The following is a 115343-nucleotide window of genomic DNA, read 5'->3' as shown; positions in this document are numbered from 1 at the left end:
GAGAATGCAGCCGCTTTATTTTTTGATCACAACCGCAGGAGACAACCAGAACAGCATCTGCTGGGAGGTTCATCAGAAGGCACTGGATATCATCGACGGCAGAAAAAACGACCCGACCTTCTATCCGGTCATATATGGTGCAGCACAAGAGGACGACTGGACAGATCCAAAGGTCTGGAAAAAAGCCAATCCATCCCTTGGGATTACCGTCGGCCTAGATAAGGTCAAGGCAGCCTTTGAGTCTGCCCGCCAGAATCCCGCTGAGGAGAACAGCTTCAGGCAGCTTCGCTTGAACCAATGGGTCAAACAGGCTGTACGCTGGATGTCGATGGACAAATGGGATGCCTGCGCTTTTGTAGTTGACCCAGAAGCCTTACGTGGGCGGATTTGCTATGGGGGTCTTGACCTTTCCTCCTCCACCGACATTACTGCTTTTGTTCTGGTATTCCCACCGCTGGATGAGGATGACAAGTATGTCGTGCTCCCGTTCTTCTGGATACCGGAGGACAACATCGATTTGCGTGTGCGGCGTGACCATGTGAATTATGATGTCTGGAAAAAGCAAGGCTACTTGTTAACCACCGAAGGCAATGTGGTCCACTATGGCTTCATTGAGAGCTTTATTGAGGAGCTGGGTACGAAATACAACATCCGCGAAATCGCCTTTGACCGCTGGGGTGCTGTGCAGATGGTCCAGAACCTTGAGGGTATGGGCTTTACAGTCGTTCCGTTTGGACAGGGCTTCAAGGATATGAGTCCGCCGACCAAGGAACTCATGAAGCTAACCTTAGAACAAAGGCTTGCCCACGGCGGTCATCCGGTCCTTCGCTGGATGATGGATAACATCTACATCCGTACCGATCCGGCAGGCAACATCAAAGCGGACAAAGAGAAATCCACCGAGAAAATCGACGGCGCAGTCGCCACCATTATGGCGCTTGATCGGGCGATTCGGTGTGGCAATGAAAGTGGCGCTTCGGTCTATGATGATCGTGGCCTGCTTGTTTTTTAGTAAAGGAGAGTGATGTCTATGGGAATACTTCAAGGAATATTCAAGGCGCGTGACAAGCCTCAAGATGCCCTCGGCGGCAGCCGCTACAGCTTCTTTTTCGGAAACACCAGCGCGGGCAAGCCTGTCAACGAGCAGACGGCCATGCAAATGACAGCAGTGTACAGCTGCGTGAGGATATTATCTGAAACACTGGCGGGGCTTCCGCTCCATATCTATCAATACAACGATTCCGGCGGCAAGGAAAAACACCTCAAACACCCACTGTATAAACTGCTTCATGACGAGCCGAATCCTGAGATGACTTCCTTTGCGTTTAGAGAAACGCTGATGAGTCATCTTTTGTTATGGGGGAACGCCTACGCGCAGATCATACGAAATGCTCGCGGTGAGGTCGTTGCACTATATCCGCTGATGCCAAACAAAATGACAGTCGACCGAGATTCAAACGGTCGGCTTTTCTATTTGTACCAGCGCAGTAACGAGGACACTGCCTCCCTTGGCAAAGACAGCCAAATCTACCTGGCTCCTTCCGATGTGCTGCATATTCCGGGACTAGGTTTTGACGGTCTGGTTGGCTACTCTCCCATTGCGATGGCGAAGAATGCCGTAGGATTGGCCATTGCCACAGAGGAATATGGTGCGAAATTCTTCGCTAACGGAGCTGCTCCGGGCGGCGTGCTGGAACACCCTGGCACCATCAAGGACCCGTTGAAGATTAAGGAGTCCTGGAACGCAGCCTATCAAGGCAGCGGAAACTCACACCGAGTGGCCGTTCTCGAGGAAGGCATGAAGTATCAGCCCATCGGGATTTCACCGGAACAGGCACAGTTTCTGGAGACGAGGAAGTTCCAGATCAATGAGATCGCCCGAATTTTTAGGGTGCCGCCTCACATGCTGGCCGACCTTGAGAAATCGTCCTTTTCCAACATCGAACAGCAATCACTCGAGTTTGTGAAATACACCTTGGACCCTTGGGTAGTGCGCTGGGAACAGTCCATGTGCCGAGCCCTACTCATGGAGAGCGAAAAGTCGAAGCTGTTCATTAAGTTCAATGTGGATGGATTACTACGCGGCGACTATGTGAGCCGAATGAACGGTTACGCCACCGCACGTCAGAACGGCTGGATGAGTGCCAACGATATCCGCGAGCTTGAAAACCTGGACCGCATCCCGGCAGAGCTTGGTGGCGACCTCTACCTTATAAACGGCGCGATGACCAAACTGCAGGACGCTGGCGCGTTCGCAAAAATAAAAGAAACGGAGGAAACCGAATGAAGAAATTCTGGAACTGGGCACGGGATGATAATTCCGGTGTCCGAACACTCTACCTTGACGGCGTGATTGCTGAAGAGTCATGGTTCGATGATGATGTCACCCCTAAGGCATTTAAAGCAGAGCTTACTGCCGGTGAGGGTGACATTGTTATTTGGCTCAACTCTCCCGGCGGAGACTGCATTGCTGCAAGTCAGATCTATACCATGCTCATGGATTACAAAGGCAAGGTCACCGTGAAAATTGATGGTATCGCAGCATCTGCCGCTTCGGTAATCGCAATGGCTGGAACAACCGTGCTGATGGCACCGACTGCCCTCATGATGGTGCATAACCCGCTGACAGTAGCAATCGGCGACAGCGAGGAAATGCAAAAGGCCATCGCCATGCTCTCGGAGGTTAAAGAAAGTATCATCAACGCCTACGAGATCAAAACAGGACAGTCACGGACAAAACTGTCCCACCTAATGGACGCTGAAACCTGGCTCAATGCGAAGAAGGCCATCGAGCTTGGTTTTGCAGACGGCATTCTGGACGACGAAAAGAAACGACTACAGACTGAGGACTTTACCTATGCCTTTAGTCGCAGGGCCGTTACCAACTCTCTGCTGGACAAGGTAAAGCCCAAGTTGCCCAAACAACAAACAGGTACACCGATTGAGTCGCTGGAGAAGCGGCTCTCTTTAATTCAACACAAATTTTGAGGAGGAAAATACTATGAACAAAATTCTTGAATTGCGTGAGAAACGCGCAAAGGCATGGGAAACAGCTAAGGCTTTTCTCGACACTAAACGTGGTGCGGACGGCATCGTTTCAGCTGAGGATACCGCCGTTTACGACAAGATGGAGGCGGATGTTGTCGCACTCGGTCATGAAATCGATCGTCTTGAAAAGCAGGAAGCCCTCGACCGCGAGCTTTCAAAGCCCCTGAACACACCACTTACGGGCAGACCTACTCTTCCGGGCATGGAGACAAGAAGCGGCAGAGCTTCCGACGAGTACAAAAAAGCGTTCTGGAACGCGATGCGCACCCGCGCTGGCGAAGGACTTGATCCTGTTATCAGAAATGCACTTCAGATTGGCACCGACACTGAAGGCGGCTACCTAGTGCCGGATGAATTTGAGCGTACCCTTGTAGATACCCTCGAGGACGAGAACATTTTCAGAAGGCTGGCCAACGTCATTACCACTTCTTCGGGCGATCGCAAAATCCCAGTCGTAGCATCTAAGGGTACCGCCTCCTGGATCGATGAGGAAGGTGCAATTCCTGAAAGTGATGACAGCTTTGGACAGGTATCCATTGGGGCCTATAAGCTTGGTACCATGATCAAGGTTTCCGAGGAGCTGCTTAACGACAGCGTATTCAACCTCGAAACCTACATCGCTAAAGAATTCGCCAGACGAATCGGAAACAAGGAAGAAGATACATTCTTCACTGGCGATGGCTCCGGGAAACCTACGGGCATTCTTGCAGCTACCGGTGGTGCACAGCTTGGCGTGACCACTGCGAGCGCTGCTGCCATCACCATCGATGAGATTCTTGACCTGTTTTACTCCCTTAAGGCACCGTACCGAAACAAAGCGGTGTTCGTCATGAATGATGCCACGGTTAAGGCGATCCGCAAGCTGAAGGACGGTCAGGGTCAATACCTCTGGCAGCCTTCACTGCAGGCCGGTACGCCGGATACCATTCTGAACAGACCACTGTACACCTCAGCCTATGTTCCTGCAATTGCTGCTTCTGCAAAGACGATTGCGTTCGGTGATTTCGGTTACTACTGGGTTGCCGATCGTCAGGGCCGTGTTTTCAAGAGACTAAATGAACTCTATGCAGCAACCGGTCAGGTAGGCTTTGTCGCAACTCAGCGAGTTGATGGAAAACTGATTCTGCCGGAGGCTATCAAGGTGCTCCAGCAGAAGGCTTAACGGAGGTGCAGTATGAGCTATAACGCAAAGAACTACACCGAACAAGGCGGCGAGAAAACCGTCATAGGCGGCACGCTTGAAATCAAGGAGGGAGCCTCGGTAACGGGGTTTCCTTCTGCTTCCGTATCCATCGCTACTGAAACCACGCTGGGTGGAATCAAGGCAGCGGCTAAAACAGAAATGGATACCGTTCCTGTAAAAGTCGGTCCTGACGGAATTCTTTATGTTCCAACTTACCCAACTGTGTCGGAACCGTCCATAGCCGAGAACCAAACGGCAAGCACTGCTGAGGACATCGCAGGACTCCTTTCTGATTTCAATGCGCTGCTTGCAAATCTGAAAACTGCTGGGTTAATGGCGGCAGACAGTTAGTAATAAGGAAAGGATGGTGACGGTATGACACTGCTTGAAAAAGTTAAGGCAAACCTCATTCTTGAGCACTCGGCAGATGATGGACTTTTGCAGATGTACATCACCGCTGCCGTCAGGTACGCCGAGAGCTATCAGCATCTACCCGAAAACACCTATACAGCCAGCTTAATGCCGCCCACCACCGAACAAGCCGTTATCATGCTGTCGTCCCACTTCTATGAATCAAGGGACGGCAGCACAGGCGGCTTTTTTGCGGACAACGTCCAGGCTGGACAGCAGGTTTGGAATACGGTCAACCTCTTACTTCGGCTGGACCGGGATTGGAAGGTGTGATTATGAGCTATGGAAAGATGAACACCTTCATTGACATCATTGAAAAAGTGACCATGAAAGATGCTGAGGGTTTCCGGACGGAAGTTGACAACATCATTGCCTCTGTCAAAGCGTATCGGGAGGGTCGGCACGGCAATGAGAAATGGGCAAACAGAGCCAGCTTCTCTGAAGCCACCGACCTTTTCCGTTTTCGCCGCATACCCGGTGTGACCATTACGACTGCGATGATTGTGGTGAACAAAGAGGGTCGCTTTGAAATTACCTCGGTGGAAGATGTCAAAGGGCGCGGCATGTATCTTGAGGTTCTTGCCAAGGAGGTGAAACCCAGTGGCTAAAACAACATTTAAAATGCCGGAGGACTTCCTGATGAAGCTCTCAAGGCTTGGCGAGAAAACAGATGAGATTATTCCCCGCGTACTGAAAGCAGGCGGCGAGGTTGTAGAGGCTAAAGTAAAAAGCAACCTACAGAGTGTTATTGGAAATGGTACGAAGGAAGATAGCAGATCCACTGGTGAGCTCGTTTCAGCCCTTGGAGTCTCCTCTGCCAGACAAGACCGGGACGGTAATTTCAACGTTAAGGTCGGCTTTTCCGAACCTCGCAGGGATGGCAAAAGCAACGCTATGGTTGCAGGGGTTTTGGAGTATGGCAAACATGGACAGCCGCCTAAACCTTTTCTGAAGCCCGCGAAAACGGCAAGTAAAAATGCCTGTGTGGATGCGATGATCAGGGTATTTGAGGAGGAGGTTGAGAAAATATGAGCCTTCTCAGTGAACTAAACACCATCATATCACCCCTCGTTCCACTGGAAACAGGCGTGTTTTCAGATCCTGCACCAGATAAATATGCTGTGATCACGCCGATGGTTGATACGTTCGAGCTATATACCGACGATAAACCCCGGCACGAAATCCAGGAGGCGCGGATATCGCTGTTTGACAAGGGAAGCTATACGGCTCTCAAAAACCAAATTGTCCGCCTCCTTCTGGAAGCGGATTTCATAATTACCGACCGCCGGTACATCGGACATGAGGATGATACCGGCTATCACCATTACGCCATTGATGTGGCGAAAAACTACGAATTGGAGGATTAACAAATGGCGACTATCGGATTAGATAAACTGTATTACGCCAAAATCACAGAGGACTTGAGCGGCAATGAAACCTATGGCACGCCCATCCAGCTTGCAAAAGCGATGAAGGCAGACTTGTCCGTAGAGCTCGCTGAAGCAACTCTGTATGCCGATGATGGCCCTGCTGAAATCGTGAAGGAATTCAAGAGCGGGACCCTTTCCCTTGGCATTGATGATATCGGCGTGACAGCAGCTGAGGACCTGACCGGAGCAACGCTTGACGATAATAACGTCGTTGTGTCCGGCAGTGAAGATGGCGGTTCACCTGTGGCCGTTGGCTTCAGAGCTAAGAAGTCAAACGGTAAATATCGATACTTCTGGCTTTACCGTGTGGTATTCGGCATCCCGGCTACCAACCTCGCCACCAAGGGCGACAGCATTACCTTCTCCACTCCGACTATCGAAGGAACTGTGGTGCGAAGAAATAAGCTTGATGGCAACGGAAAGCATCCGTGGAAATCGGAAGTCAATGAGGACGATGCGAGCGTTCCAGCTTCAGTGATTACCGGCTGGTACACGCAGGTTTATGAGCCTGTTTTCACCGTCACACCGTAACGGAGGGATAGCAAATGGATAATGAAAGAACGTCAGGAATATCAATTGGTGGCCAGGAGTATGAAATGCTCCTGACGACCAAAGCAACTAAGGAGATCGCCAAACGATATGGCGGTCTTTCTAATTTGGGCGAAAAGCTCATGAAGACGGAGAACTTTGAGATGGCACTGGATGAGGTTGTTTGGCTGATCACTTTGCTGGCAAATCAATCGGTGCTGGTCCACAATTTGCAGAATCCATCGAAGAAACGGGATCTGCTTACTGAGGAGACTGTCGAGCTTCTCACCTCTCCCTTCGAGCTCGCGGAGTATAAAAACGCCATCATGGACGCCATGTATAAAGGAACGAAGCGCCATGTTGAAAGCGAGGATGAACCCTCAAAAAACGCACAGGTCGGGTAAGCGACGATGAGTTGTTTGCCCGACTGATTTTTTACGGCGTATCCCTCCTTCATCGCTCTGAGCAGGAAGTTTGGCTGATGCCTATCGGACATTTGCTCGACCAGTGGGAGGTATACAAGCAGTTCAACGGACTCGCTAAGGCAGCCCGCGAGTATTACATCGATGAAATCATACCAAACGGCATTTAAGGAGGTGATGGGAACATGGCGGATAACTTTGGCTTAAAAATAGGCGTTGAGGGTGAGAAAGAATTCAAAAGAGCCCTCTCTGACATTAATCAGTCGTTCAAGGTGCTAGGCTCCGAGATGAAACTGGTCGAGTCTGAGTTCGGCAAAAACGAAAATAGCGTCCAGTCCCTCACCTCCAAGAATGAGGTGCTCACCAAGCAGATCGATGCTCAAAAAGATAAAATCGAAACCCTGCGTAAAGCACTTGAGAATGCATCCTCCTCGTTTGGTGAAAATGACCGCCGAACTCAAGCCTGGGCTGTTCAACTTAATAATGCCCAAGCTGAACTCAATGGTATGGAGCGTGAGCTAAAGGGCAATGAAAAAGCCCTGGATAGCGTCGCCGACGAGTTTAACGCAGCTGAAAAACAAGCGGACCAATTTGGCGATGAACTTGATAAAACAGGCAAAGATGCAGATTCGGCTGGAGGAAAATTTGAAAAGCTGGGTTCCGTCGTCAAAGGTGTCGGGGCAGCTATGGGTGTGGCCTTCGCAGCTATCGGCACTGCTGCCATTGGGGCGGGTAAGGCGCTCGTCGACATGACGGTAGAAGCTGCCGCTTATGCAGATGAAATGCTGACACAATCCACCGTCACCGGTATGTCCGTAGAAAGTCTGCAAGCCTACAGCTATGCGGCTGACCTTGTCGACGTTTCGATGGAGACCTTAACCGGGTCTATGGCCAAGCAGGTAAAATCAATGTCGAATGCCAGAGATGGCTCATCTAAGTTCGCTGACGCATATGCGAAGCTGGGCATCTCCGTGGCAGACAGTAATGGTCAACTCAGGGACAGCGAGACGGTATATTGGGAAACCATCGATGCCCTTGGGAAAATCTCAAACGAGACCGAACGCGACGCTCTTGCTATGCAGATTTTTGGTAAGAGCGCTCAGGAGCTAAATCCACTGATTGCTCAAGGTAGTGCTGGCATCGCCGCACTGACCGAGGAAGCAAAGCGGATGGGTGCTGTCTTAAGCGAAGAAAGCATCGAAAAGCTCGGGGCCTTTGATGATTCTGTTCAGAGGCTGAAGCAAGGTTCGGAAGCCGCACAACGTGTGATGGGGACCGTACTTCTACCACAGCTGCAAACCCTCGCCGATGATGGAGTTTCATTACTCGGAGACTTCACCTCCGGACTGGTTGAAGCTGGCGATGACTTCGATAAAATCAGCGAGGTTATTGGAAATACTGTGGGCGGTATGGTGGACATGATTATGGAGAACCTCCCAAGAATCATTCAGGTTGGGATGGACATTGTCATGGCCATCGTAAGCTCAATAGTTGAAAACCTGCCAACGATCGTTGATTGTGCTTCCTCTATCGTCATGACGCTGCTTCAAGGTTTAATTGAGGCTCTGCCCGCTATCACAGAAGGCGCTCTGCAGCTTGTCCTTACACTTGTGCAAGGCATCATCGACAATCTGCCTGCCATCATTGAAGCCGCGATTCAGATGATCGTCACACTGGCTTTGGGTATTGCAGAGGCTCTGCCGGAACTGATCCCTTCCATCGTTGAGGCAATTCTCCTGATTGTTCAGGTGCTACTCGATAACATGGACAAAATCCTCGAGGCAGCCTTCGCAATTATCAAGGGCTTGGCAGAGGGATTACTGAACGCGCTACCAGAGCTGATTGCTGCGCTGCCTCAAATTATTACGAGCATCATCAATTTCATCACCAATAACCTACCCGCCATCATTTCCATGGGTATACAGCTTACCGTTCAACTTGCGGCTGGTTTAATCAAGGCCATACCTCAGCTTGTAGCGTCCTTACCCCAAATTATCTCAGCTCTAATTCTTGGGCTGGGCAAAGCTGTCGGCGCTGTATTTGAAATCGGCAAGAACATCGTTTCCGGCCTATGGGACGGCATCAAATCCATGGGCAGCTGGATCAGTGATAAAGTCAGCGGCTTCTTTTCCGGCATTGTTGATGGGGCAAAAAGCTTACTGGGCATCAACTCACCGTCAAAGGTGTTTGCAGGTATCGGCGAAAATATGGGCCTCGGCATCGGCGTCGGATTCACCGATTCCATGAAGGGCATTGAAAAAGACATTACTGACTCGATCCCAACTGACTTTGATCTTGATATGAATACTGGCATAGGTAGAGTGATGAACGATACCTCGCTTGACTTAAAGAAAACCGTAGAGCATACGGGCGTCATTCGTGTGGAAGGAGTAAGTTCAGACGGTGAAATGATTTCAGTCGTGGACATCATTATCGACCGGCTCAGACAGGAGGTGCGTGTATGAGTTATTTGAAAAATACAGAGACAAGTGAAATCATCACGCGCTTTGTATCTTTTAGAAAAACGCAGGAGGTCATACGCACTGTGCAGACCGCCCTTAACGGTACAGAGTATCTGACCCGTTTCGGCTCGCCGACCGTACATTATAAGCTGACTCTCTATGTTAATGAAGCCGGGAAAGTCGCATTGATGACAGCAGAGGATAGCGTTCCGCTCCTTGAGTGTTCTGTAAAACAGGGCGTTTTCACAGGAAGAGTTATTGAACTTGGTAACTTTGATTATCAGGCGGCAGGCTGGTACAAGGTCACAGCTACTCTTGCGTCAGCAAGCGAGGTGAGCGACCCATGAGAAGCATACCAACTGCGCTAAAAGAAAAACTCGCAAACCGCTTCAAGGTAGAAAACACGGACAGCATGGCAAATCTCCGTGTGGTAGCCACGCAGACCTCCGTCAACTCGCTGCTCTCTGAGCCGATTCACGAGGACATCACTCCCGCGTTCGGCGATGTGGCTGTGCGTCAGTCCGCCGGTGAATCTGATTTATCTCTGGCTTATTCCATCTGTTTGGATGACGGAGTCGCTAAGGTGTATATAAGGAAGTTCCCGGCTGGCTTGGAGTATCCGTGGGAATACCAGTGGACGCTTGGTACAGCAACCGATGTGGCGATTGAATTTAACGGCGTGTGGAAAATGAACGCCGAAAAGGAATGGTATTACCTTCAAACCGAGGAATACCCTTATATTTTTTATGTGCGGTACGGCAATCTGTATGTTCAAAGCTGGACGGACAGCAATAATGTCTCTCTGCTTGCCACAGGCGTTTCCCAGATATCTTCCTGTAAGGGTTGGCAGTCCAGCGTTGAACCGGACCTTGACCAAGGCTTAATCATCGGCTATCTCAAGAGCGGTTCTGTGTATTACCGGGCGCTCTGCTGTCAAGACAATGGAAGCTATATCTGGGAAGCGGAGCATGAAGTCACACCACTTGGTACGGGAAATACGACACTTTCGGTCGTCCGCACCAACGACTTCCGTATCGGATTCCTGACGCAGAATAATGGCCGGATGCTGCTGGCTTTGACGCATCGGAACTATGCCGGAATGAGCGTCCGGCCGGAAACAGTCCACATCAACGCCTCAAACGTGAAGATGTGGATTTCCGATATTGATCAAATGGACACTCTGAGCAAGGAGTACGCATCAGGAAATGCCGCTTATCCTTATGTTCTACTGGATGAGCCGGACACGGAAGAAATCTCAGTGGCTTCAGTGGAGAAGTTGAACCGCGATACAGGATTTTTGTGCTATGGCTTTAAAATCAATCTTACAAAGCCTTTGAATGGAAGTATCGATGCGGGATTCCCGGTGAAATGCACCCTCTCCGTTTCCGGTGTAACTATCACCTCCACTTCCTATGACAGTGAAGAACAGGCGATTGTTCTATATACGAGTTCCGATATCCGCAGAACGGTAGCAGTAACCATTACAACGCCAGAATACCGCTCGCTCTGGTATTACAAGCTCGGCTCACAAAGATGGTTTCTACCCGCCCTGAGCGTTGTAGCCGCCGCAGAAACCATGGACTACTTCTCCTTTGAAAACGAAACGGCAGGCATATCCATAGTTTCAACTGGTGCGTGGATTGACGAAGCTGTTTTCACTGAGTGTTTCCAGCCCGCGCATACGGCTGTCATTGCTGTTGTGGCTTCTTCTGTCAGCCTGCAGCCTGTTTCAACATTACCGATTTAGGAGGTTTTCAATATGAAGATACAAGAACGAGCCGTTCTGCATAACCGTTTTGACATCAGCGTGGTCGATGCCGAAAGCGGCAAGGTCAAGCAAACAGCAGTCGGCTTCAACGTCATTACAGATTATTATTTCAATTCTAGGCTGACAGGTTCCCCCATGACGATAGGAAGCGATCTGCTGACCTATATTTCAATTGGAACTGGTTCAGGCACCCCCGCAGTTACGGATACGGCTCTTTTTACCCATCTGACACGAAAAGCCGTGACGACATTGGAAACAGTCTACGCATATCCAACGTCGCATACGACTAAGCAAATCAAGCTTGAGGCTACGGAATGCAACGGCAGTACAATCACAGAGGTAGCGCTCGAAGGAAAGCGTACCTACACACTTAGCACTTATTACTACATTGTGTCCCATGCCATGTTGCAGGATTCCGAAGGGAATCAGATCGCCATTGCTAAAACCGATACGGATGTGGTGTATATAACCGCAACCTTTTATGCCACCTGTACCCCTTCCGGCTTCGGTGCGAACGGTGTATACCCCACGGCTGAGAACAATTATCTGTTCCGATGGCTGCTAACCGGCAACACGGACGGGTATGTACGATTTTCACGCTTCCCGGTGGAGTACTCCTCGGATATGAACGTGAAATATAACGGCAGTAAAAGCTATTCTTTCAGCGGCGGTACCGGTAATACAACTACCTACCAGTACGATCTGCCTGTCACCACGTTCCTTGACAGCGAGTGCAACAACCGCATTGTCAAGCATCTCGGCGTCGCCGGGGTCGGTGCGTTCACCTTTCCGAACCATGACGTCTTTCCACCTTATGTGGTCGACCACCTCGTCATCGGCGAGGGTGATGGAGCTATCACCGAGTTCAGTATGAAGTGCCCGCTGATACAGTCTGGAACCGTCCGTATTTTTGTAAACAACACGGAAATGACCGAAGGCACGGACTACACAGTGGATTTGGAGAATAACTGCGGCGACTGGTATGAAAACTACCATACTGCGGCGTTGACCTGCAATGCGGTCGGAGTGACGTTCGGAGACCTTGCGTCAAAAGCGCCATACTCAGGTCGTAATTATCGTGATCCCTTAGCTTGGTGGGATTGTTATGATGATACGATGTATCCTTCATCCTGCGTGGTAAGTGACGTAAACCCAATTAAAATAGACTTCGGTTCTGCAAGGGCCTGCAATACGTTGAAAATTGATATTCTGACCGTACCGACCGCAAGGCTAGATACCCTTAAAATACAATGCTCAGACAATGACAGCGATTGGACGGATGTATCAGGGCTTTCGAGGACAGGTCAGGTCTGGAAGTTTACAGAAACATCAGCAAGGTATTGGAAAGTATTCCTAAGCGGCGAAGGCAATGCCACTGTTGTTGTGACATCAAGCGGCATGACAGGTTCGCCGATCACCCTCTCCGTACCTGTGGTCTCATCGGATACGGCGAGCATAGTGGCGAGTAAGATAAAAACAGCCATTGAAGACAATGCGAATATTTCAGCTTTATATGATACGTCGGTCTCAGGTGCGGATGTGATCTTAACCGCTAAAACGCCGGTGGCTAATGTTTCAAGCTTGAATATTGCACTGTCAAATGGCACCTGCGCGGGGCTGACCACCGTTTCGACCTCGACCAATACGACAGCCGGAGTCGCCGCCGTAAAGCAACAGGAAAATATCTATGTGACCGGAACCATAGGAACTGCAGGAAACGCAACAGTTGTCGTAACGGCGGCTGGAATGGTAAACTCTCCGATCACCCTTTCGGTGCCGGTTACAAGCGGAGACTCTTCGACAGTAGTTGCGACAAAGGTAAACGCAGCTCTCGCACAAAACTCTGATATTACCGACTTCTTTACAATCAGTCCAGATAACGGAAGATATGTACGGCTGACCGCTAAAGTGGCTGCGGATAATGATCCTACCCTGAACATAAGCATTGCAAATGATACTTGCACTGGGTTAACCGCCATACCGACTTCCACCGTTGACACCGCAGGCAATGCGGGAACAAAACAAGTAGAGACCTTAACCGTATCGGGCAGTGTCAGCTACAACTGGACATACAATTTATATTATCAGAGTTTCCCGACAAGGGACGGACAGAGCTTCGGCTCAACCTTCTTTTTGGGCAAGACCGTGCCGGGTCTAAAGTTTACTACACCGCCTGCGGCAGGTGCATCGATCACAGCCAGCTTTGCGCTTGAGTACCCGTTCAAGACCGCGAACAACTTGCTGCGCTTCACCTACTCGGTGCAGCTGCAAAGAGGGTGATGCCATGACGCTAACATTTGAATATTCCCTTGACGCAGGAGCAGGCTTGTTTCCGCAGGTGATACACACCTCGGACAACCTGCTCCGTTTTATATACCTCACCGCCGACGGTACCGTCGCGGGCAACACGGCGGACCCGGTTCTCGGTTTGTATGATAACCTGACCTATACGGAAACCGGCAGAATCTCACCCGATGAGACGGTGTCGCTCCCGAGTATTAAAAAAGTAGCGCATTTCGGCGCATACGGGTTCTGGAGCGCTGAAGGCGACCATCGATTTGTGATGTATATGCTGCCGACCGACATTACAAATTCGTTTATCGACGGTTCGGTGAAATTCAGCATCGGCAGCGAGGTCTCGCAGATGTCTTGTACCTTGCTCAACATCAAGGGCGCACTGCTCAACCGCTACCGTGCTTTCGTGACGCCCGGCACAAAGATGGAACTGTACTTTTCTCTCGGTAGCAGCGGCGAAATCACGCTTGGCATCTTCTATATCGACCGCGCTTCGGTCTCGTACCCGGATGAAAAGGTATCGGTATCCGCTAGAAATGCAATTGGAAAACTGCTGAAGGAACAAACCTTTAATGAGGACAATGCCTTTGAAGAAACAACGCTTCAACTGAACCTGCAGGATATTCTTCGCCTCGCCGAGGTGGAGGATTTTTTTGTCGGCAATAACACAAAGCCATGGAAACTGCGCTTTGAACCAGATGTCACCATTCTGGATGGTATTAAACGCGTCATATCTCTGATTGACGGTTGGAAGATCGATGAAACGGCTAATGGTGTTATCGGTGTAGCAGCTGCTACAGATGCTCGATTCGATCAACCTGCTGTGTTTAGTTTTGAGCGTGACAAGTCTTGCTGGAGCTATAACGTAGAATACGACGACTCTGAAGCGGTTAGCAAAGTTTGCGTTACCGGTTCTGAGCCGTCAAACACAGTTTATGCCACAGTTCCTCGGAGCAAGTGGTGGTCTCAGCCGTCGCATCGAACAACTTATGTTACAGCTGCAGACGGGGCAACGCTTGTCGAAATAACAGCTCTTGCTGAGGAGTTAGCGCAAGCTATCGCCATATCCGGCAGGCAGGAAAGTTTCGTCGGAGTCTTTACACCTCAACTCACCCTAGGTGATGAGGTCCGCATAATCAACGGTCCAAAGACTGAAACCATCGGTACCGTCACGGATGTCACGCATAATTTTGGCAGAGGCGGTTTTTATACAGCGTTCACAGTGGATAGCGGTGGACGAAAAGGCAAAGCGCGTCTTTCGGATTTGATTGGAATAGCATCTGAAAAGCCAAATCTAAATGGCGTGACTATCTATTAAAGGAGGATTTTTTACATGAAAGAAATTTGGAATTGGACACAGGCGGCAATTGCTGCAGCAGGCGGAGGCCTTGGGTACTTCCTCGGAGGATGGGACGGCTTTTTGTACGCTCTTTTAACCTTTGTCGTTATTGACTATGTCACCGGTCTGATGTGCGCGGTATTGGATAAGAAGCTATCAAGCGAGGTTGGCTTTCGGGGCATTTTCAAGAAGGTGCTTATCTTCTCGCTTGTGGCCATTGGGCATATCGTCGACCAGAGTGTTATCGGAGAAGGCTCGGTCATCAGAACGGCGGTTATCTTTTTCTACCTATCAAACGAGGGTGTTTCCATTCTTGAAAATGCGGCGCATATCGGCTTGCCAGTGCCACAAAAGTTAAAGGATATCCTGGAACAGCTTCATAACCGAGATGGCAAGGAGGGCTGATGAATGAATCTTCGAAAGTTAATTCTTATATATAATGCCTGTTATAAAGCAGGCAGAACCATCACACCAAAGGGCATCATGGTGCATTCTACCGGGGCGAACAATCCCTATCTGAAACGCTATATCGGTCCTGATGACGGACTTCTGGGAAAGAACCAGTACAACAACCACTGGAATCAGGACAAGCCGGATGGCAGACAGGTCTGTGTCCACGGTTTCATCGGTAAGCTGGCTGATGGAAGCATCGCCACCTATCAGACCCTACCGTGGAATCATAGAGGCTGGCATGCCGGAGGTGCAGCGAACGATACACATATCGGCTTTGAAATCTGCTAGGACGGTCTGACCAACACCTCGTATTTTAATGCCGTTTACAAGGAAGCCGTGGAGCTTTGCGTCTATCTCTGCAAACAATACGGGCTCACCGAAAAGGATATCATCTGCCACTCAGAAGGCCATAAACTTGGTGTTGCCAGCAACCACGGCGACGTCATGCACTGGTTTCCTAGGCATGGCAAATCGATGGACACCTTTCGTGCTGATGTAAAATCCGGTCTTGCTCCCGTCACTCCAACTGCACCGAAGAAGTATTACCGAGTTCAACTTGGCGCATTTTCTGTCAAGGCAAATGCTGACGCCATGCTCCGCAAGGTCAAGGCGGCTGGTTTTGCTGATGCCTTTATCAAATACAGCGAATAACACTCCAATTAATGCCTACTGAGAGATCCTTCTTTCGGTAGGCATTATTTTTTTGCTTTTTCGTTCAAAAGGCTTGTTCACCTCCATTGGGTAGTGAGGACGGAAGTTCTCAGATTGGAGGACAAGCGATGACAAATGAACAAAAAGAGAGAATTACCGCCATGCGTCATGACGGTTATGGATATACGACAATTGCCAAGGCGGTCGGTCTCACAAAGGATAATGTAAAGGCATACTGCCGCGCTCACGATCTTGCTGGTGTCAAAGCACAAAGCAATGCTCGAATCACACCGGACCAGAGCTTCTGCCAAGGTTGTGGCAAGCCGTTACACCAGATTCCAGGTAGAAAAAAGCTGAAGTTTTGCTCCCCAGACTGCCGTCAACAGTGGTGGAACACACACCCGGACCAGATCGAACGAAAAGCGGTATACTCCTTCACTTGTGCCTACTGCGGGAATCAATTCACAGCCTACGGTAATTCCAGCCGCAAATATTGCTGCCACAGCTGCTATATCGCTGCTCGCTTTCGAGGCGGTGAGTCACATGACTGAGATACAGTTTCAAGCTGAAAAGCGCTATCAGGTGGCCATTTCGATAGCTAAAGCACTCCTTGAAAAAGGGCTTCTGACGCAGGAAGAATACGCTGTAATTGATACTAATCTGCTCGAAAAATTCCAGCCAGCTTTGGGTACATTACTGTCCGAAATGCGTTGACTTAACTGCCTTTCTGAGTGATGTATATGGTTGGAAAGGAGTGATTTCTCTTGAAAACAGTAGTCAAAATTGAGCCCGCAATACCGCAAATGCCGGTTCGTAAGAAAGTAGCTGCCTACGCCAGAGTTTCAATGGAAACCGAGCGATTGAACCATTCTTTATCAGCTCAGATAAGCCACTACAGCGAGCTGATACAGAAGCACTCGGACTGGCAATACGTAGGCGTTTATGCGGATGACGGCATAAGTGGTACTGGCACCAGCAAGCGCGATGAATTTAGGCGCATGGTTGAGGATTGCGAAGCTGGAAAAATTGACATCATCATTACGAAGTCGATCTCTCGCTTTGCCAGAAATACTGTTGACCTTCTGAACACCGTCCGCCACCTTAAGGACCTTGGAATCTCGGTCCGCTTCGAAAAGGAGCAGATAGATTCCCTTTCAGAGGACGGCGAGTTAATGCTAACACTACTCGCTTCCTTCGCGCAGGAAGAAAGCCGCAGTATTTCGGATAACGTCAAATGGGGTACGATCAAACGATTTCAGAAAGGTATCCCAAATGGCCAGATGCGGGTGTTTGGTTACGAGTGGATTGATGATCGGCTCACGATTATTCCTGAGGAGGCCGAAGTTGTCCGCTTCATGTACCGGGAATACATGAAAGGCGCATCGAGAATCGAGATTGGCCGGATACTCAACGAGAAAGGCCTTTACACTCGCCAAGGCAAAGAATGGGTGGATTCAAATGTCAAGGTAGTGCTCACGAACATCACCTACACCGGGAACATGCTCTTTCAGAAGGAATATGTCGAAGACCCGATCACCAAGCACCGCAAAAAGAATCGCGGCGAACTGCCACAGTTTTTTGTTGAGGATACCCACGAAGCCATCATTCCGATGGATGAGTTTCAGAAGGTACAAACCGAGTTCAAGCGCAGACGCGACCTAGGACCCCTCGGTAATAAGTCCTTGAACCTGACGGCCTTTTCTACAAAAATCACCTGCGGCATTTGCGGCAAGCATTACCGCCGGAGCGGAAAACGAAATACTGCCGGTGAGGTTTACTACATCTGGACCTGCCTGACAAAAAGCCAGAAAGGTGTCAGTGCATGCGGATCAAAAAACATTCCGGAAAAGATGCTCAAGAATGTTGCCGCCGAGGCTATGGGGCTTACTGAGTTTGATGATGTTGCCTTCAGCGAGCAGGTCGAGGAAATCTATATGGTTAGCGCTGACACGCTACAGTTTCGCTTTTACGATGGCCGTGAGGTCACCACAACATGGGAATCCACGGCGAGAACCGATTGCTGGACACAGGAACGAAGGCGGCGCTGGGGAGAGCTCCACAAACGCAAAGAAACCAACCCCAACAAGTACATTTATAACGAGTTCACCGGATTCATACGTTGCGGACAATGTGGCTCGAATTATCGCTGCCAGTCAAAAGTGATGAAGGATGGTACCCGAGCGCGAACTTGGCATTGTACAGGACCAGCAGGCATTTGCGATAAGGTCTCCATTAGGGATGAAACCATGAAAACTCTTGTCACCGATGTACTTGCACTCGACTCCTTTGATGAAGCAGTCATGGATAATCAGCTCGAATGCGCAACAGTGCTTGGTAACAACGTGACCTTCCACTTTCGCGACGGGCATGAGGTGACAAAGAGCTTCAAGGAAAAACGAAAAGGCGCAAAATGGACTGAAGAACGCCGTGAAAAGCAAACCCAAGCAATTAGAGCCAGCTGGACCGATGAGCGCCGGGCGGCAGCTAGTGAAAGGATGAGAGAACTAAGGAGTGAAAAGAAATGGCCAAAACCGTAACAACTATACCGGCGACAATCAGCCGGTTCACATCTTCGCCAATTAACGAAAACAAAAAGCGCCGCACAGCTGGTTATGCTCGCGTCTCTACAGACAGTGAAGAGCAGTTTACCAGCTACGAAGCGCAGGTCGATTATTATTCCAACTACATCAAGAGTCGTGACGATTGGGAGTTTGTCGAGGTTTATACCGATGAAGGCATCACCGGTACCAACACCAAACACCGCGAGGGTTTCAAGCGCATGATAGCCGATGCCCTTGCTGGAAAGATTGACCTGATTGTCACCAAGTCCGTCAGCCGCTTTGCCAGAAATACGGTGGACAGCCTGACCACTGTGCGCCAGCTCAAGGAAAAAGGTGTGGAGATTTACTTTGAAAAGGAAAACATCTGGACCCTGGACTCCAAGGGTGAATTGCTGATTACCATCATGTCCTCACTGGCGCAAGAGGAAAGCCGCTCGATTTCGGAGAACTGCACATGGGGCCAGAGAAAGCGTTTCGCAGACGGCAAGGTCACGGTTCCATTCAACAGATTTCTCGGCTATGACCGTGGTGAGGACGGAAATCTGATCATCAATCCAGAGCAAGCCTCTACGATCAAACGCATCTACAGCTTATTTCTGCAGGGCATGACACCCTTCGGTATCGCTTCCACAATGACCGATGATGGTGTGCTTTCACCAGGAGGCAAAGCGCGCTGGAACGCTGGAGCGGTGCGTAGCATTCTTACAAATGAAAAGTACCGTGGTGATGCGCTCCTTCAGAAAAGCTACACGGTTGATTTCCTCACCAAGAAGAAAAAGGTCAACGAGGGTGAAATCCCACAATACTATGTGAAAAATAACCACCCGGCAATTATCACCCCGGATGTGTTCGATATGGTCCAGCGTGAACTGGCGCGGCGTGATCAAAGCCGTGGCCGACACAGCGGTGTTCATTTGTTTTCTGGCAGAATAAAATGTGGCCACTGCGGGAACTGGTATGGCTCTAAGGTCTGGCATTCCACCGACAAATACCGCCGCACCATCTGGCGCTGCAATCATAAATTCAAGAATGACGAGATTTGCACAACGCCACATCTGACTGATGAGGAAATACAGAACTTTTACCTTTCGGCTCTACACAAGCTGCTTGCCGACAAAGATGAAATCATCGCAGCCTTTGAGCTTGCCCAGGACGCCGCTTTTGACTTGAGTGCGCTGACCACCGAGCGTGATGAGCTACAAAACGAGCTCCTGGTAGTTTCCGAGCTCACGCATCAGTGCATCAATGAAAACGCCCACGTAGCCCTCGACCAAGCTGACTACCAGAAGCGTTACGATGGTTTGACCGATCGCTTCAACAGGGCAAAAGCAGGACTGGAAATGGTCAATGGGGAGATAAACGACAAGCAGGCGCGGCAAGCGACAATCAAAACCTTCCTCGACGAGCTCAAACGACTCGAAGGTGTGACCGAGTTTCAGCCCGCGCTCTGGTACAGCCTTGCGGATTTCATGACGGTCTACAGCAAGGACGATGTCCGGGTCACCTTCAAGGACGGGACAGATATAAAAGCATAAGCCCAGAAAAGATAAACTTCTCGCTATCATTAGGGTGGCGAGAAGTTTTTGTCATTCATATTTGTTGAAGTACGCCTTGCCAAGCTGCCAGATGTACTTATCAAGCTCTTTGAGATTGTACCTATCTAGATGATAGAATTTTCGGAATGACTCCAAAATAGATTTAAAACGAGTATAATTCTTCAGTTCATCATTCCTGAATGTAGCAAACCCATCCTTTTTTCGATAATACCGCAGCACTTCATCCACATAACTATCATAGATTGGATAATCCAGCGGCTTGTGATGACTACAATACTTCGTGGCAAATGAGTAGAAATTTAATGTTTTCCCGCTTATTACTACTTCCTTTATATCGTCAACCAATGTGCCATCTCCTTGCTGCAGACGATCATCAATACCTAATGAAAGAATGCGCTTTGCAACAGGAAAAACCTTAAAAATGTTTGTACTATAAAAATCATTGAGCACGGATACCTTTAGCAATATGTCGGATATGTTTTTATTGTCTGGGCAGAGGTTGAAGAACAGCCGGTTAAGAGCATCCTCCTGAAGGTGATAATCTTCAAGTGCATCCCACTGTGCAAGATAATATTCAACCTGCTCGACTGATGGGGGAGGTAGTATTTGTGCTATTTTTACGAGTGTGCCTTCCGTAGGTGCTATAGCCAGAGAAATGGTCTCAGGTATCTCAAGAGCTGACTCGCTCTGAAGGAAACGTCTGAATCTTCGCAAATGCGCCATATAGCCGTTGACATTTGTCTCTGCATTTCCGCTTGACTGTTGACGCAATAGGCCAAGAAGGGTCTCTTTTGCGAGAGTTTCAAAGCTGTCAGAAAAGACTATGTCCCAGAATGAATCCGCGCCCAGCTTACGCCAAATATAAAAAGCATCAGTAGCAGATGTCATTATGGTGTTCTTCGATAGATCCTGTTCATTTAAATACTTCTTATAGGCCGCTCGGACATCATCGAGAGAGCGTTTGGTAATTTCCTCAATCATTGCGCTTCACCCCCGTAGGAATCCAATTTATCTACACGTTCCTTTGATTCAACTACCGCCTGCAATAACCTATATTCCAGCAATGTGTAATGTATAAAAGCGTCCGCTCCTTCCAATAGAATTTCATTTGCTTCCTCTCTTATTGGAAGTCCTATGGAAAATTCAATATGGTAATTATCCTTTGCACAAACGCTTGAATAAAAAGCCACCTCTGAAAAATGTATGTAACCTGATGATTTCCTATATACTTCGCTGATCTGAGAATCGTATTCCTCTAATCTTTCTCTTAGAAAGACGTCTTTCATTTTGTTCCCGCGATCGTCCTTGAAATCACTAATCTTTTTCCCTTGAAGAAAGCCATCTATGAACGCAGTTTTATCTGCTGCAATAAATGCAGCAAAGATCCTCATACAATTGTCAATTTGAGATCGCACTAAAATTCCTACACAAGCTAAATTTCTTTCTTGTAGCATGTTTACGACGCCATCCAACAAAGCGACACTTCTATCCAGCGCAGATGTGAAAAATAAATCTTCTTTATATAGTGTATTCCCTATGATGCCACTCGCAACACTTTTAGCTACTTCTCGCAATTCTTTAATCTTGTGTAATCGTTCAGATAAAGATTCGTTATATTTTTCGTTATTCAAATATTTCACCCCTTGCTCAATAAGATTAAGCCGATAACAGTACTAATCTTGCTTTAAATAAAAATTGCCGAGCAGTCTCGGCTTCCTAATACTTACCCCGCAAAATCCAACTTACCCTGCAAGTTGTAACGACCTACGGCAATCATTAAATTGTATCAATCTCTGCATGATTATTTCGTAGATCTGGATTTCTTTACGGTCTTTTAGGTGATCAGCAACAATTTCACTCATTAAAAGTGATACTTCATGTGGAGTGTAGAACTCACCCGCTTTCTTGCCTGCATTAGCTGCAAAATTAGAAATGAGATATTCATAGATGAAGCCTAAAACATCATAGTCCTGCTTGCCATCCATCGGGATATCTTTAATAAGCTGAAGCAAATCGTTTATAGCTTTCGTCTGTGAACCAGAGCTTTCACCCAGCTTGGATAGGCCAGTTTGTAGAGTCTCAAAAATACCGTCAAAGACTTTTTTGTAATTACTGTCAATTAGGCGATTAAATGCAGAAAGTGCATCACGTACGTTGGAAACATCAAAATCTTTTCCCAGTGAGAGCCAAGTAGAAAATAAGTCTTTATAAGCAATAAAATATCCAATATTACCTTGAATATATTTGACTGTTTCAGTATCTTCTTCGCTTAATTGCTTAATATCTTCATCTGTAGCGCCTTTGCTTTGCATGAAGCTAATTTCTTTATCTGACAAAAATTTATAAAAAATGAAACCTAAAATATAGTCCTTATATTCATTGGCCTCAATTTTGGATCGCATTTTGTTTGCAGATTCCCATATTTTTGTTGCTAATTGTTGCTTATTCATTCATATAACCTCACTTTCAAAATATGAGAATCACTGTTATGTGTTCTCATTGTTTTCATCTTTAACAATTTCGAATAGATTCTCGACCTTGTAGCACGGCCTTGCAAATATTAAGCAATACATCTGTTGTAATGTTTTCAACTTTACCCAGCTAAGCATTGAAAGAACTGTCCACCTTCTTACTTCTCTTGCCTACATTTATCAGGTATCTACATAGTTTGGTTTTCTGATTCAATTAGCACTTGAACTCATGATATCTAGTTTTACCGAAACCATTTTTTCATCAGCAAAATTTTCTCAGTTTCCACCAGTATCGCGATAACTACGTATCTTAAGACTTCCTCATTAAAGTCTATAAGCATCATTTGAAAAGTTTTGTACGCAAAGCACTTCAATTTCTCGCAACTTAAAATATCTACTTAACAGAATTATTCTTTTTGCAATTTTTATAAGATACTTTATGGGAAACTATCACCCTTCACGAACAATCAAGCCTAGTAAAAAGTGTTAGAAACGCTAATCAATTGCAACTAGCATAATTTATGGTAAATACCACCACAACGACCTCACTTTATGACACATATAGCTTTTTAATTATAACACTATTTTTTTTCGATTTTATAATTTATGTTGTGTTTTTTTAATGCATATTCCAATACTTATTCTAACTGACGGGTTATCAAATTAAATTTAGTGCATTTCTTTTTTGGGAAGATAAAACATAAAATGAAAATACTATTTGTAAACCTTATATGTCTCCACCATATAAAAAAGACCTCAAAACCTTTAATGTTTAAGGTATTCGAGGTCTAAAATCTTTTTTCTTTTCAACATTAAGATTGAGCATCTTGAGTTTAGACAAAATTATTCACTACAATATACTTACGTATTCCTCCTTAATCTAGAACCATCAATCTATTGAAGGGCAACACTTTATCAAAATTAGTCCTACAAATCTCGTGTATCTCCATAATTAAAAGACCTGTTACACCCTCCTATGATATGACTACGAAAATCGCAACAACAACCTTCAATCGATTGTGCATGGACGTTCCTTCAATAATCTTAGACTCTCCTGCCACCATCCGACCAGTATAAGCTCTGACATCTATGCCTTTTTCTGCAAGCCAAGCAAACCTATCTGTCTGGTTTTTCAGCTTTATTACCTGAATTCTCAAAGGTTCGCGTACCAAGGGTCCTCTGAATACCTCATTTCACCAAGTTGCGAGAATTAGGCGGAAGACTCTTGATAATATTCGGAATTCTGCGATAGCTCGGTCTAAAATAATGCCCCCAGTCAGAAATACAATGAGCTTCATCCACTACAACATGCCTATCCCTTTCTTAATATAGGATAACAGGTCCGAGAATCTTTCCCTATTACCAGTTGTTCCGATGATATTAGCAGGGCGTCGCATTGGTCGAGTCTCAGTTTAGTTTTTACATCATTCCACTCATTGGTATCCTGACTATTTATACTTACCGCTACAAGGAAAAAATTCACAGCGTTTTCAATTTGATTCCTGATTAGAGCCAGTAGCGGGCTTAGCAAAATAGTTGGACCGTCGCCCCAACTTCTTAAAACCTTGGTCGCGATAAATTATACAACACTTTTCCCCCATCCTGTTTGCTGTACAATTGAGGCTTTCTTTACGCAATTTTCGTAATCTTCATCCTGTTAGGCTTCCAGCACTGCCCTTACATACTGAATCATTTTCTGTGGTCCCGACCCATGGTGAAGATATACACTAGAGCCTTGCAGTTCATCCATACACTTATAATAGATCTTATGTTGCATATGTGATGTATCTAATAGAATAAGGTCCGCTCCAGAACATGCACTCCTAATATGGCCCCACTCCCTTGTTCCATCTGCAATCATAACTTGATAACCTGCTTTGCGAAATTCTCTTTGATAGCTGTTTGCAAGTCCAATATTTCCAATAATTAGAATCGTTTCCTCTTTGAGTGGTGGTAAATTCTTCGCTTCTTCTGTATTTTTAGTGCTGCTGGTTGGACTAGTTTTCCTACCCAATAGCCTAATATAACGATAACATTCATCTGTCAGTATTCTACTTCCTGGTTCGATTCCTTCTGGCACATTGGTCACTAGATGTGACTCACCATTCGACATTTTTAACAATAAATGATTGTTATCATTTAAAAATACACCAGTTCTTGAATGCTTATAGAGTTTTGAATGCGTGTAATGCTTTCCATCTTTAAATACATTGACAACTCTTCCATTACGCATGAATAAAAGACTGTTGCTAGAAATTTGGCTATAGTCGGAATCATCTAGACTCCGAAATACCTGCTCGCCACTATAGACATTTCTGCATATTGCCCCACTTTTAAGAAGCTCAATCGTCCATAAAACCTCTATTTCTCTAGCATCAGCTGAATCTTTGATACTCGCCAAATGGAAATTATACCCTGGAAACACAGTCTTAATTTCATTGGCATTCCCACCAACAATCCATCCTTCATAGATTCCAGTGCTATCCATTCTTACCTCGCGGATATCATCTTCAAAGATTTGTACTTGAGCTTGTTTACCCTCTACACTGATTACCTTTCCATACCATTCACAAGTTTCCTCCAAGAGATACTCTGGACACCACGCATGATAACTTTCCTGAAATCTTCCTTCAACGTCTACCCGTAGAAACTGGCCTACAGCCAGGAGAGTATCATCCTCTAAATTGAACACCTTCTGTCTTTCTCCATCCGGAAATTGAATATAGTGTTCTTTTTCCATAATATGACACGTTCCTATTTTCGTTCTACCTAGGACTTTATCCTTGCTTGGAAGAACCTTTCGACCTTCCATATAGTCTTCCCAATAGGGGTGCAGAATTTGTATCATAGCGGCATCAATACCATGTGCCCTAAGGTAGTTTTCCAGCCTGTCATGAATACCTAGGGATTTTTCTCGTTCAGCTTCCTCAGATAGATCTTTGATTTTCCGCTTAAAAGAATCCATCTTATCAGATTTAGAATTCAACCTAGCCGTCAGTTCTTTTATCTTGTTTTCCATTTCTTCAACATTTCTATCTTCGAACGGATTCTTATCTTTCTCTTTCGAAATGCTATTTATGTCATTGGTTTTATGCTCAGTTTGAGCCGAATTCAATCGTTCATTTAGTTTCTTCTTTTTTAGGCTTTCTTTCAGTCGTTGGACATCCTTCTCCAATTTTTCAATCTTTTTCTCTCTCTTGCAAATAACTTTATCTTTTTTAGTAACATCCTTTTCCTTGGAGCGAATAATGTGTTCCTTGTTTTCAATACTTTTATCCAATTCATACTTCCTATATATTGCATGGAAACGCAATAAGCATTCCACCGCTTTCAATTCAAAACTTAATCTTACTGTTGCATTGTCCTCATCTGTAAGTTCTAAATTAGGTAAAAGTTCTTTGCGAGCATGCAAGGCATAGCAACTTAAGAATAGTAGCATGCAGGGTCCATCAAGTATCTCATTGTTCACTTCAATTATTCTATCAACTATTAGATCTAAGTCATTCCAATCTTTCCAGTTTTTTTCATCATTTTGTATAAAATCATTCACTGCCCGAACTGTCATACATATTCTCAAATCCACTACTTCTAAATCACACGTAGAAGCACTATCAAGCTCTGACAATATCTCTGGCAACAAAGAAAAATATTCATCATAAGCCTTACATTGGTTCTCTTCAGATTGATGAACCGCCATTTTTATCTTTTGAGGATTACTTGATAGATTATCAAACAGTGTGGTCTCTTCGTCTTGTAACCACTCCTTCACATCTTCTGGATACAATTTTTCGATAAGAATCAATTGTTTGAGCTCATTATCAAGTACGCCTGACAAGCCCCTAAGATCCAAATACTTTTCTTGCTGAACCATGCTTTTCAAGCGCATTACAAGCCTCCTAATTGATTATTCTACTACTGCTATAATTGAATCTTACAACGGTAACTGTAAAAATATGGGCACAATAGAATATTTATTAAAAATATATTGCTATGGACTTACCATATTCATCCAACTATTGGCCAAAGATAGAACATATATATTATATTTATTCTGTATAATATATGTTTTTTCCTCCAATAAAGCTGAAATCATTCCTGTAAGAATTTCTAGCACATTAAATATCTAAAATAATTCTAACGATTATTATAATGTGGTAAGAAAGTTCTGTAAGACCTATCCGAAAGCGTGTATGAGATAATTATTCTACACGTATGTTTTGCAATCAGATAATACAAAAAACAAAAGCCAGACATACAATTCGTACAAACCTGGTAAATCCACTTCAAAACTCCCTACTGAGAAAAAAAGAGATATCTGCAAGAAATTCATCTTACAGATATCTCCTTTAATTTTTCTTTTCGGTCATCCTCACCATCCAAAAACCACGAATAATCAATACTTCTTATTCCTTAGGATTTATAATAGGTTCTTCTAAATCGCTGTGATTTTGGGTTTTGGTCTACTTTACTGCTTCTGGAATATCCTCTTCCATCTATACCTTCTACTCTTCTTAATACAAGTTCAGAGTCTGTATAGCCAAAGCTTAGTCTTTTCTAAAGCACCTTATTAATATCATTCAGCCTATTGGTTCACTACTAATATCTCCATCAGTTCATCAATGTGGTTGCTGGTATAATCTTGTACAGACTGCGAAAGTGGATGGTCCTCATGAATTAATATCAGCTGCACACCTCTACCTTCTAGTAGGTATATATCAGAAGAGTTTAGCATTGTCATAAATGCATCCATATCCGTAGTGATTGTATCATTGCTTATAGACAATAACATAGCCACCTCAAACCACGGTAGTGGTGTAATGGATTCTGTGAGTCCATGGCCAAAGGTCACCAGCATTACAGACGAGGATCCACTAGAGTCATTTTCCTTTATATCTAACAAAGGAAGCACATCACTTTCATCGTCTGGCTTAGAATCATCTGAGTCTGAGCTAGAAGACCTCCTCGACCACTTAGCAATTAATACCTTATCACCAAAGGTCCCTTGTGGAATCTCAGTTATCCAGATATCTGACTCAGTATCGTACCAACCAATAAACTTATAGTTGTTCTTTGTTGGTATGCCTAACACCAGAGTTTCACTCTCTACGGTATAACTTTGGGGTGCATCCTCGTAGTTGAGACCCCCATTAAGATTATAGGTAATATCATAGGTAGCCAGTGCCCATCTAGCGTATAAATTCACTTCACCTGTACTGCCCTGGGGTATTTCTGTCACCTGATTACCATCTGTAGCTGCATCATACCAACCGGCGAAATCGTAACCCATCTTGGTCGGTGTGCCAAGTGCTATATCCTTCGTTTCTATGTTGTAACTTACAGGTGCACCCTCATAGTTCAGACCACCGCTAAGATCATAAGTAACTGGATATGCAATGGGTGTCCATCTGGCGTATAGGGTCACATCACCAGTACTCCCCTCTTGAATCTCGGTCACCTGGTTTCCACCAGACGAGGCATCAAACCAACCGGCAAATGTGTAATAATCCTTGTCTGGTGTGCCTAGTACAAGGGTTTCACTCTCCATGGTATAACTTGTGGGCGCATCCTCATAATTTGCACCACCATTCAGAGTATAGGTAATATCATAAGTAGCAAGCGACCACCTAGCATACAAGGTCACCTCACCCGTACTGCCTTGGGATATTTCTGTCACCTGATTCCCATCAGTTACCGCATCAAACCAACCGGTAAAATCGTAACCAGTCTTACTTGGCGTGCCCAAGATTATATCTTCTGTTTCAATATTATAGCTTACAGGAGCATCCTCATAGTTCATGCCACCGTTAAGATCATATATTACTGGATAAGCAATGGGAGTCCATCTAGCGTATAGGGTCACATCACCAGTACTCCCCTCTTGAATCTCTGTCACCTGCTTACCACCAAAAGATGCATCAAACCAACCGGAAAATGTGTAATAATCCTTGTTTGGTGTGCCTAGTACAAGGGTTTCGGTTTCTTCATTGTAGTAAGTCGGAGCGTCCTCATAATTCACACCACCATCGAGAACATAATATATAGGATAGGCGCTATCAGATAAAACTGCCACATAGCTTGTCGTCAAGTTTGTAGCATCACTATTCCCAAGATAGGAATTGCTAGAACCATCTACCCATTCTATAAAGGCATATCCATCTACTCTACATTCTGGTAAGGTAAAACTAGATAATACATTTTGAGCAAATGCTCTAGCCCCGATAACCGTCACACTTTCAGGGATTGATATTGAAGTAAGATATTGATTGACAAATGCTCCTTCGCCTATACCCGTTACAGTTTGACCATCCAGCATTTCGGGTATGACGATGGAAGCAGGAGGATACTCAAGTCCTACATTATTGGGTGGAAAAGAACTTTGGATCACTTCAATAGAACATTCCGTGATAAGGCCATCTACCACGGTAACATCATCATCTGTCAGTGTATAGTTTCCTATCCTTGCAAAGTAATCTTCCATAAAATCAGTCTGTACCGAACCTGATTCTAACAAATGAGGTCTATCATACCGTCTATACCAATCAATGATTCCCTCAGGAGTTGGTAAGATAAAGGATGACATTTCATTTTCAAGAAAGGCACTAATCTCTATTTGAATTATACTGTCTGGAAGCTCAATCGATGCTAAAGAATTGCCCCGAAAGGCAGCAATACCAAGCGTTTTTACACCATCAGGAATTGTCACAGATGTTAGATCCGAATAGCTAAATGCATCTCTGCCTATGTTTTCTACGCTGTCTGGTATAAAATCAATACTTTTACTGGCACCGCCATACGAAACGATCGTTGAATAATCCTCACTGCCATCTGAATTTATTCCAAAAAAAATACCGTCATCGGTGCCGCCACCTATTACTGAGCTAATGCTATTCTGGTTGAATGCTGCTCTACCAAGGCTTGTCAATCCAGTCCCCAGTTTGACTGATTCCAGAGAATTTCCAGCAAATGCATATTGACCAATGCTCTTCACATTATCACCCATCTCAACAGTCTGCAGGGAATTATCATAAAACGCATACATACCTATATCCGCTAGATTTTCACCGAACGTAGCCGATTCCAAGGAATTATCACTAAACGCCCACTCTCCTATTGAAGTAACATTATCGCCAAACTCAACCGATTGGATAAAATTACTGCTGAATGCACGACTACCAATGGTCATCACATTCTTACCAATTTCGACCGACTCAATTTGACAATCACTAAATGCACCACTACCAATGGTTTCTACACTGTCGGGTATTATTACTGATTCAGCCACACTATTACCAAATGCAGATGTACCGATATATCGGACACTGCTTGGTATGAAATCAATGGTTGTACTGCGTCCGCCATAGCCAATGACTGATGACTCATCCACACTACCATCTGCGTTTCTCCCGAATATGATTCCTTCATTGGTTCCTCCCCCGATTACTTCTGTAAGCGAGGCCCCCCTAAATGCATCTCGGCCTATTTCAGTCAATCCACTGCCTAGCGTAAGAGAATTCAAATAAACATTAAATCTGAATGCTGCAAATCCCATGCTCGTCACACTATCAGGAATAGAGAGCGTTCTGAAGAAATTCCATTCAAATGCATTATCACCAATTACTTTTAGATTTTCGCCAAGCGTTACTGGCTCTGTAAGGTAACATTTATAAAAGGCGGAGTCACCTATGCTCGTAAGATTGGGGCTTAATTCCAATTGGTCCAAATAACGATTACCATAAAAAGCACTATTGCCGATGCTCGTCACGCTGTCAGGCATTGTGACCGAACGTATTAACGATTCTTTGAATGCTTCATCACCAATGCTGACAATCGTCTGTCCATCCAATGTTTCCGGAATAGCAATAAAAGCAGGAGGATACTCTGGATAATCATATCCAGTGTTACTAGTTGTATAGCTAGTAAGAATACCGTCTGAAACTGTTACATCGCTATCTGTCAAGGTGTACTCGTCCTTTGTACGAGCAACATAAGAAAGCCCAAAATCATCAATAACTTCGCTAAAAATTTTACCTTCTGAGCTATACCAGTCATACGTACCTTCTGGTTGCCAAAGAGTAATACTACTGGTTATTGAATTACCGCTAAATGCATCCTTTCCCATTCTTGTCACAGTTTCGGGAATAGAAATAATTCTAGTAATACCTGAATTAAGAAATGCCTCAGCACCAATTGATGTTACAACCAAGCCATTCAATTGATCTGGTATACTGAGATATCCAAGAACAGGTGATGCAGGAGTACCAATATAACCGATAATTTCACACGTTCCATCACCATTATCAAGGTATTGAAAGTTATCATAGCTAAACACTTCTTCCGCCATCGCAGAGGTTTGGAAACCGAACAGTAATAAAACTACCGTTAATGTGACCAACACCATCTTTCTTACTGATACTCTACTATACAGCCCTTTCACGTTGCGCCCCCTTATATTTATAAATATTCATATACCCATAATAGCACTTATACTACTTCTGTCTATCAATTAGAAAATTTAAAAATATACTAGGGCAAAGTCAATTTTCGTATTTTTTTGTAACGCTTCTCAGCATAAAACCACAAAATAATCATTAAGCAATATCAGATTATAAATATCAAGAAAGCATAAGGATTATCATTAGTAAAATGAGCTCGCTACACATACCAGCAACAAGGGAACCGATAAATATGAAAGAATAGCTAAACTTACTCAAGACACATCTAGCCTTATATTTCTTGGAATAAATCAACCAATTAATAAGGATAATTACTATGGCTATAACCAATAGCTTCAGTGCAGTAGGATCTTGCCCACTCAAATATGTTCCGTTAAACTGTCCTCTGTACCATTCATACTGTAGCGTGTACATACCAAATAGGCCTAGAATAAAATTAACTACCATCACTAATTTATACATATAAACACCACCCTTATAATTAATTATACTCATATGTCCTAGGAAACACCCATTCGAAAGCGCATATACTAAAATTTTGCCTACCTCGCTAGAAACATTTTGAATACAAATTGTGAGCTGGACGAATCTAGTTGTAATTGAGCCTTCACTTTTTATATGGCTAATGCTTGCTCATCGCTCATGCTCCTCTTAACTAGAATCAGTTCCTCCCCTTTTCGCATAGCCCCTCCGACTTTTTGTCGTAACGAGTAAAGACCGGTTTCTATCATTCTGGAATTAATTCTTTCAATACAAAAAGACCTCTTAGCTCATTCGCTTCCATCTTATTCCTCATTAGGTTGACTCATGTATGCCTATATCATAAAATGTTAAGACTCATATTAATCGATAAAGAAAGGCATAAAAAATTGAAAGTAATAACTAAGAAACTATTTGAAAATAATCCTCTTTATAAAGCCTTACTAAACCGTATACTTGTACTCGATGGAGCCATGGGCACACAGATACAGGACCAACATCTGACAGAAGAAGATTTTAGAGGTAAGGATTTCAAAAACCATCCCCTGTCTTTAAAAGGAAACAATGACATACTTTGTCTTACTAAGCCAGATGTTCTTCAAAAAATCCATGATGCATACTGTAAAGCCGGAGCTGATATCATTGAAACAAACACCTTCAACGCCACGAGTATCTCCCAAGAAGACTATGGCACAGAAGAGTATGTCTACGATATCAACTATCAGGGTGCACAAATTGCGCGCTTAGTAGCCGATGATTGGACACAGAAAACACCCCAAAAGCCCCGTTTTGTAGCAGGTTCCATTGGCCCGACAAATAAGACCGGCTCCATATCACCTGACGTCGAAAATCCAGGGTTTCGTAATATTTCATTTGATGATTTAAAAGAAAGCTATATGGAGCAGATTAATGGACTCATCGATGGGGGCGCAGACCTTCTACTCATTGAAACCATTACAGATATATTGAATGTACGCGCAGCCCTCTTTGCGGCTGAGACTGCCTTTGAAGCAAAAGGAAAATATCTGCCCATCCTGATTTCTGGTACTTTGGTCGATAAGAGTGGACGAATTTTATCTGGTCAAACCCTGAGCGCTTTCGCTGCCTCCATCCTAAGTGACTATGTCATCAGCATTGGACTCAACTGTTCTTTTGGAGCCAAGGACCTAATTCCTTACATCAAAGAGCTCTCTGAAACCCAGGATCTTTTCATCAGTGTGCACCCAAATGCTGGACTTCCAAATCAGTTTGGTGAATACGACGAGTCGCCAGAAACGATGGTTCATTTCTTAAAACAATTAATGGCAGAAAAGCACCTCAATATTGTTGGAGGATGTTGTGGTACAAGGCCAGCTCATATTCAAGCAATCTCTGCGGTAGTGAATGACTTTACGCAAAGGCTTGTTCCAGAGCACGAAATAGTTACCAAATATGCTGGCATGGAATCCCTTTTGGTCACAAAAGATAATAATTTTATAAACATTGGTGAGCGAACCAACGTTTCAGGTTCCGCCAAATTTGCTCGGCTAATTCGGGATAAACAGTATGAAACAGCCCTAGATGTCGCCAAACACCAAGTGGAAAACGGTGCACAAGTTATTGATATTAACTTCGATGACGGCATGCTCGACGCAGAAGATGAAATGGATAAGTTTTTAAAACTGATTGCGACAGAACCGAGTATTTCTAAGGTACCTATCATGATTGACTCCTCTAAATGGCACGTCCTTGAAGCTGGACTCAAGGCCATTCAGGGAAAATCGCTTGTCAATTCGATCAGTCTAAAAAATGGTGAGGCAGAATTTATCAAACAAGCAAGACTAGTTAAAAAATATGGGGCTGCTGCCGTGGTCATGGCTTTTGATGAACAAGGCCAAGCTTCTTCCTATGAACGTAAAATTGAAATCGCAGAACGCGCATACAATATTTTAGTAAATCAGGTCGGGTTCTATCCAGAAGACATCATTTTTGACATGAATGTCCTTGCCATAGCGACGGGCATTGAAGAACACAATAATTATGCTGTAGATTTCATTGAAGCTGTGCGGTGGATTAAGGCCAACCTACCCTATGCAAAAACAAGCGGTGGCCTCAGCAATCTATCCTTCTCTTTTAGAGGAAATAATCCAGTACGTGAAGTCATGCATTCCGTATTTCTCTACCACGCAATACAAGCCGGACTAGATATGGCTATTTTGAACCCAGCGATGATACAAATCTACGACGAGATTCCCAAAGAACAATTGGAAATCGTCGAAGATGTCGTGTTAAACCGGAAACCAAACGCTACTGAAAAACTAATCGACATTGCAGAAGAACTAAAGGGCCAAAAAAGCACCCAGGCCAAAGAACAAGAAGAATGGCGCAATAAGCCGGCAGCTGAACGACTTAGCCATGCACTGATCAAGGGAATTACAGAATATATTGAAGAAGACCTTGCAGAAGCACTGGAACAGTTCGACCAAGCACTAGACATCATCGAAGGACCTTTAATGGATGGCATGAATAAAGTTGGCGATCTTTTCGGAGACGGGAAAATGTTTTTACCGCAAGTTGTAAAAAGTGCCCGAGTCATGAAAAAGGCTGTCGCCATTCTACAACCCCATGTTGAAAAGTCCCTTCTTTCCACTGGCAACAAAAAGGCTGGCAAAATTCTGTTGGCAACTGTAAAAGGCGATGTCCATGACATCGGGAAAAATATTGTCGGAGTAGTACTGGCCTGCAATAACTTTGAAGTCATCGACTTGGGCATCATGGTTCCTTGCGAAACTATACTAGAAACGGCCATTCGGGAAAAAGTTGATATCATCGGTCTAAGTGGACTGATTACCCCATCCTTAGATGAGATGGTCCATATTACAGAAGAAATGCAAAAACAAGGTATCCAGATACCACTCTTAATCGGCGGTGCTACCACCTCTAAAATTCATACTGCCGTCAAGATTGACCCCAAATACAATTATGGCGTAGTTCGGGCTACAGATGCTTCCCGTAGTGTTGATGCAGCAAAAAAATTGATTGATCCAGAATCCAGTTCAAGCTATATCGCCTCAATCAAAGAGGACTATCTAGCGATGCGCAGAGCCTATGAAAATAAGGAACATCCTACCGTAACTATGCAGGAAGCAGAAAATAATCGGCTGGAAACCGACTGGGCAAGCATGCCCATCACCAAGCCTAAAAAACTCGGCATTGAAGTCTTACAGAACTACCCAATAGCAGAGATTCGAAAATACATCAATTGGTCCTACTTTTTTACGGCTTGGGAAATGAAACAGTCCTATCCAGAAATTTTAGAAAATGAAACCTATGGAGATGAAGCTAAAAAACTGTATAACGATGCCAACCTTCTTCTCGATAAGATCGAGAAAAACAAGTGGTTGACTGCAAATGGTGTGTATGGTCTTTTCCCAGCAGACTCTGAAACAGATCAAATCAACTTCAATGATCCAAACACTGGTGAAAGATTGGCTTCCTTCCCTACCATTCGGCAACAGCAAGTACAGGATTCTGAGAAGTCAGCCTTTCTTTCCCTAGCTGATTTCATCGCACCGAAAAACAGTGGCGTAACCGACTACATCGGTGCCTTTGCCCTCACCACGGGTCTCGGTGTCGACCAATTGGTCGCAGAGTTTAATGAAAAGCAAGATGAATATAATGCCATCATGATTAAATTACTTGCAGACCGTTTGGCTGAAGCCTTTGCAGAACTCCTTCACCATAAGGTAAGAACAGATTTCTGGGGTTATGAAAAAGCCTCTGACTATTTCAACATGGATTCAATATTGAAAGGACAATATGTAGGCATCCGGCCAGCCATTGGCTATCCGTCGCTTCCAGACCATTCAGAAAAACTTAGACTTTTTGATTTATTAGACGTTAAAAAAAATATCGGGGTAGAACTTACAGATAGCTTCATGATGAATCCCGTAGCCAGCGTGTGTGGTCTCTATTTTGCAAACCCGGTAGCCAAATACTTCGACGTACATAACCTTAGCGAAGAGCAGATTAAGCAATATGCTGCAAGCAAAGGTAGAACGACTGAATTCATTGAGCGGATGCTATCAACAAAAATCAAATACAAGTAAATAGAGAATCCATAAAAGAAGGGACGTCGCGACGTCCCTTCTTTTATGAATCCATTTTGGGTTCACTCTTAATTTATTATTGGTTTATTTTGGTTCTAGTGTTGCTCTCTTGTTAACCCATTGTTTCCATCACAAGGATCCTCTACTGAATTGGGAACAAAAAAATACACAAGCAGGAGCAATAAACCAATACATAGCATCGCTAAACCGACACCCGCCTTATCTGCAATAAAGCCAGCAGCGGGTGCTAGCACCACAGTAAACAGGGCCCTCATCTGTGATTCTACGCTTAGAACCGTAGCCCGCTCTTCCTTCTTCATCAAGGAACCGCAAATATCAATCAGTACCGGCTTTCGCATGTCTCGAATTAGGTAAAGGGCTACAAACATAAGAGCAATTAGGTAGGGCTGAGAAATTCTAATTGTCCAATATAAGATAAAGAAACAAATGATTTGGGCTAGGTAGAATAGATTCACCATTTTTTCTGCAACCATATAGCTCTGCAAGCGATATACATTTCTAGAAGCAAAGGCGCTGAAGAGGTTGATCACACCATAGGTAATCCCTAGGACGATTTTAAGCTGGTCATCAAGTGAAAATTCGGATAACAGGGCAAGACCAGAAGACATTAAGAGCATTCCTAGTATTGGCTGTATATAGTCTTTAACACTTTTGAATACCGCTTCAAAAGTGGCTGCTTTCACCAAGAATCTTCTTAATTTAGGTCTTTTGAAGATGCGAACCATATGACTGACCAATGCTTGCATAAAAGGCTCCGAGCAAGTGACGCCGGAACGATCTAACGATTCAGGATAAGACATAATCAGTAGTAAGTCTAAAATATATGGAACGATAGACGCTAGAAAAATATATCTTGAACCTGGAATATTGAGAATCAGAGCTACAGCCAGAATTGAACTAATAGCGGATCCAATCAAGGAAAAGGAACGCGTTCTCCCATATACTAGCATCTTATGCTCTTCCCAATTCTTTTCCTCAAGATAAGTATACATCATGGCTTTATGAGTACCGGACCTAAAAGCCTCTCCCAATCCGAAAAAGACCATGGCTAGTGCTGCCGTAAAAAAACTTTGGGTAAAGAAAAATATTACAAAGGAAATAATGTAAAAGGTAAAGCACAAATACAATTCTTTTTTTCGTCCATAATTATCTGCCATGACGCCTGAAGGAATTTCAAAAATATATATAATGATTTCTTTAATAGCATATAGCAAACCAATTTGAAAAAAGTTTAGTCCTCCGGCAAAAAGGAAGATGACCAAATATGGTTCAAAAAATTTCAGGTTCTTGAGAAACCCATATAAGGAAAACTTCCTGATTTGTCTATCATGTCTGATTGCTCTAATGGTGTTACTATCCATACCCTAATCCTCATTCTATCAATAGAAGAAACGCTGTATCTTATCTTTACTTCAAGCTGTCTTATTCTTCTTATTATAGCATTCTAAACTAGCCCCATAATAAAAACACCCCCGAAAGTTAGATTTATACTCTAACTTTCGGGGGTTGGTATCATAAGTCTACTCTTTTTAAGATATTCCGGTTATGCACTACTATTTGGCTGAAGAATACGTCACTTATTCTCCTTCATATAAATCATATTTATTTCTGTCCAGTAACTAAACTCATCTTTTTCTACATCAAGATTCACCGAAAGATCTTTAAATACAATCAACACAGTTACTTCCGGTGTTTCCAATTCATAGCTCAAATCTCCACTGTCAATACTCGTCTCATAGCTGTTGGTATCCGGATATTTTCCAGCAATCGTATTTAGATACGGTTTCATGTCCTCTTCTAAAATCAATCGGTCATCCAAGTCTATACGCAAAGTAAGGGCTTCCGTTCTATCCCACGTAATGCGATATAGGCCTTGTTCTCCCTCAACATAAACCGTATCCACTTCTTCTTGCCTTGCATTGTAACCAGAAACATAAATAGCCCAGGTGTAATCAGTAATGTCGATTGCCCCATTCGGCAAAGCCAAATATGTTTCTATCGTGCGGTCAATTGGAATCCCCCCATCAGGATCATAGTCAGGCCAAGCCTTTTCAAAACCCAGCTCTCGCTCAAAAATATCATTTTGGTAAAGATTTGGGGCAAACCATGTTGGAAGCTTGGCATCCTCATTGCCTGACAAGTATTCTACTGCATCCGTAATTTGTACACGGACTGACTGACTAGGCCTTGCTGTCGCCGGGACTAACTTGTCTCCTTGTAGAATATTTTCACCAAGTAGTAATTCTTCCAGTCTGTTAACTTGAGCCCTAGCCGGAAGGGCCTGGTAACCAAGTCCTGGTAGTACAGAAAAAAGAATCAGGGCACATAATATTGCCGCAATAAAAGAATGGGCTTTCTCCTTTTTAATCAAAAGCAAAATGGACGCTGACACAGCAAAAACCCAGATGAGACTAAAATAATATTCCGGTGTTTTCAAGCCACTCTCACCCAACTGCACCACTAGTACCCGTGCTTCAAAAGCCAATATTACCAAGGCAACAATGGGATAGATCTTTTTGAAAAACTTGGCAAGCGCACTTTCATGATGGGTAACCATGATATGCAGCCAAATACCGATGCCCGCATAACTAGTCGCAATGCCCGATAGTCTAATGAAAGAAGGCCAGCTACCAGCAACAATGGTCTTCATCGTCCAAATCAATAAAACGACCGTTAAGGCCAAGGCGATCGGAACCATAATGTATTGAAAGAGTACTTCAATAAATCTGGGCTGTTTTTGGGCAACTTCTCTATGTTCATCGATTTTATTCTTGCTAAAGCTTGGGAAATATCCCACAAAAATGGTAAAAGCCAAAAAGCCAGTAATGGTTCCAAGATACATATATACTTTTTCACTCATATTCCGGTAGAGCAAGGCTTGCACCGCTCCTGCAACCCCAGAAGTCCCAGCCATGATTACAAGGCCATAGATCATAGCAATAAAGAAGGCCTTATGGAACATAAATAGTGAGCGGCCAAAATCAGACTCATCTTCGGGATAGCCTGCCAAATAAATAAAAGCGATCAGACTGATTGCTATCGCTGCACTTACTCGAGCCGAAGCAAGATTTGTCACATTGGTAACGATGCCATTTGCCACATAGGGTTCTCTTGCTGCAAAAGCATACAGCAGGATAAAGGTTAGGGCGGTAATGATTACACCCAACATATTGGCATACAGAAAGGCTTTCTTTTCTCCTGACCGGCTATTTGCCGCAGTAATTGCTGCCAAACTAAATACCGCTCCCGTTGCAAAGGCCAGGTGTAAACAGTTGAATAAAAAATTATAGGTTTCTTGCAATGGCCAGTCCATTTGGATCCGCACCATGGTCACAATCGTAAACAAAAGTGCACAACCAATAACCGCAGGATAGGTCTGAAAGGTCTCACTAGATGAACGTATAACTCTCATGATAGAACTCTTTAAATTCGCCATATTTCCGTCTCCTTATCCAATTTTTACTACTTCGGACATGAGTAAAAGGTCAAGTTCATCCTTTCCCTATAGTGATAGATTCTGTTTTTCTTTACCGATACCTCTTAGCATCCGCTAATGCGGTAGTTGCTTTAGCAATCGTTCCTTATCTTTCGGCAATACTCCCTTTAATTTAATCATATTGGTAGGATGGGTAGTATCAAAAATCATCTGCTGGTTTGGTCGCAGATTCTCAATTAAAGTTCGGATCTCCAATAATCTTTCATCCCCTGTTGCAGGAACAAAAACCCCAGTTTGTATCATCTGGTCTATTTTGGTACCATACATAACCTGCAAATTCATGGTAATAATCTTATTGGCTTTAAATTGATTAATCATCTGAGCTGTTGCAAGGGCATTTTCTACTGACTTGCCCTTCCCTGCGATGCCATACATCACGATAACATTAAACGGTAACTTTGCTTCATTGAGTTTCTTTGCCTGTGAGATTGCCTGTGTAACTGTATGTCCCTTATTCATTAGTTTCAAGACATCGTCTCTGCCTGTTTCAAAACCAATGTACAATAATCTAAGACCCGCGTTATGTAAAATTGAAAGCTCGTTGACAGTGTATTTCTCAATACTTTTAATGGCGGCATAGGAAGCGACACGCGCACAATATGGCAGATATTTATGGATCATATCCAACAAGCGCTTCATTTTTTCAAACCCTATTGCCAGTGGATCTGCACCCAGCAAAAATATCTTTTCTGTATAGGCATACCCATTCTTCAATTGTATTTCGATTTCAGAAAATGGTATCTCATTATACTCATTATCTTTATACATTGAACAAAATGCACACTTGTTATATGAGCACCCTGCTGTGACTGGCAAAAGAACTGTCGTCATTTCATCCTGCGGATAATATACTGTTTCATCAAGAATCATACTTCCTCCTACTCTTCCGCCTTTGCCTTTTTTGCTATTTTATTGAAGTCTCTGTAGCAAGAACGGTAAAGGAATCTTTCTCAAAAACGAGTTCCCTTTTCTAACCTGGATACAGTACACTAGCATAAAAATCCAATTTCTTTTCCAATCGTTCCCTTACTTAGATTGTGCTTCTAGCATACTTCATCGTCCAAGCTTTTACGCAATAAATTATTGTTTAAAATAGATGTGCACCTATCTTAAGTATACTTAAATTTTACAGTAATACTAGAATGAGAACAAGTTCAGCACACCCAAGTTGCAATGCCTGACTTAAAAGAACATACTTCTCTCCTCTATTTTGACCTTACATCTGAATTCCAAATCATACAGGTTTCATGGAAATTGCGAATTCACTCCTAATGTTAAAACCAAAACTGTATTGAAAGTCTTGCCCCAAAAAACCACCATTCGGCTGATTCCTGCAACGATGTGGAAGGATTCTTGACACTGAACTTGCATACTGTGTCCTTACAATTGTATCTGCAAGGATACACAGTTTATAATATAAGTAGAAAATAGTGCTAGTCTACTTAGTAAAGCCAGACTGTAAAGCCAAACGGTTCTTCAAGTCTAGAAAGAGGATATGTGATGCATTCAAAACCTGAAATCAATAAGAAAAATGCCATCGATTTTTACACAATGGCCTTTAAGGGCAATCCTAAAGAAGCGGTGAAGCGCTATGTTGGAGACGAATATATCCAACATAACCCTGACGTTGCAGATGGTCCTGACGCCTTCATCGATTACTTTACTCGGATGGCCCTTGAATATCCCATTAAGGATATTGAATTTGTAAGAGTGGTTGCCGAAAATGACTTGGTCGCAGTTCATACCCATCAGTTCTGGCCCGATAATGAAGAATATATCACCATGGATTTCTTTCGCTTCGATGAAAACAGTAAAATTGTAGAACACTGGGATGCTATACAGAAAATACCGGCAGAAACCAAATCCGGCAATACTATGTTTTAACAAGCACTTGAAAATCCAAAAACAATAATTAAAAGCAGGAAGTGTTACCTTGGTAACACTTCCTGCTTTTTGCCTGTGGTATATTCAAAGAAGAAACTACGAACTACCAGATAAGGAAAGGAATTCTATGTTTAATAAAATTGGTAAAACCATCCGAAAACTGCACCGCTACCTAACGCCCGTCTTTGTTATCATAACCGTACTGTATATGTTTATCCTTCCAGTACCAGCCTTGTTCAAAATCCAACGCATACTAATGCTAACCATGGCCGTTACTGGAACCTTCCTCTTTATTCAGATTTACTACAACAAGAATAAGGCTAAAAAAAATCGCAATAACAAAAAGGCCTGAATCAAAATCCCTTCTCGGGTACAATGAGGCACATCCTAACACCACTTCAATCCTGAAAAAGATTGTCAAAGCCTAGCGCTTTCAATCCTCTTTCAGGGTTGTTCTTTTTATAGAGACCCTATTTCTTTAACCCTACCCACAATGCCGTCTTGTAACATCACTTTAATCCCATGAGGATGATTGGGCGATTTCGTAAGTATCTTCTGCACAATACCATCCGTTAGCTCTCCCGTTCGTTGATGATGTTTCTGCACTACCTTAACACTCGATCCAATCTTGATATCTGCTCTTTTCCTGCCGTCCATACTACCTCTTTTCCATGCTTAATCGCATTGTAAACTACTAGATTTCAAGTCATTTTCTATTCTTTACTCTTGTTAGTCAGGGTCACTTCAACTATTTCAGGTCGGTTGTTTAACCTGATCGGCATTAGGCTATTGCCCAATCCCCGACTCACAAACATAGTCGAATCCTTATTCAAATATCGGCCACTGGTATATTTTGGGAAGAACCCTTGGTTGGGGGCATATAGTCCTCCAACAAACGGAATCCGGAACTGTCCACCATGAGCATGCCCCGCGAAAATTAGATCCATATTGCCTTCCACATATAAATCAAAAAGTTCCGGACGATGAGAAAGCAAGATACTGAATTGTTCAGTATCTTTCCATTCATTCAAACACTCTTTGATCTTCCACGTTTTGATCCTTCCTTCAAACTCCGCTGTAAAAAAGGCTGAATCAGACAGGCCAAATATCCCTATTGCGCTATTTCCTCTGGATATCTGCCCGGCCAAATCATTCATAATGATGACACCTGCATCCGTTAGATGTTCTGCAATTTCTGTCCATCTCCCTGACCAAGCTTCATGATTGCCAGCAACATAGTATACGGGTGCAATTTTCATGGCACCATCAATGAAATACATCGCCACGTCCAAATCGAACCGGCGTCTATCAATTAAATCACCCGTAATCACAATAATGTCGGGATTGAGAGCCTCTACTTTTCCCAATAGATTTCTTTGTTCCTCTCCAAACAAGGTATTGTGTAAATCAGAGATATGAACAATTTTAAAATTGTCAAAATCATCCGGGATTTCAGGATTGTAATAGTCTGAACTCGAAACAAGGATACCATGATTTTGCCAAAAGCCATAAGCAAGCATAAGAAAAGCAATTAGGATAACCACCATCATGAATTCAAATCCATTTAGTTCTATTCTCATCGGATACTCCTCATACTGCTACGAATACTGTTCTTCCATGCGCTTAATCTGTGTATACAAGGCTTCATTCACAGGCATCTCCAGCTTATGCTTTCTCGCCAATTCCAGCACCGTGCCAGAAAATAGTTCCACCTCCGAGGGAATATGTTTCAAACCATCCTGGCGCATGGATGGCATACCTTGTGGGGAAAGCGAGTCGACTAAATCGACATAGGCATGAAGCTCTTTTTCAGAAATAGGGACACCTTCTGCAGCAGATAAGTCCATGACCTCTCGCATCGCAGCAATCATCAAGTCCCGTGCCTCACCTGGTTTTTGGATGGTACCAAAGGTTCCTTCATAAACCATGACCACCTGATTCACACCAACATTCAGCATAAATTTACTCCACAGTCTTTGTAGGATATTGTTTTCACGGGTATAGGGCAATTCGGTTTTATCGAAAAGCTGACATACTGCCTCTAAATTTGATGTGTCTTTTTCCAAGCTACCAATACATAGTTGCCCCATATGGCAGTAGGTGAGTTCTCTTCCAATCTTTAGAGCATCCATGCCCTGGGCGACCGTTACCAGCATTTTTTCCTTGCCAAAACGCTCACCAATAATCTTCTCACTCGTGATCCCATTAAGCAAAGAGATGATTATCGTCTGTGGGCCAACTTGGTGCTTTTCTGTCTCCATCGCCTTCTCTAGGGCATTCGCCTTGACGGCAAAGATGAGTAAATCCACTGGCGCATCGGCGTCTTGGTCAGACACCATTTTGAAATCACATAAAACGCCATTGGTACTAACCCCCCATTCTTCATACTTTTGGCGCCGATTCTCATCGACAACAAAGCCAACATTCTCTTTTCCAAGCTTTTTGGTTAAATATCCTCCGAATAGGATTCCCAGTGCACCCATGCCCACAAAAGACACCGTCTTAATTGTCATCTGTTTTTCTCCCCCTGTCGTATTTCAATGGTGATTCTGCAACCGTTCCTCAAGTGTTTTCAGCATAGCAGAAATTAAGACAAATGATTGCCTCGAATAGTAGTATATCTTAGGTATTTCTATTATATCGGAAGAAAAAACTCTTTTCATCAAAAGCTGAATGAAAAGAGTTTTCTAATATCTACCCGCTATTCTACTTTTTCCCATCCTATCTGACTAGAATATATCAGGTTTTCACATTTCTAACGAATCCACTCCACAATATCATCTAATTCTTGTCTAGTTTTTCCATGCATATGAACATCTTCCGATTTATACCCAAAGGCAGCCATCACAGCTAGACCAAACTCTTCTGTATCAACTATGCCTTCATCATGCAAGAGTGTTTCCACTTTTTGCCTGTTAAATCCCTCAATTGGACAAGAATCAATGCCCATATAGGCAGCTGCCGTCAACATATTCGCAAGAGCGATATATACCTGCTTTGAAGCCCAATCAAATAATTTACGTTCGTCTGTCAGGTCAAAGTCACCTTGCTGAAAATTCTTAAAAAATTCCATTTTCATATCGGAGACCTCTTGCGGCAATTGTTGTACATCGTTTGCAATATGCGTAAGATAATCCGATCCAGCCTTCGTATCTACCGCTTTTCTAGCCAAAAGAAGTACGAAATGACTAGCAGTAGGCAACTGTTTTAAGGCTCCCCATGAATACTCTTTCAGTTTCTCTCTCAATTCCATATTCTGAACAACGATAAATTTCCATGGTTCCCATCCAAATGAACTGGGAGATAGTCTTGCAGTCTCCAAAATAAACTCAAAATCTTCTTCGGAGATTTTCTTTTCCCGGTCAAATTCTTTACAGGCAAATCTAAAATCATACGCTTCCAGCAATTGTTCTTTCTTATTCATAGATTGAATCCTCCTTTTGGGATTATATAGAATTTACTCGATTTCCAAGACACCCTTTCTTCAACTAATATCATAGTAGCATTTTCTAGGCTTTGTTGAAAGCGTACGGACAAGGGGCGTACTTTTTCATACCTATTCTATCGCCCTATTGGAAATTTTTTCATTTCCTAAGCCCAAACCATATTTCCAAAAATAATTAAGGAGCAAAAGAGTAAGGACAAATGTAACCAATCGGAGAGAAAATAGCAAGGATTTTTATATTCTACTCTTTTTGCTAGCTAATTTATTGCGGACGACGTATACTTACTCAGTAAAGATAGCGATATACACTAAATTATGCATTCTATTGGGTGATTCCTTAGTTGAGAATTTCTAGATAGAAAACTGAAATATGTCACTAGCTGAAAAGAACAAGGGGTTCACCCTATTGATTCAAATAAATATACAGGAGGCAACGATGTCTGAAAGTAATATCGAAGGAATGAAAAAAATAATTGAAGAAAAGAAAAAACAAAGCGCAAAAAATTCTAGTTATAGCAAACAATTAGAACAAAACAAAGTGGGACAACCTAAAATTATCAAGCGCATGAAGCGCGGCGGATTATTCGACAAGTAATAATTTGATAATTTGAAACCGCAAGGACGCAGTCAATGCGTCCTTTTTTTCACTGGATTTTCCAGGTCATAGGCAGTCGTTACAAGAAGAAGGATATGAAGTTCCTAAAGAAAGAGTTGGACAATGATTAATACAGATTTTATGAACTACCCCTTGAGTGATGAACTTTTGAAAGCAATCCATACCCTAGGATTCAACAAGCCCACCAAGGTTCAAGAACAAGTTATTCCCGCCATACTCCAAAAAAAAGATATCGTCGTGAAATCTCAAACGGGTAGTGGTAAAACTGCCGCTTTCGCCATTCCCATTTGCGAATTAATCGATTGGGATGAAAATAAACCCCAAGCACTTGTACTCACCCCAACTAGGGAGCTGGCAGTACAAGTAAAGGAAGATATCTTCAATCTTGGGCGCTATAAACGAATTAAGGTAGCTGCCATTTTTGGGAAATCCCCATTCTACCTTCAGGAAAAAGAAATCAAGCAGAAAACACATGTGGTCGTAGGAACTCCTGGGAGAATTATTGACCATCTTGAGAAAAAGACCTTGGATACCTCAAAAATCAAGTACCTGATTATCGATGAAGCAGATGAAATGCTTAGCATGGGATTTATTGAGCAGATTGACCAAATCATTGCCAATTTACCAAAGGAACGGGTAACTACCCTGCTATCTGCAACAATGCCAAGCGATATTGACAATTTATGTAAAAAGCATATTCAAAATCCCATCCGTGTGGAGATTGAAGAAAGTAGTCCTGTAGAAGACCGGATTAGCCAAACATGGTATAGGGTAGAAACAAACGATAAGACTGAACTTCTAAAAGATATGTTGACGATTGAGAACCCCAATAGCGCAATCATATTCTGTAACACACAAAAGAAAGTTGAAGAAGTATATAGAACGCTCAAACAATCGCAATATACCTGTGATAAAATTCACGGTGCCATGGAGCAAGATGATCGCTTGAAGGTCATGAACCGCTTTAAAAAAGGCTACTTTCGCTACCTAGTCGCAACAGATGTAGCAGCAAGAGGTATCGACATAGACAATGTTTCACTCGTAATTAATCTGGATGTTCCGCAAGAAAGCGAACGATACATACATCGAATCGGAAGAACCGGACGGATCGATCGAAAAGGAAGGGCCATCACTTTCATAGCGCCCTATGAAGGACGATTTCTTGATGCCATTGCCAAGCGAACGGGTATGGAAATTATTCTAAGTGAAAAGCCAAGCAAAGAAGCAGTAGATGAGTTTAAACAGGAATTTTTAACCAAGGCACAGATTAAGCCTGAGGCAAAGCAGGTAAAAGGGGCTCAATTCAGCAAAGAAATCATGAAGCTACATATCAATGCGGGTAAAAGAACCAAGATGAGACCAGTCGATGTAGTCGGAACACTCTGTAATATTGAAGGAATGTCTGCTAAAGATGTTGGCATCATTAATATTTTGGATATATCTACCTATGTTGAAATATTGAATAACAAAGGTGAACTAGTCTATAAAACATTGCAGACAAAAAAAATCAAAGGTAGGTTGCGGAAAGTAAGCAAGGTTATCGACAATTCATAAAAGATAAACAAGATGGAAAGGTCGGCCCTTACGGGCCGACCTTTCCATCTTGCATGTGTATAGATGTATCTAACTACTTTTCCTGTCCATATTCAATCATAGTTCAATATACTTATTAATATTTCTAGCCTGAGTAATCCTATCTTTCATAATTCGGATAATCCGGTCATACAAGACATCTCCTAAAACAGCATCCTCGATGCCACTATCTATACTCGGATTATCATTAATTTCAATGAGATAGCAAACTCCATCAATCAGTTTTAGATCTACCCCATACAATCCATCGCCAATGTAAGAAGCAGCCTTTAGGGCTGTTTCTATTACGATTGCCGGTACATCACCAATGTCTAGTGTTTCAGAGTTGCCACTGAACTCACTGTTCTCCGTTAATTCCTTAGACCAATTATAGATCTGCCAGTGACCTGTTGCCATATAATAGCGACAAGCATAAAGAACCTCATTATTCATAACGCCAATTCGCCAATCATACTCTGACGGCAAATATTCTTGCGCAATTACAAATTCTGAACTTTTCAAAAGTTCTGCGCATTTTAACTCTAGCTCTTCCATGTTTTTAACCTTGTGCACCCCCAGCGAAAAAGCGCTGTCTGGTTGTTTGAGAACAATTGGAAAGTCCATCACCTTTGTTAGTTTTTTTGTCGATTCTTCCCCACGTGCAATCACCATACTTTTGGGCATTAGAATTTTAGCACGCATCATTCTTTCCATTAGGTAAAACTTATTACAGCATTTAAGAATTGACCAAGGGTCATCCACTACAACCAAGCCCTCCGCATAGGCAAATCTGGATATTTGGTAGGTATGGTCGTTTACGGCAGTCGTTTCCCTAATAAGAAGTGCATCAAATTCATTGATTCGATTCATTGAATCCTTGGTAATAAACTCTACAAAAAATCCATTCTTTTCCCCCATTTTTTTAAATCGGTCCAAGGCTTTCTTATTAGATGGTGGATTTTCTTCATCCGGATTAACAAGTATGGCCAAATCATACTCATAATTTTTCAATTTTGACCTGTTAAATTTTTTCTGGGCAAAAAATGACTTTGCAATTTTCCTGACAGTCTGTTCCGGGATCATCGGCAAATCCTTGATACTAAGTAACTCTACCTTCTCGAGTAGCCATTTATCCCCTTTTCTGAATCGAAAGGTCACAAATGGAGCCTCAAATAACTTATACAGGTGTCGGCTGAGTTTGGTAGATTGACCATTTAGCTCATGCCCCAACACAAGCGTATATTCCACTGTATCCTTTTCCAATTGCCGAAGTTCATCATTTAGGATTGTATTGTATTCATCTGCAAAGCAATTCATGAGTGGGACACTCGTAACATCTTGCATGGTTGCAACACTCGGAATAACCCGATGGTCTCGAGCGGACGCCAGCAAAGAAACGTAGTATCCTTTGGATTGATAGCGGTAACTATCGCTCATGTTGAATATTCGAAAGTTAGAGGTTTTCTGAAACCGCACGTTGTATATATATTCTTCCGAGGAAATGATTTCCACATAATCATTGTCGTAAACTGCTATCGACGGGTCATCTGAAACAATTATGTTTTGAAGACGTCCACTTTTCTTTTTCACGGTATCAATGGTTTTTAGCATACGAAAAGCATGTTTATTTTTACCGTAATAATCGTCTAGTTTCTTTCTAACTGTATAGCCTTGTCTCTCATACCATCCGGTTAAGGAAAGATCGTTTGCGTCTACTTCGAGTGATACGGTGGAAATCCCCCGGCTTCTTGCAACATTTTCACAATATTTGAGCAAGCGTTTGCCATAGCCCTGGCCCCTATATTCGTCGGCAACAGCGATTGAGTAAAGACGAGCAGTATATTTATAAAACTGTATAACAATAGACCCTATCATACTATCCGACTCCAGGATATATACTTCCTGATGTCTGCTGCTAATGCTTAATCTCAAGGAACGCCTAGCAGCAGCCTTGTCTTTTGTAAATGAATCCTTCTCCAGTTTTAAGAGTTCAGGAAGGTCTTGTAATGTAGCCAATCTAATGTTTTCCATATAATCTCCAAATAGAAATATTTGCGGCACTGAGTTGCCCGTATCGTCGTGACAGGTCTAAGCCAATCAACTTTTTACTCTTACAGTATACGCTCATCCAATTTTTTGGAAACGATTATTTTTCAGTTTAGACCAGTTTTTTTAGAGATAGAATGCAAGGCTGTTCATCCTGCAAACATCAATCAGAACGCCACAAAAAAACGTATGCTCTATCTTTTAACATAGATAGAGCATACGCCTACTTACTATACTTCTTCTTCCATAATCAAATATAAGAAACAAAACTTTGCCTACTCACTAGACCGAAAAAGCATCTAATTGCTCAACAATACCTTGCAAGTCTAGGATTGTTTTTTGTTTATCTAGAAAATCTCTATAAAAGTGGTCATTCAGGTAATCCCAAAAGGCTACTGTAATATTAATCTCATTTAAGGCAAAAACTACATACGGTTCTGATACTTTCTCTACGATTGCACCTAAATCTTCTTTTACATAAACCCGATAATTATCATTTTTCACGCCCCAATCGATTGCCACATTATAGTTTTCATAGTTGGTTAGTAAGTTGATAATATTCTTTAAATGATCCCGGTATTCATTTGCTCGATATTTTAGTATGGAAAATTCATTGATTCCAATGTAGCCAACTGGTACGAGTTCATTTCGAATATCCGCTATATCGTCAATTTTGATAATTTCATTAAACGTATTGCTTTTAATATTTTCAAGAAACCGTTCTTTTCGCTCTTGGAAATAATCGATTAATTCATCCTTGTTGTTATACTCTATGCGCTTAAGCATGGATTCAACAATATGTTCCGGCATCGTGAGCAACGATAAGCGCTCTGTCTTAAGGACTGTGTTCTCTCGTTCCTTTTCAAATTCATCCACTGTATTGAGATACTTACTTCGCTCTTGCGCAATAAAGATTCGCATCAGCGGTTTACATAGACTTAAGTATCCATTAAATTCTTCTTCCAAAGACAAAATGGCTCTGCTATCCTGCAACAGGATATTTGTAGCATTATCTACGATTCCGTTAAATGAACTTGCCGTCAAAGCCACCTCGCCAGGTGCAATAAACATGGTTCTTTTAAAAAGCCCATCTCTTTTTTTGGGATAATAAAAGGGTTCTATAGCACCAGTCATATATAGGGGAATCCATTTGGATAGGGCTTCTAACATTTCGTCGAGATTCCGACTCACAGTATGAATAATTCGTATTCGATTCCCCTTGGAAATGATTTGGCACAACAACTTCATCCAGACCAACTGGAATGCTGTATCTTCGATTAACCAATCCATCGTTTCATCACTGTATAAATATAAGTAACCAGGTTTCTTCCTCTTCAATACAATCGACAAAAATCGTATGACAGCTTCTCGTTTTCCATTTGAGCCATAGTACAAGCTAATCGTAGATTCTGTCTCCAGCATTTCCGCTGTAGGATGGTTCTTGAAGTAATTCAGATGGCAATCCTTTTGTACAGCATTCATTTGGTTCAAAAAGCCAGCCACAGGAGACGAATTCGCTACTTCATCTGTCAGAAGCCATTCATACACTTGTTGGGAAGCCTGTTCAACATCATCAAATAGAGCTTTTGGTTTTTTCATCGTTTCCAGCAAGGCATTCTTCTGATAGTCTTGCGTACACTGTTGAACTAGGTAGGTGACCATTTTTTTGACGTATTCTGCATTTGGGACGAGCCTTCGCTCCCCCCTTCGCAATCTACTGATATGAGAAGAATCCACAGCTACGTGCATTGAAAGAGAGCTGTTGCTTGTCTTCGTAATATTCATTAGAAAATCTAGCTTCTCACAAGAAATCATAAGCATTACCTCATAATAATTGTAGCAAATAAATCAAACACATACAATTCTTATGGCGTCTTGCCTGTCAATGCAAGCAACAGTACAAATCACCCAGCCTAAGTTGGTTACTTCTGGCATTGCAGCCCATACTGATCACGTTGCTTGCGACTCTTCTTTTTCACCTTTTTACGATTATTGAATTATTTCAATTCAAATTATAAACTACATCATTGTGCAAACTTCCGTGCGTTACTAAAGATAATCATTTATATCAAAATTCTTATAGTACTCCATAAACTCATCCGAAACCAACGGTTTACTAAAATAGTAGCCTTGTATCGAATCACATCCCAATTCCTTCAACATCTCAAGCTGTTCCTTGGTTTCAACGCCTTCAGCAATAACGGTTCCACCCAACTCATGAATAAAACTAATAGTATGTTTAATCATTAGGTAGATCTCTAATTCATTCATGCGATCCACAAAGTACTTATCTATTTTAATAATATCAAATGGAATTTTTGAAACATTTATGAGTGAGTTATAGCCTGTACCAAAATCATCCATTGATATCTTATATCCCTTTTCTCTTAGACTAGATAAAATTCCGTTAATTTTCTTTTCATCATTTAAGATTACCCTTTCTGTAATTTCAATTCCCACGCTAGAGCGCTCAATATCATTCTCCTTAACAACTACTTCCACCCAATCGCGAAAGGAATCATCCAAAATTTCAACACTGGTCACATTTATCGCCGTGTTTATGTTTACACCCTTGTTCTTCCATTCTTTCTTCTCAGTAATAAGTTTTTTAATAATCCAGGTCGTGATATGTTTAATTAAACCAATTTTTTCTGCAATTGGGATAAAAATATCCGGGCCAACTAAGCCTCTTTCGCCTCTATCCCATCTCAATAGGACCTCCGCGTGAGCAAGTTCCTTGTTTGTAAGACTAACAATGGGTTGGTAAACTAGATAAAATTCATCGTTATCGAGTGCCTTTTGTATTGATCCCGAAATCTCATTAAATAATTCTTTTTCTTTCCGGAAACGGTCATTACAGACATAAACGCCAGATTTATAAACTTCACCTTGGTCAGCAGCAATTCTGGCTTTGTTATAGATTTCTCTCGCTTCACTGATATCGCCGTTATTAAAGGAGATACCAATCTTTATGACCAGTTTAAAGGAATAGTCCTCAATAACCATCGTTTTTGAAGCCATTTCGAGATACTTGGTCATAAGCTCTACAAAAGTCGTTTCATCATATTCTTTTTGTATAATCAGGTATTCATTGTAATCGACTGAATACAAGTTTTCTTCCTTAAATACCGATTTTAAATGCTTTGTGCCTCTATGGATTATGGTTTCAATAATGTCATAATCAACGTATTTACTTATTTCTTCAAGATTAACAACATTGATGAATACCAAACAGAATCTTTCACCCTTTTCAATCAAAGAGCCCAATTCCAAAAAAAGCTTGTTGGTGTTATAAAATCCTGTAAAATCACTAATCAGATTCTTTTCTTTTATTTCTTCACTCTTTTCAATATTCTTATTGAAAATATACCCTACATTTAAGGCTACAAACAGATAAATTGCAACCCTCAGGATCCAATTCAAGGGATGCTGTGAAAGGCTCCCATATGAAATTATCGACATCAAGGGACCGGCACTTAGACCTAGTATTAAGGCTACGGTCACACTCCCCTTGGTTTGCCAATAATATGCAGCCAAAATAATCACAATATAGTTTAGTTGTGAACATGCCTGCACCGTTTTCCCATAGGTATAGGCAAGTACTGCGATTGAAATACTCATTACTGCTACTAGCAATACTCGCCAACCATTTTTACTTCTTATGTCTAATTGCTTTGTGAATTTTTTCATAAATTAGTACCCACGATTGCTAACAACAATCTAAGCCTTCTTTCCTATTCTTTTGGTACATTCATACCTCTAATCAACTTTTGATTTAGAGATTATTAACATGAATAACCATCTGCCAATATTTCAAATTTTGCCTAAAACGGGTCAACTGCCACCATACCTCGTTACTTAGTTCTACAATTTCGATTGGGATAAAAATACTATAGTAAATATAACAAAATTACTTATATATTACAATCTTATCATACTCGTAGCCTTCCATGACCTTCGGAAAAAGCCAGCTACTTGACATTATTCCTGTCAAAATACTTTGACAGTGACAATTGTTAGAGACCAAATTCATTTTTCCTACACACGGTATAATGGTTGTATATTGAGGTGATGCGATGAAATACCAAGTAAAACTGAAAACAGGTTTCTTTGAAACGACGAATTATCATCTTTCAATAACAAGTGGGGCTATCCAGTTAACTCCCAATAACTCTCCTACCAACAATTCAATCCTAATCATTGAGCAAGACCTAATATCAATCCAATTGTCTCGGGGCAGGTTGGCAAAGATTGAAATCAAAACAAAGAGTCGAACTATTCACGGAGTCATCGATGAAAAACAAAACCTTGGGGAAATTCTTCAGGAACTAAAGAAAAACATCAAATCAAAATATATTTATGAGGAGGAACAAAATGAGTAGAAAAATTATTTCTGGTTTTTTAGCGATTGCGATGATGCTCTCCATGCTTTTCTTGATTCCAATAATGCCTGTTGCCGAGGCCATTGATACGGGTAGTGATCCCGCGCCCCCTCTTGCCAAAGATGTCGAAATCTCTGGTTCACCAGTTGAAGGTGAAACTTTGTCAGGTTACTACGATTTCGAAGGCACTGAAGAAAGTGGAACCACCTTCAGATGGCTTTCTGATTCTGGAACTAGTATCCCTTTCTTCACCACCATGAATATCACAGCCGTTTCCAATGGTCCTACCAATGCAACAACGTTTATTCTTATTGAAGAAACCCTGATTGCCAGTATTGAGGATTACCATTGGAACGGTGGCGCCGGACAGGTTCCAGGCACCATCATGCTTCAAGAATCCGATGGAACAATATATGGCCCTTGGGATGCAGTAGGCGTGGGTGGTAATTTATACTGGAAGGTTCAACCATATATAACCCTTCCAGCCGGAACCTACACCATCATTGATTCTTCGAATGAGACTTGGTCTAACAATGCAGAATCTGGCTATCGAGGAATGGTAAATGTCTGGACTACAGATTATAGCAATAACCTTATTCCCATCGATGGGGCTAACGAGCAGACCTATCTAGTAAGCTCAGATGATATAGGTAAAATGATACAATTTGAAGTTACGGTCAAAGATATTGACGACGTAACCGGTATCCCTGTTGCTAGTAGCCCTATTGGACCGATTCGTGGCTCTGCATCTGGTAATATTCAATTCACTAGTGCTTATTATGGGGTCTATGAAGAATACAATGGCTATATTAGAGCTTCTAGAATAGACGGAAGTAGTGGAACCATAACGGTAGACTATTCTACTGCAGATGGTACCGCCATCGCATGGCAACATTATAAGCCGGTAAGTGGAACGCTGACCTGGGAAGACGGAGACACAGACAATAAGGTTATTCCCTGCACGATTATGGGTGATAGCCAGTATAATGGATATCTATATTTCGACTATACATTGTCAAATCCTACCGGTGGAGCCACGATTGTATCGCCAAATCCGGCAACCATTCAAGTCAGTGATAATGATGCGCCACCTACACCCCAAAATCTAAGAGCTACTGCTGGAAACAAGCAGGTAACCATAGAGTGGGATGAAGTAGATGATACTCATTACGTGCTTTACTTTTCTACGACACCTAAAGATTTCACAGAACAAGACAGTGTTGGGGTCTATGATAATACTTCCTATACCATGACTAACCTTACCAATGGAACAAAATATTACTTTATGCTAGAAGCTGTTCACAATATTTACCATAGTGAAGCGACCGCTGTCGTTGACGCGACCCCGACAGGACCTAGTACTAGAATTAGAAATTCCAACGCTTCTCCAACGATCAAAATCAATACTAGCAAGAGAAACACGTCCATAATCAATAGTACCGAAATTTCAGCCACTACAAAAGACGCACTAACTTCGGCAACAATCAGTGCTGCCACAGTCAATGCGCTCCTTGACAAGGTCGCTTCTTCAGGAGGTCAAAACAAAAAAGACCTTATTGAATTTGTCGTTAATACACAGAAAGACACGAAGGAGCTCACGCTAAAGATGAAGCAAGAGGATTGGGCGAAAATAAGCGACCAAACGGAAGCAAGACTAGCCATTTCTTCACCATTTATATCAGTGGTACTAGATTCGAAAGCACTAGACACCATATCGGCTAGTGGTAGCAATAAGGACATCGTCTTCTCCGCTAGCCTAGTAGATAAAGAGCAACTTTCTGAAAAAAATCAGGCCTTGGTTAAGAACCGGCCTGTATACGATTTAAATATTATGAATGGGGATAAGCAAGTCTCAGATTTTAACGGAGGCCATGCAACAGTATCCATCCCCTACACACTATCTGCCAAGGAAAATCCACATGCCGTCTTGGTCTACTATCTTACTGACAGTGGAAAATTGCTCACCCTGCGGGGGCATTATGATCCATCGCAAAAAGTCGTAACCTTCAAAACCAACCACTTCTCAAAATTTATCGTTGGCTACAATCCCCTCGCTTTTTCAGACGTCAAGGAAGAAGCTTGGTATAAGGATGCCGTAGACTTCATTGCCGCTAGAGAAATTTCAACGGGTACTGGTAATAACCAATACAGCCCAAGTGAAACCGTATCCAGAGCAGAATTCGTTGTTCTACTAATGAAGGCTTATCAGATAGATCCGCAAAGTCAATCTAACCTGTCACAGGTTGAGAATTTTACTGACCTTGGCAATAGCCCCTACGCCGACTATTTGTTAACAGCAAAATCACTCGGAATAATCCATGGCATCGGCAATAATTCCTTTGCACCAAATAAGGAGATTAGTAGACAGGAAGTATTCGTAATCCTCTATGATGCATTACAAGCAATGGATGAAATTCCCGGCACCACAAATGATCTGTCCCTTTCTAGTTTTACGGATGCCGACCAAATTGCAGGCTGGGCAAGTAGCCCCCTGTCGGCTATGGTCAAATCAGGTACAGTCAGCGGATACAGAAACAAGCTAAATCCAACAGCTGCTACAACACGCGCCGAAATCACTCAGCTCTTCTACAATCTTTTATCTAAGTAAAGTAGATATTGCCGCTTTAAAGTGCATTCAGAGCGTGCTCAGGCTATCTCCTTCCAGCGTTTAGCACGTCTTAGGGTAAGTATACCCTTCTGATTATAGGTGTCTTACAAGAGCAATTAAAGGAAAGATAGGCAAGGGGCCGTATCATCACGATACGGCCCCTTGTCCTTGTATGTAGGTTCTACAACCCTTGTCTATCTGCTTAATTTGGAAATTGCTAAGGCAGCCTAACCAAGCCACGAAAACCTCTCGCGCCATAATATGACGCTGCACCATTGTGATAAACGAATACTGTATCGTATCGGTAATCACAAAAAATAGCGCCTCCTAGTTTTCGAATCTTGTCGGGCGTTCTAACCCAACTCGATGTTTTGGTGTCAAAGTCTCCTAATTCTTGCAGTCCACGATATTGTTCTACCGTTAAAATTTCGATACCCATTTCTTGCGCCATATCCAGCGCATTATGGAGCGGCTTATTGTTTTTTCGGCCTTGCATTGCTTCATGGTCGTAACAGATACTTCGTCGCCCTAAAGGACTTTCTTTTGAACAATCTATAAAGAATACTTCCTCTTTATTGTCACCCAAACATACTACATCCGGCTCACCACCACTTGCTTCCATTTTGTGTACAATCCCTAGCATATCGGGATCTGCCACAAGTTTTTCTTCCATATTTTTCCATTGAAGTCCTTTGTGCCGGGTCATATTATCTTCAAAACGAGCTTTCAAGATTCCCATACAGTCGGCGTATTCTTCCTCAGATAAGCTCTTTTTTTCTTTATCCATCTCGAGCACCTCAACTCAAATTTTAGTCTTGCCCTTTTTACTGCACTTCTTCCATCTTTTCTCTAATCCAATGGCCTTTCGCGGATGTTTATATTTAGGGTTCAAGCTCCACCAGTTCTTACTTCTTGATTGTTATTTTACTCAAGAAGCCTTCACCAGCCGATGTTATGAAGGACACTGTTCCGTTGATTAAATGTAGTCTTTCCTGAATGCCAATAAGGCCATTCCCCCAAACAAACTCATCTGCTCCTTTTCCGTTATCCATTACCAAAATCGCGATTTTTTCATGATCAATACTTATCGAAGTAAATATTTCTTTTGCCTTTGCATGCTTTAACGCGTTTGTAATAAGCTCTTGACAGATTCTACAAATAATATCGTAGGTTTTTTCATCAAGGTTATAGTGTAGACCTTTAAAACTAAAGCGTGTCTTTATTCCTGTCGTTTTTATACGTTGCAACATGTTCTCAATCTCTTTTTTAAGGTCCTTGCCTGAATAAGTATCGCTTTTAGTGGCCATGCTATGTAAACTCTCTAGACCTGAATCCAAAGACAAGACACTGTCATTCAAAGCAATTAAACTCAACTTTCTATCCTTTTCAACATATAGTTTTGCCACTTCAAGTAGTTTAATGGTCACCACCAGCGAATGTCCCAAGATATCATGAAGTTCTCTTGCTACATAGTTTCTAGCACCAATCTTTGATATCCTTTTTAATTTATGAATTGTTGTTTCAAGTTCACTATTCGCCTGAATCAATGCTTCTTGTTCCTCGCGTATCTTTTCTTCCACCTCTTTATAACCCGTTATGTTATGAAGCGTTGTTATGTATTGAGTTTCTTGGAAGGTATGTACTGGTCGAATCAAAACCGTGAAAAGCTGATGATCTAGGCTCATTTCCACTTTCTTATTCTTTATTCGATTCACATCCATTTTCTGTATACTTTCATCCATCTTCTCTAGGGCGAGTTTTCCCAAGGTTTCTTCCAATTTTTCATTAATATAAATCACGGTATAGCTGGAATCCAGTACACAGATAGGCGTATCCAACCGGTGAACGATTTCATGGCGCATCATGGGGGAACGATTGATGAATTCATGATTAAAGGTCGCATAAATAAATATGAGGATGGAAAAAACAAAAGCAATAGGGGTGATATCAAACATTACTGGAATTCCTATGGAATGAATGAATCTATGCAATATCTTCGTTATAAATAAAAAATTAATCAGCAAAGGAAAAAGGATAGCGCTAGCAATAAGCGATTTATACCATAGCCTTTCGCCCTTAAATCTTCTATGAAAGGTAAGACAACCATAGATAAATCCAACAAAAATAAATCCATATACGATTATCATGTGGAAGTAGAACAAGATTCCAAAACTATCGCCCCAAAAGTCATATTGAGCATAAAATAGGTGATGCATCGGGTTTGTAAGAATCATTGAAAACTGTAGCAATGATATTGCGTATATAATTTTTCGAATTACATTCTTTAAGGGTCTACCCTTATAATACGCGTAGGTAAATTCTAAATAAGCAACCTCAAATACACAGGCACAAAAATAATATCCCACGATAAACCACCATCTTGAGATTTCCGTTGTAGAAACTGTTTTAAATATTTTAAATACCAACCAACCTATAATACTAATCTGTAAAACTAGGAAAGCCTTTGTCGCATAATCTTTATTGGTCTTCACATAAAACATCATTAGGAAAACCAGTGCCAACACTATGGAGATGATATGCACTATACAAATCGCTTCTATTTCTAGTTTCAATAACTCACTCATTATTCTATGCCGTTTTCTACAGCAAATACTGCCAGCTGTAAGCGGTCCGAAATATGAAGTTTCTCATATATTCGACTCACCTTATTTTTCACAGTGCCCTCGCTATAATTGAAGGTCTGCGCAATCTCTTTGTTACTTTTACCATCTACGATAGATTTTATCATGTCAATTTCCTCAACACTGAGGACATTGGCATAGGCTTTTTTTTGAATCGCCAACTTTTCGAATTTTTCAACCATCATATCTTTTACGCTTTTATGTATCACGGTTAGTCCATAATTTACACATTTAATAGTCGTAATCAGTTCTTGCGGTTCAATATCTTTTGTTATATATCCATCAGCCTTGGCAATAAAGGAGGAGATAATATTTTCTTGGTTATCAAACGTTGTTAGGATAATCACTTTCGTATCTGGATATTTTTCCTTGATTATCTTAAGGGCCACGATCCCATTCATTTGTGGCATTTCAATGTCCATCATAATGATATCTGGCTTCAATCTTTCACACGCATCAATGGCTTCTCTACCTGTAGAGACCATCGAAACTACACTGATTTCTTCATCGATGCTTATAATTTGTCCTAATGATTTTCTTAATAGCATTTGGTCGTCAACAATCATGATCCTAATCATCATACCCTCCTTCATAATAGCTGCTATATGCTGTAACCACATTGCGGACATCTTTTAGATTGGCTTTGGCTACAAAAATCAACTTTTCTATCTCAGGTATAAAATTCTCGTCCGTTATGTTCAACTTTTCAATATTGCTTTTCAACTCTTGCATTGCTTGATGCTGCGTACCAACAATATCGTCAAATAAATTCTCAATTTCTTTTTCTCTTTCTATGGCATACACGATTTCCTTCGTCTTAATTAATTCCCGATTGATTGTCGCCAGTTCTGTTTGTTTATCCCTCAGTTCATCAAGCATCGCAATAAGCTCCGTAATATCGGTGAAAGTCAGAATATAGCCTGCCAGTTTTTCTTTATCAAAGATTTCTTTTATATGATACTGAAAATAGAATAGCTCATCCCCCTCTAGTTTAATGAACTGTTTTCCAAAGGTATTTCGGGTAAGGATTGGCTTACAGAAAATGCTTTCAATATGATTCACATCAATTCTTTTCAATTTTTTGAAAATTGTTGATGCGCTGATTTTATCACTTTCATATATCACTTCACCGCTGGTCCCAATGATGAAGACGTAATCTAGCATGAGTTTCTTTACATCTGAGAATACGGAGGAGCTTACCCGGTATTTAACAAACTTATTCGATAGAACAATGCTGTTCGCTACAAACAAGGGATACAGAAATGATTTGATTCCCGGATTCACGATAAAGCCGACTGTGGGTATGAAAAAAAGTGTAGAGAATATTATAAGCATTGAACAATCTCGATTTTTCATATAATCGAGCGTAAAGAAAATGAATAGTAACAGTATATAGATTATTAGAAATGCTACGCTTAGTGCCTGAAAGTTAAACACATCTGTAGGTCTGTGCGCGACCATTGCAATAAAACTGGAAAGTATAGATAGGCCGAGCATGCCAGACGTTGTGAGAATCGTTTTCTTGTACCGTTCGACCTTATATATACTAAGCATAAAGCTTATGGTCAGCATTATTATTAGCGCTGTGAACACAATAATGCTGAAAAACTGCTCTGGACTATAGTATCTGCTGTCCCCCATGGTACCTCTTCCTCCGCTTAGAATATCTGTGCGTGCAATAAGATTGTAAAAGAATCCATCCGTAACTCTCAACTAAGCACCGGATGGAAGAACCAATGGTAATGGACTAGCTAGAAGTCCACAATATGCTCTTTTGAAAGATTATTTGGAAAATCCGCAGTCTGCTTGACCACATTTTTCGCTAACTGTCTTACGTAATCTGGCAAACAAATACAATTGACAGTATATGGCATAAACTATTTGTGCCACTAGTACTTCCATCATATAACGGAATTATAAAAGAATAAACCGGTAATCTGGATATGGTTCTAACAATTGCCTTTGCCTACTGAATTTGATATTTCCCCTGTCAAACAAATAAAAGGGCACAATTTTTAATGTGCCCGCGTGTAAGCCAAACTAAATATATTTTTACCCCAGCAGTTTATTTTTGCAACAGGCAAACTTGTACCAACTGTACCCCACACTATTTCTAGTCATAATCACAGAATCAGCACTGCGTGCCAAGTTATGCTTCTTTTCCCATTTATTCAAATTCTGCATCAGATGGGATATTAAACATACTATCTTCTAGAGTAACGGATTCATCGATATTCGTTACCACCCAGTCAATTAGAGTAAGAGCATCGCCATTGTACCATTCACGATGAAATTTCACTGGCATTTTATAGGTTTGGGAATACCATTGTTTTGTCATCGAGCCATCCGTCATGAGGGTCTCCATGTAGGTAACCTTTTCATCGTTCAAAAACTGATTTTCAAATCGAAAACTAGCGACTTCTGGGTCATGTTCAAGCGCTTCATAATAGGCACGGTCTAGAAAGCGAAATGGAAGCCAATTCCCTTCCAATACCTCTGCATAGTTGGTTCCCATCGTCATGGTAGTAAAGGTTACGAATGCCGTATCATGATAGATTGCACTGGCTACTAGGCGACCTTGATAATATGAATCGATCTTAATGTTTCCATTCTTATAATACACGTCATATTTCAGAATAACTGTTTCGCCTGATTTTATTGAAGTCCCTTCAATCTCTGCCTTAAAATCCGTATGGTAGGGTCGACTGTCAAACGTCGGAATAAAGCCACTATTGGTAGCAGAGGTGCCCAAAGACACCTCTACATTTTTAGTATTCACTTGCTCAAGGGATTGCCAAATCTTATAGAGCGTAATAAAAGCTTGTTGTCTTTGATAGGAACTTTTCGCCAAAATACAAAATCCTTCACGACCAATCGCATTGGCATCGGTTTTTGGTACATTTTCCAGTCTATTGTCGTATCCAGCACTGTTGATTGCACCACTTTCGCCTTGTGCAAAAGCCGTTCCAACAATACCCATGCAAAAAATGACAATTAGTACGAGCGAAAATACCATCTTTTTCATAACAAACTCCTATTCTAGTGAGGTCAGATCTAGATAATTATTGACTCTTATTTTTCCAGGATCAGAATTATCAATTTCTATATATACCGGAATTTCATTAATCGTGCCTTGCAGCATGACGCCAACATTACCCATCGGTTCAATTTTTTGATAGTCTTTTGTATTAACAATTAGTGCGAGGTAATGCTCAAGTACATCGTCATAGCTTGCATCCGTCACATATTCATATAGAGTCGAGTATTCGTCGGTATAATCCTGTAGTATCTTATAGGTCTCATAGCTCAAGGCTTGTCTCAATTCTTCTTCTGTCATGGTTACGGTTCTTGTTTCGCCAGATGTATTTTCTTCGATGCCAAGCATTTTGGTAATATCAGTATTTTCATTGGCAGCGGCATCCTCTAGTTCAGATTCAGCCATTTTTAGCGCATCATTCATACCCTGCATTGTTTCTTTTTGTTCGTCCGTCATCCTGCTTAGACTGTCTTTTTCATAGGCATAAAGATCCGTGATACTCATTCCCATTTGTTCCGAGGCTTCTTGCCATTCGCTTAAGACCGTCCCCCCATTGGAATTGAGTTGGGTGATATACTCCTTCGTCGTGATTCCATATTTTTCTGCGCCAATGTCTGCTAACCCATCTAATGTTTCTTGTAATTCACTTACCGATACACCCTCTTTCTTTGCTTGTTCCTTCATGTTTTCGGAAGCAACCTGCCCATCTTCTGTCTCCGTACTCATTTCAGCCGCTGGATTAATCGCTTCGTTAACCTTATCTTTGGCCCCACATCCAGACATTGCGGTAACCAAAAGAAATATGGAACAGAATACAATGAAGAGTTTATTTCTCATTTTTTTCTCCTATTTAATCAATCTGTGTTTCCCAATAACCGGTAGTTCTTTCATTTTTACATTTATTGCATTAATAACACCCATAATGAAGAGTACAAAGCAAAATAAACCACCGATTGGCAATATTAAGAGCCATCCAATTACAGGGATAAAGGTACCAACAATCGTTACCGCGATAGAAAGGATCAATAAATTTAATCCTTGGTTGGCATGAAACTTGTATTCCTCATTCGTTCCATCAACGAGTAGTGGGACAAAAAATATTAGGTAGGCCAGTGCATTAATCCATTTATTCGTTTCTTTCATGATATTCTCCTTAGTCTCTATTAAATATATTTGCAAGTCCTGACAGTTCTTCTATGCCACTAGACATAGCATGCTTCGTTTCTCCCTTGCTTCCACCAGCTGCATTTATGATTCTGTCTGCCATTCTGCTAAAGGGTAGGGATTGCAACCAAACTTCGCCTTCTCCGCTGAGTGTGCCAAAGAAAATTCCTTCGCCACCAAAAATGGCGCTTTTAATATCACCCGCAAACTGAACATCGAAGGTTACGCCTTCTGTCATCGCAACTAGGCAGCCCGTGTCGATGCGTAATTTTTGGCCAGATGTAATCTTTCTTTTGAATAAGGTTCCACCTGCGTGTAGAAAAGCTAGCCCATCTCCATCTAAGCGTTGCATGATGAAGCCTTCACCACCGAAGAAGCCCGCACCAATTTTCTTTTGTAGATAAATTCCAACGGATACTCCTTTTGCGGCACATAGAAAAGCATCTTTCTGACAAATAATCGTTCCATTCAGTTGGCTTAAATCAACTGGGACAACACTGCCAGGATAGGGTGCGCCGAAGGCTACGTGCGCCTTTCCTTCTTGTGCATTGGTAAAGGTAGTCATGAATAAGCCTTCCCCAGTAACCAAACGTTTACCAGCGCCCATGAGCTTGCCCATTAAACCTTTTTGGTTGCCCCTGCTACTGCCGTCACCGAAGATTGTCTCCATCTTGATTTTTTCATCCATGTACATCATTGCTCCTGCTTCTGCTAGAACAACTTCACCGCTATCAAGTTCGATTTCCACAAACTGCATATCATCGCCATACAGTTTGTAGTCTATTTCATGTGCTGTTTCCATAAAGCACCTCCTCGCTTTATTGTAAGTAGAAGCAAGGTATATTTACAATGCATCGGAAGTCATCCTTTTCCATCCTCAAGCCACTCAATTTCAATTAAAAAATGACTTGAGTCACTTTACTCTGCTTTCTAGTATTTATGGAGCGATTGAGTCCTATTAAAACAAAAAAATCGGAGTCGAAACTCCGATTTGCAAAATTCATCCTTCCGCTTATGCTTTCTTCCTGCTGCTAAATCGTCAACAGTTTCCCGCCCGTTTTAAGAACCTCTGTCAAGGGCAAGCCCATAAACTCAAGTTCGAATCCTAGTGATTCGATTTTACCGGCCACTCCGAGGGTTGTTGCACAGGCCGTACAGAAACGTACTCTTACACCTTTTTCTTTGATTTTCAAAAGTTCATCTTGTATGGCTTTATTCTCAGCCACTAGTTTAGCGGTTGCTCCCCAAACAACAATTTCAACCTCATCCCACCATTTTTTTTCGAGACTAACCTGGGCATAATGAAACACCATTAGCTCAGAGGTAATGGGATCGGCGTTGGTCCAAAGAATCGTTAACTTGTTTTCCATGTTTTTACTCCTTCTAGTATTTTTTAAATACATTTTTGATTCTTCATGCACTCTGGGTCGATTCTGCTTGCTTTTTCAATCAAGATACAAGGAAGGAAGAATATCAGTATTGAACAACCCAATTCTTCTTTAAAATAGAAACCTTCTATCTTAGGTCTCAAACTTTATCGAATGATACTTATGCTTCTACAAGATTCTTCTCGTGTTCGAAAACATTAGACTAACCTTACTAGGTCTAGCTTTTTTCCTTACTGGGATAGAGCGCCTTGAGCTGTTTCAAGTCTTCCGTGCTCAAGGTTTTCAGCATCACTAGATGGATCGTCACACCGATTCCAACGACAAGGAGGAAGAGCCTAAGGTGCAAGATTGGCACAAGTAGCATCGAGACAAGCAAGGTGGACCAAAGAAAAATCAAAGTACCAATTTTGGTTTTCTTTGGAATAGCCTTATAGGTTATATAGCTATATATATATGCTCCAAAGATTCTGTGATTGATTAGCCACTTATACATCCTTTCGCTACTTCGCAGATAGCAAAAGGAAGTAAGCAATAGGAAGGGGGTGGTTGGAAGTATAGGGATAAAAACACCGATTATCCCTAATGCTAAGAATATGCTTCCCAGTAGAATCAGTATGATTTTTTTTATTGAATCCGTATTCAATTGTGCCATCACCACCTTTTATTCCATGTGCTCCTAGAAGTGCGCAATCGATTATGACCTACTCTATTCGATTTAATTATTAAATAGATTTTACTATTAAAGACTATTGTAATATATATTTTATCATTATTCTTTCAATTAACCTAATTTTTAAAGCCGAACCATCTGATTCAACTAGACATTGGTATGGCCCCCAAGATACTCCTGTTATGAGCTAGCTCCAAAATCCAATATCATTTTTCTTTTGCAGACATCCTCACCATTTTGATTTCCATATAGTGATAGACTATACTGAATTTAAGGCAATGCTTTTCATAAATAGTAAAAAAAGCCAGTTTATGCCTTCACTACAATAGCAGTCGATACCACACACAAAAAAAATCTAGCAGTTTGTTTATTGTACCGTCATCTCTTGCTTTCAATCGGTGTAGACAGACTACTGTCTGTCGGAAGGAGGAACGATGCCACGAGTCAAAGTAGATAAAAAAGCGCCCGATATTGAAATTGATGATTATAAAGGCGAGCACTTTTCACTAAAGAATTATCAGGAAAAGAAATGGGTTTTGTTGGTACTCAACCGCGGTTTTTCTTGACCTTTCTGCCAACGGCATATGACGCAGTTGCGTCTAAATTATGACTCATTTGTTGAAAAGGACACTGAGATTGTAGTCATAGGACCAGAAAATAAAGAAGATTTCGCAACCTATTGGGAAAAGCATTCACTACCCTTTGTCGGAATCCCCGACGAGAAACATACTGTAGTTAAAAATTATGGCCAACAAGTAGACCTTTTTAAGTTGGGCCGCATGCCAGCCCAAATGCTGATCGACAAAACAGGTATGCTCCGCTATGTACACTATGGCCATTCCATGAAAGACATACCAGATACGGATGAATTACTAAGTTTAATTGAGTAGGTTTTCTTGTCGCCTAGTCTCTATACTTATCATCTATCCATAGAGTGGTAAAACCAAATTACCCTTGGAAAGGCTGTTTTGATATCAGTGATTTCCAAGGGTTTTCATTGTCATCTATGGGTCAAATTAGCCAACCAGCTGTACATAAAAGCATAGATAGAAGCTCAATTTTTGGCTAGTGTTAGACTTTTTCAATATCTTTTTTTCTTCTTTTCAATACCATACTGATGACTAGGAAACTTATGCCAATAACCAATAGCCCACTATACATAAAGAATTGAAATGGACCGCCTCCAAAATGGCTAAAAGGATACGGTTTATTGATTATATCAAGATACCGGTCAGGATTAGCATGAATAAACCAATATAATGCTAACGGACTGACAGCAAAAATTACGCCCACCCCCAACAATATGTTCGTCAGATGTTCGTTTTTCTTCATGATGCGCTTCATTCCTTTCAAAATTGCCAGTATAATTCATCATCCCCTGCATTTCAGGGATATACGACTCCTTAAGCATCCATAAGCCGGACTTGTGCTACCCGCTTCAACTTTTCATTTAAAAATCGACCATACAATACTTCCGCTGAATAGAGTAGTTTGATTGTATGAGTTTCCGTAATGTTACAAATCCGATTTTTCATTTCATCAAAGCCCATACCCTGGTCAAGGATTCTCGTTTTATACTCATCTATGGATACCCTTTTCAGCCAACGTAAGACGCTGGTGGTAAAACTATCTATAGCTCCATCATAATCTTCAAAATACGTTTTCAGTGTATTCAAGGCCTCAAAACCAGTAATGGTATGCAACACATAAAAAGAACCTGTCGATAAAAAGACTTCACATAAGGCATCTAATAAGGCACTTTCTTTAGCTTCAGTATCTCCTGACAAATAGAAATAGCCTTGATGCTCTCTAATAAATCTTTTAAATTCAGTTGAAGCAACTGCACCATCAATTTCATGCCCTTTTACGGTTTGTTCTTGGTCCCCACAAGCAAGAAAAGCCAAAGAGCGGATGATTTCTTCCTTGTTTTCTGCTACTACTGCGTACGATAAACGAATTAAGGCATGAAACAGCCCTGCCCCTATTCGATTCTGTAGGGCATGCAGGGTTTTCGAGATGACTACCTTCTGATCACTTCTTTTCAGTTCCTCCGTAAAATACGTCACATACGACCCATAGGCCTCCTTACGACCTAAGTTTGCTTCAAAGGAACTACTCAGCAGTGTATAATCCGCTACTTTTTCTAGATTATTCATTCTCACATAGCCTTTTGTTAAGGCTACAAGGGCCTCGTCGTTGCAACCCAAGGATTTAAAGGCATATTGTACCATCGGCAAGTGATTCGTATGTCCATTGTCTACAAAGGGACCATATTCTCCATACTGATTAACATACTCATTGATTTTCATCATACCACCTCCATCTTATTGACTGCTAGCACTAAAGGATTGACCTTCTACATGGTACTTTTAAGGATGTATTCGATAATCTCATCATCCAATTTGCCTTCTTCAAAAATAGGGTTAGTGTATTTTCCTTGTTTCAAATAGCCACGATCGATTAGCTCCTTCAATAAAGCGGAATACTCTAATGAGGTTTTCCCGATTAATAGTTCTTGGATCGGCTTCCCTTGTAAATAATAGTTATAAACCTTAATGAACCCTTTTAAGTACAAATAATCTTTCGTGAAACCACCACCACGCAGAACACGTACCGTTAAATTAAAGGCATCCTCCTTCGTGAAATTGTATTCCTCTATTAAATGCTCAAATATTTCTCTAAAGTTTAATCCTTTAACCATAAGGTCAACCGCAATCACCCTATAGCTCAAGTCCTTCAATCGTTTAATATGCATCTTTCCCGTCAGGCATTCAGCCAAAATAGCGAGTCCTTCTTGTGTTTCTACATTCCTAGGTGTACCAAGAAGTACCATCTTTAACGGTTGGTTAAATCCGTTCATTGTGGTTAGCATATGTATGCCTAATTCATGATTCGATAGCAATTCCAAGTCAATCTTGTCAAATTTTGCCTGTTCGTTAACGACCAATGTTTTTTTCCTTGAATTAACCATGGCTCTAGCAGACATATTCTTACTAAGAACGACTTTTCCTCCCGTACCCCATCTTTCAATTTCAGACTGAAAGAAGGCTAGCACCTGCTCTGTACTTAGTAGGTCTAGTGATTGGTCATCATTGCCATAGGACTGAATAATGTAGTTTGCGTTTTTTACATCTTTCTTGTCTGGCTTACCGTACAGCTTCAAAGAATTGTAAAAAAAATCTTCAGTTCCTCTCGCAACAAGCATATCGATGGTCGTCACATACTCATTAATGATGTCCTGATATAGTCCTTGTATCGATATATCGTATATATCTGTAACCGGTAACTGATATAGCTTTTGCTTAAGATCGTAGGGGTCTACCCGTAAGGGAATATAATTAAAGTCCGGCTCTATCCTATATTTGGAATTAAAGAACTGCTTTTTACACTTTTCAAGATTCTTGGGATTCACATATGTTAAGGTCTCAAAGTTCTTTAGTAAAGAGTACAAACTCTTATCCACTTTTTTAAGCACCGGGTCTTCGATGCTAGATAACAAATCCGCTTTACTTCGAACTCGCATATTGGATTCCTTGTTCATAAAGTATAAGGAATTCGACAAGATGGCATTTTTAAGACCTTGTTTAATAATAAAAATCACTTCTGGAAATAGGTCTCCCGTATTTTCATCACAATATATTTTTTTAATTTCCAAAGGAATCACGAACGTTTTTTCGGTTAACGCTGCTATATGTTTTGCTAAATAACCCCGACCATAAAAAACATCATTCTCCGCAACTGTTGTTTCGACGTTTTCAAATGTAATCTTGTCTAGTTCCTTTATAAATCGTGAAATATAGGGTCTAAACCGATCTGTCCTAATCTGTTCCGTTCCAATATTGAAGATTGGATAATCCCTTCGCTCTGTCTTTCTTTGGTGATTATAGGAATGGATGTCATAAACAACACAAGTATTGTATTTTTGCTCTAGTTTTTTAACGAGTACATCTAGAACTGTATAGAAGGCTTTATGCTTGCTTTTTCCTAGTTCAATAGCCTCCTTGCTTAATGGCTCTTTCCATACTTTTTTGCCCCAAGCCACATCGTATATGCAATTATTCTGGTCTCTATTTAAATCATATTCATATCTTGAATCTTGCGCAATGATTCGAATCGGTAGGGACTCGATAAACTCCCCCGTCAGTGGATCTTCTTCATACCAGCGCTCTTGCTGGTTTAGGTCTATTTGGGGCAATAAATCAGCTCGCAATTTGCTACCGTTATGGATGGCAGCGCAAATGAAGGGGACGTATTTTTCAATAACCAAACGGAAGGAACCATCAATTAGGCCATGAAATAATTCTTCCCTTTCAATCTTACCTATAGCCTCATCGCAAGTTAGGCTAAGCATTTCGGACCTCATTTTTATAGGATTCTCTATTCTTGATATTATGAGATTTTTCTTTAAAAATATGTTCCTTCTCTTCGATTACTTCTTCCACAAAATCTAGGATATTCTTTTGTAGCTTTACTCGATTAAACTTATTGATATTAACGATACCACCAGGACTCTGTACATTCACTTCAATCAATTTCTTATTGATTAAATCAATTCCTGAAAAATAGATGCCATCATTCTTTAACTTGGTGGCAATTTTTTTACAAATAGATTCTTCCTCTTTGTCTAGCACATATTTTTGCGCAGAACCGCCAGCATGGATATTCGACCTGATATCATTGTCCGCAGGTACTCTTTTGTAGGCACCAATAACTTTGCCATTCAGAATTAGTACCCTCACATCGCCATGTTCAGCTCCTTCAATGTACTCTTGGAGCATTACATACTTTTTGCCTTGATCTGTATTAATGTAAAAGTCTAATAAGGAGCTCAAATTTTGCGTTGCATCCTTTTCAATAATAATGACACCACTGCCACCATATCCATCAACAGGCTTTAGAATCATTTTATTGTCTGGACTTTCCGCTACGATTCTCTTTAAATAATCGGTGTTTTTAGATACATAGGTTTTTGGTATATATGTGTTATCTGGATCGTAAAAAGTAGAAGTATATAACTTATTATTTGCTTTTCTCAATCCATTAATATCATTCACAATAAAGACTTCATCGTTTATGGAATCTAGGAAATTTAGCAACATGCCATCCAACGGTGGATTCTTCCTCAAAAAGACCACATCAAATCCCTTTAGTGGTAGCATTTCTTCTTTGAAACAAGTATTTTTATAAAAAGTCACCATATTTTCTGATACAATCCGATCATCTTTTATCATCTTAAAAAAGCCATAGGTCTGATTATTCCGAATCGTAATATTGTTGGGATATAAGATACCAACCCTGTGGTTTCTTTTACAGGCTTCTTGAATAATTCGAAGCGTTGTTTCCGTCTCTGGGACCATGGTATTCCAATCATTAATAATAAAGCAAATATTCATTTTAGTGCCTCCTGTTTTTTTATTCTTTAGGGCCTTTTGAAGTTAGTGTCAAGTTAAGTGCGCAATTTCATCAGTATTGAATTAGGCATTGTGCCGGTCAAGCTGCTTGTTGTCGTTCGGAAGCAGTCAGCTCAAGAGTTTCTGGTTTAACATAAGAGCGGCCAGTAGACCAGTCCTCACTGTACTCAATAAGGTAACTGGTAACTAGACGGACATAGGAATCAGTGGTAGGAAAAACACCTACAACACCGGAGCGACGTCGGATCTCTCGGTTGAGTCTCTCAATCATGTTTGTAGATGAAATCTTTCGAGAGTCAATGCGAGGGAATTCGTAGAATCTAATTGAGTCTTCAAGCCCTTCTTCCAGTGTTTTAATCGCTTTAGGAAATCGGGATTCGTACTCGTCCATAACCAGGTTCGCATAAGACCGTGCAGCTTGTTCATCCGGCTGAAGCCATATGTTTTTAAGTTTCGCAGCAAAGGATTTCTTTTCCTTTGCTGGTATATATGCCAAGATGTTTCTCATAAAGTGAACCTTGCATCGCTGCCAGGTGGTACCGATGAACGATTCTTTTACAGAAGCTACAAGCCCTTTGTGAGCATCACTGACAACCAACCAGACCTTCTCCAGACCACGTTCCTTCAGAGAGTCAAACATGTGATTGTAGCTGGCCTTGGACTCTTCATACATGGGTTCAACAGCCAGAATATCCCTGGTACCATCGGTTCTAAGACCACAAACAACATGGACTGCCATATTGGCAACATGCCCATCAACGCGAATTTTTTCGTAAAGGGCATCAACCCAAAGTACGGGATATTCCTTATCCAGTTCTCGGTTCAGAAATGCATCTACCTGAGACTGTAATTCCTTGGTGATGTTACTGACCTGGCTCCTTGAAATAGATTCAATACCCAGGCTCTTGGCAAGCTTCTCGATTTTTCTAGTGGAAACTCCGTTGATGAATGCCTCTTGTATAACATTGATCAGAGCCACTTCGGATCGTTTCCGTTCAGTCACGAAGAAGGGGATATAGCCTCCCTTACGTGGTTTGGGTACCATCAAGTACATGCTGCCCATTCTGGTGTCAAAACGTCTTGGGCGGTATCCTGCGCGATACTTTTTACGAGTCTCGGTGCGCTCAGATTTGCCAGCACCGATTTCTTCTGCAAACTCAACTTGCATGAGTTGATCGCAAAGCCAAGTAAGCATCGCGAGCATAGGATCTTCAGTAGTCATGAATTTGAGTAGCATTTTTTCGAAGGGTAGATTAGAATTAAGATGAGTCATCAGTCGATCTCCTTTTCGGATAGTTTCGTCACTTACCTAATTCGGAGTTTACTGATGGCTTTCCTTTTTATTAATCACTTTTGCGCATTTAATTGTATACGATCCTTTTGAATATACTATTTTTCATTTTCTAGCAATACGCTATAGTCCGATTATATCATATAAATTTTCCGGCAATATAAGCCGTGGCACGCCTAGCGAAAAAACCATATCATAATTAATCGTTAAGGGTAAACCTTTGCTCCACAGCATCGAAACAGACTCTCTTTGCGCCCAATAACAAGACACTCCTTTTTCACAAAAAGTGATAAAAGGAGTGTCTTGCTTTTGGTGTATTTGTTTCTATTCAAAATTCAAGTTGTCTGCATAATCTACTGCCGATTTGACGGAATCAAAAATTGTATCTTCACTAATATTTGTAAAGAATCCTGACACCTCAAGTAGTTTCATAGGCTGCTCATTAACACAGGCAAACAATAAGGTTATTCCTTGATTGCGGCATCTTTTCTCAATTCTTTTGAGTGCAGTATATGCCGTAGCATCCATATTGGGTACATTTTTCATTTTTAAAATTAGTACATTGGTGTTGTTCTTCACTTCATTCATAATATCCAAGAATATATTCGTGACCCCAAAGAACAAGGGCCCGGTTATTTCATAAACCATAATCTTATTCTTTAGTCCAATGTGTACCCCATCATTAAAACTTGCTGTACCATCATAGTCATCTGGATCTTCACTAAATATATCAAAATAGTTATGGTTCACGCTTGCTACTTGGGTACTTTCTGACATTCTTCTAACAAATAAAAACATCGCAATAATCATACCTATTTCGATTGCCACAACCAAGTCAAAGACGACTGTCATACTGAAGGTTACTAGTAGCACCGCGGTATCACTCTTGGTTGATTTGAGTAGGGCTTTAAAGGAACGCCACTCACTCATATTATAGGCCACGATTATTAAGATTGCTGATAAGGTAGCCATGGGAATCAGGTTTGCCAAAGGCATGAATACGATCATAATCAGTAATAAAACGACTGCATGGACCATTCCAGCAATTGGGGTGCGTCCACCATTTTTGACATTTGCCGCAGTTCGAGCGATAGCACCTGTCGCTGGTATTCCTCCAAAGAGTGCTGAGGCAATATTGGCAATGCCTTGAGCAATCAGTTCCATATTGGAGTTATGCTTTTTACCAATCATCCCATCCGCTACAACGGCAGATAGTAGGGATTCAATACTCGCTAGGAAGGCGATCGTTAGAGCGGGCCTTAATAGGTCTTTAATCAAGGGCAGTGATATATTCAATTTACTGATATCCACCAATTGAATATGATTCGAGATTTCACCGAATCGACTTCCAATTGTTTCTACCGGGAGGCCGAACAGTTTAACACCCATTGTGACCACAACTAAGGCGACAAGAGAACCAGGAATTTTCTTGTTGATTTTTGGCCAAAAAATAATAATCAATAGTGAAATGATTCCAACCAAGGTTGTTGTTCGGTCTAAAGTAGAAAAGTGACTTATATATACTTTCCATTTATCGAAAAACTCCGATGGCACACTTTGCAGTGATAGTCCAAAAAAATCTTTGACCTGGGTGGAGAGAAGAACGACTGCAATACCACTTGTGAAACCGGTAGTGGTTGGGTAAGGAATATATTTAATCACGCTGCCAAACTTCATTAAACCAAAGAAGATCATAAAACTTCCTGCCATCAATGTGGCTATGGTTAGTCCGGCAACACCATATTGGGCTACAATACCATAGACGATAATAACAAAGGCACCGGTTGGACCACCGATCTGAACTCGGCTTCCTCCTAAAAAGGAAACAAGAAAACCTGCTATTATGGCAGTGATTAGTCCCTTTTCTGGGGTAACACCAGATGCAATAGCCAGTGCTACCGATAATGGTAAGGCGATGATTGCTACAATAATGCCTGCAATTATGTCATTCATCAATTTGTTTTTCGTTAGTTCAACTTCACGATGTTTTAATATTGAAAATAATTTCGGTTTTAACATTTAGTCCCCGCTTTTTATGTTTAAATTTTAACCAACATGCAAATCCGGATTCAAATCTATCAAACGTTCTCTAGGATAATTCAAATCCTGCTAGGCTCCCTGAATGATAGTCCATGCATCAATGTAATGCAATCACTTCTTACAATTTCTCAATATTTATTGTGCAATGTTTCAATTATTCATAAACTGTAACCCTGATATTGTGCTATCCTACTCTTAGCGTTAGACAAAGAAGAAATTGATGAAAATTCGGCTTGTATACAAGGGGGATATTGTAGAATTATAACCGCACAAAGACACTAAAAAAGGCACTCTAGGTGAGGGTCTTCCTTCACCTAGAGTGCCTTTTTTAGGCAGGCCATATGCTACATACCAATATACTTCACGTAATCTGGTATCGACATGAGCTGCATTTCAAGTTTCATTTTCGTTTCGTCAGATACCTGGTTTTGGGTAGCCATTTCATATCCGGCCTGCTCAACAACCTGCAAGTATTCATCTACGACTGCTTTAATTTTCTCGTCCTTACTATTCAAAATTTTGCCACAATTGCGATAAATCTCAAGAACAGGATTGCAAGAAGCGACTACTGTTTTCATGCTTTCAAAATTATTGTTGCCTGGAAAGCCACAGTTCGAGATAATCACAAATCGTTGTTCTTTAGGCTTTAAGTCTGCAAGGTCAAAATTTTCATCTGTATTTACAATCTGGGGACTCTTTAATGGGATGAGTCTGTCCACAAAGTTTTTCAGTATTGCTGTTATATTCCAGGTATATACGGGTGTTGCAAAGCAAATCACATCAGCAGATTCATATTTTTCCAAAAGCTCTGCCATATCATCTTGTATCACACATTTTCCAGGTGTTTTGAACCAACAGGCAAAACAGCCCTTGCAATATTCGATATTTTTAGAAATCAAAAACACATTTTCAGTTTCACATCCAGCCTTTTGGGCACCGGTTAAAAATGCTCGGGCAAGTATGTTTGTCTTACTGTTCTCACCGCCTGGACTTCCGTTAAATACTACAAATTTCATTAATTTCTTCTCCTCTAATTACAGTAATTGATAAAACAATCCGTGATTGTTGCAGTACCAAATCAGCTTTCCATGCCCATATTTTTGAATTCTTTGTTCAAGATTCCATTCTGGATATTGCTTGATGATCTGTATGCGTTCGCCAGTAGCAAAAGCAACAAAGGATATATAGTGTTCTTTGGTCATGGGATGTTCACTAGTTATATGCCATTCGTCTTCGATAATTTCAACCTTTAATTTTTCTTCGTTTGTTGCTTTAATCGGTGTTTGTTCTACAAGCTTTTTACCACAACAGGAAACTTCAGCATTGCCTGTACAGATAGTGATGTTATGACAATTGGGGCATACGTAATATTTTGAATTTTTCATGTTTCCTCCAACAAATTCATTTCGAGATAAATCGCCAGCCAATAAATTGTCAATATTAACACCGAGTAGCTCGGAAAGCTCGCCAATTAACGATAGTTCAGGTGCGCCAAGCCCCCGTTCCCACTTTGAAACGGCCTTGTCGCTTATTCCCAGTTTATCTGCAAGCTGTTTTTGCGTAAGATTATGCTCTATCCGCAAAGTTTTGATAACATTGCCTATTTTTTCATTTCGCATATGTTTACCTCCAGTTAGAATTATATTGGTCTTTTCCTATTTCTTCAATAAACGCTCCGTAGAGTTAAGAGAAAAAGCCATTGTTCGAAAACAATGGCTTTTTTATTTACCCCCTTTAACCTTCGTTATTAAGTATTTCGTGTGATATGTATAGCGGGCCGTTGAACGTTTCTACATATTTAAATTCTTCTGTTTGTCGCACGATTAAATCATCTGACTGATCATTCAATATATTGTTTTTTATCCTTTCAATATCTGCTTCGTTAAAAATCAGATCGTTTGCTGAGCTACAGCTATCTAGCACTACGTCATATACTTGTATACCATTTTGCATATATGTAGAGTATTCTTTCAGAATATAAATTGGCTTTTCTTTAATACTTTGTGGTAGGGCGGTATATTTTTCTCCATCATAATCCCATGCTTTTCTCATGGATAGATGGCTTAACCCTGTGACATTAAAATGTGTGGCAACCATTTCATCAACATAAGATTGACTCATAATGCCTTTGTCTTCTCCCCAGTTATCCAAATTAATTGCAAAGGCCCAGAAAAGATACTCCGTACTTTCTGTTGAAGCATTATTCTCAGCAAAATACGGTACATAGTCAAACCGGTTTTCTCTAGAATAATCAAAATAGTATTTTCCCAACAATTCAAACTGTTCTGGGGTAGTTTTCTCCATTTCCAAAATCTCATTTACGGGAGTAGCTGCAATTTCAGCGGATAATTTCTGGTTCTCAATGACTAGGCGAGAAATGGCAAACATACCGATAAGAAGTAGTGCACTCAAAACCAGTGGTATTATCCTGTTCTTTTTATTTGGTCGTGCTTTATCCTTTGTATCAAGTTGTACCCAGTCTGCATGTTCACATTCATCTTTCAAAAGGTAATCGGTAGGAACATCAAATATTTCACTTAGTAGGATTATTTTTTTAATCTCCGGGCGTGTCTGCCCAGCTTCCCACTTGGAAATAGATTGTCTAGAAACATTCAATTTTTCACCTAACTCTTCTTGCGATAGGTTGCTTTTTTTCCTTAGTTCTTGCAGCTTTAATGATAGGTCCATGTAATCTCCTCCTGTTACAGATATTCACTTTATGGAATAAATGTAACAAAATATGCTGGTTGCCTCTACCAACTAGCATGAATAATTGTCAACCACAGGTTGCTTTTATTATGATATCACCAAATTAAATGTCTGTGCATCCGAAATTAAATGACCAAGTCCTAATACCCAATGTATATATTCCTTATTTCTCGTATTCAAATATCTGGTAGGAAGCTGGGCATAAATGCTTGGTATATACTATTCCAGTTTTTTTTACAAATAGAATTTGTTAATTCCCAATCCCTAAAGAGTATTCTAGTCAAAGAAATTCTCTTACTCTTTTCGTTTTCGTTTTTCTTTAACAATTTTCCGCATATTTTTCATTCCACCAACCTCTTTAAACATGCGTTCCAACTTTTTCACTTCTACTTCCTTGGCATTTAGCCCCTCATAGCCAGCTTCCGTTTTCAACTTTCGATAGCTATCAAATCGTCTTTTCTCCAGGCTACCGTCTGCAAGAGCCTTGATAATTGCACAACCTGGTTCTCCCGTATGTGTACAATCCCGGAAGCGGCAGTTCCTCGCAAGCTCTTCAATATCATCAAAGGTCTTCGCTAAATCGACACTTTCTGCACCAAGCTCCCGCATGCCAGGAGTGTCGATGAGCACGCCGCCAAAAGGAGAAACAAACATTTCTCTGCCGGTTGTGGTGTGCCTGCCCTTATCTGCTTTTCCAATATCTGCTGTTGCCAGAATTTCATCTCCCAATAGCTTATTAATCAAGGTGGATTTTCCAACCCCAGATGAACCAATGAAGGCAACCGTTGTTTCCGCTTTCAAATACTTTCCCAACTTTTCAGCCAGATCATCATCAAATACCGAAAGGGGTATTACATCCGTATATGAGGATGCTCGTTCTACTTCTGTGACTGATTTTTGTAGGTCGTCGCATAAATCGGATTTGGTTAATAGGATTACAGGAATAGCCCCACTATCCCACGCCACACTAAGATAGCGTTCCAATCGGCTGAGATTAAAGTTATTGTTAAGGGACATACAAATGAAAACCGTGTCAATATTTGAAGCCACCAGTTGGGCTTGCCCATGAACACCCACGGCAGTACGCATGAATAGACTTTTCCTTGTTAGCACATGATGAATGATGGCATTCCCACCTAGGTGTTCTGCTGAAACCATTACAAAATCTCCTACCGTAGGAAATTTTGCAAGCTCGCTAGTTTCAAAGCGCAGTTTGCCTGAAATTTCAGCCTGGAGTTCATCCGTCTTGGTTACAATTTTATAGAGTCCTCTATATTGAGCAACGATGCGAGCAAGAGATAGATCTGGGTATAATGTTGCTTCATTTTTGAAACGGTCGGTGAGACCATATTTTTCCAATTGATTCAATGTGTACCCCCTGTTTATCTCGTAAATGGTTTGTTGAAAGAACCAATTTCTATTAGATTTCCTTCCGGATCAGAAATATAGCAAGTTCTTTGCCCCCACGGCTCTGTTGTGGGTTCTAAAACCGAATTAGCACCCTTGCTGATGGCTTTTGCGTATTCTTCATCTACTTCTTCAAAAGTATCCACATATAAGGCTATTTCAAAATGACCATTGATGCCTTTTATATACTCATATTTTCTGCTCGTCATCTTTTCAAAATCATTTCTACCATAGAGTAAAAATAAGGTATCATCTTTGATCAAATATACATTGGCTGTATCTTCGTTCTCTTTGATTTCAAACCCCAATACATCCCTGTAAAAACCAATCATCTGCGGCATATCTTTAACAAATAACCCGAACCCATCTAGTCTCATTTTCAGCCTCCCACAAATTTTTTGAAACAAAATATATTTTTTTGTATGCCTAAGCGTTACCTCAAAATCCAACACCCATGCTAGCACGGCAGTTCCTGCACTTACTTATTAGACCTAGGGCCTATCTAGGACATAGAAATAAGCTGTTTTAAGCGCAAACGATATCAATACTCATAGGCCCTTGATTCATCTAATATATCTTTCCTGTACTTCACCATTTTCATAATTAAATCTTTTGGCAAAGCCTCATTGATTGGAAATTGAACCGAACCTTTTCCTGTTTTATATTCTTTTAATTCATCCAAGAAATGCACCATGGTTGTAGGATGAGGATACAAACCCACATGATGTTTATATCCTGCAATCATAACCTGCTGTTCTCTTTTTCCACCCTTCACAAGAGCAAATGCAGGAATATTATAATTGATTAATTCCTGAGCATCTGGAACCACTTCCAAAATATAGGATCGAATATCTTGAAGGGCTTTTCTGCATTTTTCAGGCTGTTCTTTCATATAGTCATCTACCGACTGAAACTGAGAATTATCACTCATGCAGACCTCCTCCTAGCGTGATTGTACAACTTTCTTCTAATTAAAATATATACCGGCTCTCTTTCAATAGCAATTGATAGGCCTTAACAATTCAAATTTCCCTGCACCTAGCGATTCATCCATCTTTACCCTAATTGTTCGGCTAAAAAGAAGAACAACTGATACAGCATCTAGGATATACTTGATTCGAAGCCCATGCAGTTTATGAAGGTTTCGCTGTTAGACTAAGTAATAGGGAAGGGATCTAGGCCCCTTCCCTATTGTATACTTGCCTATTTATAGGCTACATATCTAGCCTTGATACAGCTATACTGAAAGGTCCAACTAGCAATCCTAGATAGTAACCATTTTTATATTAGGAAGCAGGTCTGCCCTAGCCCTTGACTGTATTCTTACCCTCTGATTTTGCCTCATATAATTTTTTATCAGCATTGTTGATGAGTTCATCTAACGTCAATTCATCCTGAAGGCATCTCACGCCAATGCTTACGCTAACCTTAATCGGGGTGTCATTAGAAACGAGTATCTCAGCCCTTTCGATGGCAATCCTGATGCGTTCAGCAACCGCAAGTGCCTCTTCAAAATTAGTATGAACCAACCCGACTAAAAATTCATCTCCCCCGTATCGTCCAAGGATATCTAGAGCGCGCATTTCACCTTTCATTATGGCTGCCACTTTTGTTAGAACTACATCGCCAGCACTATGGCCATAAGTATCATTGATGATTTTAAATCCATCAATATCCATCATCAGAATACTAAGTGGTACCCCTTTTTCCCGTGCTTCGTTAAAAATCTCCGCTAGCAATTGATGGGAATATTGCCGGTTATAGGTTTGGCTCAAGCCATCTTTTTGGGCCATTTCCTTGAGAAGCTGTCCTTCAACTTTTTCCGTAACATCCATACAGCTCCCGATAAAGCCGATAAACTTCTTGTCCTTATCATAGAAAGGAACCCCACGGTCATTAATCCATCTGTATTGACCATCATATCTTTTAAGTCGATACTCCATTTCAAATTTTTGTTGTCGTTTGAAATTATCTAGATAGATTTTTACACACCTATCATAATCATCTGGGTGCACACCGGCAGCCCATCCAAACCCATACTCTTCTTCCATTGTACGACCAGTGAAATTGAGCCATGTCTGATTAAAATAATCACATTCGGTACTAAGATTCGCTCTCCATATCATGTTTGGAGAAGAATCAATAATGAGTCGGTACTGCTCTAAATCCATCATAACTATGATCTCCTTAATTCATTATTTCTTTCGCCTATTTTGGTTTGTAGTGCAGATTTATTTTTTGCTAGATCAGGTGTGCCCTGCTATTGATGTCATTCTTCTATTTTAACACAGTCCTTCTTTTTTGTTTTGTGCAAGCTTTCACGCACATAAGGAAGAGAAGCAGCCATTAATATTCGTGCCGTCTCGCAGCTTGCAAACACTGGAATAGCCCTCTTGTTTTGGAAACATAAAAAAGCACCTATCTTTCAATAGATGCTTCCTCAAGGGCAATTCATTATAGTTTATTTTGGCAATAAATCTTGATGGCTCGTGCAGCAAATTCTGCCGTTCCAGCACCACCTACTTTATCTATGTTCTCAGTCATCTCAGAACCACTTGCATACATGTCCGCCAATCCACTAAATATCTCTGGCCTACAGTTGTAAAAATATTCTGTTATATATTCCTGCAGTTTCTTTGCTTGCGCTTGCGCAAGATCAGATTCAGGCTTTTCATTGCGCATTTGACCAAACTGAACAAACAATTTCATAAGATTTTGATTGATGTCATTCGCTAGCTCGCTACTCCTACCTTCATTCTTCTTTTCGAATTCTTTATAGGCCTGAGTATCTCCCCAGGTTGCTTTTGCTTGCGCCGCATATTCTTCCATCTCTTTTTTATCAAACACCGAAAAATTCATAGTTTTCACTCCCATCCTTTTTATTTCACGAGCGTATTCAATCAAGTTTTCCAAATGTTCCTTTTTCTTAGTTAACAGGTCAATCTGTTGTTTCAAGGCCTTATTCCTGTCAAAATTTGGACTATCCAAAATTACTTGAATTTCTTTTAACGGAAATTCAAGCTCCCGAAACAGTAAAATATGCTGTAGCTTTTCCAAGGTCATATCATCATACAGCCTATATCCGGACTCCGTCCTAGCGGTTGGTTGAAGAAGTCCAATTTTGTCATAATAGTGCAGGGTGCGTATACTCACACCTGTAAGCTTGCTAACTTCCTTTACTGTTTTCATAGTTTCATCTCCCCTCGTGCTAAGTTCACTATAAACTATAACCTAACGTTAGAGTCAATTCTTTTTATACTTTAATACTCGTAGCCTGCTTATTTCTGTCTTTTCAAGAATACTAGTTGTAAAATAGCTAGAAGATTGCTAGCCTTATCAACTACCTGTAAGCCCTTTCATGTTCAATAGAGTATCCTTCCTGCCATCCCAAAAAGAAACCAGCTTTTGAACTAAATTCACCATACTTGAATACCAACTTTCGCTACCTTCAACCACATCTGGGGCCTTCGATAAGCCCTTCGAGTCTTTTGCCAATTCCAGTGCCTTCCCAGTATTTAAGGCGCCATAACCATGGTCTATGTCATACCCAACATCACCCAAATCTTCTGCTGATTTAGAGAGAATACTACGTACATCATCTGGCCTTAAGGCTGGGTTCTCTGACAGAAGCCTTGCTGCAGCTGCACTTACAAAGGCACAGGCATAGGAAGTTCCGTCCACATGCGTCATTCTTCCAGAAGCCCTAGCAACCCACAAGTCTTCTCCACTTGCTAGCAAAGAAACGGAACTATTTCTTTGAGAAAATTTGGCTACTTCTCCACTTGTATCTAGGGCCCCGACACCAATCACCGTATCGTACGCAGCAGGATAGTATAGATTTTGGGGGGCAACCTGATTGTCGTTGCCTACGGCAGATACAATGACAGCACCTTTTTGTTCTGCATATGCACAAGCCTCTTTCAATTCCTTTGAATCTGCCAAGGTGCCAGCACTTACATTGATAACACGACAGGAGTAGACATCCAATGCATCATAGATACACTGGGCAATCATGGTGGCATCACCTTTTACCAAAGATTCGTCCGCCATACTGTAATAGACTAGGGGGACTAAGATGGCTTCGGGATAAGCGCCAACAAGTTCACGATCAGGCTTTCCTAGAATAAGACTGCCTATCTCTGTACCATGATTCATTCTATCCTCCGTGTCTTGATCTTCTAGGATATAGTTTTTTCCTTGAAGGATTTGTGTGCTTCCCAGTGCCTCAGTAGAAAGGCCAGTATCAATAATTGCTATTCTAACACTGCTATCTGTTTCTATCCCATAGGCAGCTGGGGTCAGAAACAGGGAAGCTATTAATGCTATTATAATTGAACGCAATGCATCACCCCCTATTCAAAATTACCCCTGCCAACATTGGCAGGGGCCTTTTAGACTTTAGTTTACCATATCTAGAACGGTTCCACTTACATTAATTCCCGTTAAGATTGTATCTTGATTGCAGTCTTTTGTGACAGTTCCACTAAAGTATAGAACGTTGGAACCAACGCCTCCCACATACGTCAAACCAGTAAGATTTGAACCACTGAGATTCGCGCCATTTCGATTGGCAACAATTTCATCAAAGATGACAGCAATGGTTACCGTTTCTCCTGCTTTATAGTCGCCTGTTGCCATAGAAGCAATGCCAATCTTGCTTGGTTCTTTAATATCATAAGGCGCTGAATATAAGGTTCCGCCCTTGTAGTACCAAGAATGTTTCAACCATCCTGAGCAATATGCCCCAGCAGAAATGCCGCAGGTTTCACCCATTGAATAGAGGATATAGTCCGTGCTATTTTGTCCGGATGCATACTTGCTTGCTTGCAAGGGGAAATCCAACTCCACGCCGCTAACCGTAACGATTATTGTATTTGAGCCAGGCAAACTTGCCATATATGTCGTTTCATTTTTTTCATCCACTCCATACACAAAGGCCGCCTTTGTACCAGTCGGTAATGCGCTAAGCGAATCATCATCTTTTCCCGTTGAAGTACCATTTGTATGGTTGTTGAAAAAGACAAGTCGAGTGATCGCTTGACCATCATCTACTCCTGTAATATCAAGTTTTACCTTCATGGCACTAGCTGTAGCTTGAAAATAATTTTTCACAGAAGTTGAATCATTTCGGCCAGCAAGGGGATTCCCCGATAGTCCCGTGTACTTTGTAGATGTATATTTACCATCGATCTGTTCATTAATTTCTTGTTCCGTAGAATTCGTTGCAAAAGAAGTAAAGTTATATACATCACTCGATACAAGGTAACTACTATTTTTCAACATTGTCCTTGTTGCCTTGGAAGTGCTACCCAACAGTCCTCCACCTATTACTTTGACAATTTCTAGCTGATAGGTTCTATCAATGTTGGAATAACTTGTTGCAATTTGACCATCGTAGGGCCTATCCACACCATATTCCGTGATGGTTACTGTTTTACTTGTTTCTCCATCCGCAAAGTTCACAGCCGATGCATTTCCACCCTGGTGAACAAAATGGGTACCACCGATTGCCGATCCATTGATGGTGCGGAAATAAACTGTCTGCTGCCCCACATTTTGAGCATCATTCGTATTGCCATTGCCCTTTCGAGTGATGGTAAAAGTGTTGTTTCCATTGTTAGTCAGTGTAAAGGTACCCGCAAAGCCCCATTTTGCATACAAGGTTGTATCACCTATACTGCCTTTTGTGATGCTTGTTACCCTACTACCTATGAAACTCGGATCTTTATACCAACCCATAAACCCGTAGCCATTGTCTCTACTGGGGTCATTTAGCATCATATCATTACTTTCTACGGTGTAGCTAAATGGATTATTCAGTGCTTGTAGGCCACCATTAAGTTGATAGTTTACGGTATAGGTCACAAGCTGCCACTTGGCATACAGGTTCAGCATACCGCCTTCTGCAAGGTTTTCAACCATCTGACCATCCATATAGCTTGTGCCAGTCCCATCAGATTTTGTGTTCCATCCAATAAAGGTATATCCGTCTTGGGTGAAGCTATTTGCAGTCAAGGCCTTTGCTGCCGCATCATAAGTGAAAAGTTGGTGTATGTTTGCTGTTCCATCTCCCGTGTTTTTATTTAACACAACCCTATAGGTATTGGCTGTCCAGTTGGCGTAGAAGGTCTTGGTTCCTGTTTCACCTTGTTCAATGGCAATGCCTTCCACCTTATTGCTAAACTCAGGTTCTGCATACCAACCCTCAAAGGTATATCCAGCTTTATCTTTTGCATCTTGTAAAGCAATACTACCGCTTTCAATATCGTAGCTTGATGGGTTATCCACAAGATTCATGCCACCATTTAACTGATAATAAATCGGATAAACCACTGCATTCCATATCGCAGTCAAAGTAATATTTTTTGCCGGCATGGTGCTAAAAGTATAGCCTTCGTTAGCAAGCTGCCACCCATTGAAAGTATATCCCGTCTTTGTCGGAGCAGTCGGGGCTGATATTGCCGTCCCATAATTCTGCGTAATCGATGTAAGACCAGAACCACCATTACTGTCAAAACTTACCGTATACTCATTTACATTCCACTGAGCATAAAGGGTTACAATACCTTCTGTTGCCAGATTGGTAATACTTTGGGCATTTGTATAGGCTGTGCCATTTCCGGCCTTCTGGGTATTCCATCCAAGAAAGCGATATCCTGTCCTAGTAAGGGTATTGGCACGCAAGGACCCAGACTGATCGTAGGTGTAGCCTTGATTATCCATTTCACCACTGCCACCATTTGCATCAAATTCTACTTCATAGGCATTTGCTTCCCATTTAGCATACAGGGTATGATTGCTTGGCGTCTTTACCTTGGTTGAGCTTGTAATTTCACTACCACCGCTTCCAGCCGTGTACCAACCGCGGAAGGTATAGCCTATCTTACTAGCACTGGTTTCCGGTAAGTTTGCATACGTGTCATCATAGGTAACCGTGATTACCCCAGGCGCTGTCCCTGAGCCTGTATTTAGATCAAAGTCAACGGTATACTCTTTTGCAATCCAATGAGCATACAGGGTCTGATTCGCAACAAGGTCTACTGTTGTACTAGCAGAAACTTCGCTTCCACCACTTTCCTTCGTAAACCATCCATCAAAGATATAGCCAGTTCGAGTAGATGTATTCATGCCACCATAGCTACTATCGTACGTAACCAGTATGTTCGTGGGAGAACTGCCACCATTTCCATCAAAGGAAACCCGATACTGCCTTGGCGACCAGGTTGCCGTATAGCTCAAATCATGGTCCGGCATGGTGTTTAGGACTGTAGCATTCCAACCAGCAAAGGAATATCCTGTGCGTGTTGCGCTTGGTGCTTGAATACTCGCGCCATAGCGGTAATTTTCATGGCTTTCTGTGCCGTCTATGGTCCAGGTAATCGTATGGACATTTCGCTTGTAATCAATTCTGACAATCGTTGAACCATCACCAGCAATGTTTTCTTGTTCAAACTCCTCTACCGTAAAGCCTAGGTAGCTATTGGCAACAGCGGCTGTATCGGTGTCGGTTTCGCCATAGAGCCTTGTCGTTTCTTGGAGCGTGTATTCACCACCAGCAGCATCCTCTTGGTAGTGCTCTACCATATAGGCAATATCGGTATCTGCTGCCCACGTTGCCGTTAGAGTATGGTCTGAAGCTGTTCTTACTATTGTGCCCGCCGTAACGACAGCACCATCTTCATCTACCCAATTGACAAACTGATAGCCTGCATAACTCGGTGTAGGAAGTAGGTCATATCTACTATCGTAGACAACTTCCTTGGTGTTTACCTCTAGTGGTAGACCACCATTAACCTTGAAGGTCGTCGTATACCGATTGGCTGTCCAAATAGCCTCATAGATGCTATTTTGTGCAGGCATGCTTGCCGGAACGTCCTTCCACTCATCAAAGGTATAGCCGGTCTTGTTGTCCGGCATAGTCGCTGGCAAATGAATTGCATCACCGAACAAAACTCCCACGGTGGTTTCATAGTCAATACCATTGGCAATCCACGTGATGTCATAGCTGTTTCGGTTGTACAAAATGGTTGCAAGACTACTACCATCGGGGGCAATGTCTACTTGCTTGTAGCTTGTATCGGCTGTGAATCCTTCATAGGATTTCGGAGTAGCCGCCGTTTGGGTAGCCGTTGTGCCTTCCCTTTCCTCAAGTTCCTGGATGGTATAAGAACCACTTAAGTCCTCACGAATATGCTCTACGGTATATAGCGTATCCGTTGCCGGTTTCCATGTCGCAGTGAAGGTCAGTTCATCACTTCCCATCTTAGCGTCTTGGCCTAAGCCACTCCAAGACTCAAAGACGTATCCTTGTTTTTTCGGGTTACTTGCTGGTGCAGTAATCGTCTCCCCATATTTCACTTGCTCTGTCTTAAGGAGATTTCCCTCAGCAATCCAGTTCACAGTGTAGCGATTACGACTATACTTGATTTCTACCTTTGCGCTACCATTCGGCAAGATTTCAACTTGTTCAACCCCAATGACGCTAAAGCCCTCGTAGTCTTTAGCCTGGGCTTCTGTTTGGGCTTCTGTCCTACCCACCTTATTTTCAATCTCAACTAATTCTCCACTAGTTGGATACTGATTCCTTAAATCTTCTCTAATATGGGTAACCGTGTAAGCAGTATCTTCCGCTGGTTCCCAGCTCGCCGTATAGGCAAGGTCTGAGGTGCCCATCGTGTCATTTACCTGGTAACCCTCCCAACCGGAAAAAACATACCCTTCTTTTGTAGGATTTTCTCTTGGTGCTTTTATGGTTGCCTGATACTTAACAGCCATCTTTGTACTATCTTCTCCATTGTCTGGACTAAAAATAGCATCATGGCTTTCACGCTGGTAATTAACCTTGATAATCATTTTCCCATCTTTTGTAATAATCGGGGTATTGGTTACTTCACCACCTACTGTTACGTCTTTAAATGTAATACCATCTTCTACAAGAAAACGATTGTCAAAGATGGTTTGAATATCTACCTGGCTTCCGGTTATACCTGTTTTGGTATCATCTAGGCTTTGCAACGCGAACTTTCCGTTTGTCTGCTCCACATAATACTCCACACGATACCCTGTATCGTCGGCCGGTATCCAATGGGCTGTATACTGAATATCTGTAGCTGGCATTGTTGCATTTTCAGTTATTGCAGGTGTCCAGCCTGCAAAGGCATAGCCCTTGGAATTTACAGTAGGAGCCGAAATGTTTGCACCGTATTTCAGTTCACTGACAACATCTTCTCCCTGCGCCTCGCCGGAAGAATAGGTCACAGTATATATTTCTCTATCATAGTAATAGCGCAAAATACTTTCACCATCCGGTTTAATGGTTAATTGCTTGCTTTCAGGCCTTTTATAACCTGGGTAGTTTTTGGTAGCGGCAGTAACGGTACTGTTGGTGGTGCCTGTTGATTCTACCGTATCTAACATCTCATACTGGCTGCTACCTAAGACTTCACCGTAATGCTCAATCCGGTAGGGTGTATCGTTTGCAGGCGCCCATTTTGCATACAGTTCCAGGTCAACATTGGCCATTTTTTCAGGAAAGGTAAAGCTTTGGGTCAGTGCTTCATCCGAGAACCAGCCCTCAAAAACATAACCTTTTTTCACGGGGTCGGCCGGGGGAGCAATAGGGGTTCCATATTTTTTAATCATAATTGGAATACTGCTTCCACCATTGGATTGGAATACAATCGCATATCCATCATTCAGATTATCCCAATGCAAATTAATCCTCGTACGAATGGGCTTCGAGGTCCATGCCAGAGGTTGATTGATCCAACTAACTACCATTTGACTATCTAGTGTGATATCTTTTTCATTTGGTGTAATTACGAGCTGATTTGTGCTTCTGTCATAGCTGAACTTATCATTGGTCATCTCAATGGTAAAATAGGCCTCGGAATCATCGTAAATCTTAGTACCGCTATCCCCGGTCTTTAAATCAAGATAAAGCATCTCGAAAACGTCGTCCGGTACAAAGGTTGTTCGAATCGACTTTTTCATGGAAAGTACAGGCATCTCTCCTAGCTCATACGCAAAGTCTTGAATATTTTCTCGCATACCCGCCGACCATAAGGGCCATTCATTTTCATAGAGGGTCGGATTGTAGGAGAAGGTTCCAGCAAAAGCTTGGGCTTCAAAGGTGATTTCCAAATAGATGCCCAATTCAAAATAGAGTGCACCGGAATATTTGCTTTCCTTTCCCATAGAAGCAGTATAGGTCAGTTGATAATAGAAGTAGCCATACATCTTGATGTAGGCCCCGGCCTCTGCTCCAAAACCGGCACTAGCAAATTTTTCATCGAAAAGAGCTATCTTCGCTTCCAACTTTAAGCCTGCCCGCAAGCCTAAGGTGCCCATGACGTAGAAGGTAAACTCATATTGTTCCTCAACTAGATCTAAGACATCACTGGTTACATTTCCAGCAAAAACCTCAACATTGTAGGAATACCGCTTGGCTGTCTTATACCAGAATTCCGCACCCAGGGAGATATTCATGTTCGCTTGGATTACAAACGTGAGCGACATGGATACTTGAATAATCATGATGGGTGGGATGTTTTGTTTTATGTTTACCATCTCTTGCTCTACAAGGTTTACCCAATCACTCTCGGTGTCCATCATCGCCTTGTATTTTTCAATTAGGTCATTTGCGGGATCATCTTCTTCTTCTTCGCTACCAAGACCGTCTTTAACCTCATCGACTAATTTTTTCAATTCATCGACAACGTCCTTCATTTCCTCATCATCTGTCCATTTTTTATCCGCATATTCCTTCGTTACGATGCTTGCATGAAATGTAAGACCCGTATAATTATAAAGGTCAATGTTCGCGGTCACTTCATATTCAGCAATGTATGGGAAAATAGACCACCATTCCCAACGTGCACCACCGTCGATATTAATAGCCGTATGAAATTCTTCTTCAAATTCACCCGTCAGGTTAATCACAACTTGGGCGTCGCCATCTTCTGGGACTTTGGGACCGATGGTGATTTTCGCTTTTATCTTTAAAGTAAGGTGTATACCAGAAGTGTTTTCAAAATGCTGCAAATTCGTGTCGATAATAGCCTCTGGCGAATCCACTTCTACTTTTACATTCATATCACTGCCAGCCATAAGTTGAACCTCTTCCGGACTGAGTGGTTCACCATTTTGATTTAGAATTGCATAATTTCGTAATTCAAAGTCTTCCGTGATTTCTGTGAAGGCATTGGTCTCTAATGCCATAGCCGCTAGATATTGACCGGCATCATCTACAAATCCACTCTCTACTGCCTGCTGTTCAATCTTAGCTTCAAAGGCTTCCACATCCACCTCATCCAGCATATCTTCACCGTCAATTTGATCGGTATTATACATATCCATTGCTGCGAGCATTTCTTCTAATGTGACTGCTTCATAAACAATAACATAGGACCCATCACTATTTAATACTGCTGTAATTAGGCCAAAGCTTTCCTGCCTAGGCCCATTCGACCCGGTAGTAGTTGCCTTTAAATCGCCATCGTAAAAGGAGATATAGTCTCCCACATCCACTTTTGTTTGAGAATCAAGCCCAATGGGAGCATATAGATCATCTGAAAAATCCATCGTGGTTTCTGCTACAGTGATGGATTCATTGTTCGGATTTCCATCTGTATCTGCATCGACAGAAACAGGAAGAACGTCCGGCGTAAACAAAACATCTTCCACATCAGCCGTTTGATACCCATAGCTAGTCCCAGATATCGAAGTGATTTCAATATAGGCAATGTTCCCGTTGGCCCCTTCACGTGTATCATCTAGCACACGCTCATTAGGATGAATTCCTTCATAAACAGCAATGGTGTCACCTACAAGCAAAGAGCCCTGCGAAAAGGTAAAGGTTCCTTCTACGAGATCACCGACAGTAGAACCATTCTCCGTAACGTTCAAAGGTGTTGAATTAATCCTAGTAGTCTTGGCCCCATTTTCTCTTATATTACTGATGTCTTCAAATTTTATAAAGTTTACTTTTTCGTTTAAAGTTAAATTGAAAACATCGTCTTTTTGGATGGTGAAGTTAAATTCCCTGGCTTCTTGGGGAAAATTATCGAAGGCAAGCTGTTCATCATTCAGTGTTAACTTGTAGCTAGCTCCTTCTTCGAAGCCATCTTTTTCTGCTCCATTTTCACCACTGTAGTTGAGGCCGGAGACGATAAAATTGGAACCCTTTTTCTCGATGCTAGCCCATTTTTTATCTTCTTGTGAGTTGAAATTTTTAAGGGTGATAAGACGTTCAACTTCATCCGCTGACATGGACTGCAAACCCAATATTGTAATGGTGAAATCTCCGTCTTGATCCATTGCACTGGCGAAACGATTTGTTTCCGTCTCAGCAAGAGGAACCGCCTCCCCCCACCTTGCATATAGGGTTAGACTCTCACGTACTACATCATTGCTGGCAACCAGTTCGGTAAGTTGTTTGTCATAATACCAACCGCCAAAAACAGAACCTTCCTTGTAGGGCACCGGCAAATTGGATAACTTGCCACCCTCCTTACGAGAAAAACTATCTACCGCACTGCCACCATTGCTCTTAAATGATAGCTTGCAATAATTACGATGTGAATTGTCATCATTTGAATCTTGTTCAGAAGTAGACGCTTGGGTAAGCATCTCCTTGATTTGCACAGAGAATGCCGCCCCTTCTGCACGGGTTGCCTTGTTTTGCGGGTTAAAGTATCCATCTTCATCACCACTGAGAAGTCCGCTTGCCCAGAGTTTTAAGACAGCTTCCTTTGCCCAAGGCGAAATATTATCTACATCTTTTGGCAGGTTTGTTACTGTACTTTCAGGATAGGGAATTTGATAGGCATCAAAATAATTCGCCGTGAATGTAGCCATCTGCTCCCGGGTTATTTTGCTATTGGGGCTAAACTGGTTATTACCAGTCCCTTTTGTTATCCCTTTGTCTACTGCCCACATAACATACGGTACGTAGTAGGCATTTTCTTTAAGATCGCTAAATGAAGAGTCGGACATTGGATAGGTGCCATCAAATTGAGCCATATGCCCCATAATCGTCACATACATAGCACGGGTCATGGACTCTTTAGGAGAAAAAGTATCTATACTGGTACCCGAAAAGATATTTTCATTAAATGATTCCATCACGGATTCATAAAACCAATCATCGGGGGAAACATCTTTAAAATATGGATTGGTGCTTTGCTCAGCAGCATAGGCTATCGTAGCTCCTGAATTAAACACCATACAAACGCAGAGCAACATACTTACTAGCCGTCTTCTCATTAGAACCCTCATCAAATAAATTCTCCTTAGTATTGTTGTTATGCAAGCGTCTTCCAGCAGGCTTACAATTTCACCTTGAACTTACATCCTTTTTCTTACCAGTGCTTCACACTTTATCAAGGTACGATAAAGTATTGATTTCCACTTCATAATATAGCAAATATAAAAGTCCAAATCCGGTTTTGGGGTAATTGCTATTCTTTTAGGGATAATTGCATTTGGGGATAAAAAAAGCAGCTACCAGAGTGAACCGGTCGCTGCTTGTAAAATCATTGTTATATATTTTAATGTGAATTCAGAACAATTTGAGCGATGAATGTACTCCCCACCACCGAAAATCCCGCTGTACCATCATAACTTTCGGCCGTATAAAGAATACTTTTTGTACCCGTCCCACCGACCATTTTATGGGTTATAGGAAGTTCATCTTTAAAGAGGATATCTAGGGCACAGGTATTCTCCACCTTAATCCGCAATCGATGGTCAAAATACTTGATTGTAACGATAATCTCTTTTTTCTCATCTTTTGGTAACCGCAAGCATCCCTCAATGGCATTTTCTAGGGCATTTCCAAGAACACAAGTGAGGTCAATATTATCGATACCAATCTGCTCGGGTAGACTCACCTTAAACTCCGTTTCAATATTCTTTTCTTTTGCCTGTTCAGCATAAAAGTTTAGAATACTGTTCGCAATTGGATTCAAGCAAAATGAATTTTGATGATGCTTTTCCAACGCTTTATCACAACTTATCATATAGGACTCTAGGTTAGTGATATCGCCATTCTGGAGTAACCCCATGATAACCGCATTGTGATGGTGCATATCGTGTCTTTGCTGAGAAGCGAGAGCCGTGGTCGCCTTTTGTCGAGTCAACTCTGATTCCCACAATTTTTCTTGTTGTGACACAAGCAATTGACGCTTTTCCAGTGCATACTTTTCAACGATTGCGCTCGCCTGTATATAAAAGAGATAGTACACAGCCAAAGACAGTAGATATACCATGAGAATAATGACTCTTGACCAAGTATTGATCGTCCAATACCAATACGGTTCGGGATAATAAATAATCATGCTTTGGGTAAGCAGTAACAATAGCGGGACCCATATCGCTGCACGCCATTCCTTATCTAAGCTATCTACAATCCTGCGAAAACGTGGCCGCACGAATTTAAACAATAAGGGAAGAATAATAGCATAAATCAGCATGCGGACAATAATTCGAACACCAATAAAGATATTTCCATCCAGATTCATAACCAAGGTATCGCTGGTATAGCTTATAAATACATAGATGTTAACAAACGTTAGAAAATTAAAGAGAGATACAAAGAAGCGATCCTCGGAGCAAATCAGAAACCAAGGAATCTGAATTATGAGAATGACGAATATTGCAAACCGGTCTAGCGAATCAGAACCAAATATAAATAGGATTGAGGAAAGAAGGATTATTCCGCAAAGCATTACGGCAAGCCCAATCATAACTCTTTTTTTGATCGGTTCCCTAAAATGCATCACAGAGGAAGACAATAACGTAAAGCCCATAACCGATTGCAAAAATGATAAGAATACTAGAATAATATGGGACACGTCAGCTGCCTTCTTTCGTTATAGTCTGTAGATTGTTTTTACTGCTGGGAAAAAACTAGCCTTCTATTATGAGGTCCATTATTCATCTGTGGACATTTGAAAACAAAGAAACTGTTCTTTAAGCTTTTTATAGGCCCGGTAAGGATAGGCCAACTCTTCACCTGAATCCAATATGACAGCATCCTTTCGTATTTGCCGAATGTATTTCAAGTTCAGAATCATAGAAGAACCACAGCGTACAATAATCTTAGCTGGTACTAGGAGTTCAAAGAGTTCGGAGGCAGTCATTCTTACTTCCACTACATTTCCTTTAATGGTATGAATGACCTGGTAATTCTTTCTACCTGTTTCAGTAAAAACGATCTCTCTAGTAAAGAGGCGAACAAAGCCTTCTGTCGTCTTGAGTGTGACCGTGTGATGCCGCCCATCTATTAATCGGCTTAAAACCTTGTCCATCGCTGAGAATAGAACACTTTTGGTATATGGTTTAACTAGGTATTTTGCAGCATCCACCTCATAAGCATCAATCGCGTGGTCCCTAGAGCTAGTAATAAATATGATTTCACCTTTGTCATCAAGTTGACGAAGTTCCCGAGCAGCATCTGTACCAAGCATGCCAGTCATGTAAACATCCAATATGAATATATCAAAACTGCCGTATTTTTCTACATAGGATATCAACTCTAATGGAGCAGAAAAAGTAACGATTTCTATGTCATATTGGGGGCGCCGTTGTTTATACCTAAATAGAAAGTTATAGGCACGCTCTAGTTCTTGCGCTTCATCATCACAAATTGCAATTTTAACCATTAAGTTACTTCCCCTTTGCTCGATTACCTTATGCTCTAATCCAACTATCCAACAGCCCGTCTACGATGATTTCTTCTTTCAGTTCCTACATGCACAAGTTCATCCTACTGCCCCTATCTTACTGCGATAAATTTTGCACTGTTTGTATCAAGTTGCAGGTGGAGGGCACTAAGAAGCTTGAATGAGGATTATTGTCTCCTTGCACTGGATTCAACCTATCTCCATACTGCCGTAAAGCTGATTGTATCATATTTATATAGTACCTAACATACTCCCCCCTTTAAAAAGAGGGGCTCTCATTCCATTAAGCCAAAATTTGGTTTAGCCTGACCTTCTTTCATTTTCGAAGCAGAACCCCTTCGTTCTTATTAGGTAGTTAATACTTCTCTTATATAACCTTGTCCCCACTTTTCCATCGCATCCACTACTTCCAAAAACTCTTTTCCTTTGTTCGATAGACTGTATTCCACTTTGGGAGGGATAACGTTAAACATTTTTCTTACTACCAATCCTGACTTTTCCAGTTCTCTAAGTTGGCTAGTCAGATAACTCTGTGTAATATTGGGAATCATCCGTTCTAGTTCGGAAAATCGTTTTTTACCGTCTTTCAGAAGCCAAATGATGACAATTTTCCATTTGCCTCTTATAATTTTTTGAGTTATGCAAACTGAGCACAGCTGCCCCTTTGATTCTTGTGCCAATTTACATTCGGTACATTCTTTTATAAGACCCTCTTTGTCCAAACCATCTTCCTCCTTTTGAAGCTACTATTAGCTATGATTTTGAATAGTACTATGTTTTTCCATAGTTACTATTTAAAATCTCTGTACTTGTTAATATATTTGCTTATGATAGTATCATACTATAAAAATAACGTTAAAGTAACCATGGTTATTATCAAAGGAGGAAAGCAATGATTATACCTGAAAAAGTAGTAACGTTACTCAATGACCCCGAGGCAAGTAAGGTATTAACAACTGTCTCAAGCGAGGGAATACCCCATTCAATTGTTGTTGGTAGTATTATGGCTCCGGATGAAAAGACGATTTGTGCTGCAGAGATTCTTATGAAGAAGACATCTGAAAACTTAGCAGGAAATAAGAATATTGCTGTTTTAGTTGTAAAAGGAACCGAGTCCTATTTAGTAAATGCCTTAGTAGTAGAGCGTCAAACAGATGGAGAATTGTTTGCTAAAATTGCAGAACAAACAAAAAAGGCAGGTATGACAACAAGGGGTGTATGGATTTTTGATCCAACAGTAGTATACGACCAAAGCGCTGGACCTAGTGCAGGAATAATAATTAGTAAATAGCACATAATATTTATCATCATATAACCAGTCTGTAAAATCTTATCTTCAAAACAAGATTTTACAGACTGGTTTTTTTAGAGCAAATACGCTCGGCAAACAATTGAATTGGTAAATCGCTATGACATCATTTTCCTAACTTGCTTTTAGGGATAAACATAATTTATGTTTTTGCATCTTCAGTAGTCAGACTGCCATTATTTGAACTGCAGACCTCTATCATTTCTCCCATAATTCACTTCCGCTACCATGGATATAGTATACTTAAACAAAGAGTGGTGCTTGGCATCCCCAAACATTCCTTGCACTACCTTCCGAGAACCCTATAGACCAGGGTGTCTACAGGTTTTGTGGGGTATTCAACAAGCAACGACTAGCCACATATTTTATGAAACCAATTACTGGTGTCGCACAATCATATTTCCCACACGAATTTATATATACATACTGGCTTATCTGTATGGCTTTGGTTTTAGTTTGTTAAAGGAGGTGAATAACATGATTGATAAACTTTTTATTTCTTCTATAGTGATTATTTTATCCATAATTATTAATAAATTTTCAAAGAAGATTGGTATACCTAGCCTCCTATTATTCATCGGGCTCGGATTATTTTTTGGTTCGGATGGAATTGTTCGAATTCCATTTGATAATTATCAATTAGCGGAAGTTATCTGTTCGGTAGCTCTTATCTTCATTATGTTCTATGGTGGGTTTGGTACACGATGGAAGACTGCCAAGCCAGTAGCCGTGAAAGCTCTTCTTTTGTCTTCAGTTGGGGTCATACTAACGGCGCTACTAGTTGGTCTCTTTTGTTATTTCATCCTTCGCATAGACCTACTTGAAAGTTTTCTACTCGGTGCTGTAATAAGTTCTACTGATGCAGCCTCTGTCTTTTCAATTTTAAAGTCTAAAAAACTTTCTTTAAAAAATCAGGTCTCACCAATGTTAGAGTTGGAAAGTGGAAGCAATGACCCTACTGCATATATGCTGACACTCATCGTACTAGAAATGATGAATGGGTCTACTACATATGGAAAATATGTTTATATAATTGCAGGGCAATTCATTATTGGAATTTTATGTGCCCTTGCTTTGTCCTATATTACAATAAAGCTATATAACAAATTCGATTTGAAATCAAATGGATTGGAAATCATCTACTTTGTAGGCATGGTTTTATTATCTTTTTCCTTGCCTGAGAAAATAGGGGGCAATGGTTATTTGAGTACCTATCTTTTTGGGATCATAATTGGAAATCAATACCTTAAGAACAAGCGTGTTCTCATAAATTTTTTTGATGGACTAACTGGGCTTGTGCAAATATGCATTTTTTTCCTTTTAGGCCTACTAGCCTTTCCGTCCCAGATGCCCCAAATCATATTTATTGCTTTTTGTATAACTGTTTTCTTGACATTCGTTGCTCGGCCAATCGCTATTTTCACCCTATTGAAACCTCTGAAATGTGATATGAATCAAATTGCATTAGTATCATTTTCAGGAATTAGAGGAGCATCTGCTATTGTTTTTGCAATCATTGCAACGGTAAATCCTGCTTACTTAAAAAACGATATCTTCCATATTGTTTTTTGTGTCGTTTTATTCTCTATCGCTTTCCAAGGAACACTGCTTCCTTACGTTGCCAAAAAACTAAATATGATCGATCAAGATGGTGATGTGTTAAAAACCTTTACCGATTACCAGGAAGAAAATGTAATTCAGCTTATTCGTTTACCGATTGCATCTAACCATCCTTGGATCTCTCTCAAAGTAAAAGAATTGGAGTTACCACCACAGGTGTTAGTAGTAACCATTATTAAGCTCAATAAGGCAATTGTACCAAATGGAGATACTATTATTGAGCACGGTGATATTGTCCTAATGGCTGCTCCTGGATATGAAGAATACATCCATATCGAAGTAAATGAAATTAGAATACATAGTGACCATGATTGGAAAGAAAAACCAATACATTCAATCAAAATTGATTCAAATAGTTTAATTGCAATCGTTAAACGTGGAAATAATATAATTGTTCCTAACGGGAGTACCGTGATAAAAGAAAATGATAAACTGGTTTTAGTCAATAACGTTGATTAGAAAGTAGGCCCAACTATTTTCCTTGTTTCCAGGACCTTTTGTTACATCATTTTCATCATAACAAAAAATTAAAAGGCTTCTTAATACCTCAATCATTGCCTCTATCCAACAACGACTTGTGACTTAGTCTGCATTCCGAACTAGTCTTACAGAATTGAATATATTGTCTTCTCCTTCTGAGGATGCAGCACTTTCTTCATATTTTGGAGAAAATCTAACTGCTCCTGCACCATGTGATGTATATCCAAATGCCACATACCAGGCAGAGTTATAATCTGGCTCATGTTCACTGAAATAGGCAGAAGTACTGGTCCAATAGTAATAGTTTGGGTTTTCTTCTGTCTCAGTGCATTGGAAGTAGTTTTGATTGATGGCTGGATAAGCCCCAGAGTAATCTACAATGCTCTGTAACTCTTTTACATCTGGAAGTCTCCAGTCTGTGTATCCGGCATACTCATAGTTTTCAGCTAGTTCAAGCGCTGCTTCCCATTCCACACATTCTCCTACATCGACAGCCATCCACATTAGACCACTTGCATTATCTGTCACGGTGCCATCCTCGTTATCTGTATAATCCTCTGCTCCGTAGATATCACCCCGCACGGGACGAACATATTTGCCCATGGTGCTAACTTCTGCAGGGTATGCTTTGATATGGCCGGTAACATGGTTTACCCCAAATGCAATTCCTTGCAAGCGTTCGTCTCCCTCTACTTGAGAAAGAGCACTAGTCCAAAACTGACCGCCTTCTTTTGAAGCACTTTCTGAGGGTCCTTCGGTCGTGCTTTCAGTAGCATCACTTGGGTCTTCTGGCAGGGGTGCCGGTTCTTCTCCTTCCATACTCTCTTCTTCACCCTGCGGAGCACTGCCCTGAGGTCCGCCCTCAATTCCTTCCGGCGTGACAACTGCACTCTCATTAAATGTAAAGTAATCCGTGTTTATATACGGCCAGCCCTCTGAGAAATCGCTGAGAGAAAATAATTCCTTCGGTGTGGGAAGTCTCCAATCTGAGTATCCGGCATACTCTAGATTTTCAACATAGTCCAACGCTTCAGAATAGGTCATCTTTACTGCCTCCGGAACGGAGAACCACATTAATCCCGTGTTAGCATCACTGATCGTCCCATTTCCATTATCCGTAAAGGAAAATGCTACACTAGCATACTCTGCATCTTGGCCAAACCCAGCTTCTCCTTCTGCGGGATCGATAATATTTCCGTCCTTATCGTAGCTTGTCGTCTGTCCCGTTGTGACAACAGGAGAAGACGCTATTGTTTCGCCTTCGTTCTGTGTCTTTCCGCACGCTGTGATAGACAGGGTCATAGAGCCTACCAGAAGCAGTACCATTAATTTTTTCATATTTTCCTCCTTATTGCTTGTACATTTTCTGATTGCATTCTTCTTCAATTTACAAGTCCTACCTAATAGCTATTCTACTACTTCAGCCATCACATATCCATTCCCTCCCCAGACAATCCCTGACATGCACATTATTATCTTACAAAGTGAGATCTAACCCCATTTCCAAACTAAACATAGAATTTTTCGGTATTGTCCTATTTTTTGTTCGACTTCGTAAGTCTTGATATACTGGACATATACATAGAGGCTACAAAGCCCAACTTGCAAGGCTACTACCATCCATACGGGTATAGGCTTCCTTGCTTTTCATGATACAGATTCAAATTAAAATACAATCTAGAATATCCGTCATCATTACGGAACTTCTATTACTCTAGCACGTCAAATCAATAACAATACAATACTTGGAGGAATTTACTATGAAAGCACCAAAAAAGAGCTTGGGATTCGTACTGGCCCTCAGTTTAAGCATCGCCGTAGCAGCTGTTTCCAGCCCAATAACTGCATTTGCGGAAACGTCTAGTACTGAAGATGCCACCACCCCATCCCTTGCATCCAGCCAACTAAAGGGGGATGCCATTGTTAAAGCGCCTTTAGAAAATGACCAACTACTTGTCACTGTTAATGACATGGATATTATGCTAAATGTTTCGGAAGAAACTCTGGCAATCGACTCCCAGACTGGGCTTCCAGCTTCTTTGAAAGAATTAAAAGTTGGTGATCCTATCTTTGCTTATTACAGCCCAGCAATGACTAGAAGTATACCACCCCAGTCTCATGCAATTGCAATCGTCACCCAGGTGGAAGAGGATAAAAGCCATGCTGAATTCTTCACTGTTAGGGAAATCATTTCAAGAAATGATGGAGAAGTCCGAGCACTCAACACAGCAGGTGATTTGATTGTCACTTTTTCAGAGGAGAACCCACTAACTCCATATAAAACAAAACAATATGTGACCCTGGATGATATTCATGTAGGAACACAACTCTTTGTTTGGTATGACATCGTGGCTTTGAGCTATCCGGGACAAACAGTTGCAACAAGCTCTGTACTAGTAGGTCAAGCAGAGGGACTGGGCGTAAGAGCCGTCTATACCCCTATGTCGGGTGTGGAGGATGCTGTGACAGTTACGATTATGGATAAGGCCATACAAGTAGATGGTACATCGCTAATGGACCAGAATGGTCTTCTCATGGTTCCCTTGTGTTTGGTCGCAGAAGATCTTGGTTTTAAAACTGATTGGAAAGGCGAAGACCAAAGCATCCTGCTCGATGATGGCACGGTTAAGACAACGCTTTACATCGGCTCTGACAGTTATTTTAAAGCTAGCAGTCAAGCTATTGGGCTCACACAGAATTTTAGTATTGGTGTAGCACCAATACTGATTGACGGTAGAACCTATGTACCCGCGGCGCTCTTTAATCTCCTTTATAGTGATAATGAAGCGGTTAAAGTTCAAGTAAAATAATGGCTAATTCCCAATAGCATAGAACAAGAGCCCCTCAGGAAAGATAATTTAATCCTGCACAAAGGGCTTTGCCATTTCCAGCAGTTGACCACGGAACCCGAGAAGCAGCGCAGGTAAAGAATCTTTGGCGACTCTGGATTTGAATAATAATTCTATGAAGGTACCTTGAAAAACTAGTTAAGCCATCAGCTGATTCCCTTTTAGGTTCGTTTTGTCACATACCTAATTTGGAGTTTGCTGATGGCTTTCCCTTTTCTTTAATCATGGTGTCCACTTAATGATAAACGCCCCAACTGATGCATACACTAAAAAAATGAGTCCGGTAGAATACCGAATTCATTCTTCTATTGTCGTTTTATGAATCTGTCCAATGTGGATGCGCTGTTCAAAATAGTTGCCTTACTTAATAGTCGAATTGAAATATGCAAACTACAAATATGTTCATAATTGTAACTGAGAAGTCCATTTGTGATATATGAAAAACATCAAATATCCGATTATTAGTCCAATCGTATTCAAAATGATATCATCGACATCAAATGACCCTAGTAGGGTTATGAATTGGAATATTTCTATTGCAACAATGCTAGCAAGGCCGATTGAGAGTGTTTTCCAGAATTGTCTACATCCTTCATAGGCAGCAGGTAATATGATTCCAAATGGAACAAATAAAATCATGTTTCCTAGAATATTCTTTAGGGCCCACCCTTGTCTAATGTATTTAAGTTGTCCCGTAATGGTTCTTAGTGGAACTAAGTTTAGATTCCACAATCCATTCATGCGGCTTAATTTATATGAGTCCATCCTATCAATAATACTTGCCATAGACCCATCGTATTTCACTACTACAAGTAGGAACAGAAGTACAATATATATCCAGAATATCCATGCAATTATTGATTTCTTCATTTTCCTCTATACGCCTCTATGCCGAATCAGTTTCCATCAAAATAGTTTTCACTTTTTTTGACTCACCTTCCACCTAACATACCACCTAGATGTATGCTCGCCCATACTATGTTTTACAGATTATCCGTTTTTAATCTCTTCTTCGCCTAGCTTTCAATGGTCCGTACTCTTACGACGATGGTCTCTTTTTCTTGCATATAGGAATGCAATACCCATTATAACGATATACATAGCAATGATAAAAATCACTTGATTCAAAGCATTTGTAGCTTCATAGTAAAATACCAATAGCCCACTAACTGAAAGCAATATAATTGCTATCATCGTAATCAGGGGAGAAGACTTGGTTTGCTTTCGTATCTTGAAATTGGCAATTGCCATCAGCAATGAAACGAAAAGGAACGTTATGCTTCCAAATTCTAGTAGTAATTCTAGACCCCCAATAAGAATTAATAGGCTCGAAGTTGCTGCCATGGTTACAATTCCGTTTACAGGAATATTTTTCCTTTTATTAGCAAGCACACTAGGCATATATCCATTTTCTGCAACAACCACCATCTGGTGTGAAGCGCCAAATAGTGTACCACTTATTGCGCTACTTGTTGCTAGCAAAGCTCCGAATATTACGAGTCCAGAGCCAAGGCTACCAAGCACCTTCCCCGCTCCGGCTGCCAAAGCATATTCCTTGTTTTGAATAATGTCCTTAGCGGGTATTGCTAGAACAGAGCCAAACGAAATAATCAAGTAAATTGCCGTCACCACTGCAAGAGAATAGTAAATCGCACGACCAATATTTTTATCTGGGTTTTTCATTTCATTCACGGCATTATTTACTAGTTGAAATCCTTCGTAAGCAACAAAAGTAAGAGAAGAAACAGTCAGTAGACCCAAAATGCCTGCCTTGCCTGCATCTATCGATAGGTTATGAATAAATTCGGAATAATTAGGTGCTCCAGATTGTATTAGGACCACAGAAATTATTAGCAAGACTACTAATTTTGTGTAGACAATAAGGTCTTCGATCTTTCCCATTCCTTTTACACTCCATACGTTAACACAAGTAAATATGGCAATTATACCAATCGCAATCATCTTGCGTATCCATATATTACTCGCATATGTGGATCCACTAATTGCGTATGACGAAAAAGTATATGCATAAAGCGCAAGGGTGCTAATGTATCCAAAAATTACCAGCCACCCAATGACGGATGAGGCAAAATGTGAGTTCGTATACGTCTTTTTGAAGAAAGAAAAAGATGCTCCTTCATCCTTATAGTAAACACCTAGCTGCACATATGAGTAGGCAGCAAACAGCGCAATTATTCCTCCTACAAAAATAGCCAGAGGAGTCCAAACTCCAATCATAGCAACGGATATCCCTAGCACAGAAAAAATCCCACCACCAACCATACCACCCACTGCGATTGCAATCAATTCACCTAATCTCAGGGTTCTGTTTCGTTTTTTATGAAGAGTCATATTATACTCCTTCTGCATTTCAAAATACTTGAAATACGTATCGTTAGGGTCGGTCCATCTACTTTGCTAAAAGACAAAACAGGCTTTAGATCAAGGTCCAAATTCATTACCACAAGCTTCAAATGGTGTTCGCCACGCTATTAAATAAATGTGCTTTTGGTAGCAGCTCTACCAATCAAAATGTATTCATAGGGGACTTGGTAGAGAACTTAATCCGTTTCATAGGTACGTTGATAAAAAAATCGGATTTCAATGTACCTCGAAGACACTCCAATCTTTTTCCAAAAAATCTAGGGCCACATCTTGATCAAGTGGTTTACTAATCAAATATCCCTGAATCTTATCACAGCCGTGGTCTCGTAAATAACTAAATTGCTTCTCATATTCAACACCCTCCGCGATAACAATATCATTCAGTTTGTGTGCCATGGATATTATATCTCCAGTAATCGCCTCTTCTGGCTTCAGAACCAGCAATTTATCAATAAAGCTTTTATCGACCTTTAGATAATCAATGTTCAGTTCCCTTGCACGGGAAAACGAGGAGTAACCTGTTCCGAAATCATCCATTAGTATTTTCAACCCAGCAGCTCTCAGCAAATTAATCACTGAGTTAATTTCTGCTCTGTTTGTAGCAAATATTGATTCTGTAAGTTCAATGCCAATTCTTTCTGGATTCAGATGCATCCCCTTTACCATCTGCAACAACCTATCGGCAAAATCATTATCCAATATCTGAATCATCGAAATATTAATCGTAACGGAGATTGTATTGTGGCCATTTTCTTTCAGTTTGTCTAAAAAGTGAAGGGCCAAAAGAGTAATTTTTTCTCCTAAAGGAACGATTAAGTTCATTTTTTCAGCTATTAAAATAAACTCAAGGGGAGGAACTAAGCCATATTTTTCGCTATTAAGTCTGGCTAACGCTTCGAACTCAGTAACTCGGTTGGAAGCAATATCAAAAATTGGCTGAAATTGTAAATACAATCTATCAGTCTTTGTACCACTTACAATTTCTGTTATTTCTTGTCCGATATCGTTCTCTCGAACAATCTGGGCATCTAATTCCGGGCTGTAGAATATAATATTGGTGCTATTACTATTTTTTGCTGCAATCTCGCTAGTATTCATAAGTTTTTTCAATAACGTATCCGTGTCGGGCACATTTGATTGGTCTATTCGCAGTATCCCTATACCAGTGCCTATGCCATGGGCATAAAGATATGACCTTAATATTTCAGATACTTTTTCACAAAAATTATCCAGTTCTTTTTTCACTCCATAATCTTTCACATAAAAAATGAAACTGTACTCGGATGGAGTGAATAGGATGTAATTTTCGTTGCAGAAGGCCCTTAAAGAATCAGTAATTCGTTTCAGAATCGTTTGGCTATACCGAAATCCGTATCGAAAGTTTAAAGTGTGCATATTAGACAGATTGAGGCATACCAATGCCCGCTTATTTGGCGAGGAAATAATGGCATCTTCATTCAAGGTTTTTTCCAACACAACGCGATTATACAGTCCCGTCAGCAAATCGTGCTCATTGTTGTATTTCAGATTATTTTCAATTCTTTTACGCTCGGTTATATCTGAAATAATGCAGATATGACTATCTACATTTTCTCCTAAACTGGCAAACTGAGACAGCGACATACTAGCCCAAATAATAGAGCCATCCGGTTTAATATAGCGTTTTTCTCTGGGGTGTTGTGCGATTTCATCTGTCTTTAATTGTTTGTAGTATGCTAAATCAGCATCCAGATCATCCGGATGGGTTATATCCCTCCACGTAACGTTTTGCAGTTCTTCTTTTGTACGACCAAGAATTTTTGTATACATCGGGTTAATACTTATATCTTCAAATTCTTCATTTTTCATATGATATTTTCCGTTCATTATAGCAATCCCAACAGGGGCTTGATTAAATATCCTGGAATAGAATTTTTCTTTGACTACTTGCGTATTAATCTTTTTAATATAGGTAGCAATTTTGTCTTTGTAATTTTTCAGAAGCGTTATGACCACAAGAACGCCCACATTGGAAATGATGCCCGGCAACGATATGCCTGAATTGTATTTAATCATAATTGCAACTGCAATAATAAGGTTGATGGAGTTCATTGATACAGATGTGATATACCCTAATTTGTTTTCTTTCAATACAAGATATATTGATATTAACAACTGAATTTGAACAGCAAGCCCTCTGATTGCCGTTGCATTAATAAATTTTGAATCTATTACAATATTTTTATCTAATAAAAATATTTGCAAGGCGGAAAGAACTATATATGCAAGAATGCTTATGAATAAACTTATGTAACTCATTCTATGGTCTATAACTTCTGTTATGTTAAATCTGTTCCTTTGAAGCTCGTGATATATAGTAAGAAGAGGTATCAGCATAATGACAGGCGCCATCTGAGGTAATTCATGAAACTGGCTGCTTAAGACGACATCAGTAATTGTTCCAAGAAGAAGAGCCGAGACTAAAGATAAGAGAATTATGCTTGATTTCTTTTTGATGATACTGTCCGTGGCTTTTCTATTCCACCGATATAGCGTCAATAGGCCTATTAGTGTAAAACCTATATAGTAGGCGTAAAACATCCAGTCCCAAACATTATGTTGCGCTACATTTATCCAGCCATAATTTGTTTGCTGGAGATTATATGGGTACGGGTTGAATCCATTGGGGATAACAAAAGCTAGCAAACATAAGAAAGCAGGTAAATATAGACATAAATATAGGCATCTCTTTTTATACAAAGAAGTTTTACCCGTTATCGTCAAGATAAAATGAAGCAAGATTGCATAAAATGTGCTCCAACCAATCGCGGAAAAACGCCGGAAAATTTCTGACCTTGCTGCATCAGATGCAATGGTTGATAACGCCATGCCAGACGACCAAATAATAATCGCGATTGAAAGGGCCAAAAACAATCTGTTGGCTGGTGCTTTATGATTGCTTTGAAATGTAAATATCCCAACAGTCTGGACAATAATACACACAGCAAAGAATATTAGTGAAACCATAAAAGTACTAAGCATTTTTCCCGTCCTTTTTTAGTGCTAACTAAGCAGCAAGATAAATTGGTTGGGGTGTCTAGGTCACCACCATCGATTGAATGATACTATAATTAAAACTATTTCTTTTTTATTTGTTAGAAATATGGCCATTTATTTACACATAAAAGAGCGAAGCTGAACATAAAGAATGTACCACTCACCCCTATGCATTTTCGAGCTAAGTCTCTATTATGTTCTATAACTACCCCCAAAATCGATACAATCGCAAGGTTGAATCTTCGAATATATGCCATTTATTACTTTCAATTCTACCATTAGAACGGTCTTTATACAATGAATAAAATAAATAACGTTCGCGTCGAACACTTTGGGATGAAAAAGATAGAACTCTCCCACTGTCTACTGGATAGGCTACACTTAGTTGGACAGATTTCTTAAGGTCAAGTAAAATGAATCCCTATGAAACGAAAAGACATCACGATGACAAAAGAGCACGCAGAGATTTCACCGATGAATTCAAAAACCAAGTAGTTCAACTGTATTTGAACGGAAAATCAAAGTCATCAATTATTAAAGAATATGATTTAAGCCCATTTTCCCTAAACCGTTGGGTCAATAAGCATCAATTTTTTGGCTCATTCAAGGAAAAAGATAATCGCAGTAAGGCTGAAAACGAGCTCCTTGAGTTAAAAAAAGAGAATAAAAGCTCTAGATGGAAAATGATATTTTAAAGCAAGTGGCGCTGATACTAGGACGAAAGTAGAAGTCATCAAGGCTAACCAAGACAATTACTCGATATCAGCAATGTGTGCTGCCCTAAGTGTTCCCGGGAGTACATTCTATTATAGTGTAATAGAATTTCCTAAAGTTAAAATCCACTTTCCCCATCAATTACATACCCATACACTCTTCCTGTTTATCTAAAGTTTTAGCTTGCCGTTTTCCTATCTTGCTCCAATTGATAAATCCATAGATATCATTCACAAGGAAAGCCACAAAGCATACCGCAACAGACAGGTATGAAAGTTCTTGAATCGTTGCCAAAACCCATAAAACAATAAGCACAATGTCATTGGAAGCATATCCAATAGCATAGTAGGGACTTCTTCTGAAAGTAAGATATACTGCGATAAAACTCGTTGTTACAGATATGGTACTTGGAATAATGTATGACGTATGAAAGTATTCCAAAATATAATAGAATCCTAGGGTAACAAATATGGTAAGAACCCCTAGAAAAGCCCATTCTCTTTGGGATAAGTGATTAACTTCCACTTCTGCCCTATTTCCATTGTAGGGGTTCTTCAACCAAGAAATCAGGGAGAACACTGCCATCGGCATGGTCATTCCTAGATAGGTAATCATTTCTCCATAATAGGAAAATTTGAACGATATAATTCCGTAAAGCAAACTGAATATAACCATGAGAAATTGACCAATCGGATTCCCTTTCGCATTAAAGATCAAAGAGGTAACACCAATCAAAGAAGCCAATAGTGTTACATGGTTGTTTCGATCAAAAAGGCAATAGGATACAGCAATCACAAAAACGGATCCAAACCACAGAATTAATTCTCCTTTCGAAAAATAATACAATTTTAATTTAATCTTATTCATTCATCCTCCCAAAAAAATAAACATCCGCATACACATCTTCATAGACCTAACGATGTGCAACGAATGCTTACAGCATTTCTACCCGGTGGCAGATATTTTCGGTTATTAAATTATCATAGAAGCAATGGAAAATCAATAGTGCAGTCTAATTTTTTGCAACATCAGCTGAATAATAGCCTCCAGCTTGGTTCTTTCCAATGCTTTCTTTAGGATACCCATCGCCTATCTTGTGGCAATTTCAACACTAGAATAGATTGATCAAAATTTATTTGCATTACGATAAATAGTTTCAAGCGTTTCTTTCGTTGTCATACTAGATAGTATCCAGGCAATCATTAGTATGCCAGGTATATTAATGAGTAATCGAGTTAGAGCAAACGTTAAACCAAGAGAGTTGACTTCAAAAAGAAACATCGGTATCTTAGTCGTTGACCAGGCTCCTATAAATATTAGAATATTGCTAAACTTTACACCCTTTTTCATGAAAACAGCAGCTACGGGGAAAGCACCATAAAGTGGTCCTGCAGCAGCAGAGCCTATAATAAATGCTAATATAACTCCTCTGGCCCCAGACTTGTCGCCCATGTACTTCACCATAGTTTCCCTGGGCACCCATATATCTAGTAGACCCAAAAGAATAAAAATTGGTGGGATAACCAAAATCATTTCTTTGAAAGAATAAGCGGTAACACTTAATGCCTTGGTACCAAAAGGGCGATTTATGAGCGTTAAAATGAGAGTGGCCCCTAGTAGAAGTAAGAAGAGTCTATATCTTTTTATTACTTTAATCATAGTGAAGTCACCACCAGACTAATTACTATGGCAACAATAAATGAAAAAATAAAGGCTAGGATATTTCTCTGTATGGTTAATTTCTTTCCAAAATATTTGACCTCAACAGGGATTGTCACAATACCAACCATCATAAGAGTTGATATAAAGGCACCGATCTGCATATAGCCAGCGCCACCTTCTAATAATAGAGCTGCAGTAGGAAAGGCAATAAAGCCCGGAATCAGCGTTATGGCACCAACGATAGCCGCTATGATAACCCCCAACCAGCCGGAAGATGGTCCGATTATTTTGGAAATGAGTTCTGGATTAATTATCGCAAGTAGTAAACCCACTAATAGGATAATCGCTAAGAATTCCGGAAGAATATTTTCAAAAGCCTTCCATGCTTTCTTCAATGCTTTTTTCGTTTTCATCTTATTTTTAGTAAAAGAAACTAGCAGTAAGATAATCGTAGCAATATACAAAGTAAGTGTCATAAACCTAAATTCCTTTCAACCTTTTATTGCCTGAAGAATACCTGCTGTCCATACAGTGACCAATTTCAGCATGTACCCTTTTGTGATTCATGTTGTACTGATGTATTGGATCATATAACTTTAGAAAGCAGCCTATTGTTTATTGCAATGTGTGTTTCAATATAGATGGTATTACCATCGCTTATTTTCTTGAGGCCTTGCCAATGTAAACCGCACCAGGCGAAGTGATAAGCTGCCCAATACTAGTCGCCAATGACTTCAGCTATCATGATAATTGCATTGTGTAAGGTTACCCAAAATATTCTTTCACTTGATAGAGCAGAAGTTTCATGATGTGATTCGTCATGATCCATCATTTTTGAACTCTGTTCATTCGTTATGTTGTAATATCCCTTGCTTTTTACGCATTTCGAATCGTGAAACAAAGAATGCTGCAAGAATACCAACCGTTAATATTACATAGGAAGTATTGTGAAAGATTTGAGATGTGCCATACGTTTCCATTATGATACCATTAAAGCTTGTTCCGATAGCACCTCCGACAAACATGTTAAAGGAGGCTAAGGACATTGCCGTTCCACGCATTTTTGGTAGCTTTTCTTGAGCCGTTGATATGAGTGTAGATTGAAGAAATATAAAGGCAATACCGAAGCCAAATAAACTAAGTCCCAAAATATAAATGTTGTTATATGCAGAAAGTGCAAAAAGTGATATTGCTCCAATAACACCTGCCGAAACCAAAAATCCATGTTTTAAAACAATCTTAAGCTTAGGTGCAATACGGCCACCAACTACAGTTCCTATACCGAACAAGGATAGTATTAAACCAACTATCATCAGGTTGTAACCTGTAATCTCCTGCAATAACTGCCCAGAGTATGTGAAACTTCCAAATACACTAAATCCCACAAAGAATATGGTGATGACAAGTCTCATAAAGCGAGGATTTGTAAGGGGTTCTTTATACGCTTTAATAAAGTTAAGTTCATTCACAACAGCTTTATCTCTCTTCAGGGATTTAAACATAACAAAGGCAAGTATGAATTCACCAATTCCGTAAATCAGATATACTAATCTCCAAGAACCCAAATACGCTAAAGCGCCGCCAATCGCAGTGGCCGTTGCACCCCCCAGAAACATGAGTCCCATAACCTTACCCAGTGCTTTGTGCCGGTTCTTATCATCAAAGCTTTGTCCTACTAGTGCCATGGTAACAGGGAAGATACCTGCGCCAAATGCACCATTCATTGCGCGAAAAAAAATGAGTGACGGTAAATTAAAAGCAAGTGAACCTAACATACTAAAGATTGCAGTTCCAATAGCAGCGATGTTAATAATTTTCACTTTACCAAAACGGTCTGAGAGCGGCCCAAATAATAAAGTGAACAGTCCAAAAGATAACATATACGCTGTAACAGATATTGCAGCGGTCGAAACAGTTAAGTCTAAATCTTTTGCGATATTAATAATCAATGGTGCCGCGGCATAATTGTCTCCATTTGCGAGAAATGCCATAAAACCGAGAATGAGTAGTAGTTTATTTTTATAAGTATCCTTTTCCATTATTGTCTCCTTATTCAACTAAAATGTACCTAGTTTGGCAACGGATCATTCTGTAATTATACTGTCTGTTGTATCACTACCTGCTAAGCAACCCTATCTACTCCTCTATGCATATTCTCCGAAGGCAGCGACAGGTCCCTATATCCATCATAAAGCCTAACTTTTAGGAAATTTCTTCTAACAAGTCAAGCGAACATCGATTGAGATATTCTGTTTTATGCGCCAATCTTTGTTGATCTGATACTAGTATGGGATAGCTATCAAGGTTTTCAAGAATATACATCAGGGTGTTATTCAGTAAACCGTTGGTATCTTTCACTTTATAGAAAACAAATTTTTCAATTCGTTTATCAGACACCAAATCTAAATCTCTAAGTTTAGAGAGTACTTTTGATATTTTTGGTTGAGATTCATCGAGAACCCCACAGATTTCACAGACACACAGTTCTTCTTTACTTAAGAGCAGAATAACACGGAGTCTGGTTTCATCTGATAACAATTTGAATATAGGAGTTAATTCCATATTGGCCACCTTTCTAAACATATGCACGTATGGGAATATGTGCATAATACTCTTGCCTTTCCATCTTGTCAAGAGCGCTGTTTATCATTTTTCTAACCACGGAATATATTTTTTCTATATAAGTCGTTTCTTTCATGGACCTCCAAATCTATTCGCATAACCATACACTGTTTGTGGCAAACTAAAAATGCAATAATTGGCAATCAAAAATACAACGGATGGCAAAAAAAGTAATTGCCAGTACAGACCTAACCAAATAACCTTTTAAGTGACTAAGCTTAAAGGGAGGAAAGGAAGTGCTGACAATTACCCACATCAATTATATACGAGAACTCTATCATGTTGAAGGACTTAGATATAGTGAAATCGTAAAACGGACAAATTGCAATTATCGCACTGTTAAGAAATACATCGAGAAAGAGGACTACAACGAGAACAATCATAAAGTACAACGAAAGAAGCGGAGTGATTCCATACGCCCCATCGTTCGCGAGATACTCTTAGAAGACCTGGAACGCCATCCAAAGCAAAGGCACACTGCCACCAGGATTTACGCCCGCCTTTCGGAGGAATATCCAGACAAATTGAAAGTCTCTGAGAGAACCGTACGAACGGTGGTCAAGGAAGAAAAACAGAAGGTCTATGGCAACAAGAAAGCCTACCTAGATCTGCAACATCCTGGAGCAGAAGCTCAGATAGATTTCGGGATGGTCAAGGTCTACGAAGATGGCGTACTCAAAAAACTCCATGAGCTCGTGCTGTCGTTTCCCTATTCCAATGCTAGGTTGCTTCAGATAACCAGAAGCGAAACCAGGGAATCCCTGATGGAAGCCATGGTAGATATTTTCAGGCACATAGGCTGTGTACCCCGATGCATCTGGTTTGACCAGATGGCAGCAGCTGCCATCCGGAAGAAGGATGACAAAGGGAAACCGGAAGTGACTGAACAATTCCTTCGATTCGCCATGCATCATGGTTTCGAAGTTAGGTTCTGCAACCCGAATAGCGGCCACGAGAAAGGTAACGTCGAAAACAGCGTCGGGTATCTTAGAAGGAACCTCTTGGTTCCTGAGCCACGGTTCACATCCCTTGAGGACTACAACAAATCTCTGTTACAACGGGCGGCCGCTCTGATGCAGAAAAAGCATTACCAAAAAGAAGAAACCATCGCCGAACTGTTTGAGGCGGAAAAGGAGAAATGTTCTCCTCTTCCTAGGGTGGTATTCGATACTGCCCGCTACGAAATTAGACGAGTCAACAAATATGGCTATATCCAGTACGAAAAGGTTACCTACTCCGTTTCACCCAAGTGCGTCGGAGACCATGTGAGTTTAAGGGTTACAGCTACACGCATAGAAATATTCACTAAGGATCTACAAAAGAAACTGTGCTCGCATACTAGGAGCTACATAAAAGGTTCTGAATCCATCCACTGGGTGGACTTCATCGATGTAATGAAGACCAGGCCTAGAGCGCTCAAATATTCCGGTATCTATGGTCTTCTCCCAACCAACTGGCAGACTTATCTGGAAAGCTGCGACAATGCAGAGCTCAAGGAGTCCCTGGGCATACTCAGGATGATTATGCTGACAGATGATTTGGCTTTTGCTAAGAAGGTCATGGATGCGGCTGGTAAGCATACAGCCATATCTTCTCAATCACTGTATCTTGCATACAAGAGACTGAAGGAGAATGTCAACACCTTCTGTGGGAGTATAGCGGTTGCTAAAGACCTGCCACCCTACCAGGTAAGCATAGATGCCTACGACTCACTCCTAGGAGGCATGTGTCATGAATGAGCGGATTGAATTCTACCAGAAAAAGCTTAGGCTTTCGCGTTCCTTACATGAGATTTATCCGGAAATTGTTGCAGAAACCCATGAGAAGTTCCTGGAAGAACTACTAGAGAAAATGCACCAGGACCGCTTGGAGAAGCAGCGCCTACGGAACCTTAAGGCTGCAGGCTTCGGAGTACAAAAAACACTGACCGATTACCGATTCGATGACATACAGTTCCCGGAGAGGCTAAATCGCGAGTCTCTCTTGGATTTAAACTTTCTTGAGGACACTCAGAATCTCATCCTATATGGCTCTGTCGGCACCGGCAAGACGCACCTTGCCATTGGGCTTGGTGTGAATGCCATTAACCAAGGTAGGAAAGCAGTTTTCTACCGGGTGCATGACTTAATCCAATTACTGGAAGAGGCCAAAGGTCGAAAGCTAGCCTCGCTCTACAAGAAGATTGACGATGCGGAGCTTCTAATCCTGGACGAATGGGGTTATCTCCCTTTGCACCAAGAAGGCGCCCGGCTCCTTTTCGACATCGTATCCAGATGCTACGAATACAAGAGCATCATAATTACGACCAACATTGAATTTAGCAAATGGAAGGGCTTCCTGTTTGATGAAAAGCTGACAGCAGCCATTGTGGATCGCTTGGTCCACCACTCCCATATGCTTTTATTTACAGGTGAAAGTTACCGTATGCGTAACTCCCTGATGAAGTAGTTTTAGTAGGTTTGTACGAATTGTACTTATGATTGCCAAAAGTTGTATTTTCTACTTGCCAAACACACATACACTGTTTTTTAGTTCAATCAATTCACAAGTCAATAATCTTCTTGTAACTCACCTTGAACACATTTCATATCTTTAGCCGAAAAAAAGAACCCTTTGAAAATATCCATCATCCGGCATTTTCAAAAGGTTCTAATTCCATTTTCTCCTAGTTTTGTACTTATATCACATGACTCTTAGCTAACCAAAAAATCAAGGCGATGCATAAAGTATTGCCAATCCTTGGATAAAGCTAGTATGTCTGTGGACAATATCATCAGATTACACGAGGCGACGTAAGGAGCATCGTCTGCGGCGTGAAAAAATAATTACTGCCTTGCATATTTATCCCGTATTGTGATTAATTGGTAAACAACGCTTGCTGCTTCTGCCCGTGTTGCATCTCCCTGCGGTTTATAATCTCCTTCAGGGTATCCACGCATGATACCTGCAAATACGATTTTGTCTACAGAGTCGGCAGCCCAAGGACTAATCCGTACTCCATCTGTAAAGGAGACTGTCGCATCCGTTTTTTGCAGAACCAAGTCAATACTATTCGTGAAATTATCCATCATGACAGCCATTTGCTCTCTGGTTATCTTTTCATTCGGCGCAAAGGTGGTATCGTCTATTCCTCTTACAATTCCTGTTTCAAAACCCCAATTGACGTAGTTGGTATACCATTGCGTAGTGGGTACATCCGTAAAACCTGCAGGAGTCGCTTTGGCTACATCTAAACCAGAAATTGTATTCGCCAACATCGTTAAAAATTGGGCTCTTGTAAGAAAATCATCCGGCAAATAGAATTTATTATCTACGCCATTTACAATTCCTCTCGCCGCAAGCTTACCAATATAATTGCTTGCCCAATGTGTTTTTGTATCCGCAAAATCAATGCTGGCAACACCTACCTGTACAGGTATGGTCCGTTTTGCTCCGTTATATTCTACATATATATTTCCAGATATCCCAGACTCATTCGTCGCTTTAAAGAGTCCGTTTACATCAATCGTGCCAATGATCGAATCGCAGGTCCATGTAAATAGACTATCCTTGCTTGCGATTGGAGCATAGCCAAATTTTGCTGTTACATTGATGTCGCGTTTTTCTTCCGAATCGATGACTAGACTCTGCACATTGGTTGTAAAGGTAATATTGTTTTGAATATCGATTTTTGTCCTTGTACTAAGTTCATCGCTTTCCGCTTCAATGATGGTAGTACCGGTGGTAGTTCCAGCAGTAAAGAGACCATTTTTATCAACAAAGCTACCCGAACCAGAATCAAGGCTGTATTCTACATCTTTTTTCAAGGCGACCTGCTCATATTGATTGTTGGATGCATAGGTTCTCAGCTGAATATCTGCCCCCGGCATGGCCAAAGGTTGACTAGGATACGTGTGTAAATGTACCACGTCGGAATTTCCACGTAGATCATATACTAGAAACAAGCCGTTGGTGGTTTTACGCTGGGATTGGCTGGAGGGTGAATTCTTCATAACCGCCTTGGAATCAATTCCTCCTTCTCTGACACCCATGACCGAGGAACCGCCCCCATCCATATTCACAACAGTGCTACAACCCAAGTCAACCAGGTGTTTTGCTACGTCTGTCAGGCCAAGACCTTCCGAAAATCCCGACTGTCTACCATCAAGCACATATAGTAAGAGTGTTCCATCTGGTTTGATACCAATAATGGTTCTCGGATTTATGTTCGTTCCACTGGAAACAAATTGATTGTTATGGTAAAGAACATAATACACGCCAATTGCTTCCTTACTGTTTGCTAGATTTCCACTGTTTTTGTCGTATACGGAAAGTTCCACCTTACTTCCAGGAACCAGCTGAGCGAGCTTAAGCGCACTGGCCGAATCTGTCACTGTTGACAGCACCAATTGATTGTCACCAATCGGTGTATTGTGACAATCATTCTTAACCTCGACAACAGTCGCCGTGATTGTGCCTCCCACCGTCAGTTTCGCACCTTCGACTGAGCCCGCATCTAATACTACTTCAACTGAATTGTTTGTAGTCTTTGTTGAGGGTGCATATTGGCGGTTAAACAGGTGTAAGGCCTTAGCCCCACCCTGTTTGACGTTAAAGTAGCCGATATCTGCATTATACTCAGTTGGTATAGATATAATTTTTGGCTGCTCAATCACATTTTCTTCCAGTTTAATTGGTCCTTCCTGGATTATTGGATTGGTAAAAGTCGTCGTAGCAACAGTAGGAACGTTAATCGTTCCTTTAAGTGTATATCTCAGATTTACTTTTTCCAGGGAAGCAAGACCTTTTTCGTCAAAAGCTATCACATATTCTGGAGCATAGCCCGAAGTTTTAATCTTATAGTCATGAATGCTTAATCCCTTTGGAACTCCAGAGGCAGTGTCATAAACGTCTCCGTTGATTCCGGCTACTACCGTGTAACCCTGATTTTCTATAGTGTTGATCATGGTATCCATCGTATATGTACCGGTAACCTCCCCTTCAAATACATAGGGCTTTAACTCCGTATCATTCGTATCTGCTTGCACATAATAGGCTCTTTCAATCCCATTAACACTATGACCCGCTAATTGTTCGTAATAGGTGGTATTATCAAAAATTTCCGATTGGGTCTCATAGTAGACGTTTTCTATGCCTTGTTGATAGGTAAACCCTGTTAAAAATACACCTGACAATAAGGACAGTGCCAAAATACCTGCTGTGGATTTATTATTATTCATAAAGATCATCTCCCTAGCTCTCTTTTTTTGTTTCTCAATTTTTACTGAATTGTAAAGAATCTTAAAAAAAATTCCATAGTAGTTCTAACTGTAATACACTTATTTCACTACAAAATAAAAAAATTACAGTTGGATAACTTCTATGGAATATCCACATCATACACCATCATCACACAAGAATATATACCGTTTTCTTATAAAAAAGGGCCAATCAAACTTCTATCTGCCAAAGGCAACAAATCTGTTCAATCGGTAAAATAGTAAGGATGTTTTCTCTTACATCAGTCGTTCATTGGAAGGTGGTACTGATTGCTATAAGCAATCTTATGGGGC

The 115343-nt window shown here is 41.1% G+C and carries 91 protein-coding genes and 1 pseudogene (1 of these 92 only partly in view); 36 read left to right on the top strand and 56 right to left on the bottom strand.

The annotated features are described in order from the left end of the window. The 22 genes and pseudogenes from JR334_00740 to JR334_00635 form a co-directional block, all read left to right on the top strand. Positions 1-1012, top strand: the 3' portion of a protein-coding gene (locus JR334_00740; protein ID QRN86815.1) for a terminase large subunit. The gene continues 590 nt to the left of window position 1, outside the view; only the last 1012 of its 1602 coding nucleotides appear in the window; the start codon falls outside the window, past its left edge; its stop codon occupies positions 1010-1012. Positions 1013-1030: 18 nt separating this feature from the next. Beyond that, on the top strand, positions 1031-2287 hold the full coding sequence (locus tag JR334_00735; protein QRN85800.1) for a phage portal protein: 1257 nt from the start codon (positions 1031-1033) through the stop codon (positions 2285-2287). Continuing rightward, entirely contained in the window at positions 2284-2988 is a 705-nt protein-coding gene (locus tag JR334_00730) for a Clp protease ClpP (protein ID QRN85799.1), read from the top strand. Before JR334_00735 ends, JR334_00730 begins: the two co-directional genes overlap by 4 nt. Positions 2989-3001: 13 nt before the next feature. Continuing rightward, complete coding sequence (locus tag JR334_00725) at positions 3002-4210, top strand: phage major capsid protein (protein ID QRN85798.1); 1209 nt, start codon at positions 3002-3004, stop codon at positions 4208-4210. Between the two features lie 12 nt (positions 4211-4222). Continuing rightward, positions 4223-4582: a hypothetical protein gene (locus tag JR334_00720; GenBank protein QRN85797.1), complete on the top strand. Its 360-nt coding sequence runs from the start codon at positions 4223-4225 to the stop codon at positions 4580-4582. Between the two features lie 24 nt (positions 4583-4606). Beyond that, positions 4607-4915, top strand: coding sequence for a phage gp6-like head-tail connector protein (locus JR334_00715; GenBank protein QRN85796.1), 309 nt, complete (start codon positions 4607-4609; stop codon positions 4913-4915). A 2-nt stretch (positions 4916-4917) separates the two neighbouring features. Beyond that, positions 4918-5250: a head-tail adaptor protein gene (locus JR334_00710; GenBank protein QRN86814.1), complete on the top strand. Its 333-nt coding sequence runs from the start codon at positions 4918-4920 to the stop codon at positions 5248-5250. After that, positions 5243-5674, top strand: a complete 432-nt coding sequence (locus JR334_00705) for an HK97 gp10 family phage protein (protein ID QRN85795.1) — start codon at positions 5243-5245, stop codon at positions 5672-5674. Before JR334_00710 ends, JR334_00705 begins: the two co-directional genes overlap by 8 nt. After that, positions 5671-6009, top strand: coding sequence for a hypothetical protein (locus JR334_00700; GenBank protein ID QRN85794.1), 339 nt, complete (start codon positions 5671-5673; stop codon positions 6007-6009). Before JR334_00705 ends, JR334_00700 begins: the two co-directional genes overlap by 4 nt. A gap of 3 nt (positions 6010-6012) precedes the next feature. Further along, on the top strand, positions 6013-6603 hold the full coding sequence (locus JR334_00695; GenBank protein QRN85793.1) for a phage tail protein: 591 nt from the start codon (positions 6013-6015) through the stop codon (positions 6601-6603). 14 nt (positions 6604-6617) lie between these two features. Beyond that, the gene (locus JR334_00690; protein QRN85792.1) at positions 6618-7004 is read left to right on the top strand and encodes a hypothetical protein; all 387 of its coding nucleotides are present in this window, start codon (positions 6618-6620) and stop codon (positions 7002-7004) included. Positions 7005-7207: 203 nt separating this feature from the next. Then, positions 7208-9487 (top strand): phage tail protein, encoded by a 2280-nt coding sequence (locus JR334_00685; GenBank protein ID QRN85791.1) that lies wholly within the window; start codon positions 7208-7210, stop codon positions 9485-9487. Next, positions 9484-9831, top strand: a complete 348-nt coding sequence (locus tag JR334_00680; protein ID QRN85790.1) for a hypothetical protein — start codon at positions 9484-9486, stop codon at positions 9829-9831. The genes JR334_00685 and JR334_00680 overlap by 4 nt, the downstream gene beginning before the upstream one ends. Then, complete coding sequence (locus JR334_00675; GenBank protein QRN85789.1) at positions 9828-11231, top strand: hypothetical protein; 1404 nt, start codon at positions 9828-9830, stop codon at positions 11229-11231. The genes JR334_00680 and JR334_00675 overlap by 4 nt, the downstream gene beginning before the upstream one ends. 12 nt (positions 11232-11243) lie before the next feature. Continuing rightward, a complete protein-coding gene (locus JR334_00670) occupies positions 11244-13532 on the top strand; it encodes a hypothetical protein (GenBank protein ID QRN85788.1) in 2289 nt (762 codons plus the stop codon). A gap of 4 nt (positions 13533-13536) precedes the next feature. Then, a complete protein-coding gene (locus tag JR334_00665) occupies positions 13537-14865 on the top strand; it encodes a hypothetical protein (protein QRN85787.1) in 1329 nt (442 codons plus the stop codon). A gap of 15 nt (positions 14866-14880) precedes the next feature. Continuing rightward, positions 14881-15291 carry a phage holin family protein gene (locus JR334_00660; protein ID QRN85786.1) on the top strand — a complete coding sequence of 137 codons (411 nt, stop codon included), beginning with the start codon at positions 14881-14883 and terminating at the stop codon, positions 15289-15291. Between the two features lie 3 nt (positions 15292-15294). Further along, positions 15295-15990 (top strand): annotated as a pseudogene (locus JR334_00655) (N-acetylmuramoyl-L-alanine amidase). Between the two features lie 128 nt (positions 15991-16118). Further along, positions 16119-16541: an RNA polymerase subunit sigma-70 gene (locus JR334_00650; protein ID QRN86813.1), complete on the top strand. Its 423-nt coding sequence runs from the start codon at positions 16119-16121 to the stop codon at positions 16539-16541. Then, on the top strand, positions 16534-16704 hold the full coding sequence (locus tag JR334_00645) for a hypothetical protein (protein ID QRN85785.1): 171 nt from the start codon (positions 16534-16536) through the stop codon (positions 16702-16704). The genes JR334_00650 and JR334_00645 overlap by 8 nt, the downstream gene beginning before the upstream one ends. A 50-nt stretch (positions 16705-16754) precedes the next feature. After that, positions 16755-18527 carry a recombinase family protein gene (locus JR334_00640; GenBank protein ID QRN85784.1) on the top strand — a complete coding sequence of 591 codons (1773 nt, stop codon included), beginning with the start codon at positions 16755-16757 and terminating at the stop codon, positions 18525-18527. Continuing rightward, positions 18512-20086, top strand: coding sequence for a recombinase family protein (locus JR334_00635; GenBank protein ID QRN85783.1), 1575 nt, complete (start codon positions 18512-18514; stop codon positions 20084-20086). The genes JR334_00640 and JR334_00635 overlap by 16 nt, the downstream gene beginning before the upstream one ends. 51 nt (positions 20087-20137) lie before the next feature. On the opposite strand, the gene JR334_00630 is transcribed toward JR334_00635, so the two are convergent. The 7 genes from JR334_00630 to JR334_00600 all read right to left on the bottom strand — a co-directional run bounded on the left by JR334_00630 (position 20138) and on the right by JR334_00600 (position 31493). Then, positions 20138-20752, bottom strand: coding sequence for a hypothetical protein (locus tag JR334_00630; GenBank protein ID QRN86812.1), 615 nt, complete (start codon positions 20750-20752; stop codon positions 20138-20140). 332 nt (positions 20753-21084) lie between these two features. Further along, on the bottom strand, positions 21085-21738 hold the full coding sequence (locus JR334_00625) for a hypothetical protein (GenBank protein QRN85782.1): 654 nt from the start codon (positions 21736-21738) through the stop codon (positions 21085-21087). Between the two features lie 111 nt (positions 21739-21849). Continuing rightward, positions 21850-22557: an SAM-dependent DNA methyltransferase gene (locus JR334_00620; GenBank protein QRN85781.1), complete on the bottom strand. Its 708-nt coding sequence runs from the start codon at positions 22555-22557 to the stop codon at positions 21850-21852. Positions 22558-23552: 995 nt separating this feature from the next. Continuing rightward, positions 23553-23735: a hypothetical protein gene (locus JR334_00615; protein QRN85780.1), complete on the bottom strand. Its 183-nt coding sequence runs from the start codon at positions 23733-23735 to the stop codon at positions 23553-23555. A 500-nt stretch (positions 23736-24235) separates the two neighbouring features. Then, a complete protein-coding gene (locus JR334_00610) occupies positions 24236-26464 on the bottom strand; it encodes a hypothetical protein (protein ID QRN85779.1) in 2229 nt (742 codons plus the stop codon). Positions 26465-27160: 696 nt separating this feature from the next. After that, the gene (locus JR334_00605) at positions 27161-31012 is read right to left on the bottom strand and encodes a leucine-rich repeat protein (GenBank protein QRN85778.1); all 3852 of its coding nucleotides are present in this window, start codon (positions 31010-31012) and stop codon (positions 27161-27163) included. A 178-nt stretch (positions 31013-31190) separates the two neighbouring features. Next, the gene (locus JR334_00600) at positions 31191-31493 is read right to left on the bottom strand and encodes a hypothetical protein (GenBank protein QRN85777.1); all 303 of its coding nucleotides are present in this window, start codon (positions 31491-31493) and stop codon (positions 31191-31193) included. Between the two features lie 365 nt (positions 31494-31858). Here JR334_00600 and metH point away from each other — a divergent pair, with 365 nt between their 5' ends. Beyond that, positions 31859-35599, top strand: a complete 3741-nt coding sequence (metH, locus tag JR334_00595; protein QRN85776.1) for a methionine synthase — start codon at positions 31859-31861, stop codon at positions 35597-35599. A 95-nt stretch (positions 35600-35694) separates the two neighbouring features. On the opposite strand, the gene JR334_00590 is transcribed toward metH, so the two are convergent. The 3 genes from JR334_00590 to JR334_00580 form a co-directional block, all read right to left on the bottom strand. Then, the gene (locus JR334_00590) at positions 35695-36981 is read right to left on the bottom strand and encodes an MFS transporter (protein ID QRN85775.1); all 1287 of its coding nucleotides are present in this window, start codon (positions 36979-36981) and stop codon (positions 35695-35697) included. A gap of 212 nt (positions 36982-37193) precedes the next feature. Then, positions 37194-39056: a DUF4153 domain-containing protein gene (locus JR334_00585; protein ID QRN85774.1), complete on the bottom strand. Its 1863-nt coding sequence runs from the start codon at positions 39054-39056 to the stop codon at positions 37194-37196. Between the two features lie 114 nt (positions 39057-39170). Continuing rightward, positions 39171-39986: a radical SAM protein gene (locus tag JR334_00580; protein QRN85773.1), complete on the bottom strand. Its 816-nt coding sequence runs from the start codon at positions 39984-39986 to the stop codon at positions 39171-39173. A gap of 630 nt (positions 39987-40616) precedes the next feature. Here JR334_00580 and JR334_00575 point away from each other — a divergent pair. Both JR334_00575 and JR334_00570 read left to right on the top strand, forming a co-directional pair. Then, positions 40617-41000 carry a nuclear transport factor 2 family protein gene (locus tag JR334_00575; protein ID QRN86811.1) on the top strand — a complete coding sequence of 128 codons (384 nt, stop codon included), beginning with the start codon at positions 40617-40619 and terminating at the stop codon, positions 40998-41000. A 127-nt stretch (positions 41001-41127) separates the two neighbouring features. Next, on the top strand, positions 41128-41352 hold the full coding sequence (locus JR334_00570) for a hypothetical protein (GenBank protein ID QRN85772.1): 225 nt from the start codon (positions 41128-41130) through the stop codon (positions 41350-41352). Between the two features lie 107 nt (positions 41353-41459). On the opposite strand, the gene JR334_00565 is transcribed toward JR334_00570, so the two are convergent. The 4 genes from JR334_00565 to JR334_00550 all read right to left on the bottom strand — a co-directional run bounded on the left by JR334_00565 (position 41460) and on the right by JR334_00550 (position 44424). Continuing rightward, the gene (locus JR334_00565) at positions 41460-41657 is read right to left on the bottom strand and encodes a YwbE family protein (GenBank protein ID QRN85771.1); all 198 of its coding nucleotides are present in this window, start codon (positions 41655-41657) and stop codon (positions 41460-41462) included. 56 nt (positions 41658-41713) lie between these two features. After that, positions 41714-42547: a metallophosphoesterase gene (locus JR334_00560; GenBank protein QRN86810.1), complete on the bottom strand. Its 834-nt coding sequence runs from the start codon at positions 42545-42547 to the stop codon at positions 41714-41716. A 51-nt stretch (positions 42548-42598) separates the two neighbouring features. Further along, the gene (locus JR334_00555) at positions 42599-43513 is read right to left on the bottom strand and encodes a ketopantoate reductase family protein (GenBank protein QRN85770.1); all 915 of its coding nucleotides are present in this window, start codon (positions 43511-43513) and stop codon (positions 42599-42601) included. A 242-nt stretch (positions 43514-43755) separates the two neighbouring features. Next, on the bottom strand, positions 43756-44424 hold the full coding sequence (locus tag JR334_00550) for an NAD(P)H-dependent oxidoreductase (GenBank protein ID QRN85769.1): 669 nt from the start codon (positions 44422-44424) through the stop codon (positions 43756-43758). A 457-nt stretch (positions 44425-44881) separates the two neighbouring features. On the opposite strand from JR334_00550, the gene JR334_00545 reads away from it, so the two are divergent. Both JR334_00545 and JR334_00540 read left to right on the top strand, forming a co-directional pair. Further along, entirely contained in the window at positions 44882-45040 is a 159-nt protein-coding gene (locus JR334_00545; protein ID QRN85768.1) for a hypothetical protein, read from the top strand. Between the two features lie 123 nt (positions 45041-45163). Further along, positions 45164-46615: a DEAD/DEAH box helicase gene (locus JR334_00540; protein QRN85767.1), complete on the top strand. Its 1452-nt coding sequence runs from the start codon at positions 45164-45166 to the stop codon at positions 46613-46615. Between the two features lie 96 nt (positions 46616-46711). Here the strand turns inward: JR334_00540 and JR334_00535 are convergent, their stop codons facing one another. From JR334_00535 to JR334_00525, 3 genes are all read right to left on the bottom strand, one after another. Then, positions 46712-48664 carry a GNAT family N-acetyltransferase gene (locus JR334_00535; protein ID QRN85766.1) on the bottom strand — a complete coding sequence of 651 codons (1953 nt, stop codon included), beginning with the start codon at positions 48662-48664 and terminating at the stop codon, positions 46712-46714. A gap of 297 nt (positions 48665-48961) precedes the next feature. Further along, positions 48962-50494 (bottom strand): transcriptional regulator, encoded by a 1533-nt coding sequence (locus JR334_00530; protein QRN85765.1) that lies wholly within the window; start codon positions 50492-50494, stop codon positions 48962-48964. A 234-nt stretch (positions 50495-50728) separates the two neighbouring features. After that, positions 50729-52369: a GGDEF domain-containing protein gene (locus JR334_00525; protein QRN85764.1), complete on the bottom strand. Its 1641-nt coding sequence runs from the start codon at positions 52367-52369 to the stop codon at positions 50729-50731. Between the two features lie 386 nt (positions 52370-52755). On the opposite strand from JR334_00525, the gene JR334_00520 reads away from it, so the two are divergent. Both JR334_00520 and JR334_00515 read left to right on the top strand, forming a co-directional pair. Further along, the gene (locus JR334_00520; protein ID QRN85763.1) at positions 52756-53061 is read left to right on the top strand and encodes a hypothetical protein; all 306 of its coding nucleotides are present in this window, start codon (positions 52756-52758) and stop codon (positions 53059-53061) included. Then, positions 53054-55669, top strand: a complete 2616-nt coding sequence (locus tag JR334_00515) for an S-layer homology domain-containing protein (GenBank protein QRN85762.1) — start codon at positions 53054-53056, stop codon at positions 55667-55669. Before JR334_00520 ends, JR334_00515 begins: the two co-directional genes overlap by 8 nt. A 217-nt stretch (positions 55670-55886) precedes the next feature. Here JR334_00515 and JR334_00510 read toward each other — a convergent pair whose 3' ends face one another. The 10 genes from JR334_00510 to JR334_00465 all read right to left on the bottom strand — a co-directional run bounded on the left by JR334_00510 (position 55887) and on the right by JR334_00465 (position 64543). Continuing rightward, positions 55887-56456, bottom strand: a complete 570-nt coding sequence (locus tag JR334_00510; GenBank protein ID QRN85761.1) for a DUF4256 domain-containing protein — start codon at positions 56454-56456, stop codon at positions 55887-55889. Between the two features lie 118 nt (positions 56457-56574). Beyond that, positions 56575-58254, bottom strand: coding sequence for a hypothetical protein (locus JR334_00505; GenBank protein ID QRN85760.1), 1680 nt, complete (start codon positions 58252-58254; stop codon positions 56575-56577). Then, positions 58254-58889 (bottom strand): response regulator transcription factor, encoded by a 636-nt coding sequence (locus JR334_00500; GenBank protein QRN85759.1) that lies wholly within the window; start codon positions 58887-58889, stop codon positions 58254-58256. Before JR334_00500 ends, JR334_00505 begins: the two co-directional genes overlap by 1 nt. Then, entirely contained in the window at positions 58882-59952 is a 1071-nt protein-coding gene (locus JR334_00495; GenBank protein ID QRN85758.1) for a hypothetical protein, read from the bottom strand. The genes JR334_00500 and JR334_00495 overlap by 8 nt, the downstream gene beginning before the upstream one ends. 526 nt (positions 59953-60478) lie before the next feature. Next, positions 60479-61336, bottom strand: a complete 858-nt coding sequence (locus tag JR334_00490; protein QRN85757.1) for a hypothetical protein — start codon at positions 61334-61336, stop codon at positions 60479-60481. 9 nt (positions 61337-61345) lie between these two features. Then, a complete protein-coding gene (locus JR334_00485) occupies positions 61346-62185 on the bottom strand; it encodes a hypothetical protein (protein QRN85756.1) in 840 nt (279 codons plus the stop codon). A gap of 9 nt (positions 62186-62194) precedes the next feature. Further along, on the bottom strand, positions 62195-62491 hold the full coding sequence (locus JR334_00480; GenBank protein QRN85755.1) for a hypothetical protein: 297 nt from the start codon (positions 62489-62491) through the stop codon (positions 62195-62197). Between the two features lie 10 nt (positions 62492-62501). Beyond that, positions 62502-63314 (bottom strand): TIGR00266 family protein, encoded by an 813-nt coding sequence (locus JR334_00475; GenBank protein QRN85754.1) that lies wholly within the window; start codon positions 63312-63314, stop codon positions 62502-62504. A 229-nt stretch (positions 63315-63543) separates the two neighbouring features. Further along, positions 63544-63882 carry a DsrE family protein gene (locus JR334_00470; protein ID QRN85753.1) on the bottom strand — a complete coding sequence of 113 codons (339 nt, stop codon included), beginning with the start codon at positions 63880-63882 and terminating at the stop codon, positions 63544-63546. Between the two features lie 235 nt (positions 63883-64117). After that, a complete protein-coding gene (locus tag JR334_00465) occupies positions 64118-64543 on the bottom strand; it encodes a YbaN family protein (GenBank protein ID QRN86809.1) in 426 nt (141 codons plus the stop codon). A 461-nt stretch (positions 64544-65004) separates the two neighbouring features. Between JR334_00465 and JR334_00460 the strand changes: the two genes are divergently transcribed. Then, on the top strand, positions 65005-65460 hold the full coding sequence (locus JR334_00460; protein QRN85752.1) for a redoxin domain-containing protein: 456 nt from the start codon (positions 65005-65007) through the stop codon (positions 65458-65460). Positions 65461-65641: 181 nt separating this feature from the next. Here the strand turns inward: JR334_00460 and JR334_00455 are convergent, their stop codons facing one another. From JR334_00455 to JR334_00365, 19 genes are all read right to left on the bottom strand, one after another. After that, complete coding sequence (locus JR334_00455; GenBank protein QRN86808.1) at positions 65642-65902, bottom strand: hypothetical protein; 261 nt, start codon at positions 65900-65902, stop codon at positions 65642-65644. Positions 65903-65973: 71 nt separating this feature from the next. Beyond that, positions 65974-66882 (bottom strand): DUF4243 domain-containing protein, encoded by a 909-nt coding sequence (locus tag JR334_00450; protein ID QRN85751.1) that lies wholly within the window; start codon positions 66880-66882, stop codon positions 65974-65976. A 44-nt stretch (positions 66883-66926) separates the two neighbouring features. After that, the gene (locus JR334_00445) at positions 66927-68921 is read right to left on the bottom strand and encodes a flavohemoglobin expression-modulating QEGLA motif protein (protein ID QRN85750.1); all 1995 of its coding nucleotides are present in this window, start codon (positions 68919-68921) and stop codon (positions 66927-66929) included. After that, on the bottom strand, positions 68914-69963 hold the full coding sequence (gene gshB / locus JR334_00440) for a glutathione synthase (protein ID QRN85749.1): 1050 nt from the start codon (positions 69961-69963) through the stop codon (positions 68914-68916). The genes JR334_00445 and gshB overlap by 8 nt, the downstream gene beginning before the upstream one ends. A 97-nt stretch (positions 69964-70060) precedes the next feature. Further along, the gene (locus tag JR334_00435) at positions 70061-71254 is read right to left on the bottom strand and encodes an IS256 family transposase (protein QRN85748.1); all 1194 of its coding nucleotides are present in this window, start codon (positions 71252-71254) and stop codon (positions 70061-70063) included. Between the two features lie 342 nt (positions 71255-71596). Next, positions 71597-73291 carry an STAS domain-containing protein gene (locus JR334_00430; GenBank protein ID QRN85747.1) on the bottom strand — a complete coding sequence of 565 codons (1695 nt, stop codon included), beginning with the start codon at positions 73289-73291 and terminating at the stop codon, positions 71597-71599. Positions 73292-73656: 365 nt separating this feature from the next. Then, positions 73657-74328 (bottom strand): flavodoxin family protein, encoded by a 672-nt coding sequence (locus tag JR334_00425; GenBank protein ID QRN85746.1) that lies wholly within the window; start codon positions 74326-74328, stop codon positions 73657-73659. An 18-nt stretch (positions 74329-74346) separates the two neighbouring features. Beyond that, positions 74347-74931: a helix-turn-helix domain-containing protein gene (locus JR334_00420; GenBank protein ID QRN85745.1), complete on the bottom strand. Its 585-nt coding sequence runs from the start codon at positions 74929-74931 to the stop codon at positions 74347-74349. Between the two features lie 115 nt (positions 74932-75046). After that, on the bottom strand, positions 75047-76000 hold the full coding sequence (locus JR334_00415; GenBank protein ID QRN85744.1) for a helix-turn-helix transcriptional regulator: 954 nt from the start codon (positions 75998-76000) through the stop codon (positions 75047-75049). 315 nt (positions 76001-76315) lie between these two features. Further along, entirely contained in the window at positions 76316-77389 is a 1074-nt protein-coding gene (gene rsgA / locus JR334_00410) for a ribosome small subunit-dependent GTPase A (GenBank protein ID QRN85743.1), read from the bottom strand. A gap of 14 nt (positions 77390-77403) precedes the next feature. Then, entirely contained in the window at positions 77404-77805 is a 402-nt protein-coding gene (locus JR334_00405; protein QRN85742.1) for a VOC family protein, read from the bottom strand. A 164-nt stretch (positions 77806-77969) separates the two neighbouring features. After that, complete coding sequence (locus tag JR334_00400) at positions 77970-78359, bottom strand: DUF1801 domain-containing protein (GenBank protein ID QRN85741.1); 390 nt, start codon at positions 78357-78359, stop codon at positions 77970-77972. Between the two features lie 373 nt (positions 78360-78732). After that, complete coding sequence (locus JR334_00395; GenBank protein ID QRN85740.1) at positions 78733-79602, bottom strand: sensor domain-containing diguanylate cyclase; 870 nt, start codon at positions 79600-79602, stop codon at positions 78733-78735. 280 nt (positions 79603-79882) lie between these two features. Further along, complete coding sequence (locus JR334_00390; protein QRN85739.1) at positions 79883-80617, bottom strand: MerR family transcriptional regulator; 735 nt, start codon at positions 80615-80617, stop codon at positions 79883-79885. Positions 80618-80764: 147 nt separating this feature from the next. Further along, complete coding sequence (locus tag JR334_00385) at positions 80765-81769, bottom strand: S8 family serine peptidase (protein ID QRN85738.1); 1005 nt, start codon at positions 81767-81769, stop codon at positions 80765-80767. A 57-nt stretch (positions 81770-81826) separates the two neighbouring features. Beyond that, a complete protein-coding gene (locus tag JR334_00380; protein ID QRN85737.1) occupies positions 81827-90694 on the bottom strand; it encodes an InlB B-repeat-containing protein in 8868 nt (2955 codons plus the stop codon). 284 nt (positions 90695-90978) lie between these two features. Next, positions 90979-92283 (bottom strand): sensor histidine kinase, encoded by a 1305-nt coding sequence (locus JR334_00375; GenBank protein QRN85736.1) that lies wholly within the window; start codon positions 92281-92283, stop codon positions 90979-90981. A gap of 78 nt (positions 92284-92361) precedes the next feature. Beyond that, the gene (locus JR334_00370; GenBank protein ID QRN85735.1) at positions 92362-93093 is read right to left on the bottom strand and encodes a response regulator transcription factor; all 732 of its coding nucleotides are present in this window, start codon (positions 93091-93093) and stop codon (positions 92362-92364) included. Positions 93094-93461: 368 nt separating this feature from the next. Continuing rightward, positions 93462-93794 carry a helix-turn-helix transcriptional regulator gene (locus tag JR334_00365; protein QRN86807.1) on the bottom strand — a complete coding sequence of 111 codons (333 nt, stop codon included), beginning with the start codon at positions 93792-93794 and terminating at the stop codon, positions 93462-93464. A gap of 212 nt (positions 93795-94006) precedes the next feature. Between JR334_00365 and JR334_00360 the strand changes: the two genes are divergently transcribed. Both JR334_00360 and JR334_00355 read left to right on the top strand, forming a co-directional pair. Beyond that, positions 94007-94405 carry a pyridoxamine 5'-phosphate oxidase family protein gene (locus JR334_00360; protein QRN85734.1) on the top strand — a complete coding sequence of 133 codons (399 nt, stop codon included), beginning with the start codon at positions 94007-94009 and terminating at the stop codon, positions 94403-94405. A 495-nt stretch (positions 94406-94900) separates the two neighbouring features. Continuing rightward, positions 94901-96502: a potassium/proton antiporter gene (locus JR334_00355; protein QRN85733.1), complete on the top strand. Its 1602-nt coding sequence runs from the start codon at positions 94901-94903 to the stop codon at positions 96500-96502. Between the two features lie 123 nt (positions 96503-96625). On the opposite strand, the gene JR334_00350 is transcribed toward JR334_00355, so the two are convergent. Continuing rightward, on the bottom strand, positions 96626-97861 hold the full coding sequence (locus tag JR334_00350; GenBank protein ID QRN85732.1) for a DUF1566 domain-containing protein: 1236 nt from the start codon (positions 97859-97861) through the stop codon (positions 96626-96628). Positions 97862-98283: 422 nt separating this feature from the next. Here JR334_00350 and JR334_00345 point away from each other — a divergent pair, with 422 nt between their 5' ends. Then, a complete protein-coding gene (locus JR334_00345; protein QRN85731.1) occupies positions 98284-99333 on the top strand; it encodes a copper amine oxidase N-terminal domain-containing protein in 1050 nt (349 codons plus the stop codon). A gap of 441 nt (positions 99334-99774) precedes the next feature. Here the strand turns inward: JR334_00345 and JR334_00340 are convergent, their stop codons facing one another. The 3 genes from JR334_00340 to JR334_00330 all read right to left on the bottom strand — a co-directional run bounded on the left by JR334_00340 (position 99775) and on the right by JR334_00330 (position 104778). Continuing rightward, a complete protein-coding gene (locus JR334_00340) occupies positions 99775-100242 on the bottom strand; it encodes a VanZ family protein (protein ID QRN85730.1) in 468 nt (155 codons plus the stop codon). Positions 100243-100395: 153 nt separating this feature from the next. Beyond that, entirely contained in the window at positions 100396-101724 is a 1329-nt protein-coding gene (locus JR334_00335) for an amino acid permease (GenBank protein ID QRN85729.1), read from the bottom strand. Positions 101725-101973: 249 nt separating this feature from the next. Further along, positions 101974-104778, bottom strand: a complete 2805-nt coding sequence (locus tag JR334_00330) for an EAL domain-containing protein (protein ID QRN85728.1) — start codon at positions 104776-104778, stop codon at positions 101974-101976. A gap of 428 nt (positions 104779-105206) precedes the next feature. Here JR334_00330 and JR334_00325 point away from each other — a divergent pair, with 428 nt between their 5' ends. After that, positions 105207-105488, top strand: coding sequence for a transposase (locus JR334_00325; GenBank protein ID QRN85727.1), 282 nt, complete (start codon positions 105207-105209; stop codon positions 105486-105488). Positions 105489-105648: 160 nt separating this feature from the next. On the opposite strand, the gene JR334_00320 is transcribed toward JR334_00325, so the two are convergent. The 5 genes from JR334_00320 to JR334_00300 all read right to left on the bottom strand — a co-directional run bounded on the left by JR334_00320 (position 105649) and on the right by JR334_00300 (position 109731). Further along, a complete protein-coding gene (locus JR334_00320; GenBank protein QRN85726.1) occupies positions 105649-106374 on the bottom strand; it encodes a nicotinamide mononucleotide transporter in 726 nt (241 codons plus the stop codon). 258 nt (positions 106375-106632) lie between these two features. After that, the gene (locus tag JR334_00315; GenBank protein QRN85725.1) at positions 106633-107166 is read right to left on the bottom strand and encodes a permease; all 534 of its coding nucleotides are present in this window, start codon (positions 107164-107166) and stop codon (positions 106633-106635) included. Next, on the bottom strand, positions 107163-107645 hold the full coding sequence (locus tag JR334_00310) for a permease (GenBank protein QRN85724.1): 483 nt from the start codon (positions 107643-107645) through the stop codon (positions 107163-107165). The genes JR334_00315 and JR334_00310 overlap by 4 nt, the downstream gene beginning before the upstream one ends. Positions 107646-108014: 369 nt before the next feature. Further along, on the bottom strand, positions 108015-109208 hold the full coding sequence (locus tag JR334_00305) for an MFS transporter (GenBank protein QRN85723.1): 1194 nt from the start codon (positions 109206-109208) through the stop codon (positions 108015-108017). Positions 109209-109371: 163 nt separating this feature from the next. Beyond that, entirely contained in the window at positions 109372-109731 is a 360-nt protein-coding gene (locus JR334_00300; protein QRN85722.1) for a metalloregulator ArsR/SmtB family transcription factor, read from the bottom strand. A gap of 296 nt (positions 109732-110027) precedes the next feature. On the opposite strand from JR334_00300, the gene istA reads away from it, so the two are divergent. After that, positions 110028-111530 (top strand): IS21 family transposase, encoded by a 1503-nt coding sequence (gene istA, locus JR334_00295; protein QRN85721.1) that lies wholly within the window; start codon positions 110028-110030, stop codon positions 111528-111530. Further along, on the top strand, positions 111523-112239 hold the full coding sequence (gene istB / locus JR334_00290) for an IS21-like element helper ATPase IstB (GenBank protein ID QRN85720.1): 717 nt from the start codon (positions 111523-111525) through the stop codon (positions 112237-112239). The genes istA and istB overlap by 8 nt, the downstream gene beginning before the upstream one ends. Positions 112240-112616: 377 nt before the next feature. Here istB and JR334_00285 read toward each other — a convergent pair whose 3' ends face one another. Then, positions 112617-115010 carry an S-layer homology domain-containing protein gene (locus JR334_00285; GenBank protein QRN85719.1) on the bottom strand — a complete coding sequence of 798 codons (2394 nt, stop codon included), beginning with the start codon at positions 115008-115010 and terminating at the stop codon, positions 112617-112619. Between the last annotated feature and the right edge of the window lie 333 nt (positions 115011-115343).

The sequence above is a fragment of the Clostridia bacterium genome, assembly GCA_016887505.1.
Taxonomy (GTDB): Bacteria; Bacillota; TC1; order TC1; family UBA5767; genus UBA5767.
This window is presented reverse-complemented; position numbering and strand designations above follow the sequence as displayed.

Excerpts from the sequence above, each read along its gene's own strand:
- JR334_00660 (QRN85786.1), top strand. The coding sequence starts at position 14,881 with ATGAAAGAAATTTGGAATTGGACACAGGCGGCAATTGCTGCAGCAGGC.
- JR334_00635 (QRN85783.1), top strand. The coding sequence starts at position 18,512 with ATGGCCAAAACCGTAACAACTATACCGGCGACAATCAGCCGGTTCACA.
- JR334_00455 (QRN86808.1), bottom strand. The coding sequence starts at position 65,902 with ATGAAGAAAAACGAACATCTGACGAACATATTGTTGGGGGTGGGCGTA.
- JR334_00395 (QRN85740.1), bottom strand. The coding sequence starts at position 79,602 with ATGATGGATTTAGAGCAGTACCGACTCATTATTGATTCTTCTCCAAAC.
- JR334_00500 (QRN85759.1), bottom strand. The coding sequence starts at position 58,889 with ATGATTAGGATCATGATTGTTGACGACCAAATGCTATTAAGAAAATCA.
- metH (QRN85776.1), top strand. The coding sequence starts at position 31,859 with ATGTTAAGACTCATATTAATCGATAAAGAAAGGCATAAAAAATTGAAA.
- JR334_00300 (QRN85722.1), bottom strand. The coding sequence starts at position 109,731 with ATGGAATTAACTCCTATATTCAAATTGTTATCAGATGAAACCAGACTC.
- JR334_00405 (QRN85742.1), bottom strand. The coding sequence starts at position 77,805 with ATGAGACTAGATGGGTTCGGGTTATTTGTTAAAGATATGCCGCAGATG.
- JR334_00310 (QRN85724.1), bottom strand. The coding sequence starts at position 107,645 with ATGACACTTACTTTGTATATTGCTACGATTATCTTACTGCTAGTTTCT.
- JR334_00710 (QRN86814.1), top strand. The coding sequence starts at position 4,918 with ATGAGCTATGGAAAGATGAACACCTTCATTGACATCATTGAAAAAGTG.
- JR334_00355 (QRN85733.1), top strand. The coding sequence starts at position 94,901 with ATGATTGATAAACTTTTTATTTCTTCTATAGTGATTATTTTATCCATA.
- JR334_00725 (QRN85798.1), top strand. The coding sequence starts at position 3,002 with ATGAACAAAATTCTTGAATTGCGTGAGAAACGCGCAAAGGCATGGGAA.
- JR334_00650 (QRN86813.1), top strand. The coding sequence starts at position 16,119 with ATGACAAATGAACAAAAAGAGAGAATTACCGCCATGCGTCATGACGGT.
- JR334_00585 (QRN85774.1), bottom strand. The coding sequence starts at position 39,056 with ATGGCGAATTTAAAGAGTTCTATCATGAGAGTTATACGTTCATCTAGT.
- JR334_00315 (QRN85725.1), bottom strand. The coding sequence starts at position 107,166 with ATGATTAAAGTAATAAAAAGATATAGACTCTTCTTACTTCTACTAGGG.
- JR334_00415 (QRN85744.1), bottom strand. The coding sequence starts at position 76,000 with ATGGACCTATCATTAAAGCTGCAAGAACTAAGGAAAAAAAGCAACCTA.
- JR334_00505 (QRN85760.1), bottom strand. The coding sequence starts at position 58,254 with ATGAGTGAGTTATTGAAACTAGAAATAGAAGCGATTTGTATAGTGCAT.
- istB (QRN85720.1), top strand. The coding sequence starts at position 111,523 with ATGAATGAGCGGATTGAATTCTACCAGAAAAAGCTTAGGCTTTCGCGT.
- JR334_00680 (QRN85790.1), top strand. The coding sequence starts at position 9,484 with ATGAGTTATTTGAAAAATACAGAGACAAGTGAAATCATCACGCGCTTT.
- JR334_00400 (QRN85741.1), bottom strand. The coding sequence starts at position 78,359 with ATGAGTGATAATTCTCAGTTTCAGTCGGTAGATGACTATATGAAAGAA.
- JR334_00360 (QRN85734.1), top strand. The coding sequence starts at position 94,007 with ATGATTATACCTGAAAAAGTAGTAACGTTACTCAATGACCCCGAGGCA.
- JR334_00700 (QRN85794.1), top strand. The coding sequence starts at position 5,671 with ATGAGCCTTCTCAGTGAACTAAACACCATCATATCACCCCTCGTTCCA.
- JR334_00715 (QRN85796.1), top strand. The coding sequence starts at position 4,607 with ATGACACTGCTTGAAAAAGTTAAGGCAAACCTCATTCTTGAGCACTCG.
- JR334_00670 (QRN85788.1), top strand. The coding sequence starts at position 11,244 with ATGAAGATACAAGAACGAGCCGTTCTGCATAACCGTTTTGACATCAGC.
- JR334_00350 (QRN85732.1), bottom strand. The coding sequence starts at position 97,861 with ATGAAAAAATTAATGGTACTGCTTCTGGTAGGCTCTATGACCCTGTCT.
- gshB (QRN85749.1), bottom strand. The coding sequence starts at position 69,963 with ATGAATATTTGCTTTATTATTAATGATTGGAATACCATGGTCCCAGAG.
- JR334_00560 (QRN86810.1), bottom strand. The coding sequence starts at position 42,547 with ATGGTGGTTATCCTAATTGCTTTTCTTATGCTTGCTTATGGCTTTTGG.
- JR334_00520 (QRN85763.1), top strand. The coding sequence starts at position 52,756 with ATGAAATACCAAGTAAAACTGAAAACAGGTTTCTTTGAAACGACGAAT.
- JR334_00320 (QRN85726.1), bottom strand. The coding sequence starts at position 106,374 with ATGAATAAGATTAAATTAAAATTGTATTATTTTTCGAAAGGAGAATTA.
- JR334_00570 (QRN85772.1), top strand. The coding sequence starts at position 41,128 with ATGTTTAATAAAATTGGTAAAACCATCCGAAAACTGCACCGCTACCTA.
- JR334_00610 (QRN85779.1), bottom strand. The coding sequence starts at position 26,464 with ATGCGCTTGAAAAGCATGGTTCAGCAAGAAAAGTATTTGGATCTTAGG.
- JR334_00590 (QRN85775.1), bottom strand. The coding sequence starts at position 36,981 with ATGGATAGTAACACCATTAGAGCAATCAGACATGATAGACAAATCAGG.
- JR334_00285 (QRN85719.1), bottom strand. The coding sequence starts at position 115,010 with ATGAATAATAATAAATCCACAGCAGGTATTTTGGCACTGTCCTTATTG.
- JR334_00475 (QRN85754.1), bottom strand. The coding sequence starts at position 63,314 with ATGGAAACAGCACATGAAATAGACTACAAACTGTATGGCGATGATATG.
- JR334_00390 (QRN85739.1), bottom strand. The coding sequence starts at position 80,617 with ATGAAAACAGTAAAGGAAGTTAGCAAGCTTACAGGTGTGAGTATACGC.
- JR334_00370 (QRN85735.1), bottom strand. The coding sequence starts at position 93,093 with ATGGTTAAAATTGCAATTTGTGATGATGAAGCGCAAGAACTAGAGCGT.
- JR334_00420 (QRN85745.1), bottom strand. The coding sequence starts at position 74,931 with ATGCGAAATGAAAAAATAGGCAATGTTATCAAAACTTTGCGGATAGAG.
- JR334_00675 (QRN85789.1), top strand. The coding sequence starts at position 9,828 with ATGAGAAGCATACCAACTGCGCTAAAAGAAAAACTCGCAAACCGCTTC.
- JR334_00730 (QRN85799.1), top strand. The coding sequence starts at position 2,284 with ATGAAGAAATTCTGGAACTGGGCACGGGATGATAATTCCGGTGTCCGA.
- JR334_00325 (QRN85727.1), top strand. The coding sequence starts at position 105,207 with ATGAATCCCTATGAAACGAAAAGACATCACGATGACAAAAGAGCACGC.
- JR334_00735 (QRN85800.1), top strand. The coding sequence starts at position 1,031 with ATGGGAATACTTCAAGGAATATTCAAGGCGCGTGACAAGCCTCAAGAT.
- JR334_00690 (QRN85792.1), top strand. The coding sequence starts at position 6,618 with ATGGATAATGAAAGAACGTCAGGAATATCAATTGGTGGCCAGGAGTAT.
- JR334_00430 (QRN85747.1), bottom strand. The coding sequence starts at position 73,291 with ATGTTAAAACCGAAATTATTTTCAATATTAAAACATCGTGAAGTTGAA.
- JR334_00335 (QRN85729.1), bottom strand. The coding sequence starts at position 101,724 with ATGACTCTTCATAAAAAACGAAACAGAACCCTGAGATTAGGTGAATTG.
- JR334_00530 (QRN85765.1), bottom strand. The coding sequence starts at position 50,494 with ATGATTTCTTGTGAGAAGCTAGATTTTCTAATGAATATTACGAAGACA.
- JR334_00540 (QRN85767.1), top strand. The coding sequence starts at position 45,164 with ATGATTAATACAGATTTTATGAACTACCCCTTGAGTGATGAACTTTTG.
- JR334_00305 (QRN85723.1), bottom strand. The coding sequence starts at position 109,208 with ATGGAAAAGGATACTTATAAAAATAAACTACTACTCATTCTCGGTTTT.
- JR334_00545 (QRN85768.1), top strand. The coding sequence starts at position 44,882 with ATGTCTGAAAGTAATATCGAAGGAATGAAAAAAATAATTGAAGAAAAG.
- JR334_00620 (QRN85781.1), bottom strand. The coding sequence starts at position 22,557 with ATGAATAAGCAACAATTAGCAACAAAAATATGGGAATCTGCAAACAAA.
- JR334_00525 (QRN85764.1), bottom strand. The coding sequence starts at position 52,369 with ATGAAAAAATTCACAAAGCAATTAGACATAAGAAGTAAAAATGGTTGG.
- JR334_00345 (QRN85731.1), top strand. The coding sequence starts at position 98,284 with ATGAAAGCACCAAAAAAGAGCTTGGGATTCGTACTGGCCCTCAGTTTA.
- JR334_00380 (QRN85737.1), bottom strand. The coding sequence starts at position 90,694 with ATGAGAAGACGGCTAGTAAGTATGTTGCTCTGCGTTTGTATGGTGTTT.
- JR334_00495 (QRN85758.1), bottom strand. The coding sequence starts at position 59,952 with ATGGGGGACAGCAGATACTATAGTCCAGAGCAGTTTTTCAGCATTATT.
- JR334_00580 (QRN85773.1), bottom strand. The coding sequence starts at position 39,986 with ATGATTCTTGATGAAACAGTATATTATCCGCAGGATGAAATGACGACA.
- JR334_00550 (QRN85769.1), bottom strand. The coding sequence starts at position 44,424 with ATGAATAAGAAAGAACAATTGCTGGAAGCGTATGATTTTAGATTTGCC.
- JR334_00685 (QRN85791.1), top strand. The coding sequence starts at position 7,208 with ATGGCGGATAACTTTGGCTTAAAAATAGGCGTTGAGGGTGAGAAAGAA.
- JR334_00565 (QRN85771.1), bottom strand. The coding sequence starts at position 41,657 with ATGGACGGCAGGAAAAGAGCAGATATCAAGATTGGATCGAGTGTTAAG.
- JR334_00555 (QRN85770.1), bottom strand. The coding sequence starts at position 43,513 with ATGACAATTAAGACGGTGTCTTTTGTGGGCATGGGTGCACTGGGAATC.
- JR334_00515 (QRN85762.1), top strand. The coding sequence starts at position 53,054 with ATGAGTAGAAAAATTATTTCTGGTTTTTTAGCGATTGCGATGATGCTC.
- JR334_00425 (QRN85746.1), bottom strand. The coding sequence starts at position 74,328 with ATGAAATTTGTAGTATTTAACGGAAGTCCAGGCGGTGAGAACAGTAAG.
- JR334_00340 (QRN85730.1), bottom strand. The coding sequence starts at position 100,242 with ATGAAGAAATCAATAATTGCATGGATATTCTGGATATATATTGTACTT.
- JR334_00330 (QRN85728.1), bottom strand. The coding sequence starts at position 104,778 with ATGCTTAGTACTTTTATGGTTTCACTAATATTCTTTGCTGTGTGTATT.
- JR334_00535 (QRN85766.1), bottom strand. The coding sequence starts at position 48,664 with ATGGAAAACATTAGATTGGCTACATTACAAGACCTTCCTGAACTCTTA.
- JR334_00450 (QRN85751.1), bottom strand. The coding sequence starts at position 66,882 with ATGATGAAAATCAATGAGTATGTTAATCAGTATGGAGAATATGGTCCC.
- JR334_00480 (QRN85755.1), bottom strand. The coding sequence starts at position 62,491 with ATGAAAGAAACGAATAAATGGATTAATGCACTGGCCTACCTAATATTT.
- JR334_00490 (QRN85757.1), bottom strand. The coding sequence starts at position 61,336 with ATGAAAAAGATGGTATTTTCGCTCGTACTAATTGTCATTTTTTGCATG.
- JR334_00435 (QRN85748.1), bottom strand. The coding sequence starts at position 71,254 with ATGACTCATCTTAATTCTAATCTACCCTTCGAAAAAATGCTACTCAAA.
- JR334_00600 (QRN85777.1), bottom strand. The coding sequence starts at position 31,493 with ATGTATAAATTAGTGATGGTAGTTAATTTTATTCTAGGCCTATTTGGT.
- JR334_00485 (QRN85756.1), bottom strand. The coding sequence starts at position 62,185 with ATGAGAAATAAACTCTTCATTGTATTCTGTTCCATATTTCTTTTGGTT.
- JR334_00470 (QRN85753.1), bottom strand. The coding sequence starts at position 63,882 with ATGGAAAACAAGTTAACGATTCTTTGGACCAACGCCGATCCCATTACC.
- JR334_00645 (QRN85785.1), top strand. The coding sequence starts at position 16,534 with ATGACTGAGATACAGTTTCAAGCTGAAAAGCGCTATCAGGTGGCCATT.
- JR334_00445 (QRN85750.1), bottom strand. The coding sequence starts at position 68,921 with ATGCTTAGCCTAACTTGCGATGAGGCTATAGGTAAGATTGAAAGGGAA.
- JR334_00575 (QRN86811.1), top strand. The coding sequence starts at position 40,617 with ATGCATTCAAAACCTGAAATCAATAAGAAAAATGCCATCGATTTTTAC.
- JR334_00695 (QRN85793.1), top strand. The coding sequence starts at position 6,013 with ATGGCGACTATCGGATTAGATAAACTGTATTACGCCAAAATCACAGAG.
- JR334_00510 (QRN85761.1), bottom strand. The coding sequence starts at position 56,456 with ATGGATAAAGAAAAAAAGAGCTTATCTGAGGAAGAATACGCCGACTGT.
- JR334_00665 (QRN85787.1), top strand. The coding sequence starts at position 13,537 with ATGACGCTAACATTTGAATATTCCCTTGACGCAGGAGCAGGCTTGTTT.
- JR334_00720 (QRN85797.1), top strand. The coding sequence starts at position 4,223 with ATGAGCTATAACGCAAAGAACTACACCGAACAAGGCGGCGAGAAAACC.